This window comes from Tranquillimonas rosea, from assembly GCF_900111315.1.
GTDB lineage: Bacteria > Pseudomonadota > Alphaproteobacteria > Rhodobacterales > Rhodobacteraceae > Tranquillimonas > Tranquillimonas rosea.
Genome location: NZ_FOGU01000003.1, coordinates 270,808 through 383,799, shown reverse-complemented (window position 1 = coordinate 383,799; position 112,992 = coordinate 270,808). Strand labels below are relative to the sequence as shown.

The 112,992-nt window shown below is 68.6% G+C and carries 104 protein-coding genes (2 of these 104 cut by a window edge); 53 read left to right on the top strand and 51 right to left on the bottom strand.

From position 1 onward, the window contains the following. The 3 genes in view from BMZ25_RS06935 to BMZ25_RS06925 are tightly spaced (each overlapping or abutting the next) and all read left to right on the top strand, a layout consistent with a single transcriptional unit that may run on beyond the window. A protein-coding gene (locus BMZ25_RS06935) for a heme/hemin ABC transporter substrate-binding protein (RefSeq protein ID WP_092691036.1) crosses the window boundary here: on the top strand, positions 1-811 show its 3' portion. It extends 35 nt beyond the left edge of the window; only the last 811 of its 846 coding nucleotides appear in the window; its start codon lies off the left edge, out of view; the stop codon is at positions 809-811. Further along, positions 808-1,893 carry a FecCD family ABC transporter permease gene (locus BMZ25_RS06930; protein ID WP_092690764.1) on the top strand — a complete coding sequence of 362 codons (1,086 nt, stop codon included), beginning with the start codon at positions 808-810 and terminating at the stop codon, positions 1,891-1,893. The genes BMZ25_RS06935 and BMZ25_RS06930 overlap by 4 nt, the downstream gene beginning before the upstream one ends. Then, positions 1,890-2,672 (top strand): heme ABC transporter ATP-binding protein, encoded by a 783-nt coding sequence (locus BMZ25_RS06925; protein ID WP_092690759.1) that lies wholly within the window; start codon positions 1,890-1,892, stop codon positions 2,670-2,672. The genes BMZ25_RS06930 and BMZ25_RS06925 overlap by 4 nt, the downstream gene beginning before the upstream one ends. A gap of 424 nt (positions 2,673-3,096) precedes the next feature. Here the strand turns inward: BMZ25_RS06925 and BMZ25_RS06920 are convergent, their stop codons facing one another. Then, positions 3,097-3,831 (bottom strand): Crp/Fnr family transcriptional regulator, encoded by a 735-nt coding sequence (locus tag BMZ25_RS06920; protein WP_092690757.1) that lies wholly within the window; start codon positions 3,829-3,831, stop codon positions 3,097-3,099. A gap of 172 nt (positions 3,832-4,003) precedes the next feature. Here BMZ25_RS06920 and BMZ25_RS06915 point away from each other — a divergent pair, with 172 nt between their 5' ends. Then, positions 4,004-4,213 carry a hypothetical protein gene (locus BMZ25_RS06915; RefSeq protein WP_218142521.1) on the top strand — a complete coding sequence of 70 codons (210 nt, stop codon included), beginning with the start codon at positions 4,004-4,006 and terminating at the stop codon, positions 4,211-4,213. 80 nt (positions 4,214-4,293) lie between these two features. Here the strand turns inward: BMZ25_RS06915 and BMZ25_RS21280 are convergent, their stop codons facing one another. Further along, positions 4,294-4,425: a hypothetical protein gene (locus BMZ25_RS21280; protein ID WP_268874195.1), complete on the bottom strand. Its 132-nt coding sequence runs from the start codon at positions 4,423-4,425 to the stop codon at positions 4,294-4,296. A 301-nt stretch (positions 4,426-4,726) separates the two neighbouring features. Here BMZ25_RS21280 and BMZ25_RS06910 point away from each other — a divergent pair, with 301 nt between their 5' ends. After that, a complete protein-coding gene (locus BMZ25_RS06910; protein WP_092690750.1) occupies positions 4,727-5,599 on the top strand; it encodes a transglutaminase family protein in 873 nt (290 codons plus the stop codon). 24 nt (positions 5,600-5,623) lie between these two features. Here the strand turns inward: BMZ25_RS06910 and BMZ25_RS06905 are convergent, their stop codons facing one another. The 4 genes from BMZ25_RS06905 to BMZ25_RS06895 form a co-directional block, all read right to left on the bottom strand. Next, positions 5,624-5,815 carry a hypothetical protein gene (locus BMZ25_RS06905; protein WP_092690746.1) on the bottom strand — a complete coding sequence of 64 codons (192 nt, stop codon included), beginning with the start codon at positions 5,813-5,815 and terminating at the stop codon, positions 5,624-5,626. 162 nt (positions 5,816-5,977) lie between these two features. Then, entirely contained in the window at positions 5,978-6,484 is a 507-nt protein-coding gene (locus tag BMZ25_RS06900; protein WP_235859805.1) for a hypothetical protein, read from the bottom strand. Positions 6,485-6,518: 34 nt separating this feature from the next. After that, positions 6,519-6,653 (bottom strand): hypothetical protein, encoded by a 135-nt coding sequence (locus tag BMZ25_RS21275; RefSeq protein WP_268874194.1) that lies wholly within the window; start codon positions 6,651-6,653, stop codon positions 6,519-6,521. A gap of 375 nt (positions 6,654-7,028) precedes the next feature. Continuing rightward, complete coding sequence (locus BMZ25_RS06895) at positions 7,029-8,357, bottom strand: MFS transporter (RefSeq protein WP_218142518.1); 1,329 nt, start codon at positions 8,355-8,357, stop codon at positions 7,029-7,031. Between the two features lie 165 nt (positions 8,358-8,522). Between BMZ25_RS06895 and cyoA the strand changes: the two genes are divergently transcribed. From cyoA to BMZ25_RS06860, 7 genes are read left to right on the top strand one after another with little or no spacing between them, the layout of a single operon-like run. Next, complete coding sequence (cyoA, locus tag BMZ25_RS06890; RefSeq protein ID WP_177190410.1) at positions 8,523-9,683, top strand: ubiquinol oxidase subunit II; 1,161 nt, start codon at positions 8,523-8,525, stop codon at positions 9,681-9,683. Positions 9,684-9,687: 4 nt separating this feature from the next. Beyond that, positions 9,688-11,691, top strand: coding sequence for a cytochrome o ubiquinol oxidase subunit I (gene cyoB, locus BMZ25_RS06885; protein ID WP_092690734.1), 2,004 nt, complete (start codon positions 9,688-9,690; stop codon positions 11,689-11,691). After that, positions 11,691-12,311, top strand: a complete 621-nt coding sequence (cyoC, locus tag BMZ25_RS06880; protein ID WP_092690728.1) for a cytochrome o ubiquinol oxidase subunit III — start codon at positions 11,691-11,693, stop codon at positions 12,309-12,311. Before cyoB ends, cyoC begins: the two co-directional genes overlap by 1 nt. Then, positions 12,308-12,703, top strand: coding sequence for a cytochrome o ubiquinol oxidase subunit IV (cyoD, locus tag BMZ25_RS06875; protein ID WP_092690725.1), 396 nt, complete (start codon positions 12,308-12,310; stop codon positions 12,701-12,703). Before cyoC ends, cyoD begins: the two co-directional genes overlap by 4 nt. Then, positions 12,700-13,434 carry an SURF1 family protein gene (locus BMZ25_RS06870; protein WP_177190392.1) on the top strand — a complete coding sequence of 245 codons (735 nt, stop codon included), beginning with the start codon at positions 12,700-12,702 and terminating at the stop codon, positions 13,432-13,434. Before cyoD ends, BMZ25_RS06870 begins: the two co-directional genes overlap by 4 nt. A gap of 8 nt (positions 13,435-13,442) precedes the next feature. Next, complete coding sequence (locus BMZ25_RS06865; protein ID WP_218142517.1) at positions 13,443-14,765, top strand: ATP-binding protein; 1,323 nt, start codon at positions 13,443-13,445, stop codon at positions 14,763-14,765. Beyond that, positions 14,728-15,261 carry a response regulator transcription factor gene (locus BMZ25_RS06860; protein WP_092690717.1) on the top strand — a complete coding sequence of 178 codons (534 nt, stop codon included), beginning with the start codon at positions 14,728-14,730 and terminating at the stop codon, positions 15,259-15,261. The genes BMZ25_RS06865 and BMZ25_RS06860 overlap by 38 nt, the downstream gene beginning before the upstream one ends. Positions 15,262-15,589: 328 nt before the next feature. On the opposite strand, the gene BMZ25_RS06855 is transcribed toward BMZ25_RS06860, so the two are convergent. Beyond that, positions 15,590-16,249, bottom strand: a complete 660-nt coding sequence (locus BMZ25_RS06855; protein ID WP_092690711.1) for a TetR/AcrR family transcriptional regulator — start codon at positions 16,247-16,249, stop codon at positions 15,590-15,592. Between the two features lie 123 nt (positions 16,250-16,372). Between BMZ25_RS06855 and BMZ25_RS06850 the strand changes: the two genes are divergently transcribed. From BMZ25_RS06850 to BMZ25_RS06825, 6 genes are all read left to right on the top strand, one after another. Next, complete coding sequence (locus tag BMZ25_RS06850) at positions 16,373-17,260, top strand: shikimate dehydrogenase (RefSeq protein WP_092690706.1); 888 nt, start codon at positions 16,373-16,375, stop codon at positions 17,258-17,260. After that, positions 17,257-19,143 (top strand): bifunctional sugar phosphate isomerase/epimerase/4-hydroxyphenylpyruvate dioxygenase family protein, encoded by a 1,887-nt coding sequence (locus BMZ25_RS06845; protein ID WP_092690702.1) that lies wholly within the window; start codon positions 17,257-17,259, stop codon positions 19,141-19,143. The genes BMZ25_RS06850 and BMZ25_RS06845 overlap by 4 nt, the downstream gene beginning before the upstream one ends. Before the next feature lie 83 nt (positions 19,144-19,226). Further along, a complete protein-coding gene (dctP, locus tag BMZ25_RS06840) occupies positions 19,227-20,219 on the top strand; it encodes a TRAP transporter substrate-binding protein DctP (protein WP_092690699.1) in 993 nt (330 codons plus the stop codon). A gap of 66 nt (positions 20,220-20,285) precedes the next feature. Continuing rightward, complete coding sequence (locus BMZ25_RS06835; RefSeq protein WP_235859804.1) at positions 20,286-20,819, top strand: TRAP transporter small permease; 534 nt, start codon at positions 20,286-20,288, stop codon at positions 20,817-20,819. Beyond that, positions 20,816-22,111 carry a TRAP transporter large permease gene (locus BMZ25_RS06830; RefSeq protein ID WP_092690696.1) on the top strand — a complete coding sequence of 432 codons (1,296 nt, stop codon included), beginning with the start codon at positions 20,816-20,818 and terminating at the stop codon, positions 22,109-22,111. Before BMZ25_RS06835 ends, BMZ25_RS06830 begins: the two co-directional genes overlap by 4 nt. Before the next feature lie 14 nt (positions 22,112-22,125). Continuing rightward, positions 22,126-22,566 (top strand): type II 3-dehydroquinate dehydratase, encoded by a 441-nt coding sequence (locus tag BMZ25_RS06825; RefSeq protein WP_092690690.1) that lies wholly within the window; start codon positions 22,126-22,128, stop codon positions 22,564-22,566. Positions 22,567-22,778: 212 nt separating this feature from the next. Here the strand turns inward: BMZ25_RS06825 and BMZ25_RS06820 are convergent, their stop codons facing one another. From BMZ25_RS06820 to BMZ25_RS06790, 6 genes are all read right to left on the bottom strand, one after another. Next, positions 22,779-23,054, bottom strand: a complete 276-nt coding sequence (locus BMZ25_RS06820) for a Rossmann-fold NAD(P)-binding domain-containing protein (RefSeq protein ID WP_235859803.1) — start codon at positions 23,052-23,054, stop codon at positions 22,779-22,781. A 328-nt stretch (positions 23,055-23,382) separates the two neighbouring features. Then, entirely contained in the window at positions 23,383-24,234 is an 852-nt protein-coding gene (locus BMZ25_RS06815) for a PhzF family phenazine biosynthesis protein (protein WP_092690687.1), read from the bottom strand. Positions 24,235-24,360: 126 nt separating this feature from the next. Further along, positions 24,361-24,609 carry a helix-turn-helix domain-containing protein gene (locus BMZ25_RS06810; RefSeq protein ID WP_235859802.1) on the bottom strand — a complete coding sequence of 83 codons (249 nt, stop codon included), beginning with the start codon at positions 24,607-24,609 and terminating at the stop codon, positions 24,361-24,363. A gap of 228 nt (positions 24,610-24,837) precedes the next feature. Continuing rightward, positions 24,838-25,497 (bottom strand): TVP38/TMEM64 family protein, encoded by a 660-nt coding sequence (locus tag BMZ25_RS06805; RefSeq protein ID WP_092690685.1) that lies wholly within the window; start codon positions 25,495-25,497, stop codon positions 24,838-24,840. 290 nt (positions 25,498-25,787) lie between these two features. After that, positions 25,788-27,248, bottom strand: coding sequence for a CopM family metallochaperone (copM, locus tag BMZ25_RS06800; RefSeq protein ID WP_092690682.1), 1,461 nt, complete (start codon positions 27,246-27,248; stop codon positions 25,788-25,790). 254 nt (positions 27,249-27,502) lie between these two features. Further along, on the bottom strand, positions 27,503-27,922 hold the full coding sequence (locus BMZ25_RS06790) for an Rrf2 family transcriptional regulator (RefSeq protein WP_092690676.1): 420 nt from the start codon (positions 27,920-27,922) through the stop codon (positions 27,503-27,505). Positions 27,923-28,060: 138 nt separating this feature from the next. On the opposite strand from BMZ25_RS06790, the gene BMZ25_RS06785 reads away from it, so the two are divergent. Further along, positions 28,061-28,468, top strand: a complete 408-nt coding sequence (locus tag BMZ25_RS06785; RefSeq protein WP_235859801.1) for a group III truncated hemoglobin — start codon at positions 28,061-28,063, stop codon at positions 28,466-28,468. 111 nt (positions 28,469-28,579) lie between these two features. Here the strand turns inward: BMZ25_RS06785 and bluB are convergent, their stop codons facing one another. Then, positions 28,580-29,203, bottom strand: a complete 624-nt coding sequence (bluB, locus tag BMZ25_RS06780) for a 5,6-dimethylbenzimidazole synthase (protein WP_092690668.1) — start codon at positions 29,201-29,203, stop codon at positions 28,580-28,582. A gap of 218 nt (positions 29,204-29,421) precedes the next feature. Between bluB and BMZ25_RS06775 the strand changes: the two genes are divergently transcribed. Genes BMZ25_RS06775 through BMZ25_RS06755 form a run of 5 tightly spaced genes read left to right on the top strand, consistent with a single transcriptional unit; the run spans position 29,422 to position 38,164 of the window. After that, entirely contained in the window at positions 29,422-29,895 is a 474-nt protein-coding gene (locus BMZ25_RS06775) for a hypothetical protein (RefSeq protein ID WP_092690665.1), read from the top strand. Between the two features lie 40 nt (positions 29,896-29,935). Next, positions 29,936-30,967: a DUF11 domain-containing protein gene (locus tag BMZ25_RS06770; RefSeq protein ID WP_143071497.1), complete on the top strand. Its 1,032-nt coding sequence runs from the start codon at positions 29,936-29,938 to the stop codon at positions 30,965-30,967. A gap of 38 nt (positions 30,968-31,005) precedes the next feature. Then, positions 31,006-32,031, top strand: coding sequence for a DUF11 domain-containing protein (locus BMZ25_RS06765; RefSeq protein WP_177190409.1), 1,026 nt, complete (start codon positions 31,006-31,008; stop codon positions 32,029-32,031). Between the two features lie 54 nt (positions 32,032-32,085). Beyond that, complete coding sequence (locus BMZ25_RS06760) at positions 32,086-37,041, top strand: carboxypeptidase-like regulatory domain-containing protein (protein ID WP_092690655.1); 4,956 nt, start codon at positions 32,086-32,088, stop codon at positions 37,039-37,041. 1 nt (position 37,042) lies between these two features. Further along, the gene (locus BMZ25_RS06755; RefSeq protein ID WP_177190408.1) at positions 37,043-38,164 is read left to right on the top strand and encodes a DUF11 domain-containing protein; all 1,122 of its coding nucleotides are present in this window, start codon (positions 37,043-37,045) and stop codon (positions 38,162-38,164) included. 101 nt (positions 38,165-38,265) lie between these two features. On the opposite strand, the gene BMZ25_RS06750 is transcribed toward BMZ25_RS06755, so the two are convergent. Then, positions 38,266-38,550, bottom strand: coding sequence for a hypothetical protein (locus tag BMZ25_RS06750; RefSeq protein ID WP_092690647.1), 285 nt, complete (start codon positions 38,548-38,550; stop codon positions 38,266-38,268). Between the two features lie 685 nt (positions 38,551-39,235). On the opposite strand from BMZ25_RS06750, the gene pip reads away from it, so the two are divergent. Together pip and BMZ25_RS06740 are read left to right on the top strand one after the other, a co-directional pair. Beyond that, complete coding sequence (gene pip, locus BMZ25_RS06745) at positions 39,236-40,180, top strand: prolyl aminopeptidase (protein WP_092690642.1); 945 nt, start codon at positions 39,236-39,238, stop codon at positions 40,178-40,180. 79 nt (positions 40,181-40,259) lie between these two features. Continuing rightward, positions 40,260-40,730: a MarR family winged helix-turn-helix transcriptional regulator gene (locus BMZ25_RS06740; protein ID WP_235859800.1), complete on the top strand. Its 471-nt coding sequence runs from the start codon at positions 40,260-40,262 to the stop codon at positions 40,728-40,730. Positions 40,731-40,739: 9 nt separating this feature from the next. On the opposite strand, the gene BMZ25_RS06735 is transcribed toward BMZ25_RS06740, so the two are convergent. Next, positions 40,740-42,677, bottom strand: a complete 1,938-nt coding sequence (locus BMZ25_RS06735) for a TonB-dependent receptor plug domain-containing protein (RefSeq protein WP_092690637.1) — start codon at positions 42,675-42,677, stop codon at positions 40,740-40,742. A 187-nt stretch (positions 42,678-42,864) separates the two neighbouring features. Between BMZ25_RS06735 and BMZ25_RS06730 the strand changes: the two genes are divergently transcribed. Continuing rightward, positions 42,865-43,947: an extracellular solute-binding protein gene (locus BMZ25_RS06730; RefSeq protein ID WP_092690634.1), complete on the top strand. Its 1,083-nt coding sequence runs from the start codon at positions 42,865-42,867 to the stop codon at positions 43,945-43,947. A 4-nt stretch (positions 43,948-43,951) separates the two neighbouring features. Here the strand turns inward: BMZ25_RS06730 and BMZ25_RS06725 are convergent, their stop codons facing one another. After that, complete coding sequence (locus BMZ25_RS06725) at positions 43,952-44,473, bottom strand: DUF6647 family protein (protein ID WP_235859799.1); 522 nt, start codon at positions 44,471-44,473, stop codon at positions 43,952-43,954. A 181-nt stretch (positions 44,474-44,654) separates the two neighbouring features. Here BMZ25_RS06725 and BMZ25_RS06720 point away from each other — a divergent pair, with 181 nt between their 5' ends. After that, a complete protein-coding gene (locus BMZ25_RS06720; RefSeq protein WP_092690631.1) occupies positions 44,655-47,096 on the top strand; it encodes a BTAD domain-containing putative transcriptional regulator in 2,442 nt (813 codons plus the stop codon). Positions 47,097-47,114: 18 nt separating this feature from the next. Here the strand turns inward: BMZ25_RS06720 and BMZ25_RS06715 are convergent, their stop codons facing one another. Next, the gene (locus tag BMZ25_RS06715) at positions 47,115-47,510 is read right to left on the bottom strand and encodes a (R)-mandelonitrile lyase (RefSeq protein WP_092690626.1); all 396 of its coding nucleotides are present in this window, start codon (positions 47,508-47,510) and stop codon (positions 47,115-47,117) included. A 320-nt stretch (positions 47,511-47,830) separates the two neighbouring features. On the opposite strand from BMZ25_RS06715, the gene BMZ25_RS06710 reads away from it, so the two are divergent. The 4 genes from BMZ25_RS06710 to BMZ25_RS06695 are packed head-to-tail and all read left to right on the top strand — an operon-like array spanning position 47,831 to position 52,112. After that, a complete protein-coding gene (locus BMZ25_RS06710; protein WP_092690624.1) occupies positions 47,831-48,781 on the top strand; it encodes a D-ribose ABC transporter substrate-binding protein in 951 nt (316 codons plus the stop codon). Between the two features lie 57 nt (positions 48,782-48,838). Next, positions 48,839-49,486, top strand: coding sequence for a DUF2291 family protein (locus BMZ25_RS06705; protein ID WP_092690622.1), 648 nt, complete (start codon positions 48,839-48,841; stop codon positions 49,484-49,486). Then, positions 49,483-51,048, top strand: coding sequence for a sugar ABC transporter ATP-binding protein (locus tag BMZ25_RS06700; protein ID WP_092691018.1), 1,566 nt, complete (start codon positions 49,483-49,485; stop codon positions 51,046-51,048). The genes BMZ25_RS06705 and BMZ25_RS06700 overlap by 4 nt, the downstream gene beginning before the upstream one ends. Further along, positions 51,045-52,112, top strand: a complete 1,068-nt coding sequence (locus BMZ25_RS06695) for an ABC transporter permease (protein ID WP_092690620.1) — start codon at positions 51,045-51,047, stop codon at positions 52,110-52,112. Before BMZ25_RS06700 ends, BMZ25_RS06695 begins: the two co-directional genes overlap by 4 nt. Positions 52,113-52,144: 32 nt before the next feature. Here the strand turns inward: BMZ25_RS06695 and oiaX are convergent, their stop codons facing one another. Next, positions 52,145-53,392 carry a 3-oxo-isoapionate-4-phosphate decarboxylase OiaX gene (gene oiaX / locus BMZ25_RS06690; RefSeq protein ID WP_092690617.1) on the bottom strand — a complete coding sequence of 416 codons (1,248 nt, stop codon included), beginning with the start codon at positions 53,390-53,392 and terminating at the stop codon, positions 52,145-52,147. A 184-nt stretch (positions 53,393-53,576) separates the two neighbouring features. On the opposite strand from oiaX, the gene BMZ25_RS06685 reads away from it, so the two are divergent. Genes BMZ25_RS06685 through nanR form a run of 3 tightly spaced genes read left to right on the top strand, consistent with a single transcriptional unit; the run spans position 53,577 to position 57,115 of the window. Further along, the gene (locus tag BMZ25_RS06685) at positions 53,577-54,596 is read left to right on the top strand and encodes a Gfo/Idh/MocA family protein (RefSeq protein ID WP_092690613.1); all 1,020 of its coding nucleotides are present in this window, start codon (positions 53,577-53,579) and stop codon (positions 54,594-54,596) included. Beyond that, entirely contained in the window at positions 54,593-56,329 is a 1,737-nt protein-coding gene (locus BMZ25_RS06680) for a D-apionate lactonase family protein (protein ID WP_092690607.1), read from the top strand. Before BMZ25_RS06685 ends, BMZ25_RS06680 begins: the two co-directional genes overlap by 4 nt. Positions 56,330-56,386: 57 nt before the next feature. Continuing rightward, positions 56,387-57,115, top strand: coding sequence for a transcriptional regulator NanR (gene nanR, locus BMZ25_RS06675; RefSeq protein WP_092690604.1), 729 nt, complete (start codon positions 56,387-56,389; stop codon positions 57,113-57,115). A 9-nt stretch (positions 57,116-57,124) separates the two neighbouring features. On the opposite strand, the gene BMZ25_RS06670 is transcribed toward nanR, so the two are convergent. Further along, complete coding sequence (locus BMZ25_RS06670; RefSeq protein ID WP_092690595.1) at positions 57,125-58,486, bottom strand: four-carbon acid sugar kinase family protein; 1,362 nt, start codon at positions 58,484-58,486, stop codon at positions 57,125-57,127. A gap of 119 nt (positions 58,487-58,605) precedes the next feature. Here BMZ25_RS06670 and BMZ25_RS06665 point away from each other — a divergent pair, with 119 nt between their 5' ends. From BMZ25_RS06665 to BMZ25_RS06655, 3 genes are all read left to right on the top strand, one after another. Beyond that, the gene (locus tag BMZ25_RS06665; protein ID WP_092690590.1) at positions 58,606-59,433 is read left to right on the top strand and encodes a phosphogluconate dehydrogenase C-terminal domain-containing protein; all 828 of its coding nucleotides are present in this window, start codon (positions 58,606-58,608) and stop codon (positions 59,431-59,433) included. Positions 59,434-59,575: 142 nt separating this feature from the next. Beyond that, complete coding sequence (locus BMZ25_RS06660) at positions 59,576-60,415, top strand: M15 family metallopeptidase (RefSeq protein WP_218142516.1); 840 nt, start codon at positions 59,576-59,578, stop codon at positions 60,413-60,415. Between the two features lie 2 nt (positions 60,416-60,417). After that, on the top strand, positions 60,418-65,349 hold the full coding sequence (locus tag BMZ25_RS06655) for a hypothetical protein (RefSeq protein WP_092690587.1): 4,932 nt from the start codon (positions 60,418-60,420) through the stop codon (positions 65,347-65,349). On the opposite strand, the gene BMZ25_RS06650 is transcribed toward BMZ25_RS06655, so the two are convergent. The 3 genes from BMZ25_RS06650 to BMZ25_RS20765 form a co-directional block, all read right to left on the bottom strand. Further along, positions 65,346-65,942, bottom strand: a complete 597-nt coding sequence (locus BMZ25_RS06650) for a class I SAM-dependent methyltransferase (protein WP_092690583.1) — start codon at positions 65,940-65,942, stop codon at positions 65,346-65,348. The genes BMZ25_RS06655 and BMZ25_RS06650 overlap by 4 nt on opposite strands. Positions 65,943-66,016: 74 nt before the next feature. Further along, the gene (locus tag BMZ25_RS06645; protein WP_143071496.1) at positions 66,017-66,742 is read right to left on the bottom strand and encodes a Crp/Fnr family transcriptional regulator; all 726 of its coding nucleotides are present in this window, start codon (positions 66,740-66,742) and stop codon (positions 66,017-66,019) included. A gap of 101 nt (positions 66,743-66,843) precedes the next feature. After that, positions 66,844-67,524, bottom strand: a complete 681-nt coding sequence (locus BMZ25_RS20765; protein ID WP_177190407.1) for a hypothetical protein — start codon at positions 67,522-67,524, stop codon at positions 66,844-66,846. 198 nt (positions 67,525-67,722) lie between these two features. Between BMZ25_RS20765 and BMZ25_RS20760 the strand changes: the two genes are divergently transcribed. Beyond that, complete coding sequence (locus tag BMZ25_RS20760) at positions 67,723-68,487, top strand: potassium channel family protein (RefSeq protein WP_177190406.1); 765 nt, start codon at positions 67,723-67,725, stop codon at positions 68,485-68,487. A gap of 8 nt (positions 68,488-68,495) precedes the next feature. Here the strand turns inward: BMZ25_RS20760 and arsB are convergent, their stop codons facing one another. The 10 genes from arsB to BMZ25_RS06590 all read right to left on the bottom strand — a co-directional run bounded on the left by arsB (position 68,496) and on the right by BMZ25_RS06590 (position 79,382). After that, positions 68,496-69,509, bottom strand: a complete 1,014-nt coding sequence (gene arsB, locus BMZ25_RS06635; protein WP_092690572.1) for an ACR3 family arsenite efflux transporter — start codon at positions 69,507-69,509, stop codon at positions 68,496-68,498. Next, the gene (arsJ, locus tag BMZ25_RS06630; RefSeq protein ID WP_092690567.1) at positions 69,506-70,774 is read right to left on the bottom strand and encodes an organoarsenical effux MFS transporter ArsJ; all 1,269 of its coding nucleotides are present in this window, start codon (positions 70,772-70,774) and stop codon (positions 69,506-69,508) included. Before arsJ ends, arsB begins: the two co-directional genes overlap by 4 nt. Continuing rightward, positions 70,771-71,769, bottom strand: a complete 999-nt coding sequence (locus BMZ25_RS06625; RefSeq protein ID WP_092690559.1) for an ArsJ-associated glyceraldehyde-3-phosphate dehydrogenase — start codon at positions 71,767-71,769, stop codon at positions 70,771-70,773. Before BMZ25_RS06625 ends, arsJ begins: the two co-directional genes overlap by 4 nt. After that, complete coding sequence (locus BMZ25_RS06620) at positions 71,766-72,605, bottom strand: metalloregulator ArsR/SmtB family transcription factor (protein WP_092690556.1); 840 nt, start codon at positions 72,603-72,605, stop codon at positions 71,766-71,768. Before BMZ25_RS06620 ends, BMZ25_RS06625 begins: the two co-directional genes overlap by 4 nt. A 4-nt stretch (positions 72,606-72,609) precedes the next feature. Beyond that, entirely contained in the window at positions 72,610-73,071 is a 462-nt protein-coding gene (locus tag BMZ25_RS06615) for an arsenate reductase ArsC (protein WP_177190405.1), read from the bottom strand. A 95-nt stretch (positions 73,072-73,166) separates the two neighbouring features. Further along, on the bottom strand, positions 73,167-75,329 hold the full coding sequence (locus BMZ25_RS06610) for a putative bifunctional diguanylate cyclase/phosphodiesterase (RefSeq protein ID WP_092690551.1): 2,163 nt from the start codon (positions 75,327-75,329) through the stop codon (positions 73,167-73,169). A gap of 127 nt (positions 75,330-75,456) precedes the next feature. Continuing rightward, on the bottom strand, positions 75,457-76,287 hold the full coding sequence (locus tag BMZ25_RS06605) for a sugar phosphate isomerase/epimerase family protein (protein ID WP_092690546.1): 831 nt from the start codon (positions 76,285-76,287) through the stop codon (positions 75,457-75,459). Then, positions 76,280-77,803, bottom strand: a complete 1,524-nt coding sequence (locus BMZ25_RS06600) for a tripartite tricarboxylate transporter permease (RefSeq protein WP_092690543.1) — start codon at positions 77,801-77,803, stop codon at positions 76,280-76,282. The genes BMZ25_RS06605 and BMZ25_RS06600 overlap by 8 nt, the downstream gene beginning before the upstream one ends. After that, on the bottom strand, positions 77,800-78,288 hold the full coding sequence (locus BMZ25_RS06595; RefSeq protein ID WP_177190404.1) for a tripartite tricarboxylate transporter TctB family protein: 489 nt from the start codon (positions 78,286-78,288) through the stop codon (positions 77,800-77,802). The genes BMZ25_RS06600 and BMZ25_RS06595 overlap by 4 nt, the downstream gene beginning before the upstream one ends. Before the next feature lie 68 nt (positions 78,289-78,356). Next, positions 78,357-79,382, bottom strand: a complete 1,026-nt coding sequence (locus tag BMZ25_RS06590) for a Bug family tripartite tricarboxylate transporter substrate binding protein (RefSeq protein WP_092690535.1) — start codon at positions 79,380-79,382, stop codon at positions 78,357-78,359. 280 nt (positions 79,383-79,662) lie between these two features. Between BMZ25_RS06590 and BMZ25_RS06585 the strand changes: the two genes are divergently transcribed. Together BMZ25_RS06585 and BMZ25_RS06580 are read left to right on the top strand one after the other, a co-directional pair. After that, positions 79,663-80,046, top strand: coding sequence for a hypothetical protein (locus BMZ25_RS06585; RefSeq protein ID WP_092690529.1), 384 nt, complete (start codon positions 79,663-79,665; stop codon positions 80,044-80,046). A gap of 81 nt (positions 80,047-80,127) precedes the next feature. Continuing rightward, entirely contained in the window at positions 80,128-81,855 is a 1,728-nt protein-coding gene (locus tag BMZ25_RS06580; protein WP_092690524.1) for a phosphoenolpyruvate hydrolase family protein, read from the top strand. Here the strand turns inward: BMZ25_RS06580 and BMZ25_RS06575 are convergent. Then, positions 81,845-82,480, bottom strand: coding sequence for a phosphoenolpyruvate hydrolase family protein (locus BMZ25_RS06575; RefSeq protein WP_143071495.1), 636 nt, complete (start codon positions 82,478-82,480; stop codon positions 81,845-81,847). The two genes, BMZ25_RS06580 and BMZ25_RS06575, sit on opposite strands and share 11 nt — an antisense overlap. Before the next feature lie 267 nt (positions 82,481-82,747). On the opposite strand from BMZ25_RS06575, the gene BMZ25_RS06570 reads away from it, so the two are divergent. The 8 genes from BMZ25_RS06570 to BMZ25_RS06535 are packed head-to-tail and all read left to right on the top strand — an operon-like array spanning position 82,748 to position 89,913. After that, positions 82,748-83,632, top strand: a complete 885-nt coding sequence (locus BMZ25_RS06570; protein WP_092690518.1) for a branched-chain amino acid ABC transporter permease — start codon at positions 82,748-82,750, stop codon at positions 83,630-83,632. Continuing rightward, positions 83,632-84,639, top strand: coding sequence for a branched-chain amino acid ABC transporter permease (locus tag BMZ25_RS06565; RefSeq protein WP_092690515.1), 1,008 nt, complete (start codon positions 83,632-83,634; stop codon positions 84,637-84,639). Before BMZ25_RS06570 ends, BMZ25_RS06565 begins: the two co-directional genes overlap by 1 nt. Positions 84,640-84,653: 14 nt before the next feature. Further along, positions 84,654-85,922 carry an ABC transporter substrate-binding protein gene (locus tag BMZ25_RS06560; RefSeq protein WP_092690510.1) on the top strand — a complete coding sequence of 423 codons (1,269 nt, stop codon included), beginning with the start codon at positions 84,654-84,656 and terminating at the stop codon, positions 85,920-85,922. Beyond that, positions 85,922-86,689, top strand: coding sequence for an ABC transporter ATP-binding protein (locus BMZ25_RS06555; protein WP_092690504.1), 768 nt, complete (start codon positions 85,922-85,924; stop codon positions 86,687-86,689). The genes BMZ25_RS06560 and BMZ25_RS06555 overlap by 1 nt, the downstream gene beginning before the upstream one ends. Continuing rightward, positions 86,679-87,392: an ABC transporter ATP-binding protein gene (locus tag BMZ25_RS06550; protein ID WP_092690501.1), complete on the top strand. Its 714-nt coding sequence runs from the start codon at positions 86,679-86,681 to the stop codon at positions 87,390-87,392. Before BMZ25_RS06555 ends, BMZ25_RS06550 begins: the two co-directional genes overlap by 11 nt. Positions 87,393-87,403: 11 nt before the next feature. Beyond that, a complete protein-coding gene (locus BMZ25_RS06545; protein ID WP_092690495.1) occupies positions 87,404-88,606 on the top strand; it encodes a Tm-1-like ATP-binding domain-containing protein in 1,203 nt (400 codons plus the stop codon). Next, complete coding sequence (locus tag BMZ25_RS06540) at positions 88,606-89,466, top strand: phosphoenolpyruvate hydrolase family protein (RefSeq protein WP_092690493.1); 861 nt, start codon at positions 88,606-88,608, stop codon at positions 89,464-89,466. The genes BMZ25_RS06545 and BMZ25_RS06540 overlap by 1 nt, the downstream gene beginning before the upstream one ends. Positions 89,467-89,478: 12 nt before the next feature. Further along, positions 89,479-89,913 (top strand): SRPBCC family protein, encoded by a 435-nt coding sequence (locus BMZ25_RS06535; protein ID WP_092690491.1) that lies wholly within the window; start codon positions 89,479-89,481, stop codon positions 89,911-89,913. Positions 89,914-89,959: 46 nt separating this feature from the next. On the opposite strand, the gene BMZ25_RS06530 is transcribed toward BMZ25_RS06535, so the two are convergent. Then, the gene (locus tag BMZ25_RS06530; protein ID WP_092690488.1) at positions 89,960-90,148 is read right to left on the bottom strand and encodes a hypothetical protein; all 189 of its coding nucleotides are present in this window, start codon (positions 90,146-90,148) and stop codon (positions 89,960-89,962) included. A 339-nt stretch (positions 90,149-90,487) separates the two neighbouring features. Between BMZ25_RS06530 and BMZ25_RS06525 the strand changes: the two genes are divergently transcribed. Beyond that, positions 90,488-91,819, top strand: coding sequence for a PAS domain-containing sensor histidine kinase (locus tag BMZ25_RS06525; protein ID WP_092690485.1), 1,332 nt, complete (start codon positions 90,488-90,490; stop codon positions 91,817-91,819). Between the two features lie 12 nt (positions 91,820-91,831). Here BMZ25_RS06525 and BMZ25_RS06520 read toward each other — a convergent pair whose 3' ends face one another. Continuing rightward, the gene (locus tag BMZ25_RS06520) at positions 91,832-93,430 is read right to left on the bottom strand and encodes an alpha-amylase family glycosyl hydrolase (RefSeq protein ID WP_092691009.1); all 1,599 of its coding nucleotides are present in this window, start codon (positions 93,428-93,430) and stop codon (positions 91,832-91,834) included. A gap of 109 nt (positions 93,431-93,539) precedes the next feature. On the opposite strand from BMZ25_RS06520, the gene BMZ25_RS06515 reads away from it, so the two are divergent. Next, positions 93,540-94,481 (top strand): LacI family DNA-binding transcriptional regulator, encoded by a 942-nt coding sequence (locus BMZ25_RS06515; RefSeq protein WP_177190402.1) that lies wholly within the window; start codon positions 93,540-93,542, stop codon positions 94,479-94,481. An 81-nt stretch (positions 94,482-94,562) separates the two neighbouring features. Further along, the gene (locus tag BMZ25_RS06510) at positions 94,563-95,915 is read left to right on the top strand and encodes an ABC transporter substrate-binding protein (RefSeq protein WP_092690477.1); all 1,353 of its coding nucleotides are present in this window, start codon (positions 94,563-94,565) and stop codon (positions 95,913-95,915) included. 75 nt (positions 95,916-95,990) lie between these two features. Here the strand turns inward: BMZ25_RS06510 and BMZ25_RS06505 are convergent, their stop codons facing one another. From BMZ25_RS06505 to bchF, 15 genes are all read right to left on the bottom strand, one after another. Beyond that, complete coding sequence (locus tag BMZ25_RS06505; RefSeq protein ID WP_092691003.1) at positions 95,991-96,464, bottom strand: c-type cytochrome; 474 nt, start codon at positions 96,462-96,464, stop codon at positions 95,991-95,993. 191 nt (positions 96,465-96,655) lie between these two features. Beyond that, positions 96,656-97,870 carry a 5-aminolevulinate synthase gene (gene hemA, locus BMZ25_RS06500; RefSeq protein WP_092690474.1) on the bottom strand — a complete coding sequence of 405 codons (1,215 nt, stop codon included), beginning with the start codon at positions 97,868-97,870 and terminating at the stop codon, positions 96,656-96,658. Further along, positions 97,860-98,657: a putative photosynthetic complex assembly protein PuhE gene (puhE, locus tag BMZ25_RS06495; protein ID WP_092690471.1), complete on the bottom strand. Its 798-nt coding sequence runs from the start codon at positions 98,655-98,657 to the stop codon at positions 97,860-97,862. Before puhE ends, hemA begins: the two co-directional genes overlap by 11 nt. A gap of 63 nt (positions 98,658-98,720) precedes the next feature. Further along, positions 98,721-99,839, bottom strand: a complete 1,119-nt coding sequence (gene acsF, locus BMZ25_RS06490) for a magnesium-protoporphyrin IX monomethyl ester (oxidative) cyclase (protein ID WP_092690467.1) — start codon at positions 99,837-99,839, stop codon at positions 98,721-98,723. Further along, positions 99,836-100,132 carry a hypothetical protein gene (locus BMZ25_RS06485; RefSeq protein WP_092690464.1) on the bottom strand — a complete coding sequence of 99 codons (297 nt, stop codon included), beginning with the start codon at positions 100,130-100,132 and terminating at the stop codon, positions 99,836-99,838. Before BMZ25_RS06485 ends, acsF begins: the two co-directional genes overlap by 4 nt. Before the next feature lie 12 nt (positions 100,133-100,144). Next, positions 100,145-100,627: a photosynthetic complex assembly protein PuhC gene (puhC, locus tag BMZ25_RS06480; protein ID WP_092690460.1), complete on the bottom strand. Its 483-nt coding sequence runs from the start codon at positions 100,625-100,627 to the stop codon at positions 100,145-100,147. A gap of 11 nt (positions 100,628-100,638) precedes the next feature. Continuing rightward, positions 100,639-101,271, bottom strand: coding sequence for a photosynthetic complex putative assembly protein PuhB (gene puhB / locus BMZ25_RS06475; protein WP_092690457.1), 633 nt, complete (start codon positions 101,269-101,271; stop codon positions 100,639-100,641). Between the two features lie 33 nt (positions 101,272-101,304). After that, the gene (gene puhA, locus BMZ25_RS06470) at positions 101,305-102,060 is read right to left on the bottom strand and encodes a photosynthetic reaction center subunit H (protein ID WP_092690453.1); all 756 of its coding nucleotides are present in this window, start codon (positions 102,058-102,060) and stop codon (positions 101,305-101,307) included. 21 nt (positions 102,061-102,081) lie between these two features. Then, positions 102,082-103,518, bottom strand: a complete 1,437-nt coding sequence (locus BMZ25_RS06465) for a PucC family protein (protein WP_092690450.1) — start codon at positions 103,516-103,518, stop codon at positions 102,082-102,084. Next, positions 103,515-104,204 carry a magnesium protoporphyrin IX methyltransferase gene (gene bchM, locus BMZ25_RS06460; RefSeq protein ID WP_092690447.1) on the bottom strand — a complete coding sequence of 230 codons (690 nt, stop codon included), beginning with the start codon at positions 104,202-104,204 and terminating at the stop codon, positions 103,515-103,517. Before bchM ends, BMZ25_RS06465 begins: the two co-directional genes overlap by 4 nt. Beyond that, entirely contained in the window at positions 104,204-105,100 is an 897-nt protein-coding gene (bchL, locus tag BMZ25_RS06455; RefSeq protein WP_092690444.1) for a ferredoxin:protochlorophyllide reductase (ATP-dependent) iron-sulfur ATP-binding protein, read from the bottom strand. The genes bchM and bchL overlap by 1 nt, the downstream gene beginning before the upstream one ends. Before the next feature lie 121 nt (positions 105,101-105,221). After that, positions 105,222-108,779: a magnesium chelatase subunit H gene (locus tag BMZ25_RS06450; protein ID WP_092690442.1), complete on the bottom strand. Its 3,558-nt coding sequence runs from the start codon at positions 108,777-108,779 to the stop codon at positions 105,222-105,224. Next, positions 108,769-110,292 carry a ferredoxin:protochlorophyllide reductase (ATP-dependent) subunit B gene (gene bchB / locus BMZ25_RS06445; protein ID WP_092690438.1) on the bottom strand — a complete coding sequence of 508 codons (1,524 nt, stop codon included), beginning with the start codon at positions 110,290-110,292 and terminating at the stop codon, positions 108,769-108,771. The genes BMZ25_RS06450 and bchB overlap by 11 nt, the downstream gene beginning before the upstream one ends. After that, positions 110,289-111,599, bottom strand: coding sequence for a ferredoxin:protochlorophyllide reductase (ATP-dependent) subunit N (locus BMZ25_RS06440; RefSeq protein ID WP_092690433.1), 1,311 nt, complete (start codon positions 111,597-111,599; stop codon positions 110,289-110,291). Before BMZ25_RS06440 ends, bchB begins: the two co-directional genes overlap by 4 nt. Next, a complete protein-coding gene (gene bchF / locus BMZ25_RS06435; protein WP_092690428.1) occupies positions 111,596-112,075 on the bottom strand; it encodes a 2-vinyl bacteriochlorophyllide hydratase in 480 nt (159 codons plus the stop codon). The genes BMZ25_RS06440 and bchF overlap by 4 nt, the downstream gene beginning before the upstream one ends. A gap of 260 nt (positions 112,076-112,335) precedes the next feature. Here bchF and BMZ25_RS06430 point away from each other — a divergent pair, with 260 nt between their 5' ends. Next, positions 112,336-112,992: the 5' portion of a cobalamin B12-binding domain-containing protein gene (locus BMZ25_RS06430; RefSeq protein ID WP_092690425.1), read on the top strand. It continues 138 nt past the right edge of the window; 657 of the gene's 795 nt are visible here — the first part of the coding sequence; the start codon lies at positions 112,336-112,338; the stop codon falls past the right edge of the window.

Here is a 112,992-nt window from a genome sequence, read left to right as displayed (position 1 = left end):
CGCGCTGGCTGCCGCCCCGCTCGCCGCGCAGGAGCGGCCCGACCGCATCGTCTCGATCGGCGGCGCGGTGACCGAGATCGTCTATGCCCTGGGGGAAGAGGATCGGCTCGTCGCCCGTGACACGACCTCGACCTATCCGCCCGAAGCCAGCACGCTGACCGACATCGGCTATATCCGCCGCTTGTCGCCAGAGGGCGTCCTGTCGGTGCGGCCCGACCTGATCGTGACCGAGGCCGGGGCCGGCCCGCCCGAGGCGGTGGAGGTCATCGGCTCCGCAGGCATCCCCTTCGTCGAGATTCCCGAAGGCTTCACCCGCGACGCGATCCTGCAAAAGATCACTGCGGTCGGTGCGGCGCTGGACGTGCCCGACAAGGCGGCGGCGCTGCGCGATCAGGTGGCCACCGACCTGCGCCGCGTGGGCGCCGCCGCCGAGGTGGCCGACAAGCGCGTGCTGTTCATCCTGTCGATGCAGGGCGGCCGGATCATGGCGTCGGGCACGGGCACGGCGGCGGACGGGATCATCGCGCTGGCCGGGGCGCGCAACGCGGTGACCGCGTTCGAGGGCTACAAGCCCCTCACCGACGAGGCCATCGCCGCCGCCCGGCCCGACGTCATCCTGATGATGGACCGGGGAGAAGGGCACGAGACCGCCCGAGCGCAGGTCCTGTCCCATCCCGCCATCGCCTCGACCCCGGCGGGCGAGGCGGGGGCGCTGGTCCGGATGGATGGGCTCTACCTGCTGGGCTTTTCGGTGCGCACCGCCGCCGCCGCGCGCGATCTCGCGGCGGCGCTGGAGACGGTGGGACGATGAGCGCGCTCGCCTTCGAGGCCGCCGGCCCGATCCACACCCGCGCGGCGGGCGACCGCTCCCGCCTTGCCCGCGCGGTCACGGTCGCGCTGGCCGTCCTTCTGGCCGGGGCGATCCTGTGCAGCCTCGCCATCGGAGCCGCGGGCACGTCGCTGTGGTCCGTGCTGGCGGCGCTGGCGCGGGGCGAGAGCGTGCCGCTCGCCGACAGCGTGGTGCTGTGGCAGATACGCGCGCCGCGCACGCTGATGGGGATCGGCGTGGGCGCGGCGCTGGCGGTGTCCGGCGCGCTGATGCAGGGCCTGTTCCGCAACCCGCTGGCCGATCCGGGCATCGTCGGCGTGGGCGCCGGCGCGGGGTTGGGCGCCATCGCGGCCATCGTCATGGGTGCCGCCCTGCCGGCGATGATCCGCGAGACGCTGGGATACTATCTCGTGCCGGTCGCGGCGTTCCTGGGGGGCTGGGTGTCGACGCTGGTACTCTACCGCGTCGCCACGCGGCGGGGGCGCACTTCGGTCGCGATGATGTTGCTTGCGGGGATCGCGCTCGGCGCGCTCGCGGGGGCTCTGTCGGGCATCCTCGTCTACATCGCGGACGACGCACAGCTGCGCGACCTGACGTTCTGGGGCCTCGGTTCGCTGGCCGGGGCGACGTGGTCGAAGGTGCTGACCGGCCTGCCGATCATGCTGCCCGCGCTGGTCGCCGCGCCGTTCCTGGCGCGCGGGCTGAACGGGCTGACACTGGGCGAGGCGGCGGCCTTTCACCTCGGGATCCATGTCCAGCGGGTCAAGAACGTCGCCATCCTCGCCGTCGCGGCGGCGACGGGGGCGGCCGTCGCGCTGTCGGGGGGCATCGGCTTTGTCGGGATCGTGGTGCCGCACCTGCTGCGCCTGATGTCCGGACCGGACCACCGGTACCTGCTGGTCAACTCCGCCCTGCTCGGCGCGGCGCTGCTGCTCGTGGCGGACATCGTCTCGCGCACGGTGATCGCGCCTGCGGAGCTGCCGATCGGCATCGTCACGGCGGTGCTGGGCGGGCCGGTCTTCCTGTGGATCCTGTTCCGCCAGCGCGGAGTACTGGACCTGTGACGCTCGAGGCGAACGGGATCACGGTCCGCCTGGGACGGAGCCGCGTGCTGCGCGATGTGGCCTTCTCCGCCGCCCCCGGCGCGGTCACCGCCATCGTCGGCCCGAACGGGTCGGGCAAGACGACGCTCCTGCGCGCCCTCACGGGCGAGGTGCCCCATGAGGGAACGGTGCGCCTGAACGGTCGTGACACCGCCGAGGCCGCACCGTGGCAGCTGGCCCGGCAGCGCGCGGTGCTGCCCCAGGCCACGACGCTGGCCTTCCCGTTCAACGTGATCGAGGTCGTCAGCCTTGGCCTGCAGGAGGCCGGCGCCTGGCAGGTCGCGCGGCAGGCGCTCGTGCGGGTGGGCCTGTCAGGCTACGAGGCGCGATACTACCAGGAGCTGTCGGGCGGCGAACAGCAGCGCGTGCAGCTGGCCCGCGCCCTGGCGCAGGTCTGGCAGCCAGTGGGGGAGGCGGAATCGCGTTGGCTGTTCCTCGACGAACCGGTCGCGTCGCTGGATATCGGCCACCAGTTGCAGGTGATGCGGATCGCGCGGTCCTTCGCGGAGGCCGGCGGCGGAATCGTCGCGGTGATGCACGACCTGAATCTCACCGCGATGTTCGCCGACCGCGTGGTGCTGTTGGAAGGCGGGCGCGTGCTGGGCGAGGGGGCGCCCGAGGCGGTGCTGACCGACGCGCTGCTGTCGCGGGCCTATAACTGGCCCGTTCGCGTGGGCGTTGCGCCTGCGGCGGTGCTGTTCGTGTTGCCGCAGGCGGCGGGAGACGGTCGGGCGGATTGACACGGGAAGGGCGCGGACGCCGGCCAGACAAGCATGCTTCCGGTCACCAAGCGAGACCTCGAGGCGGCGCTCCGCCGAGACGGGCAACTGACGGGTGGCGGCGCCACGACGTCACAGGGCATGAGGTCGAAATGAACCCGTTGCCTCGCACGCAACCGTGAACGCCGGACCGGTGTGAGTCCGCGTCGACGCGATACCTCCCGTCGCCAAAACTAACCTGAGTAAGCGCTGCCGCGCCTCCGGCCTGCTACCAGATGATGCCCGCTCTGGATTCAGCGGCAAACGCTTTTGAAGTAGTCGAGAGGCGCGGGGCTCCAAGGGCCCGCGCCTCTTATTACCGCATCATTGCCGCGCGGAACCGGGACGGGCGGGAGGCCGGCATTGTACCGTTGCCCCGATGCGATCGTCGGTCTGCAATGGCGGTCTACCCGAGGACGGGACCGCCATGATCCAGGTAGGCCGGGTCGAAGTCGGCACGCTCGAGCAGGCGGTCATAATCGTCGAACCGGACAATGCCCCCGCGGAACGTCACCAGGCGGTCCTCCCGCAGGCGGCGGAGGATCCGGTTGACGTGGATCGCGCTCAGACCGAGCGCATCGGCCAGGTGATACTGCGTCAGCGGGCAGGCATACCCCTCCCTCCCGCCGATGCCGACGAGCGCCAGCCGGGCCGACAGTTCCAGAAGGAAATGCGCCAGCCGGACATCCGCGTCACGGCGCGCGACACTGACCAGATGCTCGACCACCATCGCCTCGTCGCGGGAGGCGGCCCAGAGGATCGCGGCGGCCAACCGGGGCGAGCGGCCCAGTGTGTCCAGCAGCTCGTCCCGCATGATCTCGGAGGCCTGGATGCTGCCGATCGGTTCGAAGCTGTGATCCGACACGCGCAGCATGAGGCTGCGGAGCCCGAGAAAGTCGCCCGGTATCTGGAAATCCACGATCTGCCGCGACCCGTCGGCCTGAAGCTTGTACGAGCAGACCCAGCCCTCGGCCAGGATATAGGCCGCCTGTTCCGACTGCCCCTGATGGACGAGATCGCGTCCGGAGACGAACGTCTTCCGCCGGCGATGCAAACGCTGCATCAGGGCCGTCTCACCCGTCGAAAGGGTGGCGAAGGCCGAGAGCTTGCGGATCAGCGGGCTGGTCTCGACGGCGGTCATGGAGCCTCGTCTGGCAATGTCACACGTCTTGGTACTTCGGCGTCGAGACTGCTTTCAGTCAGTCCGCCATATCCGTTTCGCGTTCAGGATGGTGAGGATCCGCGAAACGCTTCCCGCGGTCTCGGACCCGGCGAAAGGATACTCCGTGCCTCACGAGAACGACTATTCCGGCATGGCCGCGCTTTCGATCTGCGAGTCGCTCCTGCTGGCGATGAACGACCGCGGGATCCTCGAGGGCACCGAGATCGTCGGCGTGCTTCGCGATGCCGCCGCGACGCATGAGACGGCCGCCGGCGACGGGGGCGAGAGAGAGGCCCACCTGGCCGTGGCCGCGTTGATCAACCGGATCATTTCCGGCGGGAACTCGGTGCGCCGGAAATGATCGCGTGTGGGTGGCCTGTCGCGGGAGAGCGCAACGCGTCCCCGAAGGTTCGCGTGGCGGGCGGCCCGCGGCGGGGCCGATCAGCGTTTCTTGCCCGGCTTCGGATTAGTCGGGTGAAACACCTTGGTGATGTCCGTCGCCGGCGCCGGAGCCGCCTTTTCCTGTTTGGGTTTCTTTTCTTCGCGTCCCCTGCGGGATTTTCCCTTGGCCATCGAAGGCCTCCTGTACTGAACGTTGAGCGACCGAATCCGAGACCGAGTCCGGATCGGGGAGAGGGGAGACGGCGCCGCGCCGGGTCTGTCGAAAGGAAGGCTGTCGCGGGGCCGGGTCGTAGCGATATCCGGAACGTGGGGGACGTCGTCACCGTGGTCGACGCAGGATGGCGACATCCATTTACCAAGATGGGGAGTGATGCGGCGAAAAGCAAGCGAGGCACCGCACCTTGAGCGCCGGGTTGACGGTAAGGCAAGGCGGTTCTCCTGCGGGACGGAGCGACCCTCCGGCGTGCCGGCCATGACCGCCGTGACCATCCACCACCGCACCCGGTATCGCTATCGCGAGATGGTGACGTTCGGCCCGCATTGGTTGATGCTGCGCCCGCGCGAGAGCCGGGGGCTGAGAGTGCGGGACCTCGTCGTCACGATCTCGCCCGAGGCGCGGCTGGACTGGGGCGAGGATGTCTGGGGCAACGCGGTGGCCACGGCCACGATCGGCACACCGTCGGACGCCCTGCTGATCGACAGCCGGCTGTCGGTGGACCTCGAGGCGGAGGCGTGGCCCGTATTTACGATCGCCCCCGAGGCGCATCGCTATCCGTTCCGCTACGCCGATACCGATTGGACCGACATGGGGGCGCTGACCGTGCCCGCCCATCCCGACCCGCAGGGGCGGCTGCAGGGATGGGCGCGTGGCTTTGTCGCCGGGAAGGGCGAGGGGACCGATACGCTGTCGCTGCTTCAGGATCTGAACGCCGGAGTCGCCGGGGCCACGGCGTATCGTTGGCGCGAGGAAGAGGGCACGCAATCCCCGCTCGAGACCCTTCGCCTGGCAAGCGGGACCTGTCGCGACCTCTCGGTTCTCTTCGTCGAAGCGCTGCGTCAGCTGGGGTTCGGGGCGAGGCTCGTCTCGGGCTATCTGTTGCCCGAGGAGGGCGGGGCTCCCGGCGCGGTCGGCACCGGGGCGACCCACGCCTGGGGTGAGGTGTTCCTTTCCGGCGCCGGGTGGATCGCCTTCGATCCGACGAACCGGAGCATGGGCGGACGCAACCTGATCCCGGTCGCAGTGGGCCGTGACATCGGGCGGGTGGTGCCGGTTTCCGGAGGGTTCAGTGGGGCGCGCGATTCGCTGGTCGAGCTTTCGGTCGAGGTGGACGTGATACGGGAATGACCGGCGGTGCGTGGGGCGGCGGCGTCAGCGCCGACGGCCCGGCGCCCCCACGGCGCCTCGTTGCGGCGAGGTGCGCCACGTCGAGGACAGCTTGCAGCGCCGGCAGATCCGTTCGCCGAAACCGCTGCTGTCGAACGGCGCCTTGCAGCGCAGGCAGTCCCTGCGGGCCGGAGCGTTGGGCGTGTGCCGGACCGGTTCGATCGTGGTGTCTTTCATCGCTTTCTCCCGAAATCGGGGGCGGCACCCGGATGCATTGGCCCTGGAGCGCCTTTGGGTGAAACCTCGGACGGCACGGGCCGGGGGCGTGTAGAAGAGTGGGGCAGTGGCAGGAACGCGGGTGCCCTCGCGCCCGGGAGGCCCGCGGGCCGGACGCCGGGCTCAGGCTTGCCCCGCCGGCATCCCCTCGTTCTCGGCCGCGTCGATGGCAAAGCTTTCCGCCAGCCGGGCGGAGACGATGGCACGGGCGGCCGCTTCGGTCCCATCGCGATGCTTGTCGTTGCACAGGTGCCGGTAAAAGCTGCGCAGCTGCGGTTCCGAGACGGAGTCGGCCTCCATGATCAGCTGAATGATCGGGTCGGTCAGCATCTCGTCGAGAAAGGCCTCCAGATGCGACTGTCCGGGTTTGTCGTCCAGCGCGCGGGCCTCTTCGAGCTCTGCAATGGACACCGTCAGGCTCCGCGCCAGACCGGGATGGGACATGCGCGGATGGAGATGCAGCAGGACGGACTCCTTCCAGACGTCGATATCAGGACACCCTTCGGGCGCGCGAACCTCGGTCTCGACTTCGTAGCTGCCGGGCGGAAGCAATTCCTCGAAACCGGGTATCCGGAAGGGGCGTCTGAAATAGATGATCGACTGAATTGTTCTCTTATCTTCTCTCATCATTGGGATGCCCCTGTCGGACCGGCCCGGACATATTTCAGGGGCCGGTCTTTTTGGAAACCGGTGGAGATTTCGGCGACGGGGGCGTCGATGCCTGCGTCGAGTCCTTGCTGCCCTCAGGCTTGTTTTTCACGACTTGGGCGGCCTTGTTCATTAGGTCTTTGAAAGACATGGTCTCATCCTTTGAATTAAATGAATATTGCAGACCCACCTCTGTGGTCATGGGTTGCACTGAGAACATATGGGGTCTCGCAAGGGGCTTTGCCACGAAATACTCGGAATATATGGCGTCAACTCTTCCAGGTATTTCGCCAAGAAGATCATTGTCGGGTAAGGCACTGAGTCTGACTACAATTCCGGAAGGGTGTGGTCGGAATTGAGAGGCGTTTCGGGGGAGAGAAAGAATTCTCCGCGGCGCCGAGACACGATCCGAAAAAGCCGCATCTGCGCTCCCGCGGGCACGTCGGGGCGACGCGGCGGATGTGCCCGGCAGGACGAGGCCGCGCCTTGATCGCAGTAAAGCGCGCCCCCGGCCGAGCGACCGGGCCTATGCCGTCTCGTCCGGTGTCCGGCGGTAGCGTTTCGCGACGCTGAGGGCGATCAGGGTGCAGATGGCGCCGGACAGAAGGTAGGCGCCGGCGGCGATCAGCCCGAAATACGAGGACAAGAGCAGGGCGGCGAGGGGGGCGAAGCCCGCGCCGAAGAGCCACGCCATGTCGGACGTGATCGCCGACCCGGTATAGCGGAAGTGCTTCGAGAAGCGGTCCGCCACCACGCCCGAGGACTGGCCGAAGCAGACGCCCAGCAGGGCGAAGCCGCTGAAGGTGAAGAAGATCTCGCCAAGGAGCCCGCCGTCGAGGAATTGCGGCGCGAAGCCGCTGAAGGCGCCCGTCAGAAGCGCGCAGATCTTGAGCAGGTTCATGCGACCGAACCGGTCGGTGAGCCAGCCGGAGGCCACGATCCCGGCGAGGAAGAAGGCCGAGGCGACGGAGGCGATGGTCAGGAACCGCCAGGGCTCTTCGTCGGTGTAGAGGAAGATCCACGACAGCGGGAACACCGTCATCATGTGGAACAGCGCGAAGGTCGAGAGCGGGATGAAGGTGCCGAGCACGATGGTCGGAGCCTCGGCGCGGACGGTCTGCAGGATCGGCTCGGGCTGAAGCTCGCGGGCGCGGAAGAGCCGGGCGTATTCGGGCGTCACCACGAGGCGCAGCCGCGCGAAGAGCGCCACGACGTTGATCGCGAAGGCGACGAAGAACGGATAGCGCCAGCCCCAGTCGTAGAAATCCTCGGGCGAAAGCACGGCCAGGAAATACGCGAACAGCCCGGTGGCCACGAGAAAGCCCGTCGCCGCGCCGATCTGCGGCACCATCGTGTAATAGCTCTTGCGGTTGTCCGGCGCGTCGAGGGCCAGAAGCGAGGCCAGCCCGTCCCAGCTGCCGCCGATGGCGAGCCCCTGCAGCAGCCGCAGCCCGATCAGGATCGCGGCGGACCAGTGGCCGATCGTCTCGTACTTGGGGAGGAAACCGAGCAACACGGTCGCCGTGCCCAGCATGAAGAGGGCGGTGGTCAGGCGAGCGTTCTTTCCGTGGCGGCGGTCCACATGGTTGAACAGGACCGTCCCGAAGGGCCGCGCCACGAAGGCCAGCGCGAAGATCGCGAAGCAGAACATCGTCCCGACGGCGGGGTCCGCGTAGGGAAAAACGCGGGCCGGGAACACCAGCACTGAGGCGACCGCGAACACGAAGAAGTCGAAGAACTCGGAGGTCCGCCCGATCACCACGCCAACGGCGACGTCGGCGGGGCTCACCTCGCCCTCGTGGTCGGCATCGAGGTGAAGCGTCGCGTCGTCGTGTGCGGTTTCGTTGGGATCCACCACTGGTCTCGCCTCGTTCGTCGGATCTGTCGCGAGGACATGCCCCGTCTCGCACTCTCCTATGCCGGTCCCGGCCGGCCGCGTGCATTGGACAGATTGTCCAATCGCGGCCGTCGCGGGGCGTTGCTAACCGTTCGCCCAATCCCGCACGGAGCCGCAACCGACATGCCTCTTCGACGCCTGATTCTCGCCGGTCTCGCGGTTCTGCCGCTCGGGGGCTGCGATCTCGTATTGCTGAACCCGGCGGGTGACGTCGCCGCGCAGCAGAGCAACCTGCTGATCTTCGCGACGCTGCTGATGCTTGTCGTGATCGTGCCGGTGATGGTGCTGACGGTGTTGTTCGCCTACCGCTACCGCGCTTCCAACCGCGACGCCGACTACGCCCCCGACTGGGACCATTCCGCCCGGATCGAGCTGGTGGTGTGGGCTGTGCCGCTGCTGATCATCATCGTGCTGGGGGCGGTGACGTATGTCGGCACCCACCACCTCGACCCTTACCGGCCACTCGGGCGCGTCGATGCGGACACGGAACTGTCCGAGGACGTGGAGCCGCTGGAGGTGCAGGTCGTCTCGCTCGACTGGAAGTGGCTGTTCATCTACCCGCAATACGACGTGGCCATGGTGAACGAGCTGGCCCTGCCGGTGGACCGCCCCGTCAAGTTCTCCCTGACCTCGGAAAAGGTGATGAACACCTTCTCCGTACCGACCATGGCCGGAATGATCTACACGATGGCCGGGATGGAGACGACGTTGCATGGCGTGCTGAACGCCGAGGGCAGGTACGAGGGCCGGTCGGCCCATTACAGCGGCGAGGGCTTCTCGCAGATGCGCTTCGACGTGATCGCCACCGACGATGACGGGTTCGACGAGTGGGTGTCCGGCATCCGGGACACGGGGGATCGCCTGGGCCGCGACGCCTACCTTGCGCTCGCCGAGCCCAGCGTCGACCATGACGTCGTCCCCTATGACGGCGTGGCCGAGAACCTGTTCGATCTGGTCGTCAATCTCTGCGTCGAGCCCGACCGCATGTGCATGAGCGAGATGATGGCGATCGACGCCCTGGGCGGGCTGGGGCTGGCCGGGCTGATCGCCACGGTGCCCGAGACGGCTGCGACCGGCACCGCCGCGGTGTTCGGGCCCGAGCCGCGCTATGTCGCCGCCCTGTGCACGCCGGAGGACGCGATGGGCGGTCTCGTCGAACGCGAGGGGCAGCCGGTCCGCGACCGCTTCGCCACGCTCTCGGGCAACGACCTCGTGAACACAGAAATCCCCATCTTCGGATCGCCCGCCCCGTTGGGCCGCGCCGATCCGGACAGTGAATCGTGACGCAATGGAACAGACCGCACCTCTCCCCGTGAGCCCGATCTTCGGCCGGCTGACGCTCGACGCGATCCCCTACGACCCGATCGTCCAGGCGACCTTCGGCGTCGTCGTGCTGGGGGCGCTTGCGGTCGTCTACCTGATCCAGCGCTACCGGCTCTGGGGCTATCTGTGGAACGAGTGGATCACCACCGTCGACCACAAGAAGATCGGGATCATGTACATGATCCTGGGCTTCGTGATGCTGCTGCGCGGGTTCTCCGACGCGATCATGATGCGACTGCAGCAGGTGATGGCGTTCGGGGGCTCGGACGGATACCTCAACGCGCACCACTACGACCAGGTCTTCACCGCCCACGGCGTCATCATGATCTTCTTCGTGGCGATGCCGATTATCACGGGGCTGATGAACTATGTCGTGCCGTTGCAGATCGGCACGCGGGACGTGGCCTTTCCGTTCCTGAACAACTTCTCCTTCTGGATGACCGCCGGCGGCGCGGTGATCGTGATGGCGTCGCTCTTTCTGGGCGAGTTCGCGCAGACCGGCTGGCTGGCCTTCCCGCCGCTGTCGGGCATCGACAGCGCACCCTATGTCGGCGTCGACTATTACATCTGGGCGCTGCAGGTGGCGGGTGTCGGGACGACTCTGTCGGGGATCAACCTAGTGTGCACGATCCTAAAGATGCGCGCGCCGGGGATGAACATGATGAAGATGCCGATCTTCTCGTGGACCAGCCTCTGCACGAACATCCTGATCGTGGCGTCGTTCCCGGTGCTGACCGCGGTGCTCGTGATGCTGTCGCTCGACCGCTACGTCGGCACCAACTTCTTCACCACGGACATGGGCGGCAACGCCATGATGTACGTGAACCTGATCTGGATCTGGGGCCACCCCGAGGTCTACATCCTGATCCTGCCGCTGTTCGGCGTGTTCTCCGAGGTGACCTCGACCTTCTCGGGCAAGCGTCTCTTCGGCTATACCTCGATGGTCTACGCCACCGTGGTCATCACCGTGCTGGCCTACGTGGTGTGGCTGCACCACTTCTTCACCATGGGCAACGGCGCCAGCGTCAACGCCTTCTTCGGGATCACGACGATGATCATCTCGATCCCGACGGGGGCCAAGATCTTCAACTGGCTTTTCACCATGTATCGCGGGCGCATCCGGTTCGAGCTGCCGATGATGTGGACCATCGCCTTCATGCTGACCTTCACGGTCGGCGGTATGACGGGCGTGCTGCTGGCCGTGCCGCCGGCGGACTTCCTGCTGCACAATTCGCTGTTCCTGGTCGCGCATTTCCACAACGTGATCATCGGCGGCGTGCTGTTCGGCACCTTCGCGGCGGTCAATTACTGGTGGCCCAAGGCGTTCGGGTTCACGCTTGACCGCTTCTGGGGGAAGGTGTCGTTCTGGTTCTGGGTGGTCGGCTTCTGGACCGCGTTCATGCCGCTCTACATCCTCGGCCTGATGGGGGTGACCCGGCGGATGCGGGTGTTCGACGATCCCTCGCTGCAGATCTGGTTCGGCATCGCCGGCATCGGCGCGCTGCTGATCGCGCTGGGGATCGCCGCGATGCTGGTGCAGTTCGCGGTCTCGATCTGGCGGCGAAAGGCACTTTCGGACGAGACCGGCGATCCATGGGACGGGCGGACGCTGGAATGGGCGACCTCGTCGCCGCCGCCCGAGTACAACTTCGCCTTCACGCCGGTCGTCCACGCCACCGATGCCTGGGCCGACATGAAGGCGCGGAATTACGCCCGGCCGACCGAGGGCTTCAAGCCGATCCACATGCCCGCCAACACCTCGGCCGGCGTCATCCTGTCCGGTATCAGCGTGGTGCTGGCGATGGCGCTGATCTGGTATGTCTGGTGGCTGGCGATCCTCGCCTTCCTGGCGATCATCGGCTACGCGATCTACCACACCTTCGATTATGACCGGGACTGCAACATCCCGGCCGAAGAGGTGGCCCAGGTCGAGCAGTCCCGCACCGAACGTCTCTCGGGGGCCGTCTGATGTCCGCTATGCCCGACATTCCCCGGACCTCGTTCCACCTGGAGGAAGAGCCGCACCCGCCAGAGGGCGGCTCGACGATGCTGGGCTTCTGGGTCTACCTGATGAGCGACTGTCTCATCTTCGCGATCCTGTTCGCCACCTACGGCGTCCTCGGCGGGAACTACGCCGCCGGACCGGCGCCCTCCGATCTGTTCGAGCTCGAGCTCGTCGCGATCAACACGACGTTCCTGCTGGTGTCCTCGATCACGTTCGGGTTCGCGATGCTGTCGATGATGCAGGACCGGCTGCGCAGCACGCTGATCTGGCTCGCCGTGACCGGGGCGTTCGGGATCGGTTTCCTCGGCATCGAGCTCTACGAGTTCCTGCACTTGATTCATATCGGCGCGGGCCCGCAGCGCAGCGGCTTCCTGTCGGCCTTCTTCCTCCTCGTGGGCACGCACGGGCTGCACGTCTTCTTCGGGGTGATCTGGCTGGTCACCCTGATGGTGCAGGTGACCCAGCGCGGCCTGATCGGGGCGAACCGGCGCCGGCTGATGTGCCTGTCGATGTTCTGGCACTTCCTCGACGTGATCTGGATCGGCGTGTTCACCTTCGTCTACCTCCTGGGAATGCTGCAATGACGTCCGCCCACAACGACAAGCACGATCACGCGACCACCGCGCACGAGGGCGAGGGGGATCACGACGGGGCGGCCCACGGCTCGCTCCGCGGCTACCTGACCGGCTTCGTGCTGGCTGCGATTCTCACCGCCGTCCCGTTCTGGCTGGTGATGGAGCGGCCCCTGGACAGCGCACAGGCGACGGCCTTCATCGTGGTCGGCTTCGCCGCGGTGCAGATCCTGGTCCACATGATCTTTTTCCTCCACATGGACCCGCGCTCGGAAGGGGGATGGACGTTCATGGCACTGATCTTCACCGTCATCGTGCTGGTGATCGCGGTCAGCGGCACGCTCTGGGTGATGTACCACATGAACACCAACATGATGCCGGTGCACGAGATGGACGGTTCGTGACGGACCGGCCCGGTCCGGTCCGGACCCTTGCGCTGGCGGCGCTGACGATCGCGCTCGCCGCCGCGTTCCTGGCGCTCGGATGGTGGCAGATCGAGCGCCGCGCCTGGAAGCTCGACCTGATCGACCGCGTCGAAAGCCGCGTCTCTGCCTCGCCGGTCGCCCCGCCGGGGCCCGAGGACTGGCCCGGCCTGTCGCGGGAGGGCGCCGAGTACCTCCGGGTCGAGGCCGAGGGGCGGTTCCTGGCGGACGAGGCGCTGGTCCAGGCGGTCACCGAACGCGGGGCAGGGTACTGGGTGCTGTCGCCGTTCGTCACCGAGGACGGCCTGACGATGCTGGTCAACCGTGGCTTCGTCCCGCGAGAGGGGCGCACGGCGAGCCGGTCAACCGGCACGGGTCCGCACCGGATCGTCGGCCTGCTTCGGATGACCGAGCCCGACGGCGGCTTCCTCAGGGCCAACGATCCCGGCGCGGGGCGCTGGTATTCGCGCGATGTCGACGCCATCGCCCGCAGCATGGGGCTGACCGGCGCCGCGCCGTATTTCGTGGACGCCGAGGCCGGACATAACGGCGGGACGCCGCCCGTGGGCGGGCTGACCGTCGTGCGGTTCCGCAACACCCACCTGGTCTACGCCCTGACCTGGTTCACGCTCGCCGCCATGTGCGCCGGTGCGACCGTGCTCGTCCTGCGCGCCGGCACCGCACCCGCGCGCGACGGACCGCAAGAGAGCTAGGGGCGCCGGTGTCCGACCAGATCGCGCCGGCCGAGGCCGCGGCCAATCGCCAGAACCTCATCCTGCTGACCCAGCTTCGCTGGATCGCGGCGGCGGGACAGATCGCGACGATCCTGACCGCGCATTATGCCCTTGGCATCCCGCTGCCCGTGGGCCCGATGGCGAGTGTCGTCGCGCTGCTGCTGGTGCTGAACATCGGCACGCTCTGGCGTCACCGCCGCAAGCCTGACGTGCTGAACGGCGAAATCCTGGCGCAGATCCTGCTCGACGTGGCGGCGCTGTCGGCACAGCTGCATTTCAGCGGCGGCGCGGCGAACCCGTTCGTGATGCTCTACCTGCTGCAGATCATCCTCGGCGCCGTTCTCCTGACTCCGCGCGCGGCCTGGGCGCTGGTCGCGCTGACGGTGCTGTCCTTTGCGGCGCTGATGTTCGATCCGCTGTCGCGGGACCTGCGCCTGGCGCCGGACGGCAATCTGCCGCGGCTGCATGTCATCGGCAGCCTGATCTGCTTTCTCCTGACCGCCGGCCTGCTGGTCTATTTCATCGGCCGGATCGGTCGGAACCTCAGGGCCCGGGACCGGCGCCTATCCGACCTCAGCCGGCAGGCGGTGGAGGAAGAGCACATCGTGCGCCTCGGCCTTCTCGCCTCGGGGGCTGCGCACGAACTGGGCACACCGCTGGCGGTCCTGTCGGTGATCCTCGGGGACTGGCAGCGCACGCCGCACTTCGCCGACGACCCCGACCTGGCCGAAGACATGCGCGAGATGCAGGTCCAGCTGGATCGCTGCAAGGACATCGTGTCGGGCATCCTCGTCTCGTCGGGCGAGATGCGCGGCGAGACGGTCAGCCGCACCAGCGTCACCACCTTCCTCGGCGAGACGGTAGCGGAATGGCGCGCGACCCGTCCGACCGGGCGGATCGAATTTCAGGACCGTTTCCACCCGGACCAGCAGATCCTCTACGATCCCGCCCTGCGCCAGGTCATTGCCAGTCTCTTCGACAACGCCTTCGAGGCCACGCCCGACATGATCCGCGTGACGGCCGAACGCGAGGACGACGCCCTCGTCCTGACGGTCGAGGACCGGGGCCCCGGCTTCGACGCCGACATGCTCGAGAGCTTCGGCCGCCCCTATGCCTCGACCAAGGGCCGGCCGGGCGGCGGGCTGGGGTTGTATCTCGTCGTCAATGTCATGCGAAAGCTCGGCGGAAACGTCGTCGCGCGGAACCGTGAGGAAGGTGGCGCGTCAGTCATTCTGACACTGCCCATCGATCGCCTCAGCCCGGAGAACGCCATTGGAGGTCAGACCCACGCTTCTCATCGTCGAGGATGACGCGGCCCTGTCGCGCACCCTCGGCCGGTCGTTCGAGCGGCGCGGCTACCTGGTGACCCAGGCGCCCGACCTTGCGGGGGCACATACGGCGATCCGCAGCGAGACGCCGGATTTCGCCGTGGTTGACCTCAAGCTTAGCGACGGCTCGGGGCTGGAATGCGTCAAGGCGCTGTCCGACCAGGACCCCGACATGAAGATCGTCGTGTTGACCGGGTATGCCAGCATCGCCACGGCGGTCGAGGCGATCAAGCTGGGCGCCTGCCACTACCTCGCCAAGCCGTCCAACACCGACGACATCGAATCCGCCTTCTCGCGGGGGGAGGGCGACCCGGACGTCTCGGTCGCGGTGCGGCCCACCTCGATCAAGACGCTCGAATGGGAGCGCATCCACGAGGTCCTGGCCGAGTGCGACTTCAACATCTCGGAAACGGCCCGCCGGCTGGGCATGCACCGCCGCACCCTCGCCCGGAAACTCGGCAAGCGCCGGGTGGATTGAGCGCCTTGGGGACCCTGCGTCCGGCAGCTGACGTGCCCGCTCCGAGCCATGATCGCACGCGATACCACCGATGCCGAAAAGACCTCTCGCAGGCGGCCGGGATCGGGGCCAAATCTCGTCCCAGCGGGGGCCGTCCCCGCCGCGTCATTCAATGGAGCTTTCCGATGTTCACCCGCCTCAAGACCTTCCTGTCCGACATGTCCCGCGCCGGCACCCCCGCAAGAAATCCGTTCGAACCGCGCCGTTCGGCACGGAACTGAACCGCGCTCACCCGTCCCGCGGATGTGCGCCTTGGTGAATAGGCGCATCCGCCGCTGAGCGCTTGGCGTCAGTCGTGTGTCGCGACGGTGGCGAGGATCGCTTCGACGACCTGATCGCGTAGGGTGGCCTGGGCGTCGTCCGAGAACATCCGGTCGCCGAAGATGGCCGAGAACGTCGGGCGATTCGACACGTTGAAGAAGCTGGCCGCGCTGATCTGCCAGTGAAGCGCGACGGGGTCGAGACCGGGACGGAACACGCCTTCGGCCTCGCCTCGCCGGCAGATGTCCTCGAGCTTTTCGATCGCCGACAGATTCAGCCGGCGCAGCACGTCCGAGCCTGCCAGGTTTTCGGCGTGGTGGATGTTCTCGATCATCACCATGCGGATGAACTCGGGGTGGCTGCGGTGGTGGTCGAAGGTGAACGCCACGAGCCGCGCCAGCGCCGCCCGCGGCGCGAGCTGGCCGAGATCGAGCGCGCTCTCGCCCTCGCGCACCTTGGCATAGGCTTTTTCCAGGGCCCTGACGTAAAGGCCCTGCTTGTCCCCGAAATAGTAGTAGATCATCCGCTTCGAGGTGCGGGTCCTGGCGGCGATGCTGTGGATGCGCGCGCCGGACAGGCCGTGGGCCGCGAACTCTTCCACCGCCACGGTGAGGATGTCCCGTTTTACGGCGTCGGGGTTCTGCCGCCAGCCGCGCCGTTCCGCTCTTTCTTCGCCAGTTGACGCCACATTCGCCTCCCTTCCCGCGGATAGCACAGGCGCAATTAACCGCCCAGTACATTTTTCTTGACGAAATTAACCGTCTGGAACATTTTGCGAGTCACACGACGTGGAAAGGGAGGTCCACGGAGGATGAGTCCAGTCACCGCGGAAGAGACGGGCGCGGGGCGCCCGCTGCGGCTCGGCCTGATCGGGCGGGGGATCACCCTGTCCCGCACGCCGCGCATGCACGAGGCCGAGGCCGCGGCGCAGGGGCTCGCCTGCCGCTACGATCTTCTCGATATGGATGCCGGCGTCGAAGGTTCGTTGTCCGAGATCGTCGACCGGGCCGAGGCCGAGGGCTATGCCGGGCTGAACGTGACCTTCCCCTACAAGCAGGAGATCATCCCGCTTCTGGACGGGCTCTCCGATGCGGCCCGCCGGGTCGAGGCGGTGAACACCGTGGTGTTCCACGAGGGGCGGCGGTCGGGGCACAACACCGACTTCTGGGGCTTCTCCGAGAACCTGCGCCGCAACCTGCCCGACGCGGACATCGGGACAGTTCTTCTGATCGGCGCCGGGGGCGCGGGCGGCGCCGTGGGACATGCACTGGCCGATCTCGGGGCGGGCAGAATTTTGATCTTCGACAGACGGGACGGGGCCGCGGAGGCGCTGGCGCAGGCGGTCAACGCGGCCGCCGGGCGGCCGGTCGCCGGCGCCGCAGAGGCGCTGCCCGCCGCTGCCGCCGAGGCGCGGGGCATCGTGAACGCGACGCCGGTGGGCATGGCGAAGATGCCCGGCACCCCGATCGACACCGCGCTGCTCACACCCGATCAGTGGGTGGCCGACATCGTGTATTTCCCCCTCGAGACGGAGTTCCTTTGCAAGGCGAAGGCGGTGGGATGCCGGACGCTGTCGGGCGAGGGTATGGCGATCTTCCAGGCGGTGCGGGCGTTCGAGCTGTTCACCGGCATCCGGCCCGCGGCCGAGCGGATGCGCCAGGCGTTCCACGCCCAGGCGCCGGACGAGGGGGCGGCATGAAAACGGGCATCGCGACGGTTTCGATCTCGGGCAACCTCGAAGAAAAGATCGAGGCGATTGCCGGCGCCGGCTTCTCGGGGATCGAGATCTTCGAGCAGGACTTCATCGCCGACATCCGCTCTCCGCGCGAGGTCGGGCGGCGGATCCGCGAGGCGGGGCTCGAACTGCTGCTGTTCCAGCCGTTCCGTGACTTCGAGGGGCTGCCCGCGCCGCTGCGCCAGCGGGCGTTTGACCGGGCCGAGCGCAAGTTCGACGTCATGCAGGATCTCGGCTGCGAGATGCTGATGGTCTGCTCGGCGGTCCATCCCGAGGCGCTTGGCGGCATCGACCGCGCCGCCGCCGACTTCGCGGAGCTTGGCGAGCGCGCCGCGGCCCGCGGGCTGCGTGTCGGATACGAGGCGCTGGCATGGGGCCGCCACGTGAACGATCACCGCGATGCCTGGGAAATCGTGCGCCGCGCCGATCATCCGAATGTCGGGCTGGTGCTGGATTCCTTCCACACGCTCGGCCGGGGGCTGGATCCCGAAAGCATCCGCGCGATCCCCGGCGACCGCATCTTCTTCGTCCAACTCGCCGATGCGCCGCTGATCGAGATGGACCTGCTGTACTGGTCGCGGCACTTTCGCAACATGCCGGGCGAGGGGGATCTCGACGTGCTGCGCTTTGCGCGGGCGGTGATGGCGACGGGGTATTCCGGACCGATCAGCCTCGAGATCTTCAACGACCAGTTCCGCGGCGGCAGTCCGACCACCATCGCGCGTGACGGATACCGCTCGCTCATCTCGCTGATGGACGAGGTGCGGCGCGAGGAACCGGAAGTGTCGGTCAACCTGCCCGCCCTGCCGGCGCCGGTCCGGGTCCACGACACGTCCTTCGTCGAGTTCGCGGCGCGGGGCGACGATCTGGCGGCTCTGGAGAGCCTGTTGCGCAGCATGGGGTTTCGGCCCGCCGGGCGGCACGTGTCCAAGGCCGTGACACTCTGGCAGCAGGGCGACATCCGCATCGTGCTCAATGCCGAGAGCACGGGGCACGCGGCCAACGCCTACACCGTGCGCGGCCCGACGGTGTGCGACATCGGTCTGTCGGTGGGATCCGCGGCGGACACCGTGACACGGGCCACCGCGCTGGGGTCCGAGCCGTTCTCGCAGCCGCTGGGGCCGGGGGAGCTTCCGATCCCGGCGATCCGCGGGCTTGGCGGCAGCGTCATGCACTTCATCGACGGGGCCAGCGGTCTGGCTGAGGTCTGGGACGTGGAATTCGATGCCGCCGGCGAGGACGGCCCCGGCTGCGGTCTCACCCGGATCGATCACATCGCGCAGACGATGACCTATGACGAGATGCTCAGCTGGTCACTGTTCTACACCACGCTGTTTGACATGCGGAAACAGCTGATGGTCGACGTGATCGACCCCGACGGACTGGTCCGCAGCCAGGCGATCGAGGCGCCGGACGGCCGGTTCCGCATCACGTTGAACGGGGCGGAGACGCACAAGACGCTCGCCGGCTCGTTCCTGGCCGAGGGGCTGGGCGCCACGGTCCAGCACATCGCGCTCGAGACCGGGGACATATTCGCAACCGCCGCTGCGCTGCGCGAGCTGGGCTTCAAGGTGCTGCAGATCTCGCCGAACTATTTCGACGACCTCGCCGCGCGGTTCGATCTGTCGGCCGACTTCCTCGGCCGGCTGCGGGACGCGAACATTCTCTACGATGCGGACGGGCAGGGCGAGTTCCTGCAACTCTACTCGCAGCCCTTCGCGGGGCACATGTTCTTCGAGATCGTCGAGAGGCGCGGCGGATACGCCGGCTACGGCGCCCCGAACGCGCCGTTCCGCATCGCCGCGCAGAAGCGTCTCGATCCACCGAAAGGGATGCCAGCCATGTGACGGGGGAGGAGGCCCCGGCGTCACCAGGAAACCGGAAACCGGCTCCGATCCACGGGGCCGCTGTCAGAAAGGGAGGAAAACCGATGACATATCTCAACCGCCGGACCGTGATGGCCACCGGACTTGCCGCAACGACGGCGCTGACCATCGCCGGAGGCGCGGTCGCGCAGGATGCGCCGACCCTGCGCCTGTCGTCCGTGGTGTCCGACAACGACATCCGCGCCGAGGCCTTCGCCAAGATCTCCGAGGCCGTGTCCGACCAGATCAACCTCGAGGTCTACAATGGCGCCACGCTGGTGCCGCAGGGCACCGAGATGACGGCGATCCAGCGCGGCAACCTGGAGATGGGCCTGCTCGCCCCGCAGACCATCGCCGAGCAGATCCCCGAATGGTCCATCCTGACCTCAGCCTACCTGTTCGACGATGCCGATCACCTGCAGGCGGTCTTCGACAGCGAGGTCGGCGAGACGCTGAACGCTCTCGCCGAAGAGGCGGGCGTCCATGTGCTCGCGCCGGTCTATTTCGGCACGCGGCAGGTGAACCTCGTCGGAGACGAGAAGGTCGAGACGCCCGAGGACCTGTCGGGCGTGACGCTTCGGATGCCCGGCGGGGACGCCTGGCAGTTCCTGGGCGAGGCGATCGGCGCCAACCCGACTCCGCTGGCCTATTCCGAGGTCTACACCGCGCTGCAGACCGGCGCGATCGACGGGCAGGACAACCCGCTGCCGAACGACTACAACATGAAGTTCTACGAGGTGACGGACCAGATCGCGATGACCGGTCACCTCGTCGGCTTCGACGTGCTGGCGATCGGCACCGATGTCTGGGACGGTATGTCGCCCGAGCAGCAGGAGGCGCTTCAGGGCGCGGTGGACGAAGCCATCGCCGAAAGCACCGAGCGTCACATCGCCCGCGAGGAAGAGCTTGTGCAGTTCTTCAAGGACGAGGGGCTCGACGTCTACGAGCCGGACCGGGAGGCGTTCCGCGAGTTCGCACAGCGGAAATACCTCGAGTCCGAGTTCGCAGAGAGCTGGCCCGAGGGCATGCTGGAGCAGATCAACGGCCTGGCCGAATGATCCGACCCTGACGCCACGGCGGACCGGCCTGGCCGGTCCGTCGCGGTTCCTTCGAAGGCAGATCGCTTGACGCACCGCTCCGAGATCTGGGCCCCGAGGGCTCGCGCCGCCGCCGACGCCGTTCCCGGCATCCTCCTTGCGGCCATGTTCCTGTGCTTCATCGTGCAGGTCTTCATGCGCTATGTAATGGACAGCCCCGTGGGCTGGACCGTCGAGGTCTGCGTCATCGCCTGGTTGTGGATACTGCTCTGGGGCCAGTCGGTCTCTGCCTCGGAAGAGAACGAGATCCGCTTCGACATCCTCTACGGCAGCGTCTCGCCGGGGACGCGCCGCTGGTTCCGGGCGATATTTTCGCTGTTCCTGGTGATCGTCTACGCGGGGGCTCTGCCCGCGGTCTGGAGCTTTGTCAGCTTCATGCAGATCCAGGACACCTCCTATCTCGACATTCCCTTCAGCTGGGTCTTCGCGATCGCACTGGTCTTCATGACGGTCTCCGTCGTGCGGTATCTCTACATCTTCTGGACGGCGGTGACGGGCCGGGGCGCGTCCGCGTCCGAGCCGGATTCCGCCACCGTCTCGCGCAAGGACATCACGGAATGAGCTGGGAGTTCGGTGTCACGGTCGCGACGATCGTCGCGACCGCCATGATCGGCCTGCCCATCGGTCACGCGATGCTGGCCTCGTCGATCCTGTATCTGGCGATGGACGGCCAGGACGTGAGCATCGCCGTCGAGCAGATGCTCCAGGGGCTCTACGGCTCGTACGTGCTGCTGGCGATCCCGCTGTTCATCTTTGCCGCCGACCTGATGAATGTCGGCTCCCTCTCGGACCGCCTGCTGGATTTCTGCCGCGCGCTGGTGGGGCGGTTCCGCGGAGGCCTCGGCCATGTGAACGTGGTCTCGTCCCTGATCTTCTCGGGCATGTCGGGTTCGGCCCTGGCCGACGCTGTGGGGATGGGCCGGATCATCATCAACCTGATGACCCGCGACGGGAAGTATCCGGCGGCCTATGCCGGCGCGATCACCGCCGCCTCGGCGATCATCGGCCCGATCATCCCGCCCTCGATCCCGATGGTGCTGTTCGCGCTCGTCTCCGACACGTCGATCGGGTTCCTCTTCCTCGGGGGCGTGGCACCGGGCCTGATCCTTGGCGTGCTCCTGATGGTGATGAACGCGTGGCAGGCGCGGCGTTACGGCTATCCGGTGGAAGAGCCCGTGCCGATGCGCGAGCTGCCCCGCGTCACCCTGCGGGCGGTGCCCGCGCTGCTGATGCCGGTGATCCTGCTTGTCGGGATCTACGGCGGCGTCACGACACCCACCGAGGCCGCGGCGCTGGCCGCGCTCTATGCCTTTCTCGTCTCGACGCTCTACTACCGCTCGGTCAGCCTGCGGCGCGCCTACGAGACGGTGCGCAACAGTGCCAGGTCGACCGCCAGCGTCGGCTTCCTGATCGCTGGGGCGCTGGCCTTCAACTATGTCGTCACGGTCGAGCAGATCCCCAACGTGATCCGCGACGGGCTCGCCGGGGTCGATCTGGGGCCGGTCACGTTCCTGCTGCTGGTGAACGGCCTGCTGCTCGTGCTGGGCTGCCTGCTCGAAGCTAACGCGATCCTGCTGGTCATCGTCCCGATCTTCCTGCCGACGGCGGTGTCCCTCGGGATCGATCCGGTGCATTTCGGGGTCATCGTCGTCGTGAACACGATGATCGGGCTGGCCACGCCGCCATACGGGCTGCTGCTGTTCGTGGTGTCGTCGATCACCCGGTCGCCGGTGCGCGAGACGATCCGCTTCCTGCTGCCGTTCCTCGCCATCATGATCGGCGGCCTGGCGATCATCACCTACGTGCCCGACCTCGTGCTCTGGCTGCCTCGTCTTTACGGCTACAACGGTTGAGAAAGGAGCGCGGCATGTCGCCCCGTCCCACGATCCTGGTCATCAACGGCCCGAACCTCGACATGCTCGGCATCCGGCAGCCCGAGGTCTACGGCTACGACACCCTCGACGACGTCGAACGCCTCTGCCGCGAGACCGGTACCTCCTGCGGGGTCGAGATCGACTTTCGCCAGAGCGACTCCGAGGCCGAGATCATGGGATGGATCAAGCAGGCCCGCGGGACCGCCGCCGGCCTGCTGATCAACCCGGCCGGCTTCACGTCGACCTCCATCGCGATCCTCGATGCGCTGCTGATATTCGACGGGCCGATCATCGAGGTGCATATCTCGCCCCTGTTCCGGCGCGACGCCTTTCGCCACCCCTCCCACGTCTCCCGCGCGGCGACGGCCAAGATCGAGGGCTTCGGCATCCGCGGCTACGCCTTCGCCATCGCGAAGCTGGCGGAACTGGCGTAGCCCGGTCCCGGCGATGAACCTTCGGAATGACCATGATCCGGACTTCAGGGTTGCGGAAAGGATGCATCCCACGGTCCGCACCGTGGTCCACAAGCTCCAGCGGGGCAGGTAGGTGCCGATCCAGTAGGTTCGTGCCGCCGGGGACTTGGGCTGCATGCGCTGGCAGACGGGACGCTCCGGGCGGGGGAGGACGCCCGCTCGGACCGTGAGCATCACGCGGCGCTGGTCCAGGCGCCGGACCGGGCGGCCGCGCGGGCGAACTCGGAAAAGTCGCGCGGCCGCCGGCCGAGGGCGCGCGAGACACCGTCGGCCAGACGGGCGTTGCGCCCGTCCAGCGTCTCGCGCGCGATCGCGGCAAGGACGTCGGCCACGAAGGTTCGGCCGGACCGGGCGATGTTGGCGTGAAACGCCTCGAACATGATCGGCATGTGACGGATGGGCTGGCCGATTGCCGCAGACAACTGGGCCGCCATGCCGGCGAACGTCATCAGCCGCGGTCCGGTGACTTCGTAGAGCTCACCCGCGGGAGGGCGTGCCGGGGTCGTGCCGGCACCCGACCTCTCCGTTGATCGATGATCTTGCGTTAGCCTCGGGGACGGGCGGCGGTATTGGCTGGGCCCGCCAAGCGCATGGCTGAACCTGCCATCGCCGCCCAGACGCTGCGCGGCGGTCCGCGGGCGGTATGTCGGCCTCGCGCCCGGTCATGAGGACATTCATCGGGCGGAAAACGCGAATGGCCTGCACTCGCGGCGCGCGCAGGCCATTCGGTACCGAGGTTTGCGCCGCTCGCGATGGCCCGAACATGGACCGCCCGCCCTACTCGTGGATGACCCGGGTCATGCCGGAGACGCGGATGCCCTCGCCGGGCGTTTCGCCGATCTCGGCCCGCAACAACGAGCGTGCGCCCATGTCCTCGCCCTGCACGATGTCGATCGCGCCGGCATGGGGCCAATCGAGGTCGCGAAGGTAGCCGGCAAGCGCAGCCGCGGCGGCGCCGGTTGCCGGATCCTCAAGAACGCCACCCACGGCAAAGGCGTTGCGGCTGTGGAACTTGCGCGGCGTCTCGATCCAGACGAGGTCGATCGTGGTCAGGCCATGGCGCCGCATCAGGCGCGCGCCCTCGGCAAGATCGTAGGTCATTCGCGCCAGTTTCGCCCTGTCGCGCAGCGCGAGGACCAGGTGGTCGTTCCCGGCATGGGCCAGCGCCGCCGGAAGGGCGGGGTCGAGGTCGGCGGGGACAAGCCCGAACAGGTCCAGCGCCGCCGTGACGAACGCAGGGTCGGCGCTGGCGCTGCGCGTCGGCGGCGACGTCAGTGTCGCGCGGGTGCCGGAGCCGACGCTCTGGACCTCGACGGAGATGCGACCTGCCGCGAGGTCCAGGGAAAAGACGCCGTTCCCGGCGCGCTCGGCCAGGACGCTGCCAAGCGCGATGGTCGCATGACCGCAGAAGGCGACCTCGTCCTCGGGCGAGAAATACCGCACCCGCCATCCGCCGTCCGAAGGCGCGGCGAAGGCGGTTTCGGAATAGCCGACCATTGCGGCGATGCGCTGCATCTCGGTCCTCGAGGGCAGAGAAGGCCCGACGACCACCCCCGCCGGGTTGCCGCCCGTGGCGCCGTCCGAAAAGGCCGCGAGGCGCAGGATCTCGGGGTCCGTTCCGTCATTCATGATCGTGTTCCTTTCGGCAGTCGGTGGACACTCGTTTATGCGGCGCATCCATTTAAAGAGACGAGGCAGTACCAGTGCGGGGCCAAGCGCCCGGCTCTGTCAACGCCTTGGCCGACGCCGCCACCATTACACGACCCCGGAACGCGATTTCGCCAGTGCCTGCTGACGGAACTGCGCCGGAGCCGGACCGAGCCACCGCTTGAACGCGCGGCTGAAGGTGCCCTGTTCGGAGAAACCGGTCAGGAAGGCGATCTCGGCGATCGAGCGTGCGTTCGCTCCGTCCCATGTCCCGCGCGATATCCGCCGCCTGCGGTACGCCGTTGCTGAGTGCCGGCGTAGAGCGCCGCAGGAGTGCGGCCCGTAGCGACGGATCATCCCTGAGAGAGCCGATCTCCATCTCGAGACGGGCGGTCAGAAAATCCGACCCCGCCGCGTCGCCCAGGCGGCTCGGCAGATCGAGCATTGGGCGCTGCAAGGCAACCACCTCCCAATTCCCGTCCGCCTCATATTATTCACAGCGGTTGCCGCTTTGGATCACATTCGCGCTTCGGCCTTGGAAAAGCGAAGGCATGCGCTCGTCGCGACGTCAGCTGCGGCCCCGCTTCAGCGATTCCACCGTCCGCGCCCCCGCCAGGCCGCCCAGATCAGCGGCGCACCGGTCACCGCTCCCAGCCCGAGGGCGGCGATCCAGGTGAAAAGGCCCGCCTCCCCACTGGCCGCTGAGGTGCCGAAATGGGCCAGAAGGAAGCTGGCGGGCGCGATGCCGGCGAGCGTCGCCAGCGCGAACCGCCAGAACCGCAGGCTGCTGAGCCCCGCCGCGTAGCTGATGAGGTCGAAGGAGACGAAGGGCATCAGCCGGCTGGCGAAGACCGCCGCCGTCAGGGCGTTCTGCGATCCCAGAAGGCCCTGCTCGATCCGATCCCCGAACCAGCGCTGCATCACCGACCTTCCGAGCCCGCGCGCTAGGCCGAAGGCGATGAGCGCCCCGCTCTCGGCCCCGATGATCACCCAGAGCGATCCCCAGAAGTCGCCGTAGGCCGCGCCGGAGGCCATGGCGATCGGGGCGCTGGGGATCGGGCTTGCCACCACGGCGAGGGTCATGAGCCCGACGATCACGAACGGTCCGGCGGCACCGGCGCGTTCGACCAGGCGATCCAGCGTCTGGCGGTCGATCTCGGACGCCAGGTCAGGCGCCCCCCACAGCCCCCAGGCGCCGAGCCCGAGAACAACGAGGAGCATCAGCCAGATCAAGGTGCGCTTCATCCGGGGTCTCGCTCGTGTTTGCCGGGCCTCATGCTTCGCTCATATCCGCCGGGACCGTTCTGGGCGACGGCAATGCAATGCGCAAGCTTCCCGGAGGGCCGAGGATAATACCGCGTACTCCGATGTCGCCTCCTTCGCGCCGAGCGCACGGATGGCGCCGGGCCCCATCCCGAACCGGCCACGCGCAGTGGGTGCAGTTGGCAGCGAAGCCAACCTCACCGAGATTGGCTTCCTGATCCGTCCCGCCACTTGAGCGGGCGGTCAGGTCTTCCGCGAAAGGATGGCGCAGGTCAGAGTCCCGGAGCCTCCACGCCGCGCTCCCGCAGCCATGCGCGCATCGCATCGATTTCCTTCTGCTGGTCGGCGATGATGTGACGGGCCAGAGCCATGTTCTCCGGGTCCGAGCCGGCCGCCAGCTGGATGCGGGCCATGTCGATGGCGCCCTGGTGGTGCGGGATCATGCCCAGCACGAAGGCGACGTCTGGGTCCTCGTGCTCGAGGCCGGCCATCATCTCGTCATGCATCCCCATCATCGACTGCGCGTATGCGTCAGTCACCGAGGTATCGTCGAGCTCGGCCGGCGCGGTCTGCGGCAGGTCGGTGCCTTGCCGCATCGTGGCCGTCGCCTGCGGACCGTGCGGATACTCCAACGAGAAGGAGTGCGTCGCCATCCCGCCTTGCTGGGAGCGGATTTCGGCCATCGTCCGGGTGTCGGTGCCGTAGAAGGCCGCGTGCAGGCCCCAGTAGGCCGTGACGAAGATCACCAGCGCGCCGGCCAGGCCGATTGGCACGCCGACGAGCGCGCGCCGGATCCACGACCAGAAGTGCAGCTCGCGGGTATGATCGACCGCGATGACGATGATGATCGCCATGATGAGAGCGTGTCCGATCAGGTCGACCCGGCCGAACGGATAGACCGCCGTGATGAAGATCACCAGGAGCGCGAGCGCGGAGAGGCGCCGGACGAGCGGCGTGGCGAGCAGGCCGAAGCCCATGGTGAACTCGGCGACGCCGGCCATCGGGATGAACATATCGCGCGGGAGGCCGAAGGTCAGGAAGGGCTTCTCCGCGACCAGCGGGTAGAACCACTCCGGATAGGCGAACTTCTCGAGGCTCGACCACATCAGCGCGATGGCGACACCCCAGCGAAGCACCTCGAACCGGTGCTTGCGCCAGTCCTCGCGGCCCGAGGACTCGAGCATCAGGTAGGCGGCCACGGCAACGCCGAGCGCCAGGTAGTCGAGTAGGTGGAACGGATCATAGTCTCGCAGGGCAAGGACCCAGAGGAAGATGACGCCCGCCGCCGAGAGCGGCATGGTCTTCCGCGAGACGATCCCGGCCGCGATCAGAAGCTGAAGCCAGCTGACCCATTCCGCCGGCGTCTCGAGGTCGGGTGTCAGGTAGACACCGCCGACCGAGAAGATCGCGACGAAGAAGCCGGCGATCATGATGCGGACGAAATCGTCGAGCCTGAGCCAGAGCGGGTTCGTCGCGCGGTCCATCGCGTCGAGCGTCGTCTCTCCGACGGCGGTGCGCTCGACCAGACGCGTGGCGATGAAGAAGGCCAGCACCAGGACGATCCCGGTCCAGAACCAGGGATCCGTCAGGGTCCGGGCGATCGGCGCCGGGGCGGCGTCGACAATGTAGGGCGCGAACCACTTCACGTGCGCCGCGGCAGCGACGGGGAGGGAGGCGCTCGACAGCGCGACAAGAGCGCCGAGGCCGAGTTTGCGGGGGAGGTTTGGCAGCATCTTGAAGCCCCTTTCTTGTGAGGGATTGGTGGTCAGGTCGTCGCGCTCGGGGCCGCGCCGTCTGTCGAGGTCGCGGCCAGCGGGTGAGCGGGGAAGGCCGCACGGGAGAGGTTCGTGCCGCTTCCTACGAAGGAGAGGCGCGGCGCGCGTCCGCCGGACCGAAAGGTCACGTGCCGTCGGCCCGTGCCTTCGTCGCAGCGGTTGGGGAAGATTCTCCCGGTCGAAAAGGGCACGTTCTGCATCGCGGTCTCCCCTCAGGTCATTGCCGAAACCGGCGCCGGAAGGGCGATGTCGGCCAGCGTCGAGCGGTCGAGCTCCGCCAGGAACGCCGATTCCGCGGCGAAAAGCCTGCCCTTCAGCCGACAGACGGGAGAGACCGTGCAGGCACCGTCCGGCGCGAAGCACTCGACCAGCGCCTGATCCTGCTCGAGCAGCCGGACGAGGTCTCCGAGACCGATCTCGCTAGCGGGGCGGGCGAGCATCGCGCCGCCGCCCGCGCCGCGGCGCGTCGCCACGAAGCCGTGCCGGGCGAGGCGCTGGATGATCTTGTTGAGGTGATTGCGGGAGACGCCGAACTCGTCCGCGATCTCGGCCGTCGAGAACGCGCGGTCCGGGTCGCTGGCCATGCGCATGAGCGCGCGAAGTCCGTAATCTGTGAAGCTCGTCAGGCGCATCCGGCGGTCCCGCTTTGAATAGGCATTTACAGTACCTATTAGCGGCTCTATCCCGGTCGTGCAACAACCACCCAGGCCAGTTCAGCAATGCCCCAGCCGCAACCCTCGCTTCCCCCGATTCGCTCCGCGCGCCCGGCCATGACCCAAGAGATGATCGCCCGCACCGGTCTCAGCGAGGCGGTGCTCACCGATCTCGTGCACGGCTTCTACGGCAAGATCCGCGTCGACCCGGAACTCGGCCCGATCTTCGCCGCGCGGATTGCCGACTGGGGCCCGCATCTCGAAAGGATGGTGGATTTCTGGTCCTCCGTCGCGCTGATGACAGGGCGCTACCACGGCGCGCCGGTCCCGAAACATGCGGGCCTGCCGGTCACCTGGGCGCATTTCGAGCGCTGGCTGGACCTCTTTCGCGAAACGGCGGGCGAGGTCTGCTCTCCGGAGGGGGCCGCGCATGTCATCGAGCGCGCCGAGCGGATCGCGCGCTCGCTGTACATGGCGAGCCGGGATTCGGGGCGGAACGACGGAGAGGTGCCGAGCCTGCGATGATGGCGGATCGGTCGCTCGCCCGGCTTCGATAGGCCCGCACGCGCGTCACGACCGCCTTTGCCTAAGGCTGCTTGTGCGCTCTTCCCATCACGAGCGACGGGAACGACCGGTTCAAACGATTTGCCAGTCGGTGCTGGTATCGCTCTGCCAGCCGGTCTTGTGCAGAAGCGGAGTTTCCGCGTCCTCCTCGGCGTAGCCCAGGCAGAGGTACCCGGTCAAAGACCACGTGCGTGGCGTTCCGAGGATGGCGGCGACGGTGGCCGGGTCGAGGATCGAGACCCAGCCGACACCGATATTCTCGGCCCGCGCGGCCAGCCAGAGGGTGTGCATCGCCATGACCGTCGAGTAGGCGAGTGTCTCCGGCATCGTCTTCCGTCCCAGTTCACGGCCCTCTTCGACGCCTTCGTCGGTGAATACCGCGATATGGATCGGCGCCTCGCGCAGACCGGCGAGCTTCAGGGCGAGGTAGTCGCGCCGGGCGTCGCTGTCATAGGACGCCGCGGCCCTAGCGTTGCAGTCCTCGAAATTGTCGGCGATTCGGGCGCGGGCGTCGTGGCTCTCGACCTGCAAGACCCGCCAGGGACGCGAGTTGCCGACGGATGGCGAGAAATCCATGCTTTGCCTCAGACGGTCCAGCACGGCCGGATCGACCGGGTCGCGACGAAAGTGCCGCACGTCACGACGCCATCTGAGGATGTCTTCCAAGGCGGCTCGGTGGTGATCGGTGAGTTCCATGCTCTGGGATTACACCATATCCGCCGCGGATGCAGACCCGTGATCATGCCGCCGCCCCGGGAGAGCTCGCAATTCGCCCGAACCCGATGGGTAAGAGCATCCCGTTGCTCGCATGCACCGGCGATTGTGACCATTCTGGGGCATTTCCCCTCCGCCGGTTGATTGCCCGGTCTTGATGAGATTTCAATAAGTTAACGAGCCATACACGGAGATTGCCGATGCCAGCCTTTCGCCTTGCCCTTCTCGCTGTCGGATCGGTGGCAGGTTCCGCGCTCGCGCAGGGTGCGACGGCCGAGACGACCGTCTCCATGAATGTCGTGCGCGAGGTCGTGACCGATGCGGGAGAGACCGAGTACCAACCGGTCGAGACCGCGGTGCCCGGCGATCCGCTGATCTACCGCATCCAGCTCGAGAACACCGATCCGGTCCCTGCCAATTCCGTCGGGCTGTCGCTGCCGCTCGACGAGTCGCTGGCGATCGACCCGACGTCCGTCTCGGCGGGCACCTCGCTGGAGGTCGCCTTTTCCGCCGACGGCGGCGAGAGCTTTGCGCCGTTCGAGGACCTGACCGTCGAGGTGGGCGGCGAAACCCGCCAGGCGCAGGCGACGGACCTCACGCATCTGCGGGTGACCATCGACCAGGTCGAACCGCAGTCCGACGTCACCGTCGAGTATGACGCCGTCGTCCGTTGACGCGGCAACTCCGGCCCGATCGCAACCGAGGAGACCGACAATGCATATCCGCGCCGCGCGGCGTTCCCTTATCTGCGCCGTCTCGACACTCGCCTTCGCTGGCGGAGCCCACGCCGCCGGCACCGCGCCGGGCACCTCGGTGTCCAGCTCGGTCAGCATCTCGTATTCCAGTGGGGGCACGACGATCACACAGGATGACGCCGCCAGCGTGGAGTTCGTGGTCGACCGCAAGGTCGATTTCAGCTTCCAGGGCCAGGAGGCCGGCGACGCGGTCCTCGCCGAGCAGGGCGCGGACGGGCAGACCATGGTCTACCGGCTCGAGAACGAGGGCAACGACGCGTCCGGCTATGACATCGACGTGGCCGCGAGCGGGGATATCGGGCTGTCGTTCGACGCCGCTGGCGACGGGGCGCCGGGGAGCTACTCGGTCTATGTCGGAGATGCGCCCGAGGTCGCGGCGGAGGATGCGCTCTATGACATCAGCGGCACGACCAACCTGGGCGATCTCGATGCGGACGCGGTGCGGTTCGTCAAGGTCGTCGCGCATATCCCCTCCGACGTCGCGGACGGCGCGACCGACACGTTCGACGTGACCGCGACCGCGCTGGACGCCGGCACGGACACGGTCACGACCGAGGTCACGGGCCAGGGCCTGCAGGGTGTCGACACGATCTTTACCGATCCCGGCGAGGACGGCCTCGAGCTCCAGTCCGAGCGCTACGTCGTGCAGGCCCCTCAGCTGACGGCCTCGAAGAGCGCGGCAGTGATTTCGGAGAACCTGTCGAACGACTTCGATTGCGGCAGCGATCCCGCCGACAGCGGCGCCGAAGCCGCGGTGCCGGGCGCTTGCGTGGAATACACGATCAGCGTCAGCAACGGCGAAGAGGCCAGCACCGACGCCGTCAACGTGACCGTCACCGACGAGCTGCCCGACGGGATCACCTACGCCGGCACCGCCGCCAATGTCGGCTTCGACAGCGTGACCGAGGCGGGCGGCACCGTCACCGGCGAGCTAGGGGCGCTCGCGCCCGGCGCGACGGCGAGCGTCCGCATCCGCGCGGTGGTGGACTGATGCGCGTGACCAGACTGACACGGACCGCGGGGAACGTCATGACAAGACACCAGAGCCTTTCGCTTGCGACCGCCCTGGCCGGGGCGCTGGCCGCGCCCGCCGTCCTGGCCGACGGGCAGCCATCGGGCACGGCGATCTCGAACTCCATCAGCGTCGTCTACGAGTCCGGCGGCGACCAGATCGAACTGCCGGGCGTCGCCTCGGCCGACTTCACGGTCGATCAGCGCGTGTCCTTCGCCTTCGCCGCGCTCGACGACTCGGCGACGGTGAACGTCGAGCCCGGCGCCTCGGCGCAGGAAATCCGGTTCCTGCTGACAAATACCGGCAACGAGCCCGTGCCGTTCGACATCGACATCGAGGCGCTCGAGGATCAGCTAGGCCTGACCTTCGACCCCGCCGGTGACGGCGCGGAGGGAACGTATTCGGTCTTTCTCCAGCCGGAAGAGGGTGGCGAGGCGACCTCCTTCGACCCGAACGGGACGGTGGCGACGCCCGCGGTGGCGGTCGACGGATCGCTCATCGTGGTGGTGCGGGCGACGATCCCGCGCAGCGCCTCCGACGGCCAGTTGACCGCGCTGCGGGCCACGGCGACGCCGCTCGCGCCCGGCGGGGGCGGACCGCAAGGCGCGGTGACCGGGCAGGGGCTCGACGGGATCGACATCGTCTATGGCGACGATGGCGGCGACGGCACCGAACAGGGCGAGGTCAGCTATCAGGTCCTGGCGCCGCTGCTGTCGGCGATGAAGGACGTGATCGTGGTGTCCGAGAACCGGGCGGGTGGCTTTTCGTGCGGAAACGGCCCGCCCGAGCCGGGCGCCGAGGCGTTCATCCCCGGCGCCTGCGTGGAATACACGATCACGCTCTCGAACGCGCCCGAGGCCAGCAGCCCGGCCACGACGCTGAGCTTCAACGATACCCTGCCGGAGAACGTCACCTACGATGCGATCGCTGCCAACAACGGCTTCGACAACGTCGAGGTCGCAGATGGCGTGATCAGCGGCACGGTCGGGAGCCTCGTGCCCGGCGCTTCGGCCACCGTGCGGGTGCGCGCGACGGTCAACTAGGTGCTCTGCCGGGCACGCCCGACATGGCGCGCCGGGCCGGTTTGCCGGGCCGGCGTGGTCGTTGCGCTGCTGGTCGCGGGTGTCGCCTCGGCACAGGCGCCGGATGGCGACGCGCCCGCGTCCGACCGCCAGGTCACCAACCGCGCGGTGATCGAGTTCGGTCCCGACGAGGGCGCGCTTTCCACGATCGAGGCCGAGACCACGATTTCGGTCGTGGCCCCCGACGTGCCGGGCGAGCTGTCGGCCTGGCGTGTCTCGGGTGAAGAGGCCGATACGCTGGGGCAGGAGATCGTCTCTCCCGAATACAGCCCGTCCGGCGACGCAGACGGTCCCTTCGTGCCGGTGCCCGAGCGGACGGGCGGCGCGGGCGCGGCGGCGGGCCTCTCCCCGACGGAACGGGTCCGGCCGGACGAGGACGTGGTCTTCGTTCTGGTCGATCCGCTCGAGAATACCGATACGGGTCGGCGCGACAGCGCCACGCTCGAGGTCTCCGATTCCGTCAGTGGCGACACCGAGATGCTGCGCATCTACGAGACTGGCGAGGATACCGGCACCTTCGTGGGCGGCATTTGCGCCTGCTCGGACACCGAGGCGGGGCGGGACGGCGTGCTGGCCACACAGGAGAATTCCAGGGTTCTCGCGGCCGCCGAAACCAGGCGCTTCCCCGAACGCAGGTTCGAGAGCAGCGTCACCGTCGGCCCCGTCACCCCGCGCGGCCGCGTCTTCGACAGCCGCAGCGGGACGCCGCTGAACGGGGCGCGGATCACGATCATAGACGCCGAGACGGGGGCGCCGGCGGATGTGTTCGGCGCGGACCTCGAGTCCGCCTTCCCGGCGACCGTGGAAAGCGGCGGACGGGTCACCGACGCCTCGGGACAAGGCTACGATTTCGACCCCGGCGCCTACCGCTTTCCCTATGTCGAGCCGGGCCAGTACGTCTTTCTAGTGACCCCGCCCGAGGGCTATGTCGCCCCCAGTTCGCGCCGTCCCGAGGAGGTCGCGCCACCGCCGGGGGACGATCCGGAAGTGAACGGCGCCTCCTATCTCGAACCGTTCGCGATCGCGTCGGGCGAGACGCTGATCTACGACATTCCGCTCGACGGCGCGGCGCTTCTGGATGTCACGCGCACCGGCTCGGCCGATCGGCTGAGCCCCGGTGAGGCGATCCGCTACACCGCGACGGTCGGCGGATCGGTGCCCGGCCGGGTGATGGTGAACGTGACCGACATGGTGCCCGAGGGGCTGAAGCGGGTCGAAGGCTCGCTCCGCATCGACGGAGAGCGGCCGGGCATCCCGGTCGTCCGGTCGCGGAACGGTCGCTCGCTGCGGATCGAGGATCTCGTCCTGCCCGAGGGCGAGCGGCGGCGGATCACCTATGTCGCGCGGGTCACCGTCGCGGCGCCGGAGCGGGGTGTGCTGACCTCGCGCACGACCGTCGGAGGCGAGGATTTCGCCCCGGCCTCGGCGATCCACGGCCTCGAAATCGGGCCGGCCTTCGGACGCGACGAGAGCGCGGTGCTGGGACAGATTCAGCTTGGATGCGGGCCGAGCGCGGGGCCGCCAGAGCGCGATCTCTCCGGCATCCGCGTGATGCTCGAGAACGGCCGCTACGCCGAGACCGACGCGCGGGGCCGCTTCACTTTGCGCCGCGTGCCGCGCGGCGGACACGTCCTTGCGCTCGACCGGTTCACGCTGCCCCGGGGTTTCGCGCCGATCCTCTGCCGGAACAATACCCGCCGCGCGGGGGCCGCCGGCTCGGTGTTCGTGGAGTCGCGCGACGGCTTCGTCCGCCGCGTCAGCTTCAACCTCGCGGAGGTGCCGGTCGCCGAGACGCCGGATCCGGACGTGCCCGACACCGGTACCGTCTCGGACCATGACGAGGACTGGCTCAACGCCGCGCCGCGCCGTGCCGGCCTGCACTTTCCGCCGCCCGGTCACCTGCCGCCCACGCGCAGCCTGTCCGCTGCCGTGGTGCGCGCCAACGGACAGACCGCGAAACTCTTCCTCAACGGTGAGCCGGTGCCGGAGCTCTACAAGCGTCCGGCGGTCTCGTCCGAAGGTGGGGCGCGGTTCCTCGACAACTGGCGCGGGGCCGAGCTGGAGTACGGCGCTAACCGGCTGCGGCTTGTGATCCGAGATGCCGACGACGCCATCGTCCGCGAAGAGACCCGGACGATCCGGTTCAACGACCGGGCGGAATCGCTCGAGGTGGTCGAAGAGATGTCGGACCTCACGACGGATGGCCGGTCGCGCCCGCTGGTGGTGTTCCGGGCTGCGGACGCCGACGGCACGCCGCTGCATCCGGGCGCGATCGTGACCGTTTCGGTCGCGCGACCCTTCGCCTTCGCCCCCGGCGAACGGCTCAACGACACGCGCGAGGGGGCGGAGCCGCTGCAACGGACCTCTGCCACGGTCGATGCGGACGGGCGCTTCCGCATGCGGCTTGCGCCCAGTCGTCGGTCAGGGATCGCGCGCTTCTCGGTGCTTGACGGCGAGACCGAGACCACCGCGACCGCCCCGATCTCGGCGGCGGGCCGTGACTGGACGGCGGTCGGTCTGGTCGAGGGGCGTGTCGCTGCCGAACAGGTGGCGGAGGCGGTCGCCACGCCGGGGGACTCGCGTCTGCTGACCTTTGGCGACGTGGCGGTCGACGGGCACGCGGCCGTCTATCTCGAAGGGATCACGCCGCAGGGCTGGAACCTGACGATGCGCTACGACAGCGCCATCGATCCCGACGAGCGCGATTTCTTCGCCGAGGACCCGGACCGCGACTACCTTGTCTACGGCGACGAAAGCCGAGAGGGCGACGCTGCCAGCAGCCGGTCGCCGCTCTATTTCCGGCTCGAACGGGGCGGGACGGACCTGCTCTGGGGGGACTTCGAGACGGGTATCGGCGACGGACGCCTTGCCGACTATACCCGCAGCCTGACCGGCGCCCGCGCGATCTTCGAGGGGGACCGACAGCGGCTGCAGCTCTTCGCCGCCGAGGCGAGCCTGGCCTTCGCCGAGGACGAGTTTCCGGCCGACGGCACCTCGGGGCCGTTCGACCTGAGCCGGAGCGACATCCTGCCGAACTCCGAGACGGTCGTGGTCGAAACCACCGCGCGGGATGACCCGCTGAGGGTCATATCGCGGCGGGACCTGCGCGCGGGCCGCGACTATTCGATCGACTATGTCGACGGACGCCTGTTCCTGTCCGAGCCCCTGCGCGCCCGCACCGCCGACTTCGACCGCAACACCCTGATCGTGACGTACGAGACCGACGCCGCCCGCCGCGACGGGGTGATCTTGGGCGGGCGCTACGACGCCCTTCCGACCGAGCGACTGCGCACGGGCGCGACCCTGGTGTACGAGGACGACATCGCCGGGTCCGACGGGGCCGGTCAGCTGTTCGCGGTGGATGGCACCTACGCGGTCAGCGAGGTGCTCACGGCGCGGGCGGAGTTCGCCTTTTCCCGGCAGAGCGCGTCGAACCTGCTGGACGCCGCACGCACCACCCATGCCGCCGAGGTCAGCCTGACCTATGAGGATGGCGCCGATCTGGTCGAGGGATATGTGCGCTCGCAGAGCACCGGCTTCGGGATCGAGAACCTCGGAGAGGACCCGCAGACGATCAATGTCGCGGCCCTGCGTGCGAGCCTCGTCGTGTCGGACGACAGCACCGAGGACGAGGACGGCACCGTGCACCGCAACGTCCTGCGGTTCGAGGGCACCGCCCGTTCCGAGCGCAACGTCGAGACCGGCGAAAGCCTGAACATCGCCGACGCGATGCTGATCCGCGAGCATGATCGCCGGACCCGTGGCGCCGGCCTGCGCTTCGCGGCGCGGGACGATGCGCCGGATCAGCCCGACGGCCGGACGCTGAAAGGCGTCGTCAGCGACTCCTACGAGAGCGCCGATGGACGCCTGCGCCTGTCATTGGCGCAGGAATTCACGCTCTGGGAAGAGGGCGACGTCGCCGAGTCGGACCTCGGGTCGCTGGCTGTCGCGTACGACGCGAGCGAGCGGCTGACGCTTTCGGCCACGAACGAGATCGCCATCGGCGAGGATTTCCGCGTGGATATCGCGTCGTTCGGCGCAGACTACGTCGCGTGGCCCGGCGCGACCCTCTCGGGCGGCCTGGTGAATGTGGCGACGGGGGAGAACTCTCAGACGGTGGGTTATCTCGGGTTCGACCAGCAGCTCGAGTTCGGCGAGGCGATCAGTGCCTATGCCGGGATCGAGGCACAGGGCGCTCTTGCCGGCGACCTGGCCGAGACGGGGCCGGCGGCCCGCGGCGGGCTGACGAATCCGCGCCTGTCCGACGGCTTCACGACCTACAGCGCCGGGATCCAGCGCGTGTCCGACGGGTGGCTGGGGTCGGTCGATACCGAACTGGGATTCACCGAGGAAAGCGATCACGCGCGGCTGCAGACCCGCGCCACCACCCCGCTGACCGGTGATCTGTCGGTCGGGGCCTATTCCAGCTTCTTCTGGGCGGACGAGCATGGCGGCCCGGTCGAGCAGGATCACGAGATCAAGCTCAGCGCCGCATGGCGCCCGTTCGACCGCCCGATCGTGCTGCTCGAACAGCTCGAGGCGATCCGCGAGGCAGACGGCGAGACCGACGAGCTGCGCATCGTCAACTCGCTGTTCTACACCCGTGAACTGGAAGACCGGGCCGAGCTGAGCCTGCGCCACGGTCTCAAGCGGGTCGTGCAGGACCTGGACGGCGACCGTGTCTCGGACGTGCTGACATTGGTCGGGGCCGAGTACCGTCGCGACCTGACGGACTGGGTCGACATCGGCGTCCACGGGGCGAGCATCTGGTCCCTCGACGGCGGGGGGCAGCGCAACTCGGCCGGCATGTCGTTGGGTGTCACCCCGTTCGAGAACGGGTGGGTGTCGTTGGGCTACAACGTCGTCGGTTTTCGGGACCGGGACTTTTCCGAGTCCGGCTATACGGATCAGGGCGCCTTCATCCAGTTCCGCTTCAAGATCGACCAGGGCAGCTTCAATGAGGTGTTCTGACATGGCAAAGGGCATCCTTACCGCCGTCGCGCTGGTTCTGGTCCTGGCGCCGCCCGCGCTGGCCGCGAGTTGCGGGTCTGCCCAGACCGCGCTGCGGCTCGACTGGTCCGCCGTGGGCTGGATGCCGGGCGGAACGACGGAAACCGTGCTAGCCGAGCATGTCTCGCGTCCGGGAGAGGGACTGAGCCAACCGGTGACCGTCGCACTGTCGGGGGCGACCAAGCGGCTCGAGCCGGGCTATCCGGCGGTCAGTGCCGAGTTCACGGGCGGGCGCGGTGCCGGCACCGAGAGTTTCGCGATGGCCACGGACTTCGCCAACCGCAAGGAGGTGTTGATCCTCCGCCTCGATTTCGCGTCCCCGGTGGCCGGGTTGTCCTTCGACATCTTCGACGTGGATTTCGTCGACCGGGTCCGGTCGCAGCGCGGTTTCCGCGACGGAGTGACGGTCACCGGCTACGACGCCGCGGGTGCGGCCGTCGCTCCGGCGCTCACGTCGCCGCACATTCCCTCGGGCACCGGCACGTCGCGCCGGGCGACGGTCTATCTGGGGCCGCCGCTGGCGACGAACCAGGCGATGGGCTTTCGCTCCGACGCCGCTCCCGGAGTGGATGGCGGCAATGTCGAGGTCCGCTTCACAAGCCCCGTAAGCAGCGTGACGGTGGGGTACTCGAACGGGTTCGATCCGCCGGCGAACAATCCGCAGGAACAGGCCATCGCGCTTTCCGACCTGACGTTCTGCAACACGCTCGGTGCGGAGCTGAACGCGACAAAGACCCAGCGGCTGATCTCGGAATCCGGAACAGGGTGCCGCGATTTCGGTATGGACGGCAGGCCGGACGCGCGCGCGGCGATCCCGGGCGCCTGCATCGAATACCGGGTCTCGGTGACAAATTCCGGCGCAGGCGCGGCAACGGACATCCGGTTGACGGATGTGCTGGACGACGACCTGATCTTTCAGGCGGCCGATGTCTCGGGGTTTGGCGGCGGTGCGGACGGGGTGCAGTTCTCACGCCCCGCAGCCGGGCAGGACTGCGGCGCCACCGAGTGCGTGGTGGGGCTGAACGAGGCCACGTTGCCCGCGGGCGCAACGGGCAGGATTCGGGTCCGGGCGACGTTGCGTTAGGCGATGTCGGACGGGTCTTGGCCGAAGCCGCGGGTCATGGGGATGAAAGGCGTCGTCGTCTTGCACCAGCCATGACGTCGCGCACGGTTCGGGAGAACGGGTCAGCCCGGCTGATGCTGGGACTGTTTCAGGACCCGTGCGATGACATCTTTCGGATTGTCGGCGACATTGGGATCCAGATCCCTGTCCATCACGACGATGACCCCCAGGAGTTCTTCGATCTCCTGCGAGAGCCTCCTTCGGTTGGATGTGTCCGGCGTGCTCAGGGAATAGCTGTCGTACCCGTGCTGAAGGATGGCACCGACACATTGGCTGACCGCGCTGGCTTTCTCCGAAAGCAGGGCCAGCCTCTCGGTCTCGGCTCGGGTCAGTTCGCGTGATGACATTGGGCAATCTTTCATGTCAGGAGTGTGCCGCCTGCACCACCGCGGTCCGATGATACGCTCCGGCCACGACAGATTCTTACGAGTGTAGCGCCTTTTGCGTCCTTGGGGAGCATGTCCGTGGTTTCCTGCCAAAGTAACATGCTCGCACAGCCTTAGCGCAGGCCGGATTCCCTGGATTGCATCCCCGAAGCGGGCTCATGCGCTTCACCTCGATGACTAGTCCATCGTGCTACCTTCAAACCGGGCGCGTCCGGACTCATGTGTGCTGTGCCTGGCACGGCAGTGCCCCCCGCTGCCCCTCAACGTGTCGGGCGGGCGCGTCCCGCGGGGAGGGTGGGCGCGCCCTTGAACGGCCGGGAAACGCGCGGCGAGCTCGTCTGCCTCGCAGAGGCCAGCTTGTAACATGCCTTCGCGGTCCCGTGACTTCCCTTTTGTCGACATGGCCTGGCTCGAAGGGACCAGCGCAGGCGCCTCCATTTTCGCACGCCATGGCATCGTCGGGGAAACCGCGATGGCGCTGCGCGGACTGCAAGCCAGTCTTCGAAACCGATGGGCCCCGGCGATCTGAACTTGCCCGTCCGGGCCATGCCGAGGGCGGCGTGTGACGGTCGCATTGTTTCCCTTGGGCTCCGCCGCCCGGAAGCTATGGTCCGGGCGGAAACGGCAACATAGAAGGGAGCGCCCGATGACCGAGCATCGCAGCCTGTACCCGCCCATCGAGCCCTACGAGAGCGGCATGCTCGACGTCGGCGACGGGCACAGCATCTACTACGAGCGTGTCGGCACGCCGGGGGCCAAGCCGGCGGTGTTCCTGCATGGTGGGCCGGGCGGCGGGCTGGCGCCGGACTATCGTCGGTTCTTCGATCCCGAGCGGTACGACCTGCTGCTGTTCGAGCAGCGCGGATGCGGAAGGTCCGAACCGCATGCCTCGCTCGAGGCGAACACGACATGGCATCTCGTCGACGACATCGAGAGGCTGCGCGTCCTGGCGGGCGTAGACAGCTGGCTCGTCTTCGGCGGCTCATGGGGATCGACCCTCGCGCTGGCCTATGCCGAGACGCATCCCGAGCGCGTGACCGAGCTGATCGTGCGGGGCGTCTACACCGTCAGCCGGGGCGAGCTGGCCTGGTACTATCAGCACGGCGTCTCCGAGATCTTTCCCGAGCGGTGGGAGGCGTTCTGCGCCCCGATCCCGCCGGAGGAGCGCGGTGACATGATCGCGGCCTATCGGCGGCGCCTGACCTCGGACGACCCGGAAACCCGGCAGGCCGCGGCGATGGCCTGGACGCTCTGGGAAGGGCAGACGATCCGCCTGCTCCCCGAGGTCAACGCCAAGTTCGAAGAGGGCCGCTTCGCGCTGGCCTTTGCCCGGCTTGAGAACCATTATTTCGTGCATGGCTGCTGGCTGGAGGATGGCCAACTCTTGCGGGACGCGCACAGGCTGGAGGGTATTCCCGGCACCATCGTCCACGGCCGCTACGACATGCCGTGCCCCGCGCGGAACGCGTTCGAGTTGCACAAGGTCTGGCCGGGGGCCGAATTCCACCTCATCGAAGGGGCCGGGCATGCCGCGACCGAGCCGGGCATCCTCGACCGGCTGATCCGGGCGACCGACCGGTTCGCCGGCTGACGGCCAGGATCGGCCGGGCCCTTGTGCCGGGTGGCCCGGAGGCTCATCAAGGCCCGAGCGCAGCGTCACGAGGCCCGACGTGGACACCACACCCGATCCCGACCCGTTCGCCGCCGACGACGACCCGGCCATCGGCTACAACAGGGTGTGGTTCAACCTGTTGCGGCTTCAGCGCAGCATGGGACCGCGGATCGCGCGCGAATTGCGCGGGGAGGGTATCGACGACCCGGTCTGGTACGAAATCCTGCTGGAGCTCGACCGCGCCGGGCCGGAGGGGCTGCCGATGGCCGATCTCGAAAAGCGGCTGTTCACGGCGCAATACGCGCTGTCGCGGCATGCGCGGCGGATCGAGGCGAAGGGCTGGCTGTCGCGGGCGCCCCGGCCCGGCCGGGGCCGCGGTCAGACGCTGGTCCTGACCGAGGCGGGGCAGGGTGTGCACGATCGGATCTGGCCGGTCTACGAACGCGCCATCCGGGCGGAACTCGGCGCGCGGCTCGGCACGGACGAGGCCTATGACCTCGCCCGTCTGCTGATCCGGCTCTATCCGTGACGCGCGCCGTCAGAAGCGCGCGACGGCGGTGAGCGAGATCGTCCGCCCCGGCTCCTTCAGCGTCGTGACGGTGTCGAAGTCGGCGCCATAAGTCGCCCGATCAGCGTACTCCGCGTCGAACAGGTTGGCGATCTCGGCTCGCAGGGTCAGGCCATCGTGGCGCGGCGGGATGTACTCGGCAAAGACGTTGACCACCTCGTAGCCGTCCAGATTGGTGTCGGCGCTCTCGGGCATGTCGTAGTCGAGCGCGAGGTCGAGGCCCCCTCCGACCCGCAATCCGTCCAGGCCGGTTTCCTGCTCGATCTCGAAGGCGATCACGGTCCCGAGCGGGGCGCCGAAGTCCAGTGCGCTGTAGCCGTCCGCTGGGTCGCCGTTCACGGTCACGTCGCTCTGCGAGGCCGTCAGCCGGGCCGAGCCGCTGTCCCAATCGTAGGTCGCCCCGAGATTGAAGCCCTCGCTTCGGAAGTCGAAATTCTCCTCGGCGCTGCGGGCGTCGTCGATCATCGTCACGAACACCTCGCCACCCAGCGTCAGGCGACCGACCTCCCAGTCGAAACCAAGCGTCGCGTTGTCGGCGCGGGCCGGTTCGAGGCTGCCGTAGGACCAGCTGGGCAGGTAGGTGTAGTTGTCCTCGATATCGATGCCGCCGAACACCGTCGACGCGCCGCCCCGGACCGAGAACGTGTCGGTCAGCGCATAGGTGGCAGAGGCGTTGGCCGACACGCCGGTATTGGTCTGTTCGCTGCCGTCGATCCCCTCGAAGGTCTGGCGGTCGACCCGGCCCCCGAAGGACAGCCGCAGGCGGTCCAGCGGTTGCAGCCGCGCCTGCGCGAACAGGCCGACATTGCGCGACCGCTCTTCGTAGTCGTCGCCGAAGGCGGGGCTGGTGTATTCTCCGAACCGCTTCCGCCAGTCTATCCCGGCCGTGATCGTGTCGGCGTCCGAAAGGTTGAACGTGTTCTGCACCGTTGCGGACCACGTGCCCGACAGGCCATTGCTGTCCCACGGGTCCGGCACGACGATGTCGCTTTCCGAGTAGCCAAGAGTCACCTTCGGATCCCAAACTCCGTTGGCCAGGGTGTTCTCGTAGCTCAGCGAGTAGCTTTCGCGCGTGGTATTGTAGAGCCGCAGATCGTCGCTGACGCCGTTCAGTCCGCCGAAATTGGCGCGGAACTGCCGCAACTCGCTGTCGCGCAGGCGCTGGCCGGACAGTTCGATCCTGTGTCCGTCGCGGCTCTCATAGGCCACCTTGCCCAGGTAGCTCTCCAGGTCGGCGGCGGTGCCCGGGATCACGTCGCCCGAGCCGCTTTCGTAATCGTCGCCCTCGGCCCGCTTGGCGTAGCCCAGCCACGAGAACCCGCCCTGCATCCCGGCGACGGTCAGGGCGCCCTGCGCCGTCTCGCCGTTGTCGGCGTAGCCCAGCCGCAGGTTGCCGCCAAAGCTGTCGTCGGGATCCAGCACGTCCGCGGCATCGACCGTCTCGAAAACCACCGAACCGGCCAGCGCGTAGGGTCCGGCATCCGCGGGGGCCACGGTCGGGTCGGCGCGGACCTGTTTCAGCAGGCCGGGATCGATCGCGTTCGCGGTGACGTGGTGAAAGGCGCGGTTGTTCTGGGCGGTGCCGTCGATCGTGACGCCGAGGTTCAGCATGTCGACGCCGTTCAGGAAAATCTTCTGCGTCAGGGGCAGCGCGCCACCGACCGAGACCGACGCGACGCCGGCGAAAACGTCCTTGAGATCGCCGGTGCGGGCGCGCTCCAGCTCGAAGTCCGAGACATACATCGAGGTCGCGCGGTCGGCGGCGTTGGCGAAGATGTCGCGGTTCTCGACGTGGATCGGGTTCAGCTCGAACGGTTCCTGCGACTGCGCCTGCACCCCGTGCGCGACAAGAACCGAGGCGGCCGTGCCCGCCATGAGATGTGAAAGCCGTGCGTTGCGACGCGTCATGGTCCGCTCCCTGACAGTTCGATCTGTTTCTGGCTGGGAAGGACCTGGCTTTCGTCGGCCGAAGTAGCGTGGCGCCGTCAATCATGCAAGTGCATTAAATAGGCGGTCAGCTTCCCGTGGTGAGACGGTGGGCGGCCCATGCGCATCGGGCTTGATCGATTGCCGGCGGGTTTCTTAACCTTGCGTCATGTCTCGGACGACTCTCGCCTCTTCGCTGGTGTGCCTCCTGCTGTCGCAGGCCGTGGCAGATGCCGAGCCGCTGAGGGTGGTGACGTGGGGCGGGACATATCAGCAGAGCCAGGAGAACGCCTACGGCGCCGGTTTCACCGCCGAAACCGGGGTCGCGCTGGAATGGCTGGAGTATCGCGGCGGGCTGGCGGAGCTGCGCATGCAGCGGGACGCGGGTGAGGTCGCGTGGGACGTCGTCGACGTGCTGGCGCGGGACGCGCGGATCGGCTGCGACGAGGGGCTGTTCCTGAAACTGCCGGACGACCTGTTCCCGCCAGAGATGGACGCCGACCTCGTCATTCCCCGCCCCAATGACTGCGTCGGTCCGAACATCACCTGGTCCTGGGTCACCGCGTATGACGCGCGGGCCTATGACGGCGACGCCCCCGACAGCCTGGCCGACTTCTTCGATCCCGAACGCCATCCCGGTCCGCGCGCCATCGCCGCCTTCCCGCAGGCGACGCTGGAGATGGCGCTTGTCGCGGAGGGGGTGCCCGCAGCGGACGTGTACGATGTGCTGGCGACCGAACAGGGGCGCGACCGCGCGTTCTCGGTGCTGGACCGGATCGCGGCGGACCTGCGGTTCTGGTCGTCAGGGGAAGAGCCGGTCGAGCTGTTGCGGTCGGGGGACGTGGCGATGACCACCGCCTATAACGGCCGCGTGGCGGCGGCCTATCTTTCAGGCGCGACCGAGATCCGGACGATCTACGACGGTCAAATTCTGGATGAGGAGTGGTTCGCGGTCGTGGCGGGCACGGACCGGGAAGAGGCCGCTCTGGCGTTCCTGCGCCACGTCGCCCGGCCCGAGCAGCAGGCGGCGCAGGCCCGCTGGATTCCCTACGGTCCGATGCGGCGTTCGGCGCTGGACATCATCGCAGCGAACGAGCCGTGGTTTCACACCGGCGGCGCGGTGCTGCCGCACATCCCCTCGCGCGAGGACCGGATCGCGGACGCGCTGGTGCTCGACCCGGTGTTCTGGGCCGAGCATGGCCCGGCGCTGAGCGCGCGTTTCGAGGAATGGCGCAGGACGCTCGGCCTCTGACGCCTCAGTCGGGGTGGTGGTCCCGCGGTGCGCAGGACGACAGCAGCGCGATCCACGTCCAGTTGAAGTCTCCGGTCTCGCCGAGCTTGGCCAGGTACTCTTCCTGGATGCGGTAGGCGTCCCATTCCATCGCCTCCGGGCAGTACCAGTGCTTCGCCGTGGCCTGCCGGTGGTGCGCCATCTCGTGCAGCAGCACGCTGCGGTCGCGGGCGGTGTCTCCGAACCACGGACGGACGAGGTAGATCGTCGCGCTCGCCTCGTCGTAGAGCCCGCTCATCGTGCTTTCGAGCCGGGTCATCCGGCCCGCGTAGGGCACAGCCTCGCCCGCCGCGACGAACCCGATGCGCGCGAGCGGCGTGTCCGGGCGCGGAAGGTCGGTATAGGTGTCGAGCCACAGGTCTAGCTGCTCCATCGTCGCGTGTACGGCATCTGGTTCCTGCGGGGACGTGGCGCCGGTGACCGCGGGTGCGGCGGCCGCCGGAGCGGCGAGAAGAAGACAGAGTGCGACGCTTGCAGCGAGTCTCATGGCCGGACCTCCCATCCAGATGCTGACGGGACGGTTCTGCGCGCTGGCGGTCATCGTGGGGCCAATCCGCTCTCAAACCTGTCTCAAAAACGCGGAGCGGGGCGCATTCTTCGCTAGTTCGGCGTCCCGGCGTCGCGACCGAAATTGACGCAGCGTCAGATTGTGCGGGACACTCGGCGGCATGGATGCGCCGGCCATCACCCTTCTCGGTGCGTTCGGCGTGACCGATGGTGCGGGCACGCCGGTCCGGATCGAGACGCGCAAGGCGCGGGCCCTGCTCGCGGTGCTGGCGCTTGCCGACGGACGTCCCGTGCCGCGGGAACGGTTGGCCGGATTGCTGTGGAGCCGGGGCGAGATGCGCCAGGCGCTCGCGTCGCTGAGCCAGGCGCTCTATTCCCTGCGGCGCGCGCTGGAGCCGGTCGTGCCGGGGCTGCTGGTCACCGATGGCGAGTGCGTGGCGCTCGACCGCTCTCGGCTCCGGATCGACGTGCAGGCGTTCGAGCGCTGCGCCGCGGACGGCACCGAGGCCGCCCTCCGGCGCTGCCTGGCCCTCTACCGCGATGACCTGCTCGACGACCTCGCGATCGACACGGAAGAGGCCTATGCCGAATGGCGGAGCTCTGAGGCCGCCCGGCTGCACGACCGCGCCGCCTCGGCCGCGGCGGGTCTGATGGAGCTGTGGGAAGCACGGCCGGAGGCGGCCGACGCGGCCACGATCGACCGCGCCCTCCGGATCGACCCTTATTGCGAGGCCGCCGTGCGGGTCCGGATGCGCCGTCTGGCGTCGGCCGGGCGGCAGGCGGCCGCGCTGGAACAGGCGGACCGATTCGCGCGGCGGTTGGACGACGATCTGGGCACGGCGCCGTCCACCGCGCTGACCGGCCTGCGGGACAGGATCAGGAGCGGCGATGTCCGGCCGCCACCGCGCATGGGGCTGCGACCTGTCACACGCCGCTCTGCGTGGGGCCTTTCCGCAATCCTGACCGCGCTTGTGATCGCCGTTGCCGGCTGGCTGCTCTGGCCCCGCGCCCCGGCCATCCCGGCAGAGGCGACGCGGCTTCTGGTCCGGCCCTTCCTCGCCGGGCCGAATGTCGATCCGGGCTTTGCCGAAGGGTTCGGAGACGACCTGTCGACCGCGCTGGTGCGCCGGTCGGGTCTGACCATTCTGTCGCGTGAGGCCGGGCGCACCGTGCCCGAGGGGAACGAGGGGCGGATGGGCGCGATCCATGTCCTGCACGGACGCCTCCGCCGCGACGATGACGCGATGGTGCTGAACGCCTGGATCGTCGCGACGGGGGACGGGCAGGAGGTCTGGGCCGAACGCCTTTCGGGCGACGGCGGCGATCCTCGCGCGTTGCGCGATCTGGCGGTCGCCCGCGTGGCCGACCGTATCGGCCTCGCGCTCGGGCCGGTGCATGCGCCGAGGCCGCTCGACCTGCCGGCCGCGGCGGTCGCGCCCTATCTTTCGGCGCTGGGTCAGGTGCGCGCCGGCTCGCCCGAGGCGACCGCGCGGGCTGTCGCGGCGCTGGTGCCGCTCTCGCAGGCGCATCCCGGTGCGGCAGAGCCGGCGGCGGCCCTCGCGCTGGCCTACGAGCGCATCGCCTTCGGCGCGGACGATTTCGCGCGCGTGGCCGGGCTACACCGACTGGAGGGGTATCTTCGGCTGAAAGTTCTTCTGGCGCGCGGCGGCGTTCCGCATCCCGACCTCTTGGCGGTGCGCGCCCGGCTGGCCTTGCGTCGGCTGGACTTCGATGCCGCCGAAGCGGCCGCGCGCCGGGCGCTGGCGATCGAGGGCGCGCATGTCGCCGCGTTGGAGACGCTGGCCCGCACGCAGGCCCTGCGCGGCGATACCGGGGCGGCCGTCGCCACCGCCCTGCGCGCCATCGGGCTCGCCCCCGGCGCGTCGGCGCGGGGCTACGAGGCGCTGGCGCTCGCGCGGTTTGCCGAAGGCGACCTTCGGGCGGCACGGGCCGCGACCGTGTCGGCACTGGACCTCGCGCGGGGGCCGTCGCTGGACATGCTCACGCTCGCGGCGGCGATCGAGGGGCACGACGAGGATCGGGGCCGAGGGCAGACGGCCTTCTCGGCCCTGGCCTCTGCCGTGGAAAGCCTGCCCTTCGCTGCGTGGCGCGTCGGCAGGGTCGCCTACGACAATCCGCGCGCCGCGACCTGGCGGAGGCCGACGCCGGCGGAGGCGGCCGCGACCCTTGGCTTCGCGGATCCGAAGGCGCGCGCGTCGCTCCTCGCAGGGCTGGTCCGGGCGGGAGGAGGCGCGGGGGCGCCGTCATCGTTGCCGCAGCCCCTGTCGGCGGAGGCGCTGCGCGCGCTCCTGTTCGGCCAGGAGGTCGTCGGAGAGACGTCGTGGACCGTGCAGCAGCCGTGGTCCCAGCTGCGCACCAAGGAGGGCGCCTTGGTCCAGACCGGCGCCTTCGGCCCGTTGCCCGCGGGCGGGGACGGGACGAGCCGGGTGCTGGACGGGCGGCTCTGCGACAGCTGGGTGTGGAGCGGCGCCGAGCTTGAAACCTGCCAGCTCGTGTTTCCTGGCGCCGGGGCGGGTCGCTACGTCATCCGGGGCGAGATCGGCCTGTTCCCCTTTACCGTCGCGCAGGGCGCACGGCCCTGACGTCGGCGACGCGTAGGATCAGCCCTCGTAGTCATCGTCCGAGACCTTCTCCATCCAGGTCACGGGGCTGCCGTCGATGCTCTCCTGAATCGCGATGTGGCTCATCGCGGTGTCGGGCGCGGCGCCGTGCCAGTGCTTTTCCTCGGCCGGGAACCAGACGATGTCGCCCTCGCTGATCTCTTCGATCGGTCCGCCCTCGCGCTGGACGCGGCCACGGCCGAAGGTGACGATCAGCGTCTGACCGGCGGGATGGGTGTGCCAGGCGGTCCGGGCGCGCGGCTCGAAGGTGACATGCGTGCCGGTGGCGCGGCCGGGCTCCTCCGCCTGGAACAGAGGGTCGAGCCGGACGGTGCCGGTGAAATACTCCTCGGGGCCGGGTTTGGATGGGTTTTGACCTGCGCGGGTGATCTTCATTTCTTGCTCCTTCTCCTGAGCGCTCGGCATGACGCGTTCCGCCGGCCTCGCGCGGCTCAGGGCCGATGCTACGGATCAACGCGCCCGGCGTCTCCCCGGCTCCGTGGACCCTGCCGCAGATCGGCGGGCGCGGACGCGGAACGCGGCCATTTCGCAAGGGCGCACGAGTAGAAAACGCTCGGCATGCCGCGCGGCAGCCGCACCTGCGATAATTGATGATATACTTATCATACCTGTTGACATGGATACCAGTTTTGGCCCAGCGTCTCGCCATGTTGCCCGGTGCAAGGAGGTGCCGGTCACGTCAAAGGGAGGACCACATGAAGCTGAACCGCCGCGCCATCCTCGGCGCCCTCACCGCCGGCACCGCGCTTCTCGGCGCTGCCATCCCGGCCGCCGCCCAGGACAACGGGCTGATGGCCATCATCACCCCGAGCCACGACAACCCGTTCTTCAAGGCCGAGGCCGAAGGCGCCGAGAAGCGCGCGCAGGAGCTGGGTTACGAGACGCTCGTGCTGGTTCACGACGACGATCCGAACAAGCAGTCCGAGATGTTCGACACCGCCATCGCGCGGGGCGCCGCGGCGATCATCCTCGACAATGCCGGGGCAGACGCCACCGTCGAACCCGTGCGCCGGGCCAAGGAGGCGGGGATTCCCTCCTTCCTGATCGACCGCGAGATCAAGGAAACCGGGCTGGCCGTCAGCCAGATCGTCTCGAACAACTACCAGGGTGCCCAGCTCGGTGCCGAGGAATTCGTGCGCCTGATGGAAGAGGAAGGCCCCTACGTCGAACTGCTGGGCCGTGAGGCAGACACCAACGCGGGGATCCGCAGCGCCGGCTACCATGACGTGATCGATCAGTACCCCGACATGGAGATGGTCGCCCAGCAATCCGCGAACTGGTCGCAGACCGAGGCCTTCGAGAAGATGGAGACGATCCTGCAGGCCAATCCCGACATCAAGGGCGTGATCTCGGGCAACGACACCATGGCGATGGGCGCCTGGGCCGCGCTCGAGGCGGCGGGCCGCGAGGACGTCATCGTCGTCGGCCTCGACGGGTCGAACGACGTGCGCGACTCGATCCTGGATGGCGGCATCAAGGCGACCGTGATGCAGCCGGCCTACCGGCAGGCGCAGCTGGCCGTGGAACAGGCCGACACCTACCTCGCCGAAGGCTCCACCGGGCAGGAAGAGAAGCAGCTCATGGACATGGTGCTGATCACGCCCGAGAATGCCGACAAGCTCGAGACCTTCTCGCTGTCGGAATGAGCCCCGCGCCCGGGGGAGTGTCCCCCGGGCCCCTTTTCCTGTCTCAACGAGGTTCCGATGACCGGACCCAGACCGGGTGCGCCCGCGCTCGCCCTGTTGTGCGTGCTGGCGGCGTGCAAGATCGAGGATACAACCGCGCCAACTGCCTCTGACGGCGGGGCGGCGCAGCCGGCCACCGACGCGGACCGCATGGCCGCGCTGGTCGAGGAGGAATGGCAGGCCCGCATCCTGCCCGCGATCCAGGACAACGCTGTCGAAGTCGCCACCCTGCGCACGGCCCTGGCCGAGGGCGCCGACGCCGCCGGCGGGCAGTACGGCCTGCGTCCCGACGGCGAGGCGAACGCCTGGAACTTCGTCGTGACCGGCACGGGCGAGGCGGTAGAGGCCAACCTCGAAAGCCGCGCCGCCACCCTGACGCTCGATACCGACGGTGACGGGGCGGGTGATGTCGAGCTGATGCTCGGCCCCGTCATTCGCGGCACGGCGATCCGCGATGCGATGCCGTTCTTCTCGTTCTCGGACTTCCGGGACCAGATCGCCTTTGCCAAGCTGGCCCGCGCGCTGAACGACCGCGCCGCCCAGGGCATCGCGGCGCCCGAGGGCGACCCCGTGGGCCAGAGCTTCGGCTTCACCGCCGTCATGGCCGCGCCCGAGGACGACACGGCGTGGGAAGCGGTGCCCGTGACGCTGGAGCCGGCGTCGTGACCGGGGGCGCGACACAAGAGGCGCCGGTCGGCCTGACGATCCGCGGCGGAACCAAGGTCTATCCCGGCACGGTCGCGCTGAAGTCGGTCGATTTCGACCTGCGGATGGGTGCGGTGAACGTGCTGGTGGGCGAGAACGGCGCGGGCAAGTCGACGATGATGAAGGTCATCGCCGGGGTGGAGCGCCTGACCGAGGGCGTGATCGAGATGGACGGCGAGGCGGTGGATTTCCACTCCACCGACGACGCGGTGCGGCGGGGCATCGGCATCGTGCACCAGGAACTGAACCTGTTCCCCGACCTGTCGGTGTCCGACAACATCTTCATGGGCCGCGAACGGCGCCGGTTCGGCGTCGACATCGACCGGGCCGAGCAGCGCCGCCTGACCCGCGAGATCATGCGCCGGCTGGAACACGACATCGACCCCGACACGCCGGTTGCCGATCTGCGGGTCGGGCAGCAGCAGATCGTCGAGATCGCCAAGAGCCTGGCGCAGGATGCCCGCATCCTGATCCTGGACGAGCCGACATCGGCCCTCTCCGCCGCCGAGGTCGAGATCCTGTTCCGCGTGATCGACGAACTGCGCCGCGACGGCGTGGGCCTCGTCTACATCTCGCACCGCCTCGAAGAGTTGATCCGCATCGGCGACTACATCACCGTCCTGCGGGACGGGCACATCACCGGCGCGCGCTCGATGGAGGGCGTGGACGTGGCCTGGATCGTCCGCAACATGATCGGCGAGGCGAGCAAGACCTACGCCAAGGCCGAAGAGCACGAGCTGGGTGAACCGGTCCTTCACCTTCAGGATGTCACGCTGCCGCGCAACGGCGGCGGCCTGGCGGTGGACCACGTATCGCTCAGCGTCCGCAAGGGCGAGATCCTGGGCATCTACGGCCTGATGGGCGCGGGACGCTCCGAACTGCTGGAATGCATCATCGGGCGCCATGCCCATGCCGGCGGCACGATCGAGGTCGACGGCGACCGGATCGACGGCCGGTCGGTGGCGGGCCGGATCAAGCGCGGCATCGCGCTGATCCCCGAGGACCGCAAGACCGACGGGCTGATCCAGATCGCCTCCATCCGCGAGAACATGACGCTGTCGTCGCTGCGCGACTTCACCCGCGGCTTTCACATGAACCTAGCGACCGAGAAGGGACGGGTGCGCGATTTCGTCAAGCGCATGACCATCAAGATCGCCAGCCCCGAGAACCCGGTGGCGAGCCTTTCGGGCGGCAACCAGCAGAAGGTCGTCATCGCCAAGGCGCTGATGACCGAGCCCAAGGTCTTGCTGATGGACGAGCCCAGCCGCGGCATCGACATCGGCGCCAAGGCCGAGGTGTTCCGGGTCATGCGCAAGCTGGCCCGCGACGGGCTTGGCATCGTCTTCGTGACCTCGGATCTCGAGGAGGTCATGTCGCTCTCGGACCGCATCCTGGTGATGTCCGAGGGGCGCGTGACCGGCGAATTCGACCGTCACGATGCAACGGACACCGCACTGATCCGCGCCTCGGCCCCGGCCTCGGCCGAACGCCACCTGACCACTTCCGAGGAGGAACCCGTATGAGCACCTCGACCGCCGACCTGCCGGACCAGAACGCGGCCTCCGGCAGTGCGCTTCTTCTGCTGCTGAAGGCGCGGACCTTCATCGCGCTGATCGTGGTCTTCGTGTTCTTCTCCGCGATGGCGCCGAACTTCCTGTCGGCCGCGAACATGGTCATCATGTCCAAGCACGTCGCGCTGAACGCGATACTGGCGATCGGCATGACCTTCGTCATCATCTCGGGCGGGATCGACCTGTCGGTGGGCTCCATCGTCGGCCTGACGGGCATGGTGGCGGGGTTCCTCGTGCTGAACGGGATCGACCTGGGCATGGGCTGGGCGATCCGGTTCAACACGCTGGAAATCTGCCTGATCGTCGCGCTCGTCGGCATCCTCGTGGGGGCGATCAACGGGTTCCTGATCACCAAGCTCAACGTCGCGCCGTTCATCGCCACGCTCGGTACGCTCTACGTGGCACGCGGGCTGGCCATGCTCAGCTCGGACGGGCGGACCTTTCCCAATCTCGGCGGCAGCGAGGAATGGGGCACCGAGAGCTTCCGCGCCATCGGTTCGGGCGCCTTTCTCGGCATCCCGGTCTCGATCTGGATGCTGATCGTCACGGGCCTTGTCGCCGCCTACATTGCCCGGCGGACGCCGCTGGGGCGCTACATCTATGCCGTCGGCGGAAACGAGCGGGGCGCGGCGCTGTCCGGCGTGAAGGTCGATCAGATCAAGTTCTTCGTCTACATGTTCTCGGGCCTCTGCGCGGCGCTGGTGGGGTTGATCATCACCTCGCAGCTCGTCGCCGCGCACCCCGCCACTGGCGAGACGTTCGAGCTGAACGCGATCGCCGCGGCGGTGCTGGGCGGCACGTCGATGTCGGGCGGCCGCGGGCGCATCGGCGGCACCATCGTGGGCGCGTTCGTCATCGGCGTACTGTCGGACGGGCTGGTGATGATGGGGGTCTCGGCGTTCTGGCAGACCGTCATCAAGGGCCTCGTCATCATCGCCGCCGTGGTCGTGGACCAGGCTCAGCAGCGGCTTCAGGCCCGCGTGGCGCTGCAGGCGCAGGGCGCGCTCGGCAAGTGAGCCTTCTGGGCCGGGCGCGACGGCGCCCGGTCCTAGCCGAACTTCTCCAGGGAGGCGGCCAGTTCGGGATGGGTACGGGCATGGGTGGCGAGGTCCGTGCCCTCGCGTGCCGCCGCCCAGGCCTGCCGCGTCGCCGCGACGCCCGCCGCCGGCCCCATCGGGTGCCCGTGGATGCCGCCGCCGCCAAGGTACATCAGGTCCAGCGTGCGCCCCGTCCGCTCATAGGTCTCGACGGCCTGTCCGCCCCACTGGCCTGAGCAGACCACGGGCAGGGGCCGGTCGGCGTCCGAGAAGATCGGCGTCATGCAATCGTGGAACGACCGCACGAAGCTCTCGTCCGGCTCCCAGTACTTGGCGCGGATGCCGTTGATCTGGAACTGGTCGACGCCGAGCAGCCGCCAGATCTTCTGATAGGCGCGGAACTCCATCCCGAGGCCGGGATGCCTCGTGAGGATGTCCCAGCCGTTGCGATGGGCGTGCAGGCACAGGCCCGACCGCTTGCGAAGGAAGCTCATCCCGCCGTGGCCGATCGAGTTGATGTTGACCACCGCCGCGGTTCCGCCGGCGGCCAAGACCATGTCGTGATTGCGCATCATCACGTCCGGATCGGCCGAGGAGATGCCGAAGGCGTACATCACTCGCTTGCCCGACCGGTCGGCGTGATCCTCGATCACGGGCATGATCGCCGCGATCCGATCCTCCAGCGCGGAATAGGCCGGACTCATCAGCTTTTCGTCGTCTTTGATGAAGTCGACGCCGGCCTCGCACAGCGTCCGCACCACCCCGGCGGTCTCTTCCGGCAGCAGGCCGAGCGATGGCTTGATGATCGAGGCGATCATCGGCCCATCGGGCACCCCCATCAGCCGGCGCGACCCCTCGATCCCGAACTGCGGGCCGGGATGCGCGGCCCAGGCGGGGGGCAGTTCGATGTCCATGACGCGGATACCGGTCAGGCCGCGCGCCGCGTAGACACCGCCAACCGTGATCGTCATCAATGCAGCGATGTCGGTGCCGATGGCTTCGAGCGGGTACGAGATCACCGCATCGGCCCGGTTGTAGGGGCCGGTGTCCTCCGGATCGGGGATCGACGGCACGTCGAGCGGGGGCAGGGGGCGAACCTCTTCGACCCGCGCGGCACATCGCGCGCGGACTTCCTCGGTCTCTCCGGGCAGGTCGGTGAAGGTGCCGGTGGACTGGTCCGAGGCGATCTTGGCGGCCATCGCCTCGGGGTCGCCCGCCGTCTCGATCCGGTAGGTCACCCTGACGGTCTCTTGTGGCATAGCGGTCTCTCCTTCCCTGCGCGGCTTCCTTATATACTCATTATACGTGTTGACAGGATTGCACAATTCTCTCAGCTTTCCCGCAACACTGCGGGCCTTGGGAGAAGGCCGCCATCGGGGAGGAGACCGGATTGACCGAGATTGCGACCCATCGGCCGCACCGCCGCATGATCGGAGTAGCGTGATGAAGGGCGCCCTGATCGGCTGCGGCTTTTTCGCCCGCAACCAGCTGCACGCCTGGGCCGAGGTGCCGGGCGCGGAGATCGTCGCGCTCTGCGACCGCGATCCGGCGCGGCTGGACGAGACCGCCCGCGCCTTCGGCATCTCGCGGACCTATGCCGACGCGGACGAGATGCTGGTGCGTGAAGATCTGGATTTCGTCGACATCGCAACCACCGTCGACAGCCACCGCCCGCTTGTCGAACTGGCGGCGCGGTCCGGCGTGCACGTGATCTGCCAGAAACCCATCGCACCGACGATGGCGGACGCGCGGGCGATGGTGGCCGCCGTCGCCGAGAGCGGCAAGGTGATGATGGTGCACGAGAACTTCCGCTGGCAATCCCCGATCCGCCGCGCGGTCGAGGCTGTCCGCGCCGGGGCCATCGGCACGCCATTCTTCGGGCGGATCAGCTTCCGCTCGGGCTACGACGTGTTCTCAGGGCAACCCTACCTCGCCGAAGGCGAGCGGTTCATCATCGAGGATCTCGGAATCCACATCCTCGACATCTCGCGCGCCCTGTTCGGCGATGTCACGCGGCTGACCGCAACGACCCGGCGGGTGAACCCGCGGATCCGGGGCGAGGACGTGGCGACGATGCTCCTGTCGCACGATTCCGGTGTCACCAGCGTGGTCGATTGCTCGTACGCGACAAGGCGCAGTCCCGAGACATTCCCCGAGACGCTGCTGGAAATCGACGGGACCGAGGGCACGCTCCGACTCGACGCGGGCTACCGCCTGACGATCCAGCGGGGCGACGATGCGCAGGTCGAGGATGTCGCCCCGCCGCTGCTGCCCTGGGCTGAGCGGCCCTGGCACAACATTCAGGAAAGCGTCCGCACGATCCAGCGTCACTTCGCCGACTGCATCGCGGCGGGGACCGAGCCTGAAACGTCGGGCGCGGACAACCTCAAGACCTTCGCGCTGGTCGAGGCCGCCTACCTGTCGGCAAGCGAGGGGCGCAGCGTCGCGCTGGACGAGATTTGACTGATCTCCTGCACCTCTACGGCACCGAAGAGCCGCCCGCGGAACCACCCGTGCGGCGCGTCGGTGCGCTGAGCTTCGAGTGGACGGGCACCGGCCTGCGGCATGTCCGGCTGGGCGGCACCGAACTGATCCGCAGCGTCGCGTTCCTTGCCCGCGACCGCGACTGGGGCACGCTAACCCCCGAACCGGGCGGCGTCGAGGAGACGTGGACCGAAGGCGTTCTCTGCCTGACGACGGTGCTGGTATTCCGCACCGGCGGTGCGAGCCTGACCGTGGCGCTGTCCGTGCAGGCCTCCGAGACCGGAATCACCCTCGAGGCGACGGGCAACGCCGCGGGCGCGTTCGAGACCAACCGCGCCGGGTTCACGGTGCTGCATCCGATCACGGGGCAGGCGGGCGCGCCGGTCTCGGTCACCCATTCCGACGGCAGCGAACAGCACTCGGTCTTTCCCGACCTCATCGCGCCTTGGCAGCCCTTCATGGACATCGCCGCGATCACCCATCACGCTGGCGACATGGCCTGCACCTGCCGGTTCGCCGGCGACGTGTTCGAGATGGAGGATCAGCGGCAATGGGGCGATGCGTCGTTCAAGACCTACAACCGCCCCCTCGCGCGGCCCTGGCCCTATGTCATTGCCGCAGGTGAGCCGCTGCGGCAATCGGTCGAGCTGAGCTGGCGCCGCGCCGCGCCGGTGCCCGCGCCGACCGAACCGGCCCTGCCATCGGGGCCGCGCTTTCCCGATACCGCACTGGTCGTCACGTCGGACGAGGCGCGGCGGCTGGCGGCCGGCCCGGACGTGCTGGACGCCGTCGCGCCCCAGCGGCTGCTCTGCCATCTCGACGCCACGCTCGGAGACGTGGACGGCCAGTGCGCCGCGTTCGCAACCCTTCAGGCGGCATTCCCGGCGTCGACGTATGACCTGGAACTGATCGGGGCCTTCGACGGCGATCCCGAGGCGGAACTGGCCGCCCACGCCCGCGCGGCGGCCAATGCCGGTTTCTCCCCGGCGAGCGTCATGGTCTGCCCCTCGGTCGACCGCCAGTCGACGCCGCCCGGTTCGGACTGGCCGGACTGTCCGCCGCTGGAGACCATCCATGCCGCCGCCCGCGCCGCGTTCGATGCCCCCGTCATGGGCGGCGGCATGGCGAGCCTGTTCACCGAGCTGAACCGCAAGCCGCCGCCGTCGGGGATGCTGGACTTCGTCACCCACGCGCTGTGCCCGATCGTGCATGACGCCGACGACGTCTCGGTGATGGAAACGCTGGAGGCCGTGCCGCACATCACCCGCTCGGCTCGCGCGCTGATCGGCGAGGCGGAATACCGGATCGGGCCCTGCACCATCGCCATGCGGCAGAACCCCTATGGCAGCCGCACGATCCCGAACCCCGGTGGGTCCCGTGTCTGCATGACCGACAACGACCCGCGCCACCGGGGTGCGTTCGGGGCGGCCTACGCGCTGGGGCTCGCCACCGCGCTCGCGCCGGCGGGACCGTCCGTCTGGACGCCCGCAGCGGTCTTCGGGCCCCGCGGCCTGTTCGCGCGCGACGGCACGCTCTTGCAGGTGGCCGAGGTGATCCGGGCACTCGCGGCCTGCGCGGGCCGTCCGGTGACCGAGGCCGCGATCCGGGACGGTCGCGCCCGCATGACGCTGGGCGACACGGTCTTCGAGGCGAACCTGACCCCCGAAACCAAGGAGGGCCTGCCGCCGTTCGGCTGGCGGAGCCTCTTTTGAGCCCCACGACCTTGACCTAGTATCGGTCGAAACAGCACCAGCAACCGGGACACCGACGTGACGCCACCTTCCGACTCGCCCGCCTCGACCGACAAGATCGTGCGCCGCAAACTCTCGGATCAGGTTCTGGAGAAGCTCAATCACATGATCGCCTCAGGCGAGTTGAGGCCGGGCGACACGATGCCGTCGGAACGCGCGCTGATGGAACGGTTCGGCGTCGGCCGCCCCGCCGTGCGCGAGGCACTGCAATCGTTGCACACCAACGGCATCATCACGATCACCCACGGCGAACGCAGTCGCGTGAACGAGATCACCGCCGGCAACGTGCTGGACCGGGGGGACGACCTGGCGCGGCTGCTGCTGAACTCGGTCCCTTCCAGCCTCGAGCACCTGAAACAGGCGCGGCGCCTGTTCGAGCTGGGGATGATCCGCATCGCCGCCGAGAGCGCGACCGACGACGACATCGCCGACCTGCGCGCCCTTGCCCGGCAGCAGCGGGACATGCTGGGCGACGCGGCGCTGTTCATCCAGACCGACATGCAGTTCCATCTCCGGATCGCGCGGATCACCGACAACCCGATCATCACCGCGGTATCCGAGGCGATGCTGCGCTGGCTGTTCGAGCATCACGTCTCGCTTCTGCACTGGCAGGGCAACGAGGAGGTGACGCTGTCGGAACACGAGGGCATCGTCGACCGGATCGAGCGGCGCGACCCCGAGGCGGCCGTCGAGGCGATGCGCAGCCACCTCGACCGCTCGCTGGGTCTCTACGAGGTGCACGGCTGACGCGGCGGGTCAGTCCCGCGCGCCGCCGCCCGCGCGGATCCAGCCGAAGAAATCCTCCGACCCCATTTGTCCGCCCTTGAGCGCGATCTGAAGCCCGTCGTGCGGCCCGTCGCCGTAGGCGGTGCACAGCGCCGCGCCGGGGATCGTCGGGGCCAGCGCCACCAGCGCCTCCAGCCCCAGCTGCCGGAACGCGTGCCCTGACGTGTCCCCGCCCGAGATCACCGCGCGGCGGAGGCCCGTCTCGCGCAGGACACGGTCGAGGATGCGCCCCAGCGCCTCGCCTATCCGCCGGTTGGCCTCTTCCGACGAAAGGTCCGAGGCGGCGAGCGCCTCCCGGAACACGGCGACCGCCGGATCGTCGGGGCCGGCGGCGGAATGGATGAGCGGGCTTTGTCCGCCTTCGGCCGCGGCGATGGCGGCCGCGACGGCGCGGTTCTCTTCGCGGGCGAGTGCGCCGTCGGGGCCGCAAACCGCGCTCGCGTCGAAGGGCAGCAGGGCGAAGCCGTGCGCCCCGGCCCAGTCGAGCTGCGTGGCCGTCATCGGCGAGACCGAGCCCGAGATCGCCGCGATCCGGTCGACCGGACCGGCGCTGCCGGCCGGCGACGGCGCGCCGATCATGCCGGTCGACACCCAGTGCCGGACCAGCGCGTATTCGATCCCCTGGCTGCCGGCCACCAGGCCCAGCCGGTCGCGGTTTTCCCAGATCAGCCGCCCCGCGGCCGTCTCGCTGCCGGCGTCCATGCTGTCGAGCGACAGGATGCGTGCGCCATCCGCCAGCGCCGTTTCCAATCGCTGCTGCGGGTCGGACCGCAGCGCTTCGAGATCGATCAGCGCCGAGGGCAGGGCGGTCTGGGCCGAGAGATGCCGCAGAAGGTCCGACTCGGTCATTGGCGTCACGGGATGCCGCGACATCACCGGATGCCGGTCGAGCCGATGCACGCCATCGAAGTCCCCTGCAAACAGGTGGCCGAACGCCTGATACCGGCGCATCTGCGGGGCTGCGGTCAGAAGCGGCACGGCACGCGCCGCACGCACGCCCAGCCCGATCTCGATCGCCGCGCCGATGGAGCCGACCTGGGGCGACGAGTCGAAGGTCGAGCAAATCTTGTAATGCAGGATCGGTGCACCAAGCCGGTCGAGAAAGCGCAGCGGTTCCGGCATGTGCTCTCGCATCGTGTCGGGCCCCTGGCTGCGGGCGGTGGAGGCGATGCCGACGCCGCGGCAACCGGCGAAACGGGTCGATAGCGCGGGCGACGGGACCGAGGTGAACAGCACCGACGGGACGCCCGCGAAGGCCAGCACTTCCATCACGGCGGCCGAGCCGGTGAAGTCGTCGCCATACCACGTCACCCAGGGCGCGGCTGTCGTCATCTTTTCCTCCCTCGGACGGCGCGGCGGCGCCGGTTCCGTGTTGACAGTCTTACATACTTATTATCTCATCATACCAGATCGGCAAGACCGATGTCGAATGCTCAGGAGGAGGCAGAAGGATGACCACGATTACCCTGTTCGGGGCAGGCGGGAAGATGGGCGTGCGCCTGTCGCGGAACCTCGCGAAGACCGAATTCGAGACGCGCCATGTCGAGGTCAGCGAAGAGGGCCGGTCGCGCCTGAAGGCCGAGGTCGGTGTCGATTGCGTCGAGCCCGAGGCAGCACTCGACGGGGCCGAGGTGGTCATTCTCGCCGTGCCCGACACGGTGATCGGCAAGGTCGCCGCCAAGGTGGTGCCCGCCGTCGCGCCGGGAACGATGATCGTCGTCCTCGACGCCGCCGCGCCATTTGCCGGCCATCTGCCCCAGCGCGACGACATTACATACTTCGTCTCGCATCCCTGCCACCCGCCGATCTACAACGACGTGGACACGCAGGAGGCGCGGCTGGACTACTTCGGCGGGATCGCAGCGCCGCAGGGCGTGGTCAACGCGCTGATGCAGGGCCCGGAAGAGCATTACGAGCTGGGTGAGGCGGTCTCCCGCGCGATCTATGCGCCGGTCGCGCGCACCTATCGCGTCACGGTCGAGCAGATGGCCCTGCTCGAGCCCGGCCTGTCCGAGACGGTCTGCGCCTCGCTTCTCGACGTGATGCGCGAGGCGATGGACGAGGTCGTCAGCCGCGGCGTGCCAAGGGATTGCGCCCGCGATTTCCTGCTGGGTCACATGAACATTCTCGGCGCGGTCATCTTCAAAGAGATCGACGGCGTGTTCTCGGACGCCTGCAACAAGGCGATCGAGTTCGGCAAGCCCGCCCTCATGCGCGACGACTGGAAGCGCGTGTTCGAGGATGACGAGATCGCCGCGAGCATCCAGCGGATCACCTGAGCGCCGGACGAACCTCAAAGGGCCTTCCGCGGCGGTACAATCTTCCGCGAGCGGGGGAAGCGTGCTAGCGTGAGTCTGTAATTTTCTGACTCTCTGCATTTCGCGTTCCGCCCGGTGTCGGGCCCTTTGGGAAGCACATTTGATGTTCAGCGCGGTTCGGGCGTGTGTCGCGCCCGCGCTTCTTCTTGCCGCCGTGTCCGCACCCGCTTGGGCCTGCACACCCGTCGATTTCATGTCCCGGCCCGTGCCAGAGGCGTCGGATGCGCCTGCGCTGGACGCGCTTCGCCTTGCCTATCCCGATCTGCAGGTTTCGACCGACGGGACTGCCGTCTCGGCCGACGGGGAGACATGGGTGACCTTTCGCGGTCCGCCCCCGGCCTCGCCCGAGGCGGCGCTGGCCAATCCCTCGCCCGCCGACCAGTTCATGCAGGTCTACCCGCTGGGCGACGACCTGTCGGGACGGACGCAGCCCTATTTCGATCCTGGCCGGTTCCGAAACCAGCGGCTGTTCGGGATGCTGTGGTTCGCGTCCGAGGGGGCCGCGCGGCAGAGCCTTGTCCGCGTGCCGTTCGGCGGCCTCGCCGACGCCGCGGTAATGGTCACGTCGCACCGGGGCGTCGATTGTCAGCTGGGCGCCGTGCTCGACCGCCTGCGCGCCTCCGAGCAGGACCTGAGCCGCTATTTCCGCCAGCCCGGCGGCGGTTTCAACTGGCGGCGGATCAGCGGCACCGACCGGCTGAGCGCGCACAGCTACGGCATTGCGGTGGACATCAACGCCGAGCTTGGCGGCTACTGGCGCTGGACCGGGGCCGAGGCGGGGAATGTCGGCCCCTACGAGAACCGGATTCCGGCCGAGATCGTCGCCGCGTTCGAAACCTACGGCTTCATCTGGGGCGGCAAGTGGCATCATTTCGACGGGATGCACTTCGAGTACCGCCCCGAGCTGATCCTTCATTCCCGCATCGTCCAAGGCACGAGGTAGCCATGTCCAGACTGGCCCGCAGGATCCTGACACAGACTGCCGCGGGCCTCTGCCTCGCCGCCGCGGTCGCCGGTTCCGGCGCAGGGGCGCAGGAGCTTCTGGGCCGCTACACCGCCGTAATCGGCCCCGAGGACCGAAGGAATTCGAGCGGGGCGCCGCTGTCGCGGCCGGGGCAGATCCTCGCGCAGGACCGGGCGAACGTCCATCGCTTCGGCGTGATGCAACCGGGCGACCAGTCCGATCCGGTGTTCTCGCAGCGCGACATGCGCGCGGCGATGCCGGATTTCCTGGCGCGCGGCGGTCTGGATGCCGCCGCCTCGGCGGCGCTGGCCGGGCCGGGGCAGGGCATTGTGACGGTTGATATCCTCGGCGCGGGCGGGCGCCCCTACGCGGTGCGGGTCAGCGGCGGCAGCGGCATGGCCGCGCCTGTCGCCGCGCCGTCGGGGGTGCCGGCGCTGGGGCGGTGGCAGTTCGCGCCCGACGCGAGCAGTTGGCGCGGCGCGGCCGAGGTCGGCGTGCCCGGTGGACGGGTCGCGCTGGAATGTACGCGGGTGGGTGCCGATCCCGCCGCGTGGCCCGGACCCGGATCGCTCCGCCCTCCGACGCCGGGGACCTTCACGCTGGTGGTGTCGCAGCCTTCGGTGATCCCGCCGGTCGGCGGCGCGGCGATGGTGACCGCGCTCGTGGACGGCGCGGTGCGCGGGGCGGTGGCGATGGTGCACCGCCAGAACGGCGGCGCGATGGAGGGTACCGTCCCCGCCGCCGGCCCGCTGGTCGCCGGGATCGGCGCGGGCAGCCGCCTGACCCTGTCGCGCCCAGGCGCCGCGCCGCTGTCCATCGGCCTGTCAGGCAGCTCCGCCGCGATCGGCGCTCTGAGCGCGTTCTGCGCCACGCCGCTCGACCCCTCTCTGATGGTCGCCGCCGCGACGGCACCCGCGACGCCGCCGACCTCGTCCGGGCCGGCGACGGCACAACCGGGCTCCGGCGGTCTGGCGCCCCTTCCCATGCGGGGCGCCCAGCCCGGCACGCAGCCGTCCGCCGGCAGGTTCACGCCGCTGCCGTCGTCGTCCACGGCCGGGGCGACCGTCATGCAGGCCGGGGGCCGGTTGGCGCCGCTTCCGGGCCTTCAGGCCGGGCCGGCCGCGTCCGCGCAGCCGGCGCCGCAGGGACTGACCGGGGAAGAAACGGTGTCCAAGGCGCTCGGGCTGTGGCTGATCGGCCAGCGCCCCGGCCTCGGCCGCGACCAGCGGGTGCAGAACGCGCTCAGCAACGACGAGCTGCCGCCGGGCTATCCCGTGTTCCAGCCCATTCCCCAGCCCGACCGCAAGTCGCTTGTCGGGGATTACCAGCGATACCAGCAGTATCGACAGGCTGAGCAGGCCGCGCGCTTTGCCCACTTCGATGCCGTCGCCGCCCATGCCGCCACACAGGCCGCGCCGCAGGTCATCACGCTCGAGATCGGGGCCAACCTGCGGCGGACCGAGCCGGGGACGCCGGTGCGGCTCGACCTCGGGTCCGGCGGGCGGTACATGCCGAACCGCGGTCTCGAAGCCTCGGTGCCGGCCGCGTTGCGCACCCTGCACGTCCAACTCGGCTATAATCTCGGCATGGCGCTGATGCGCGAGGGCGCGCCGCTGGCCCTGCCGCTGCCGGAGGCGATCCGCACGATCGAGCCGCCCACCGGGCCGAACGGCACGCCGGGCTACGACCCGTTTCCGAACGAGGACGTGTTCCTGCGCGCCACCATGACGATCTCCGATCAGCGCGTGCTGCTGCCGGTCGACGCGCAGTCGCCGATGTCGGGAAGCCGTCCCTCGGCCGAGTTCGCCGCGCAGGTCACGCAGGTGCACCTGTTCCGGAAACCCCGCACGCGCGCCGACGCGCCGCCCGCGCCGGAGGTGCTGCTGGCCTCCTGGCAGCGGTCGGATCAGCCCGCCGTCGCCCAGACCGGCCTCAACACGCTCGAGACCTTCGCGGCGACCTATGCCGCGGGGCTCGAGGAGGGACGGCTGTTGAACACGTCCTCGGCCTACCGCGAGCAGACGGGCCAGCCGCGGACCATCGCGTCCACTGGGCAGGACCTGAACGAGGCCAGCCGGACGGCCGACCTGCTGATCCGCGCGGCGGCGGTCCTAAAGGCGTCGCCGGAGCGCGGCTTTGCCGAGAGTGCGCTTCTGACGCTGCTGGATCAGGTGGTGGACCCGCTGTCCCGCGACGGGATGGTGCCGCCGGGCTTCGGCGTCTCGGACGGCACCCTGAACGAGATCGCCCGCGCGCGTGCCCTGCAAGAGGCGGGGCCGAAACTGCGGGACTACATCCTCGCCCGTGCGCCCGAGATGCCGCTGCCGGTGCGCTCGCGCGGGTTCGGAGAGCTCGGCACCTACGACCTCGAGTCCGAGCTGTTCGGCCTGACGATCCGGCCCGATCCGCTCGTGTTCCTCCCCACGCCCAGGACGCGCCGGCATCTCGACGGGCTGCTGTCGGAAGTCGCCGAAGCGGTGCGCGTTCCCGTCGATGCCGCCGAGGCACTTCTGCTGCGTCTGGACCGGGACACGCTGCCGGGGCGCACCGTGCCGGTGATGCTGGACATGCAGCTGGCCGGGGCGCGGGCGATCCCGCAATCCTCGGGCCCGATCACCATGGAGGACCTACAGCGCGTCGCGCTCGACTGGCGACTGGAGCGGCTGGCCGTCCATGCAGACCTCGCCGGTCAGGAGCCGTTGCTGACCTACGCGTTCGAGCAGCCGGAGGAGGAGGGCGAGAGGGTGCCCGACGTCGTGTATGCCACCACCGAAGAGACCATCCTCGGCGCCTGGGCGGCGGCGCGTGGCGGCCCGGACGTTCTTGCGCAGGGTATCGCGTCCAGTAGCGATTTCGTCCGGCGCTTCGGCCAGTTGCCGCAGAGCGCGCGGGAGCAACGCGCCCGCGCCGAGGCAGAGCGCGTGATCGCCGCCGCGTCCGACGACTTCTGGATCGGGTTTTCGCTGCAACTGGGCGAGTACGACGCCGAGGCGCAGCGGGTCGCCGTGGGTGACGTCTCGATCTTTCCGTTGCCGAGCCGCATGGGCGAGCGGGTGGACGACGTGCCCGGACTCCACCTCGTGCGGTCCGAGGCCTTCGATCACCTCTCGGTCACGCCCGAGCAGTACGAGACCATCGCCGCCACCGATGGCGGCCGTCATGCGCTGATGTTCGGCCATGTCCGCGTGGCGGATGAGCAGGACGGCGGCCACTCCACGCTCGGGATCACCCGGCCCGACGAGGTGCTGGTGCTGCGCGAGACGCAGGCGGGTTACAAGGTCGCGCTGCGGCTCGAGATGGAGGCGGCGCCGCGAATGGCGGCCTCCGGCGGCACGATCGCGCCGCCCGAGGTGCTGCGTCTCGATGGCGAGGGGCTGGACCTGCTGGCGCTGTCGCTGCAGCCGGACCTTTACGGACCGCCCGCTTTCCGCCGCATGCTGGTCGAGCGGATCGCCCGTGAGCGCGCCGACAGCGCCGCGGGACGGACCCCCGCTTGGGGCGTGTTCTTCACGGACGTCGATGTGCGCCTGTCACCCGCACTGATCGAGGAACTGCTGTCCCCCTTCACCGAGTGGAGCCTGGCACGCGCCCAGGCTCTGCCCGACCGGATGCTCCTGCCGCTGGGTGTGACGAACCGGCACCCTGCCACGGGCTGCCGCGAGGTCTACCGGTTGCCCAGTGGTTATGTCGCCGAGCGCGCCGTCGTGGCGCAGCTGCCGCAACTGCTACCCTCGGTCGAGATCGGCGAGTCGGTCAGCCCGGTGTCCAACGTCACCCGTCCCGGCGGCCCTGTGGTGCACGCCGTCGTCGGTCGGCCCGGCCACGCGGACGGGGCCAGCGGCGCGTCGCGCTGCGAGCATGTCGAACTGCGCGGCACGTCGAGCGACCTGTCCACCGGTGTCACCGGGCTGAACCACGGCGAGGCCGGATACGTGGACGCGCTGGTGCAGGCGGACGTTCCGCTGGTCGCACGCGGCGCACCGGGCGGGCCGGTCGCCATCGACTACGAGATCGCCGCTCTGGACGTGCGCCTCGTGCCGGTCCGGGCGGCCGAGGGGGACCAGCCCGGCCTGCGCGGCGTGGTCGTGATCGCGGCCGAGGTCACGCGGATCGCGACGTGGGAGACCGACAAGCGGACGCGCCGTCCCGCGCCGGCGGCCACCTACGAGGCCGAGGTCTGGACCAGCCTGCTGCCGCCCGACGAGGCGCCGGAGCACGACATCCTCGGCCTGCGCCTGGGCGCGTCGCTGGCGGATGTCGAGGCCGTCGCGGCAGAACGCATGACCGACCCGATCCGCCACACTTCGCCACCCGTCGCGACGCGGGGGCTCTACGATCACGCGACCGGTTTCGCCACGCCGGACGCGAGCGAGGTGATCCTGTCGATCCACGATCCCGGCAGCGAGGACTCCGCCGCCGTCGCGCTGATGCGGTATCGCCGTCTGCCGCCCGGCGCGGCCAGCGTCGAAGCGGTCCGCAAGCTGCTGACCGACAAGTACGGGCCGGACTTTCAGGAACAGGGGAACGAGATGTACTGGGGCATCCCGCCGCAGGAGATCGACAGCCGGCAAGTCTGCGGCGGGCACAAGACGTTCCGCGGCAACGGCGCGCTGCGGATGGAGCCCGAGCTGACGCGGGACGAGATCATCGCGCGCAGCGGCGAGGGCGCCTACCGGGCGCCCGAATGGGGCTATTACGGCTGGCCCGCGCCGTTCTCGGAGTTTCCGGATTATGCGCTCGAGATGGCGCGGGTCTATTGCGGGCCGGTTGTCCTAGCCCGCGTTCGGGCCGACGTGCTCGAGCCGGGCTCGGTCGACCTGACGGTCTGGCTGATCGACAAGCCCGATGCCGAGCGCCGCGCGAGCGAGGCCGAGGCGAGCGCCCCGGCGCCGACGCTGGACATGGACCTCTAGGCGCGCTGCGGCGCGCGGCGCGCGGCGGGGCAGCGCAGCAGATCGACACGGTGCCCCTCGGTCGAGCGGTTCTCGGTGAGTTCGAGGTCGCGCTTCGACAGCAGCGTCCGGATCACGCGGCTGGCGGAGAGGGCGTCCTCCCGCCGCTCGGACCCCGCGGTGTCCGAGGTCGAGATCAGGATGCTACCGCCGGGGTTGAGGTCACGGGCGACATGCGCGGCGAGGAGTCGGATGTGTTCCTCTTTCGCCTCGGCGATGCCCTCGTTCAGCACGATCAGGTCCAGCCGGCCCTCGGGCCACTCGAACGGCATGCTGGCCTTGGCGAGCCGCAGCCCCGGCGGCATGGGGCGCTGAAGCAGTGTCTCGAGCGGCGTGTCCGAGGTGTCCAGGCTGGTCAGCTGGTCGCAGCGGGCGATGAGCCACGCCATGAAGGCGCAGTCGAAACTGCCCACCGCCACCGCGTTGGGATAGTGTTCGTCAAGGTGCGACAGGCATTCAGCGGCCCTGCGGCGCTGTCGGTCCGAGGTGAATTCGAACCACGGCGTCGGCCGGTCGGCGATGTCGCTGCGGTTGTCGGGAATGTTCTTTTCCATGACTCGAACACACCACAGCCTGCCGGCGCCCGGAACCGCGGTGGCGGAGAGGTTCACAAATGTAAATCTCGGAACTAGCGCGCCGCGGACCGCAGCTCGAGGTATTTCGGGTCGAACTTCGACAGGTCGGCCAGGGTGTCGGGCTGGTGCACCGTCACCGTGTTCCGTTCCCAGTCGATGAGGCCCCTTGCCCGAAGCTCCTGCACCGAGCGGTTCACGTGGGTCTTAGAATAGCCCAGCAGCGACTCGAGGTCCTTCTGCTCCAGCGGCATCCGGAAGGTGCCGTCGCGCACCGCGCCGATCAGCTGGTAGCGCACGAAGAGTTCCGACAGCAGGTGGCCGATCCGTTCGGTCGCGCGCAGACCGACGCTGGCGGCCAGCCAGGCGCGGTGGATCTTGGCGTCGATCAACGTCGACATCCACAACAGCCGCGTCAGGTGCGGCCGTGTGCGCGTCACCTCGCGCAGCGCGTCGGAATGGATGAACTGCACCTCGCAGCGCCCCTGCGCCACGACGGAGTGGTCCAACTCGTCGAGCAGGAAGGCATGCAGGTCGACGAAGTCGCCTGGAATATGGATCGCCGAGACGATGGTGCGGCTCTGGCCGAGCTGCTGGGTGCGCAGGGACATGCCCGCCACCACCAGACAGCTCTCGTTCGGGGCCGGACCCTGGGGAATGATCGTCGCCCCGTGCTCGTAGCGTTCGGTGCGCACGGGCAGGGCGGACAGGGCCGCGTGATCCTCGGGGTCGAGACGATCCCGCTTGCTGAGCACGAGAGGAAGAAGTTCCGAAGTGGGCACGGTGGCTGACCATGTTGTTGCCGGGATCGCTTCGATTAGCCGCAACGCGGCGCGGTCCTCAAGAAAAACCGCGCCGCGAATCCGGTGCAGGGTAAACCAGTTTAGGCCGCCGCGTCCGTGCCTCGCGGGACGAGGGATTCGACGTTGCTCCTGATCGCCTCGGCCTCTTCGCGGAGCGCGCTGTTGATCCGCACCCCCAGCCGGCGCCGGTCCTTGCGGCTGCGGATCTGCCTGGTCCGTGTCGTCTCGGGCAGGAAGACATGCGAGTCACCGTCACGGCTGACCGTGAAGGATTGCTGTCCGGCGGCGAGAAAGGCGTCGTGACCGCTTTCGGCGGCGACCGTGACCACCAGGCGCGACACCTCCTCCTTCGCGTTCTGCCGCCCGAGATGGCGCAGCGCCTTTTCCATGATCTCGCTGAAGTTGCCCAGGTCGCGATACTGCCCGCTGTCCAGCGGCCCCTGCGTGGTGCAGGACACCGCGTTGCTGGCCTCGTTGTCGAGGAAGTCCTCGCGGTCGGTGACGACGGCCGAAACGGTTTCTCCCGCGATGTCGAGGTCGGCGATGAGGCTGCTGACATAGATCGGCTCGGCGCCCATGTTGCCGACCAGCAGGTGCGCCCGGTCGTTGTTGCCGGCGACCCGGTTGATCAGGATGTTCGACCGCCTCTGACGCACGAAGCTCGTCAGGAAGAGGTGAAGATACAGCATCCAGACGATCGCCGTAGCGATCTGTACGAGTATCTGGATGATTTCCTTGTGTTGCATGATCCAGTCGAACATCGTTCCGTCCTATTCTTGTTTTGTCGGGACGAACGGCACAGCCGGCGGCGCGCTCCACCGGTTGCTGTTTGTAAATCGGGCGCGCCGCCGCGCCGGGAACCGGTCGCGGCGCGGGGACTTGAGGCAGCGACGCAGTTCAGGCGAGGGGACCTTGCGCGATACCGAGGGCAGAGACCGCGGCACAGGATTGCCCACGGGATGAAGGCGACGCTGCAGACGCTCTATGACGGTCCGGGCTGGACAGGTCGCCTGTTCCGCACGGCGCTCTTCCTCTTCGACGTGCTGACGATTGCCTATTTCGTGCTGACGGCGAACATGCAGATCGAGGGGTCGCTTGTCGCCTTGGACATCGGGATCGGACTGGTGGTCGTGGCGGATCTCACCGCCCGGTTCCTGATCTGCGAAGACCGCGTCCGCTTCTTCGCGTCTGTCACTACACTGGCCGACCTCGTTCTGGTGGTCTCGTTGCTGGCGCCGCTGGTGACGGGCGGCAACCTCGGCTTCCTCAGGGCGCTTCGCATGCTCCGGCTGGTGCGCAGCTTCCACCTGGTGACGTGGATCAACCGGCTGCTCGCAGGGACGTCGGTGAACGCGCGGATCGTCGATGCGGCCGCCAACCTCGTGGCGTTCGTGTTCGTCGTGACCAGCATGGTCTGGGTGTGGGAGCATGAGCGGAACCCGGACCTCGATACCTATGTCGACGCACTGTATTTCACGGTGACGACGCTGACGACGACCGGCTACGGCGACATCACCCTGTCGGATCGGGCGGGGCGCCTTCTGACGATCGCGATCATGGTGTTCGGGGTCGGTTTCTTCCTGCAGCTCCTGCAGGCGATCTATCGCCCCTCGAAGGTCGAGCAGCCGTGCCGGCGGTGCGGGCTCAGGCTGCACGACAAGGACGCCAGCCATTGCAAGCACTGCGGCAGCGTCATCTACATCGAGACCGAGGGCGACATCTAGCCGCCGCTTCAGCCGGCGGCGAAGCGGGCGCGCGTGCGGTTCGCCACGGCCACGAGCGACAGCATCACGGGCACCTCCACCAGTACCCCCACCACCGTCGCCAGCGCCGCGCCCGAGTTCAGGCCGAACAGGCTGATCGCCACGGCGACGGCCAGCTCGAAGAAGTTCGAGGTGCCGATCAGCGCGCAGGGCGCGGCGATGCGGTGCGGCACGCGCAGCGCGAAGGCGGCGGCATAGGCCAGCGCGAAGATGCCGTAGCTCTGGATCAGGATCGGCACGGCGATCAGTGCGATCACCGCGGGCCGGGCCAGGATCGTCTCGCCCTGCAGGCCGAACAGGATCAGCACCGTCGCGATCAGCCCCACGACCGACCACGGCTTTGCACGGGCGGCGAAGGCGTCGATCGCGGTCCGGTCCCCCAGCCTGCGCCGTGTCAGCGCGCCGGCCAGAAGCGGCAGGAGGACATACAGCACGGTCGCCAGCACGAGTGTCTGCCAAGGGACGGAGATATCCGCCACGCCCAGGAGAAACGCCACGATCGGTGCAAAGGCGACCACCATGATCAGGTCGTTCACCGACACCTGCACCAGCGTATAGGTCGCGTCACCCCTGGTCAGCTGCGACCAGACAAAGACCATGGCGGTGCAGGGCGCCGCGCCCAGCAGGATCAGGCCGGCGGTGTATTGCGCCGCGTCCTCGGGGGCGAGCCAGGGCGCGAAGACATGCTCGAAGAACAGCACGGCGAGAGCGGCCATGGTGAAGGGCTTGATCAGCCAGTTCACGGCGAGCGTCACCAGCAGGCCGCGCGGCTGGCGGGCGATATCGCCCACCGCAGCGATGTCGACGCCGACCATCATCGGATAGACCATCGCCCAGATCAGCACCGCGACGACGAGGTTGATCGAGGCGATCTCGGCGCCCGCGACCGCCGCGACGAGTCCGGGCGCGAGGGCCCCGATCGCGATTCCGGCGACCATCGCCGCCGCGACCCACAGGGAGAGGTACCGTTCGAAAGCGCTCATGCCGGGATGTCTTCCTTCTCATCGGCGGCCAGCCGTCCGGCGCCGGCCCAGCTCAAGCCCACCAGCAGCGCGGCCGTGGCGAGGCACAGGCCGAGCCCGCCAAGCTGGTAGGTCAGGCCGGACAGCAACGTGCCCAGCAGCCGCCCGGCGGCGTTGGCCATGTAGTAGAACCCCACATCCATCGTCACCCTCTCGGACTTGGAAAACGACAGGATCAGGTAGGAGTGGAGCGACGAGTTCACCGCGAAGACGGCGCCGAACAGCAGCAGCCCGGCCACCAGCGTGACGGTCAGCCACGGTGCCGGGTCTCCGGCGCTCCAGGCGAGGGTGGCCAGCAGCGCGGGCGTGACGAACAGCAGCCCGGCCCAGTGGCGGGCCTCGTGGACCAGTTCGGGCTCGGGCCGGTCCGCGGCGCGCAACAGGCGCGGTGCCCAGGCCTGCACCCCGCCGTAGAGGATGGTCCAGACGGCCATGAAGCTGCCGACCATGAAGAAGGCCGCGCGGTTGCCCGCCTCGGACCCGTCCGAGAGCACGGCGTAGAAGTAGATCGGGATGCCCACGACGAACCACACGTCCCGCGCGCCGAACAGGCAGACACGCGCGGCCGAGAGCCAGTTGATGTTGCGGTCCTTCGAGAACACCTCGGTGAACTTGGCGCCCTTGCGGCCCCGGGGCAGACCGCCGGGCATGCGCAGCATGATGGCCACCAGGATCGCGGCCAGGACGGCGGCCATGCCGAGCACGGCGGGAACGAAGCCGAACAGCGCCAGCAACCCCGCGCCCAGCAGGAAGCCCACGCCCTTCACCGCGTTCTTCGAGCCCGTCAGCACGGCGACCCAGCGGAACAGGCCGCCACGTTCGCCGGGGGCCAGCACCTTGACCGCGCTCTTGGCGCTCATCTTCGACAGGTCCTTCGCCACGCCCGACGCGCCCTGGACGGCCATGACGTAGATCACCGAGGTCCACAGTGCCCAGCCCGGATCGAGCGCGGCGAGCGCGAGCAGGGCGCCCACCTGTATCCCGAGCCCGGCATAGAGCGTCGAGGTCAGGCCGAACCGCGCGGCGATCCAGCCGGCCGAGAGGTTGGTCACGATCCCCGCGAATTCGTAGAGCAGGAAGAGATAGGCCAGCTGCACCGGCGAGAAGCCGAGCGTGTGGAAATGCAGCAGCACCAGCATCCGCAGCGCGCCGTCGGTCAGCATGAACGCCCAGTACGCCGCTGTGACCGCGATATAGGCGGACAATCCTTCGGGGCGCTCGGTCACAGCGAGTCTCCGACCATGCGGGCGACGTCCACCAGACGGTGCGCATAGCCCATCTCGTTGTCGTACCAGGCGTAGATCTTCACCTGCGTCCCCGCGACCACCATGGTCGAGGGGCCGTCGACGATGGACGAGCGCGTGTCGTTGACGAAGTCGGCCGAGACCAGCGGCCGCTCCTCGAAGCCGAGGATGCCGGCGAGCGGGCCGTCCGCCGCCGCGCGAAAGAGCTCGTTCACCTCCTCGGCCGATGTCTCGCGCGCAACCTCGAAGACGCAGTCGGTCAGCGACGCGTTCAGGAGCGGCACGCGGACCGCGTGGCCGTCGAGCCGCCCCGCCAGCTCGGGATAGATCAGCGTGATCGCCGTGGCCGAGCCGGTGGTGGTCGGGATCAGCGAATTGAGGGCCGAGCGGGCGCGACGCAGGTCCCTGGCTGGACGGTCCACCATCGTCTGCGTGTTGGTCACGTCGTGGATCGTGGTGATCGAGCCATGGCGGATGCCGAACGCCTCGTGGACGACCTTCACGACCGGGGCGAGACAATTGGTCGTGCAACTCGCCGCGGTGACGATCCGGTGCGCGGCCGGATCGTAGGCCGCGTCGTTGACGCCGTGGACGATGTTCGCCGTGGGCCCGTCCTTGACCGGGGCGCTGACGACGACCTTCTTCGCCCCGGCGTCGAAATAGGGCGCCAGGGCGGCCTCGGACTTGAACACGCCGGTGCAGTCGATCACCACGTCGACACCGTCGAGCGGCAGGTCCGAGAGGGCCCCGGTGCCCACGAAGGGCAGGCGGGTGCCGTCGATCGTCAGGCTGTCGGCCGAGGACTCGAACCGGGCGTCCCAGCGTCCGTGGACGGTGTCGAATTCCAGCAGGTGAGCGTGCATCGCCGGATCGCCGGTGGCGTCGTTGATCCAGGCGATGTCGGCGCCGGATTCGATGAGCGGGCGCAGCGCGAGCTTGCCGATCCGCCCGAGGCCGTTGAGGGCAAAGGTGGTCATTGCGGTTCCTGGGTCAGGGCGAGGGTGTCGAGGCGGCGTTGCAGCGAGGCCCGGTCGAGGGTCTCGATCGGCAGGTCGACGAGGCCTTGGATGCGCCGCTCGAGCACGGTGTAGGCGTCGGCGAAGGCGCGCCGCCGCTCGGGATCCGGTCCGGTGACGGCGACCGGGTCGGGCATGCCCCAATGGGCGGTCAGCGGCTGGTCGGGCCAGGCCGGGCATTCCTCGTTCGCGGCGCGGTCGCAGACGGTGAACACGAAATCCATGGCCGGCGCGTCGGTGGCGCGGAACGCAGCCACCGTCTTGGACCGCAGCGGCGCGATGTCGTGCCCCCGGTCCGCGAGAAGCTCGATCGCCAGCGGGTGCGGCGCCGAGCGGGGCTGCGTCCCGGCGGAGTGGGCGTTGAACCTGTCGCCGCCCTCGGTCCGCAGGATGGACTCGGCAAAGAGCGACCGGGCGGAGTTTCCGGCGCAGACGAACAGCACGTTGTATTTCGGCTCGGACCGCGCCGTCTCCGAGGCGGACGGCGGGCACAGTTCGGGCCGGCCGCGGCAGCAATCGGCAAACAGGTAGGACATCAGACCGCCGGTCCGGTCCATGCGCACCCGGTAGAGCAGCGATCGTCCCATGCGCGTCTGCTCGATCAGACCGGCATGTCGCAGCGATGACAGGTACGAGGACAGCGTGTTTTGCCGGACCTCCAGCGCCTGCGCGAGCTCTCCTGCCGGCACCTCGTCGGGATAGCGCCGGACAAGAAGGCGGAATAGCGCGAGCCGCTGGGGATGGGCCAGGGCGTCGAGCTGTTCGACGCGCTGCGGATCGGTCGGTTCGGTGGGCATCTCGTCAGGCCAGCGCCATGTTTCGCAGCGACCGCTCATCGTCCTCGGCAAAGATCTTGAGGCCGCGTCGTAGCGAGGCGTAGAGATCCTCGAACGCGGCCCTCTTTTCGGCATCGCTTCCGGCGACGGCGGCCGGGTTGGGCAGGCGCCATTGCGCGCGCTCGGGCTGTCCGGGCCAGACGGGGCAATCCTCTTGGGCGACGCTGTCGCACAAGGTGATGACGTAGTGCAGCGTCGGCGCATCCGGGCCGGTGAACAGCTCGGCCCCCTTGGAACGAACCTCGCCGATCTCGTGTCCATGCGCCCGCAGCGTCTCAAGCGCCATCGGGTGCGGCCCGTCGCCGGGACGGATGCCGGCGGAGAAGGCCCGATAGTGGTCTCCGCCGAAATCGTTCAGCAGCACCTCGGCGATGATCGACCGGGCAGAGTTGTGATTGCAGAGAAAGAGGACGTTCTTTCGGGACATGGTGGGCTCCACTGCGAATCTATATTTCACGAATAGTCGAAATATGGGAGCGCGACAAGTGGAAGGTCGCCGGATGTCTTCCGGATCGCGCCGCTTCAATCCGTGGTGATGCCGAGGTTCGTCCGGGCGAATTCCGGACCTGGGACGGGCCGGCCGAAGAGATAGCCCTGCACGTCGGGACATCCGCTGTCCCTGAGGAACTCGAACTGTTCCTCGGTCTCGACGCCCTCGGCGGTGATCTGCGTGCCGAAGTTCCGCGCGAGGTACAGCATCGCCCGCACGATGGCGACGTCGTTGGGATCGTTCTGAAGATCGTAGACGAAGGCGCGGTCGATCTTCAGCCGCGAGACGGGGTAGTACTTCAGCAGGCTGAGGGACGCGAAGCCGGTGCCGTAATCGTCGAAGGCGAGGCCGACGCCCATGTCGCGCAGGTCGTGCATCATCTGCAGTGTCGAGGCGTCGTTCTGCACCATGATGTTCTCGACGATCTCGAGCTCGAGCGCTTCGGGCGGCAGGCCGCTTTCGTCCAGCGCCTCGCGGACCTGCGGCAGCAGGACGCCTGCGCGGCACTGCGCGGCGAACAGGTTGACCCCGATGCGGAAGTCCGGGGCGTGGCGCCGCCATTCCGCCGCCTGCTTGCAGGCGGTGCGCAGGATCCACTTGCCCACGTCGGCGGCCGACGGCTTGCGGTTGAGGATGTAGAGAAAGGCAGCCGGCGTGAGCACGCCGCGCTCGGGATGGTTCCACCGCAACAGGGCTTCGGCGCCCCGCACCTTGCGGTCATTGGTCGAGACCTGGGGCTGGTAGTAGAGTTCGAACTGGCCGGTCTCAAAGGCGTGTCGCAGCTCCTGCTCGAAGACACGGCGGACGGCGGCGCCTTCGCGCAGGGCGGGCGTGAACACCTCGTAGCGGTTCTTGCCGCCGTTCTTGGCACGGTAGAGCGCGAGGTCGGCGGCGCCCAGCAGGGCCTCGGCCCGCTTGCCGTCCCGCGGCGCCAGGGCGATGCCGACACTGACGCCGACCTCGACGCGCCGCTCGTCGGCCTCGTACTGATCGCGGACCGTGGCGATGAGCTGGGTTGCAAGCTCGCGCGCCTTCTGCTCGTCGTCGCCCTCGAGCAGCGCCACGAATTCGTCCCCGCCGATCCGTGCGACCATGATCGCATCCGCGAACACGGCGTTGAGGCGGCCCGCGATCTGCTGCAGCACCGCGTCGCCCGCGGAATGGCCCAGCGTGTCGTTCACCGCCTTGAACCCGTCGAGGTCGAACAGCAGCACCGCGGCTGGCGTGCCGGCGGACAGCGTCTTGGCCAGGCAGTCGGTCCAGGCGCCGCGGTTGGGAAGCTCGGTCAGGGTGTCGCGGGTGGCCAGCTGGAACAGCCGTTCCTCGTTGCGCTGGCGTTCGGTCAGGTCGCGAACGATGGCCCCCAGACCGATCTGCTGATCCTCGTGCCAGGCCGAGAACGAGAACTCGGCCGGGAACTGGGTACCGTCCTTGCGCCGGCCCGTCAGCTCGACCGCGCGGCCCAGCCATTGCGGCGTCTCCCCGTGGCGGAGCCGGCCGAGCTCGGCGAGATAATGCTGCCGCCAGTGCTCGGGCACCAGAAGCTCGGTCGCGCGCCCGATCAGCTCGGACCCTTCGTAGCCGAACAGCGTGTTCGCCGCCTCGTTGCAGAAGGTGATGCCGCCGTTCGCCGTGGCGCAGATGATCGCATCGGGCGAAGTCGCGGCGATCTTCTCGAAGCGGGTCTGGCTGAACCGGCCGATCTGATCGCGGCGGCGCAGCTCCAGCCGTTCCACCACCATCGCGGCCAGATCGGTGAGCGTCCGGCGGTCGGCGTCGGGGAAGCGGTCCCTTGGGGCGCTGTCCAGCAGGAACACCGTCCCGATCCGCGTCCCGTCGGCGGTGATGAGCGCCGTCCCGGCATAGAAGCGGATGAAGGGGTGGTCCCGCACCAGCGGCGTCCCGGCAAAGCGCGTGTCGCGTCGGGCGTCCGGCACCACGAGGACCTCGTCCGCGTTCAGCGTGTGGGTGCAGAACGAAAAATCGCGCCGCACGCCGCAGGCATCGTAGCCGAGTTGTGTCTTGAAGCCCCGGCCGCTCTCGTCCAGCAACGAGACGAGCACGGTCGGCACGTCGAACAGGCGGGCGGCCATCCGTGTCAGGCGTTCGAACTCTTCCTCTCGCGGCGTGTCGAGCAGGAGGTCCGCGGCCGCGGTGCCGGTCGGCAAGCCCGCGTTCTCGGAGAGGGCAAACATGATGGGGTCCCTGTCGTACGGCTACCAGCCTCAGTAGTGGCCGCCCGCCGCAAGCGCAACGCCATCGGCCGCGGGGCCGAAATCGACGCGGCGTGTCGTCAAATCCGCCACGCCGGGCCGGTGGCCGTCAATGGACGGCCCGCTCGCAGGCGCGCAGGGTGGCCGCGGCGATCGCGGCCGTGACGGTGGCGTCGACGCGCGTGCGGAACGGCTCGACCCCGACGGGCGCGGACCAGCCGGTCTCGACCAGCGCGGCGACGATCTCGGGGAAGGGGTCGTCGCCCATGCCGGGCCCGCCGCGGTTCGTGTCGTTGGCGTGGATGTGCCCGATCCGCCCCGTCGGCACCCATCTGCGGATCAGGGCGGCGACCGGCGGCTCGGTCCGACCGGAGGCGCTGATGTCGATCATCGTGAGGAAGGCGGGACTGGACACCGCGTCGACCAGCGCGGCGCCCTCGGCCACGGTGGTGATCACGTCGGTCTCGTCCGGCGCCAGCGGTTCGATGCAATAGGTGACGCCGCGCGCCTCGGCCCGTTCCGCGACCGGTGCGAACACCTCCACGAGTCGCTCCGAGAGGGCGTCATCGCTGATCGCCGCGGGGCGGGCGCGCTGGCCGGGCGAGCCGTGGATCAGCACCCGCCCGCCGAGATCGGCGCAGAGGTCCACGAGACTGCACAGGATCTCCTGCACCTCGGCGGTCTGGTCGCTGTCGGTGATCGACAGCGTCGGGTAGGGCCGCAGAAGCCAGTGCAGGCCGGTGACGCGCAGGCCCGACCTCTCGACCGTGCGGCGGATCGCGCGGCGCTGTGCGCGGTCCAGCAGATGCGGCGTGGCGCCCAATGTCTCGGGCGCCAGTTCCAGTCCGCAGTAATCCAGCTGCCGCGCCACCTCGCATTGCCGCTCCAGTGGCAGGCCCTCGGCATGGAGCAGCTCGTTGCAGAGCGTCAGTTCAAGCATCGCCCGCGGCCTTCTTCCGACTGAAGAGCCGGGCAAGACCGCGCCGCACCACCGTGAGGTTCAGGAGAACCGAGAGCACGATCAGGATCGCGAAGCCGGCCGAGACGGGGCGGGTCAGGAACGGCGTGAGCTCGCCGTCGCTCAGCGTCAGGCCGCGACGCAGGCTCTTGTCCAGCAGGTCGCCCAGGATGATCCCCAGGACGAGCGGCGCCATCGGATATTTCATCTGCCGCAGCACGAATCCGACGATGCCGAACGCGACCATGATCCAGACGTCGAACATCCTCTGGCTCAGGGCGTAGGTCCCGATCACGCAGAGGGTGAACACGACCGGCATCAGGTAGGCGTAGGGCACCTTGAGCACCTGGATGAACACGCGCGTCAGCGACAACCCGTAGACCCCCATCGCCACCGTCGCCAGCACCAGGATCGCCGCGACCGAGCTGATGAACTCGGGCTGCTCGATCATGATCAGCGGACCCGGACGGATGCCGTGGATGAAGAACGCCGCGATCAGCACGGCGGCCGAGGCCGAGCCGGGCACCGCCAGCGTGATCGCCGGGATCAGCGAGCCGGGCACGACGGCGGAATTGCCGGTTTCTGCCGCGGTGAGGCCCTCGTAGCTGCCCTTGCCGTATCTTTCGGGCTCCTTGCTGGTGCGCCGGGCGACCGCGTACGACGCCCAGGCGCCGATGTCCTCGCCCACGCCGGGAATGATCCCGACAAGGGTGCCGATGATGCCCGAGCGGATCGAGACGAACTTGAACTTCCACAGGTCGATGAGCCGCGGGATCGCGCGGTCCTCGTCGTTGCGGACGGCGGCAAGCTCGCCCCGGCGGTTCCACATGGCGGTCAGGACCTCGGCGAAGCCGAAGGCGCCGACCATCGCGGGGATCAGAGCGATCCCGGCGTTCAGCTCGTCGATGCCGCCCGAAAAGCGGACATGGGCATGGATCCCTTCCGAGCCGACCATCGCGGCCATCAGCCCCAGGATGCCGGCGATGTAGCCCTTGAGCGGGGTGGTGTCCGCGGTCAGCTGCCCCGAGATCACGATTCCGAACACGGCGAGCCAGAAGAACTCGAAGCTGCCGAAATTCATCGCGGCCTCGGCCAGGGGCGGGGCGATCATCACCAGCATCACGATGGCGACGAGCGTGCCCAGCATCGAGCCCGCCGTCGCGAGCCCCATTGCGTAGGCGCCCTTGCCCGCGCGGGCCAGCGGATAGCCGTCGAGCGAGGTCGCCGCCGAGGCCGGCGTGCCCGGAATGTTCAGGAGGATGGCGCTGCGGGAGCCGCCGTAGATCGCGCCGACATACATGCACAGCAGCACCAGGATCGCGGTCTGGCTGTCCAGCGAGTAGGTCAGCGTCGTCATCAGCGCGACGCCCATCGTGGCCGTCAGGCCCGGCAGGCTGCCGACGATGATGCCGACCAGCATTGACCAGGCGACATGGAACACCGTCATCGGTGTCATCAGCGCCCAAAGCGCGGTTCCGAGGTCGACGAGCCCGCTCATGGCAGCCGCACCAGGAAGGCCTGTTCGAACAGGACGGCGGTGCCGTAGGCGACACCGATCCCCAGCACCACCGACCCCGCGGCGGCCATCGCCCGCGCCCGGGTGTCGGGCGTCTCGGGCCAGCTGAAGATCAGCGAGAACGTGGCGACGAAGATCGCCGTCGCCCAGAAGAACGGCAGCCACCCGACCAGCAGCAGCGCGTAGACCAGGCAGGTCGCGGCGGTCAGCGCCAGCCGCGTCCACGATCCGTCCGCCATGAAGGGGCTGTCCTCCCCCTCGGCCGATTGTCGTGATGCCGTGAACCACAGCAGGACCGCGCAGATTGCCAGAAGCGCCCCGAGGAAGATCGGGACGAGACCGGGGATCGACGCGGGATGGATGTTGCGGACTTCAAGCCGGTCCATCGTCCAGCCGCCGACGCTCATCGACAGCCCGAGACCGAACAGCACCACCGCGGTCACGCGGTCGGCTTTCGCCATGCTCATGAAACTGCTCCGGGTTTCGTCTTGGTGAAGCCGGGAAGGGGGCGCTCTGCGCGCCCCCGGGACTTGGATCACTCCGATCCGCAGTCGATACCGATCTCGGACGGATCGACGACGGCCTCGCCGCGTTCGACGCGGGCGCATGCTTCGGAGATGACCACCGGCATCGCGAGGTCGAGCGCATCCTCGCCGTAGCTCGGGTCGAAGATCGCGCCACGGTCGTTGGCGTATGTCTTGAGCTCTTCGGCGTTCATGATGTGGTCCTGCCAGACCTGGTCCACGGTGTCGTAGACCTCCTGCGGGGCGCCCTTGGGAATGAAGATGCCGAAATAGTCCTTGGCGACCTCGAAGTCGGGCAGGAACTCGGTGATCGGCGGAACCGGCTCGATGCCCTCGACCTCCAGCGGCACGTCGGACAGTACGGTCAGGGCGCGCAGACGGTCGGCGCGGATCATCTCGGTCTGCTCGACTGCGAGCTGGGTGGTGGCGTCGACCTCGCCGCTGGCCGCCGCGATCACGGCCGGGTTGCCGCCGTCATAGGTGATCGCGCGGGCGCCGGTCAGCTCGTCCTCGGTGCCGTGCCGCAGCGCCGCCAGGGCCATGCCGCCGGACGAGTTCACGCCAGCGGTGCCCACGGTGACCGATCCGGTCTTCATCGCTTCCAGCAGGCTGGGGAAGTCCTGGTAGTCGGTGTTCGAATTGACGCTGACCAGCGGCACGTTCGCGACGTGCAGGTAGATCCGGTAATCCTCGATCGAGGTGTCCTCGATCAGGCCGGTGACGCTGTAGGTGGCGTTGTTGGCGATGGCGTTCGCCGTCCAGGTGTAGCCGTCGCGCGGCGCGTCGAGCGCGGCCTTGGTCCCCGTCGACCCCGAGGCGCCGCTCTGATTGACGACGACGATCTCGGTGCCGAGCGCTTCCTCCAGGATCGGCGCGACGACCCGGGTGACCTGGTCGGTCGAGCCGCCGGCGGACCACGGCACGATGATGTTGATGGGGCGGTCTGGCTGCCAGCTGTACTCGGAGTCCTGCGCCGCCGCCGGTCCGGCGAGCAGCGCGAGCGCGCTTGCGACAGCAATATAACGTGTCGGTTTCATTGTTTCTCCTCCCTAAATTACCTCCCAGTAGGTTATGCAGAGAGTCCGACACCTGTCAAACCCGATAAACGTTGGCCAAATCAGCGGCTTGCCGTGGGTCGGCCCTGTTTCGCTGCTGCAGAACCGCAGAAAACGGGCGGGAATCACGCCATTGCGTCAAAAGCGGGCTTCCCGCCCGACCATGCGGCGCGCGTGCGGGCAAAGGGCGAGAAGGCGCCGGTCATCCATATTTCGTCGATTTTTGTCTTTCGTTTTCCTGACAAGTGCCTAGATCCGCCGCATGTCTGATGTTGCAAGAGCCTTTCCCGCCGCCCTCGCCAGCCTCGTCTTTGCCGCGTCGGTCTGGGCGCAGGAGGTCCGCCAGGAGTGGATCCCGGCCGAGATCGACCTGCCGGACGACATGACCGTCGTCATTGACCGCGCGGTAGGCTCGACCGTCCGGGTGATGAAGTTCACCACCGGCCAGCAGCTCGGACCGCTCTTTACCGAGTGGCGGGAAAAGCTCGAGACGGCGGGTTACGATGTCGAACGTCCGCGCGAGACGACCGACCGCCCCGAGATCGTCTTTTCCGGACGCGGGATCGAGAACGCGAAGATCGTGGCCGAGCCCAGCGCCGACACGGGCACCGAGGCGGTGCAACTGGACGCGACGCTCGGGCGGTAGCCCGCCCGCCGCCTCCGCATCCCCTCTGGCGCTACCGCGTCCCCGCGTTAGTGTGCGGCGCGGAGCCGGGGGAGAGCGGAGATGACCCTATCGTCCAGAGGCGGTCTGCTGATCGGTGCCGCCGTCGGCAGCGGAATTGCGGCCCAGACGGCCGAAACCGGCGGGGCCGACCTGCTGCTGGCCGTCAACGCCGGGCGGATGCGGAACATGGGCGCCCCGTCGATCGCGAGCATGCTGCCCTGCCACGGGGCCACAGCGATGACCGACGCCTTCGCCGCGCACGAGATCCTTCCCCGTGTCGGCATCCCGGTCCTGCTGGGCGTGAACTGCTGGGACGCGGATTTCGACGCCGATGACGTCGTCCGGCGCGTGGCCGAACAGGGCTTTGCCGGGGCGGTCAATTTCCCCAATGCGACGCTTATGCCCCGTGGCATGCGGCAGCTGCTGGACCGCGCCGGCCGCGGATTCCGGTGTGAGATCGACTGCCTCGCGCGGGTCCAGGCCGCGGGGTTCACGGCGCTCTATTACTGCGGAACCAAGGAACATGCGCGCGCCGCGGCCGAGGCCGGGCTCGACATGGTGCTGCTGAATTTCGGCTGGAACGCGGGCGGCTCGCTGGGCCATTCGCGCCGCGCATCGCTGGAGGAGGTCGGTCTTGTCGCCCGCGACTATGCCGCGCTGATCCGCCGCCTGCATCCCGGCGTCCGTATCCTGCTCGAAGGCGGGCCGGTGGTGTCGGCCGAGGACCTGGGCCACGTCGCGGGCGTCGCCGCGCTGGATGGCTATGTTGGCGGCTCGACGCTGGATCGGCTGCCCTACGAGGAATCGGTGGTCAATCGGATCGCCAGCTACCGGCAGGCCGGCGACCATCATGAGCACCTGACCCGCCAGCAGGAGACCCTGTTGCGCTGGGGGCAGCGGCACGGGCTCGTCGGGCGGGCCAAGCCGTTCCGGACATTCCTGGAAGAGCTCGAGGCCGTGTCGGGGGCCGGCCGTTCCGTGGCGGTGACGTTCGAGCCGGGGACGCCGCTGCGGCCCGTGCTCTCGGCGATCGACCGGCGCGGGGCGACCGCGCCGCAGATCGACGGGGCCGAGGATCACGGCACCCGCATCGCGCAGCGCCTGTTCGGGCGCGATCTCCCGTCGGGTTACGAGGACGGCCTGCTGACCGTTCCAGACGGCGAAGCCGTCGTGCTGCGCGACATCCACCTGGCGCTGCCGGCGGCCCAGCGGCGGCTGGCGCGCAGCCTGGCGAGCGGCATCCTTGTCACCTCGCGCCGGCGGCGGCGGATGAAGGTTACCGCGCGCTGCCTATTCGTGTTCGAGCGTTCGGCGCAGGAGCCGGCGTTTCCGGCAGAGTTGCATCCCGAACTCGCCGCGCTTCTGTCCGGCTGGACGGTGCGCGTTCCGCCCCTGCGCGACCGCATCGCCGACATCCCCGAATTGATCGAGGCGCTGGCCGAGCGGCTGGATCTGCCGAAGGGTCGGGTGCCGAGCTTCACGCCCGGTGCGCTGCAGCGGCTGCGGCGCCACGCGTGGCCCGAGAACGAAGCCGAGCTCGAGGCGCTGTTGGGCCGGATCGTCGGACGCGCGCCCGAGGGCGAGGTGTCGGGCAACGCCGTGGGCCGGCTGTTGGAAGCGCCGGATCGGAGCGAGGAGCCGCCCGCGCGCGGGTCCGAGATGGAACGACGGCGGATCGTCGAGGCGCTGTGGCGCAACGACTTTCACCGCGGGCGCACGGCGGCGGCGCTGCACATGTCGCGCAAGACGCTCTACAACAAGATGACGCGGCTCGGCCTCAGCGACTGACCGGCTCGGGCGGCAGCAGGGCGGCGTCCAGCCCCTCGCCGTCCTCGTCGGCGGCGCGCAGGCCGATGACCGGGTAGCCCTTCGCCGCGTCGCGTACCGCGCGTTCCAGCCCGCGTCGGCGGTCGAGGTCGGGCGGGGCGTCGGCAAAATCCGGGACGGGCGGCACCACGAGCAGGGCCGAGGGATCGCCGGCGCGGGCGCCGGCCACGTCGCGCGTGGCCGAGACGGTGGCGATCGTCGAAATCCCCGCCGCCCGCAGCCGTGCCAGGACCCGCATCTCCCGGTCGTGATCCAGATCGACCTCGGACAGGTAGCGGCGGAACTCGTGCTCGTGCTGGCCGACGCTGGGCAGGTTGCACACCCAGCCCACGCCCAGCCGCTCGAGCATCCGGACAAGCCGCGCGGGCACGAGGTTCGGGTCGGCCAGGAACAGCCCCAACGCCGGTGCCGCCCCCCGACCAAGCTGGGCGAGCAGGTCCTCCGCCCCGCCGGAACTCGGCAACAAGAGCGAGACGACCGGCGCCATGTCCTCGGCCGGTAAGGGCGCGGGGGCGGTCAGCAGCGCCTCCGGCAATGTGGCCCCGCCGGTCTGGGGGCGGATTGTCCATTTGGAGAATCTACGCATTGCCAGAAATTATTACCCTAAATTACCCAATTCTGAAACCGTGCCATGTTGAGTGCCCGCGCCCCGCCGTGGAACGGTTGATCCATCGCAGCGGCCCGTCCGAGGGAGGGAACCTGCGGCGAGGGAGGACAATCCGGCAATCCGCGCCTTACGGCGTCGGCGCGTGACCCCTGTGTCACGCGAGCGGGAGAGGTCTGCCCGTGACGTGGACGGAGGAGACATGAGCGTGGCGCGACAGCGACCGGAACAGATTGCGGGGCAGCTTTGATGGAGGCCCTGCTCGACATCAACTGGCGGCTCTTCGCCATCGTGACGCTGAACGGGCTGACGCTCGCCTCGCTCTATTTCATCGTCGCGAGCGGCTTCTCCCTGATCTTCGGGCTGATGCGTGTCGTCAACATGGCGCACGGCTCGCTCTATCTGCTGGGCGCCTATATCGGGTTCGAGGTCTCCGAGGCGACGGGCAGCTGGCTGCTCGGCATCGCGGCGGCGGCCGTGGTCGTCGGCGCGGCCGGGGCGGCGTTGCAGGTCTCGATCCTGTCCTGGATGCAGGGGCAGGACCTGCGGCAGGCGCTGGCGACGATCGGCGTGTCCATCGTGGCGGCCGACCTGATGCTCGCCCAGTGGGGCGGCTCGGCCTACCAGATCACGCTGCCCGGGGCGGTGTCGTCCTTTGTGCCGGTGCCGGTGGCGGGGCGCTACGCGATGGCGCGGCTGATGCTCATCGGCTTTGCGCTGGTGATCGGGATCGGCCTCTGGCTGATGTTGAACCGGACGCGGGTGGGCATGCTGATCCGCGCCGGCGTGGACGACCGCCGGATGCTCGAGGCCCTTGGCGTCAACGTGCCGCTGGTCTTCGTCGGGGTGTTCGCCATCGGTGCGGGCCTTGCCGGGGTGGCGGGCGTGATCGGCGGCTCGGTCCTGTCGGTGTCGCCGGGAGAGGACGCGCGGTACCTGCTGTCTTCGCTGATCGTGGTGATCGTCGGCGGCATGGGCTCGATCCCGGGCGCGGCGATCGGGGCGCTCCTGGTGGCGATGGCCGAAACCTACGGGCTCGCCTACACGCCGACCTACGGCATCGTCTACACCTTCGCGATCATGGTGGCCGTGCTGGCCGTGCGCCCGCAGGGTCTGCTGGGGAGGGCCGCCTGATGACGCTGCGCCGCCTTCTTACCGTGGTCGTGGCCCTTGTGCTGCTGGTCTATCCCTTCGTGGTCAACAGCTTCTGGCTGGTGCAGATCGGGGGGCGCACGCTGGGTTTCGGCACCATCGTCCTGAGCCTCGTCTTCCTGACCGCCTATACCGGCATGCTGAGCCTCGCGCAGATGACCGTGGCGGGTGTCGCGGGTTACGCGACCGCCTATTTCACCGCGCCCACCGGCGGCGTCGGGCTGGAACTGGCCTGGCCCGTGGCGCTTATCCTGGCACTCGGCCTGGCAACGCTGGCGGGCCTTCTGATCGGGCTCGTGGCGGTGCGCACGCGAGGCATCTACACGCTGATGATCACGCTCGCCGTGGCGATGGCATTCTATTACCTCACGCTGCAGAATTACGCCGTCTTCAACGGCTTCACCGGGTTCAACAACGTCGAGCCGCCGGTCATCGCCGGGCTCGACCTCGGGGCGCCGCTGCCGTTCTACTATCTCAGCGCGGTGCTGGCCGTGCTGTGCTATGCTGGCGTGCGGCACGTGGTGCGCACTCCGTTCGGCCTGGCCCTGCAGGGCCTCCGGGACGAGCCGCAGCGGCTGCAGGCCCTTGGCTACAACGTGCCCCTGCTGCGGGTGCTGGCCTTCGGCCTGGCGGGGTTCGTGGCCGGTATCGGCGGCATCCTGAACCTTTGGCTCAACGCCTCGATCTCGCCGGGCTCGGTTGCGCTGAACCCCGTGATCGACGTGCTGATGGCGGGCGTGCTGGGCGGCATCGGTCACCCCGCGGGCGCCTATGTGGGCGCGTTCGTGTTCACCATCGTCGACAACTTCGCGATCGATTTCATCGCCCGCGAGCGGTTCAACACGCTGATCGGCCTCGTTTTCCTGGCCATCGTGCTGTTCTCGCCAGACGGGCTCACCGGTCTCGTCCGCCGCGCCTGGGCGCGGTGGGCCGGAACGGGCCGTCGTCGTGACGACGCGCCCGACGACTCCACGAATATCGGCAAATGAGGAGGATCCCCGATATGCTACGCAATGGTCTTACGCTGGGCGCGACGGCGACGCTCGCCGCGCTCATGGGAACCACGGCGCTGTCCGCGCAAGAGGAGGAGACGATCACCATCGGCGGGCTGGCCACGCTCGAAGGGCCGTTCGCCGCGCCGGGCGAGGACGGCCTGCGCGGGGTCGAGCTGGCCATCGAGGAGTTCGGCGGCGAGATCGCCGGTCACCCGATCGAGATGATCACCGCGTCCTCGGACGGCAATCCGGATGTCGCGCTCGAATCCGCGCGCAGGCTGGTCGAGCAGGACGGTGCCGACATCATGATCGGGCCGCTCTCGGGCTCCGAGGGCATCCGCATCGCGCAATACGCCAAGGAGCAGCCGGGCACGACGTTCCTCAACGGCGGCTCGGCGGCGATCGAGACGACGCTGGTGGACCCAGCCGAGAACTTCTTCCGCTTCAACACGGAAGGGGCGCAATGGACCGCGCCGCTGGGCGAGTACGTCGTCAACGAGCGCGGCTGGGACAACATCGTCATCGTGTCCGAGGACTACTCGTTCCCCTACGCGCAGATCTTCGGCTTCATGGCGACCTATTGCGAGGCCGGCGGCACGGTGCAGGACAAGTACTTCACGCCCGTGGGCAACAACGACTATTCCTCGGTCATCGCACAGCTCCCGCTCGAAACGGGCGAGGTCGACGGGATGTATGTCGTGCTCGGCGGCTCGGACGCGGTAAACTTCCTGTCGCAATACGCCCAGATGGGCGGGCAGCTTCCCATCGTCGGCGGCACGAACGTCACCGACCAGACCGTGCTAACCACGCAGGGTCCGGCGCGTGAGCTCCTGCCCGGCATCCTGTCCTCGGGCCCGGTCTCGGACAACGCAGATCTCGAGGCGTGGCAGGAGTTCGTGCAGCGCTACCAGGACTATTTCGGAGACGAGGGTCTGCCGTCGCCGTCGCTCTTCGCCTCGAACTACTACACCAACACAAAGGCCGCGCTGCTGGCGCTGCAGGAGGTCGAGGGGGACCTGTCCAACGACCACGAGGCGCTGAACGAGGCGCTGAGCAACCTCGAGTTCACCAGCCCGACCGGCCCGGTGAGCCTGAACGAGAACCGGCAGGCGACCGCCGCGATCTACATCAACGAGGTCGTGGAGCAGGCGGACGGCTCTCTCGCGCTCGAGCCGCTGGAGCGGATCGAGGAGGTCGACCAGTATCTCGGCCTCGGACGCGAGGCCTACATGGAGCTGGGCCTGCCGTCGCGCGACAACCCGTCCTGCCCGTCGTGATGGCCGACGCTGCCGTGAAACAGGAGGAGGCCCTCGTCGTCGAGGGCCTCACCCGCCGCTTCGGGGCGCTGGTGGCGGTCGACGGCGTGAGCCTGCGCGTCGCGCCCGGCGAGCGGCGGGCGGTGCTCGGCGCGAACGGCGCCGGCAAGACGACGCTGTTCAACATGATCGCGGGCGACCTGCCGCCGTCCGAGGGGCACATCTCGCTCTTCGGTCGCGACATCACCCGCCTGTCACCGCAGAAACGCGTGTTGGAAGGCGTACGCCGGACCTACCAGAAGTCGCTGGTCTTCGGCGGGCTGAGCGTGCGCGACAATCTCTACGTCGCGATCCGGGGCGCGACCGGCCCGCGGCTGGCCATCTGGCGCCGCGTCGAGACGCAGCCCGACCGCGACGGCACCGGCCCGCTGGCCGAGCGCGTGGGCCTGGCCGACCGTCTGGACGCGCCGGCGAGCGAGCTGAGCCACGGCGAGCAGCGCCAGCTGGAACTCGGCATGGCGCTGGCGCACACGCCGCGACTTCTGCTGCTGGACGAGCCGGCCGCGGGCCTGTCGACGCGCGAGCGCGAGTCGCTGATGGCGATGCTTGCCGACCTGCCGCGCGACCTGACGCTGATCCTGATCGAGCATGACCTCGATATCGCGCTCAAGGCCGTCGACTTCGTCACCGTGATGCACAACGGCCGCCTTCTGGCCGAGGGCACGCCCGACGAGATCGCGGCGAACCAGGACATCCAGGACATCTACATGGGCAAACATGGCCAGTGATCCGCTTCTCTCCGTCGACGGGCTGCACGTCTACTACGGCTCGAGCCACGTCCTGCACGGCGTCACGCTCGAGACCGGCACCGCACCGCTGTCGATCGTCGGCCGCAACGGCATGGGCAAGACGACGCTCTGCCAGGCGATCATGGGGCTCGTCCCGTCGTCTGGCGGCGAGGTCCGCCTGGGCGGCGAGCGGATCAGCGGACGCCGCGCCTTCAAGGTGGCGCGCGCCGGCATCGGCTATGTGCCGCAGGGGCGCCGCGTCTTCCGGTCGCTCAGCGTGGACGAGCATCTGCGCCTCGTCGGCAAGCCGGACGGAGAGTGGACCGTCGAGCGCATCTACGGCACCTTTCCGCGCCTCGCCGAGCGGCGCCGGAACGGCGGCGCCGCCTTGTCGGGGGGCGAGCAGCAGATGCTGGCCATCTCGCGGGCGCTGCTTCTGAACCCGCGCCTTCTGGTCATGGACGAACCGACCGAGGGGCTCGCGCCGGTGATCGTCGAACACGTCGTCGAGGTCCTGCGCGAGATCGGGCGGTCCGGCGTGGGGCTGTTGCTGGTCGAGCAGAACCTGACCGTCGCGACCGAGGTGTCCGACCGGATCATGGTGATGATGAACGGCGAGATCGCGCTCGAGACGGACGCGGCCACGCTGCTGAACGACCGCGCGCTCAGGAACCGCTACCTGGGCGTCAGCGCGGAGGCATGAGGGAGGAGATCATGGCACAGCGCATCTACGTCGCCGGCACCTGCGACACCAAGCTCGCCGAACTGGCCTATGTCCGCGACTGCATCGCCGCGACCGGGGCCGAGGCGACGCTCGTGGACCTTTCGACGACGGGTGAGGGGACCGGGGCCGACACTGCCGCGCGGGACGTGGCAGCGCATCACCCCGAGGGCGCCGACGCGGTCTTTACTGGCGACCGGGGTAGCGCCGTGAGCGCGATGGCCCGCGCCTTCGAGCGGTTCGTCCTGTCGCGCGACGACCTGGCCGGGCTCATCGGCCTGGGCGGGTCGGGGGGCACCGCGTTGATCACGCCCGCGATGCGGGCGCTTCCGGTGGGGGTGCCCAAGCTCATGGTCTCGACCGTGGCGTCGGGCAACGTCGCGCCGTATGTCGGCCCGTCGGACGTGACGATGATGTACTCGGTGACCGATGTCGCCGGGCTGAACCGGATCTCGCGCCGTATCCTGGCCAACGCCGCCGGTGCGATCGCGGGCATGGCCCGCGCCACCCCGCCCGAGGTCGCCGACACCCCCGCGGTCGGGCTGACGATGTTCGGCGTCACGACCGCCTGCGTGAACCAGACGGTCGAGCGACTGGGACCGGGCTATGACTGCCTCGTGTTCCACGCCACAGGCACGGGCGGACAATCGATGGAAAAACTGGTCAAGTCCGGCCTCGTCGAGGGCGTGATCGACACCACCACGACCGAGATCTGCGACCTGCTGTTCGGCGGCGTCTTTCCGGCGACCGAGGACCGGCTCGGTGCGGTGGCCCGGACCGGCGTGCCCTATGTCGGGTCGGTCGGGGCGCTGGACATGGTGAACTTCGGCGCGCCCGACACGGTGCCGGACCGATACAAGGGCCGGACGTTCTACGAACACAATCCGCAGGTGACGCTGATGCGCACCACCGCCGACGAGAATACCCGCATGGGCCGCTGGCTGGGCGCAAGGCTCAACGCCTGCGACGGTCCCGTGCGCGTGCTGTTGCCCGAGGGTGGCGTCTCGGCGCTCGACGCGCCGGGGGCGCCGTTCGAGGACGCCACCGCTCGCGCCGCCCTGTTCGACGCGCTCGAGGCCGAGCTCGCGCAGACCGATACCCGCCGGCTGGTCCGGCTGCCCCATCACATAAACGATCCCGCCTTCGCCGACGCCCTCGTGGCGGCGTACCGGGAGATCACCACAGGAGGACGATGATGCCCCGTATCGCCCGCGAGGAGATCCTCGCCAAGTTCCGCGAGATGATCGCCGAGGGGAGACCCATCGTCGGCGGCGGCGCCGGCACGGGCCTCTCGGCCAAGTGCGAGGAGGCCGGCGGTATCGACCTTATCGTGATCTACAATTCCGGCCGCTACAGGATGGCGGGACGGGGGTCGCTCGCCGGGTTGCTGGCCTACGGCAACGCCAACGAGATCGTCATGGAGATGTCCCGCGAGGTTCTGCCGGTGGTGCAGAGTACCCCCGTCATCGCCGGGGTGAACGGCACCGATCCGTTCTGCAACTTCGACTGGTTCCTCGATCAGCTCAAGGCCGTCGGCTTTTCCGGCATCCAGAACTTCCCCACCGTGGGCCTGATCGATGGCACGTTCCGGGCCAACCTCGAAGAGACCGGGATGGGCTATGGCCACGAGGTCGACCTGGTCGCGCGGGCGCGGTCGAAGGACTTGCTGACCACGCCCTACGTGTTCGACCCGACCGAGGCCGAGGACATGGCGCGGGCCGGGGCCGACGTGATCGTGGCCCATATGGGGCTGACCACCGGCGGCGCGATCGGCGCCGAGACGGCCCGGACGCTCGAGGATTGCGTCGACGAGGTCAACGCGATCTCCGAGGCCGCGCGGCGGGTGCGCGACGACGCGATCCTGATCTGCCACGGCGGTCCGATCGCGATGCCGGGCGACGCGGCCTTCGTGCTGGACAACTGCCCCGGCTGCCACGGCTTCTACGGCGCCAGCTCGATGGAGCGGCTCCCGACCGAACGCGCGCTGATCGAGCAGACGCGGCACTTCAAGGACCTCAAGCGCGGTGAGGGCCGTTCGGCCCGCGCGCCCCAGTAAGCGGAGGACACGATGGCAAGCGTCTATGTGAGCGACATCGTCAACGCCCCGGCCGACAAGGTCTGGGCCCTGGCCCGCGACTACAACGGTCACGGGGAATGGCATCCGCGCATCGCCGAAAGCAGCATCGAGGACGACCTGTCAGCCGATCAGGTGGGCTGCGTGCGCAATTTCACCCTGTCCGACGGCGGGCACCTGCGCGAACGGCTGCTGAGCTTCAGCGATCTCGACCGGGCCTTCACCTACACCATCCTCGTCTCGCCGATGCCGATCACGGATTACGTGGCCACGTTCCGCTGCACGCCGGTGACCGAGCGCGACGCGACGTTCGTGGAATGGTGGGCGACCTTCGAGGTCGACGAAAAGGACGAAGCCGACATTCGTCACGCCGTCGGGCGTGAGACGTTCGCCGCCGGAATCCGGGCGCTCGCCGACCGTCTGGAGTGAGCCATTCACAGGGGCGGAGAGATAGCCTCCGCCCCGCACCGTCGGCCTATTGCGCCGGCGCCGCGGCCGGTTGCAGCGCCGCGAGGTCCGCGCCCAAGAAATAGGGCCAGAGGACAAGGGCGATGACGCCCTGCCAGAACGACAGATCGAGATATCCGATCGCGAACAGCCAGCCTGCAAGCCAGGCCAGCCCGAGCCCGCTGTGCTGTTCGACCTTCACCCCATCACGCGCCATGTCAGCCCTCATTCCTTGATCCCGGCCCGCGGGTTCGCGACGCCCGGGACCGAGCATGGGGGATCGGCGCCACGCATCATTGACGCAGGTCAAGTCCGGCCGGCGCGTGCGGCGCCGCAGAATGGACTAGATACGGCCACTTTGCGATGTAGAGTGCGGTCGTGTACTTGGAATCTGTCATGTTCGGCCCTTTTTGGGGGCGCTTTTCCGCGTGACCCCGTGTGATGGGCCTTGGTGTCCGGGCAAATGGTCCTGCCATTGCCCAAGTCTCGGCAGATTTGGTTGTAACGTGTGCGCAGATGGGGCCAGCCAGCCGCATCTCGGGTTGGAGACTTTGGCATGAACGAGGAAGCGCGTATTCTCTCGCGATGGACCTGGTTGCGACGGGCGGGTGTGCTGGTCGGCGCGGCGATCGGCAGTAGCGTGATCTTCCTGGCCGTTGGCGATCACTCGGTTGGCGGTGTCCTGTCGGTTATCGGCGTGGCGCTTCTTTCGGCAGCTGCGACAGTCGGCTTGTGCGACGTCCTCGTCTTTCGTCCGATCAAGCGCGACTATTCCGGCATCCTGTCTGACACGCGTTCGACCCGCGACATGCTGGAAGAGGCCGGCAAGATCGGCAAGATCGGATGGTGGAAGTACGATTTCGAGGCCGACCGGGTGGAGGCGTCCGAAGAGGTCATGCGCCTTTTCTGTCTCGATGCCGGAAGCCTGCCGCGCTCGAACAAGGAATTCCTGAACCTGCTCCACCCGCTTGACCGCGACCGGGTCTACGAGACCCAGCGCGCGGCACTGCGGGATCACGGGTCGTACGAGGTCGAGTATCGGCTCGAACTGCCCTGGGGCACGCGCTGGTTCCACCAGCGGGCGCGGACCGAGTTCCTGCCCTCGGGCTGGGCGATCAGCAGTTTCGGCACCATCCAGGACATAACCGAGGCCCGCGCCGCCGAGGCCGAGCGGGCGGCCTTCGTCGGCAAGGTGACGCACGAACTGCGAACGCCGCTGACGTCGATCAGCGGCTCGCTGGCGCTGATGCGCGAGGGCGCACTGGGAGAGTTGCCGCCCCGCGCAAAGTCCGTCTGCGAGATCGCGCACAAGAACTGCCGGCGTCTCGGCAAGCTGGTCAACGACATCCTCGATGCCGAGAAGCTGGCCTCGGGCGAGATGAAGATCGTGCGGACCCGGACCGACCTGACCTCGGTGATCGAGGACGCCGTGCAGTCCAGCGAACACTATGCCTCGAGCCTCGACGTCGCGATCGAGGTCGAACGGCCGCCGGAGCCCGTGCACGTGCTGTGCGATCGGGACCGCATCGTGCAGGTGATGAACAACCTGCTCTCGAATGCCGCCAAGTTCTCGGACGCGGGCGCAACCGTGCGGGTGCGGCTGTCGCGCGTCGGGGGGATGGCGCGGATCGACGTGATTGACAGGGGCGCGGGCATCCCGGTACGCGCGCAGTCCACCGTGTTCGATCGGTTCACGCAGGCGCACGAACGGACGGAACGCACGATGAACGGCACGGGGCTTGGCCTGAACATCGCCCGCGCCATCATCGAGGCGCACGAAGGCACCATCTCGTTCGAGAGCCAGGAGGGTGAGGGGACCACCTTCAGCGTGATGATCCCCGTGTCCGTGACCGTCGTGTCGAACAGCGACGACGCGGTGGCTGCCTAGCGGTCCCTCACGCTAACCGCCGGTCTCCGCGATGACGAAGCCGTTGGGCGCGAACGAGATGTGCGCGCCGTCACAGGTCACGCCCTCGCTCGCCAGGATGCCGCCCATGCCGGAAAACTCCGCCTCGGACGCGACGGGATCGAGGTTGAAGACGCAGAGCGTGTCGTCCCCGCGCCGTATCCCGAGCAGCGGCGGCGGCAGATCGAGAAAGCGCATCCCGCCGGAGCGCAGGGCAGGGCGCTCGCGCCGCAGGACGATCATCCGCTTGTAGAAGCTCAGAACCGACTCCCGGTCGCCCTCCTGCCGGTCGACGGCCCGCCGGGCCTGCGCCGGCTTTATCGGCAGCCATGTCTTTGGCGCCTCGGAAAAGCCGGCCTGTGGCGTGTCCGCCGTCCAGGGCATCGGCGTGCGGCTGCCGTCCCGGCCCGGATTTTCAGGATAGAACGTCTTGCCCTCGGGGTCGACCAGTTCGTCGTAGTCCAGTTCGGTCTGCTCGAGCCCCAGTTCTTCGCCCTGGTACAGGCAAACCGACCCGCGCAGGGAAAGCAGCAGCGCACAGGTCATCTTGGCGAAGGCCTCGGACGTGGCGGCATAGTCGGCCCAGCGGGACACGTGCCGCGGCACGTCGTGGCTGGAAAACGCCCAGTTCGGGCAGCCGGCATAGCCGTCGCGGAACATCTCCTCCAGCTGGCTGCGGATGAAGGCGGCGCCGTAGGGTTTGTGCATCAGGGCGGTGTGGTAGGCCTGATGCAGGCGTCCCGGCCCGGTATAGTCCTGAAGCCGCTCGACAGGGTGGTGCGCCTCGCCGATCTCTCCGATCAGGGTGCGGGCGTCGTAGCTGTCGGTCAGGGCGCGGACGCGCTCGATAAAGGTCAGGTTCTCGGGACGGTTCTTCGAGTGGATCGGGTATTGCATCTCGAAGGTCTTGTAGTCCGGCTCGGACTTTTCGCGGATGTCGGGCGGGTTGTCGCGCAGCTCCGCGTCGTGGACGTAGTGGTTCACCGCGTCCAGCCGAAAGCCGTCGACGCCACGGTCCAGCCAGAACCGCAGCGTGTCCAGCGCCCAGTCCTGTACCTCGGGATTGTGAAAGTTCAGGTCCGGCTGCTCTCTCAGGAACTGGTGGAAATAGTACTGTCGCCGCCGCACGTCCCAGGTCCATGCCGGCCCGCCGAAGATCGACTGCCAGTTGTTCGGCGGCGAGCCTTCGGGCCGGGCGTCGTGCCAGACATACCAGTCCGCCTTGGCATTGCTCCGCGACGAGCGGCTTTCCTGGAAGAACGGGTGCCGGTCGGACGAATGCGACAGCACCTGGTCGATGATGACCTTGAGCCCCAGCTCGTGCGCGCGGGCGACCAGCGCGTCGAAATCCGCAAGCGTCCCGAAGGTCGGATCGACGTCGCGGTGATCGGACACGTCATAGCCCATGTCGGCCATCGGTGAGGTGAAGAACGGCGACAGCCAGATCGCGTCGACGCCCATGTCGGCGACATGGGGCAGGCGGCGGATGATGCCCTGCAGATCGCCCATGCCGTCGGCGTTGTCGTCCTGGAAGCTGCGCGGATAGATCTGGTAAGTCACCGAGCCGCGCCACCATTCTTGCTCTGTCGTCATCTTTCGCTCCATCCGAAACGTTTCGGGTTGCTGGCTGAACTTGACCCAAACGTTACGGCGGCGCAAGTGGACGTTCGGATAGGGGGCGCTCGTGGCGACGCTGAAAGACTTGGCAAGACATCTAAACCTGTCGGTGACGCAGGTGAGTCGGGCGCTGAACGATCACTCGGACGTCAGCGTGGCCACCAAGGAACGGGTCCGCGAGGGCGCGCGCGAGATCGGCTATCGTCCCAACCTCACGGCGCGAAAGCTGAAGTCGGGGCGGTCCGGTCTCGTTGCGATGATCGTTCCGGGCCGGTCCGAAACCGTAGAGATCGAGATCCTTATGGAAACGGTGATGGGCCTCTCCGCCGAGTTCTCGCGGCGCGGGCTGCAATTCGTCCTGCACGTTCTGTCCGAAGGGGACGACCCGGCCGAGGCGCATCGCAAGCTGGTGCAGAACGGGTCGGTGGACGGTGTCATCGTCACGGACCCGCAACTCGATGATCCGCGGATCGTCGTGCTGCAGGACAGCGCGACGCCCTTCATCGTGCACGGGCGCGATCGGCTGGACGCCGCCTATCCGTTCGTCGACATCGATCACCGGGCAATCGGCCACGATCTTGCCGCCGCCTTGCTACGTCGGGGCTGCCGGTCTCTCGCCCTCATCGACGGTCCGGCGGACCGGCCATATGCCAGCCTGCGCCGCGCCGGCGCCGAGGCGGCGCTGGCCGAGGCCGGTGTCGCGCCGGCCACGCTGCACGTGCATCCGGGTCCGATGACCGAAGCGCGTGGACGCGCCGACGGAGAATACCTGCGCGACAAGGGCATGGACGGTGCGATCGCTGGGAACATGATGCTCGCGGCGGGTCTGCGCGCCGCGTGTCCGGACCTTTCGCTCGCCGCGCACGACGACGCGCTGCTGCGCTATGCGGCCGACCGTGTGCCGCCGCCCCTGATCCGAACCGTCGCGCCGCTGTCGGACGCCTGGGTCCCGCTCTGCGACGGGCTGGCCGAGGCCATCGCCGGCGGGCGGCCGCAAACGCTTCTCGATATCCACCTGTCGGAGTGAGTGAACGCCGGAGTTGACTCGAATCCTTCCCGCAGGCATGTTTTCCGAAACGTTTCGGATAGCGCCTCTAGGGAGGAAACGATGACCAAGCGCCTGCTGACGTTCACTGCCGCCAATGCACTCATGGCCGGACCGGCCGTGTCGCAGGACCTGATCCAACCGATCGGGGAAGGGCCGTTCTCCTGGGTCGCCTACCAGTCCTTCGCGGACCAGTACGATTTCTCGGGCGAGGCGCTCGAAGTGCTGGGCGCCTCCACCGGGCGCGACAAGGACAAGCTCGAGAACCTGTTCGCTTATTTCGAGGAGGCGACTGGTGCGACCGTGACGCTGTCGGGCTCGGACAGCTTCGAGCAGGACATCGTCATCGCCGCCGAATCGCAGACCCTGCCGGACATCGCCATGTTCCCGCAGCCCGGCCTTGCCGCGGACATGGCGGGGCGTGGCGTGCTGGTGCCGCTGGACGACGCCAACCGGCAATGGTTCGAAGAGACCTTCGCCGCCGGCTCGTCATGGGCCGATCTCGTGACCTATCCGGGCCCCGAGGGGGACGAGCACATCTACGGCACGATCTTCGGCGCCGACGTCAAGAGCCTCGTCTGGTACGCGCCCGAGATCTTCGACGAGGCGGGCTACGAGGTGCCCGAGACGATGGAAGAGCTGAAGGCGCTGACCGAGCGGATCGTCGAGGACGGCGAGACGCCGTGGTGCATCGGCCTCGGCGCCGGCAACGCGACGGGCTGGCCGGCGACCGACTGGGTCGAGGAATTTGTCCTGCGCACCCAGCCGCCAGAGGTCTACGACCAGTGGGTCACCAACGAGATCCCGTTCGACGATCCGCGCATCGTCGCGGCGATCGAAGAGTATGGCTGGTTCGCCCGCAACGACGACTTCGTCGCCGGAGGCAGCGACGCCGTGGCGACGACCGATTTCCGCGACAGCCCCGCGGGCCTCTTCAGCTTTCCGCCGGAATGTTACCTGCACCGGCAGGCCAGTTTCGTGCCGAACTTCTTCCCGTCCGACGTGGAGGTCGGGCTCGACGCCGATTTCTTCTATTTCCCGGCCTACGCCGACAAGGAACTGGGCAAGCCGGTGCTCGGTTCGGGCGGCGTGATCTCGATGACCTCGGATCGCGACATCTCCCGCGCCTTCGTCGAGTTCCTCAAGACGCCGGTGGCGCACGAGTTGCAGATCAGCCAGGGCCAGTTCCTGACGCCGCATCTCGAGGCGAACACCGAAACCTACGCGACCGAGACGCAGGCGGCGCAGGGCGAGATCCTGACGAACGCCTCGACCTTCCGGTTCGACGGCTCCGACCTGATGCCGAGCGAGATCGGCACATCCGCCTTCTGGGAAGCGATGGTCGACTACCAGACCGGCGCTTCGGCCGGGGACGTCGCCGCCGCGGTGCAGGAGCGGTGGTCGCGCATCAAGTGAGGCGTCGCGACGACCCGTGAAACAAGAAACCCCGGCCCAGGGCCGGGGTTTCGTCATTGAAAGAGCAGCGGGGCGTCAGGAGCCGCTGTCTTCCTCGCCGTCGCCGTCGCCTTCGCCGCCATCGGGACCGACCGAGGCGAGATAGGCGTAGAGGTTCTGGGCATCCTCTTCCGAGCGCACGCGGAACGACATCTTGCCGCGCGCGCGGCTATCGTCGAGGTATTCACGCAGGAAGCCGGTCGGGTCCTGCACGTACTGAACGAAGGTCTCGGCATCCCAGACGAGACCCTGCTCGCCGGCTTCGACCATGGCGTCGCCATAGCGGAAATCTTCCACCGTTCCCGCCTGGCGCCCGATCACGCCGTACAGGTTCGGGCCGGTCCGCGCGTTGCGACCGGCGATCGTGTTGCCCTCGTCATCGACGACGACATGGCACGTCTGGCACTGGTTGAAGAGTTGTTCCCCGGCGGACGCGTCTCCGACATCCTGGGCTTGCGCGGCCGAGGCGGTGGCAACCGTCACGGCGGCGATGGCGATACGATGGAGCATAGAAACCTCGCTGTTGGATTGGAAACCGGGCAGCGTGCCGCCCGGCATCGCAGGTTGAAAATAGCGCATCGCCGAGTCCGAGCAAGCGACGCGACGGCATGCCGCGCGACGGGCGGGCATGGCCGAGGCCGCTCTCGCGCCGGTCCGGCGCGGGAGGGCAGGGAGAAAGGGGCGAAGAACCGGGCGGATGGTCAGGCAACGGCACGGGCCAGCGCGCATTGCCGCCAGAGACTGTTCAGGGCTTGCGCGAAATGGTCGATGTCCGCATCCGAATGCAGAGGGCCCGGCGTGATGCGCAACCTCTCGGTTCCCTTAGGGACCGTCGGATAGTTGATCGGCTGAACGTAGATCCCGAAATCGTGCATCAGCGTGTCGCTGATCTGCCGGCACTTCACCGGGTCCTTGATCATCACGGGTATGATGTGGCTCGGGTTCGGCAGGTGCGGGATGCCCATCGCGTCGAGGCGTGCGCGCAGCTTGGCCACCTGCGCCCGCTGCCGGGCGCGCTCCTGGTGGCTGGTCTTGAGATGCGCGATCGAGGTCCGCGCCGCCGCGGCCACGGCCGGGGGCAGGGCGGTGGTGAAGATGAAACCGCTGGAGAACGAGCGAATGAAATCGCAGAGCGCCGCCGACCCCGAGATGTAGCCGCCGAAGCAACCGAACGCCTTGCCCAGCGTTCCCTCGATCAGCGTGATGCGGTCCATCAACCCGCGCTCTTCCGCGACGCCGCCGCCGCGTGGGCCGTACATGCCGACGGCGTGCACCTCGTCGAGATAGGTCATGGCGCCATGCGCCTCGGCGACGTCGACGATCTCGTCGATGGGGGCGATATCACCGTCCATCGAGTAGACGGATTCGAAGGCGACGATCTTGGGGACGTCGGCGGCCAGCGCCGAGAGGTGGCGGTTCAGGTCCTCGGGGTCATTGTGCCGCCAGATCCGCTTTTCGGCGCGGGAATGGCGGATGCCCTCGATCATGCTGGCATGGTTCAGGGCGTCGGACAGGATGACGGCGCCGGGCAGGCGGGCGCCCAGCGTTCCCAGCGCGGCCCAGTTCGAGACGTAGCCCGAGGTGAACAGCAGCGCGTCCTCCTTGTCGTGGAGATCGGCGATCTCGCGCTCCAGCAGCAGATGGTGATGGTTGGTGCCCGATATGTTGCGGGTGCCGCCCGCCCCGGTGCCGCAGGTCTGCGCGACCTCGACCATGGCGCCGACCACGTCGGGATGCTGTCCCATCCCGAGATAGTCGTTGGAACACCAGACGGTGACCTCGGAGGTGCCGCCGCCCTCGTAGCTCGTGGCGCGCGGGTAGGTCCCGCAGCGGCGCTCCAGCTCGGCGAAGATGCGATAGTTCCCTTCGGCCTTCAGGTCGTCCAGTTGGGCCTGGAACAGCGTGTCATAATCCATCTTGCATCCTCGCAGACTTGGTCTTGTCGGTTTCCGGCGCGGGCAGCATCCAGCGCCAGAGCTTGTCGTCGGGCAGCGGCAGAACCATCAGCCAGTGTTCCAGGAGCGCCAGCGCGGTGAGCGCGGCCAGAAGGGCGTACTGCACCTCTCCGGTCGCCATCGCCCGCTCGGTCCACCAGTAGGCGGCGAGCGACAGCCCCAGGATCGAGACGGGAAAGGCCCAGGTCTGCCGCGCAATGCGGAAATGGCTCGGCAGATGCTTGAGCGGTCGTGGTAAAAATTCGGTGTGAACGCGCGGCACGCCGAGAAACAGGTTCAGCTTGGCCGACACGCGCGCCGCGAAGAGCACGGCGAATGTCCAGAGCGCGACCGGGTTCGATGCGCCGGCGCTGGCCCAGAGGATGCCCGACAGGGCGAGCGCCAGCAGGATCTCGTGATAGGCCACCGTGCCCCAGGCCCGCAGGAACCTGTCCCACAGGGGCAGGCGGGCCGGGCAGGCAAGGCGGTTCGGCCCGGTGACGACACCGGAGAGGAAGGCAAGCTCGATCCAGCCCCAGATCGCGAGGGCCGACAGGAACCCGGCGTAGGCTGCGAAAGGCCCGGTGCGGTCCAGCGACCAGCCCAGGGCCGCCGCGCCGCCCAGCAGCAGCGGAAGCCCGAGGATCACGCCCGTGACATGCGCGCCCGGACCCAGGCGGTCGGCGCGCTTCACGGCCCACAGGATCGCACCGGTGGCGAACCACCACACGAAGAGAGCCACGAACGCTGCGATCCAGAGGTTGCCCACCTGTGTCTTCCTTTCCGCTTCCAGGGGCTCCGGCCGCCCGTCGGGGCCGCCGGAGCGATTACGTCAATACGCCGGTTCGAGCCGCACGCTTTCGGGCACGTCGTTCTTCTTCACCGGGATCGTGTAGAGCGAGACGAAGGCAAGCGCCGCGCGGCTGCCGGCCATCATCCGGCCCGCCAGGCCCGCCGGGCCGCCGCGCGCCTTGGCGCGGTCCATCGCCCGGAAGGCGCGGTCCATCGCGTCCAGTCCCCGACGCCAGCGCGGATGATCCAGGTCCAGCTCGACAGGAAAGACCTGTCGCGCGATCGTCGACGTCTTGCGGAAGACCTCCTGGTCGTACCAGTCGATGTCGACGCCCAGGGCCTCGTGGAACCGGGGCCGCGCGTGGTCGCGGATCCACATGGTCGAGAACACCGCCGTCAGGAAGAACCGGATCCACAGCTTGTTGGCGAAGCTCTGGGTGATCTTCGGGTCCGTGCGCATCAGCAGGGCGAAGGCCTCGCCGTGGCTGAACTCGTCGTTGCACCATTCCTTGAACCACTTGAAGATTGGGTGGAAACGGTGCTCGGGGTGCGCTTCGAGATGGCGGTAGATCGTGATGTAGCGGGCGTAGCCGATCTTCTCGCTGAGATAGGTGGCGTAGTAGATGAACTTGGGCCGGAAGAAGGTGTATTTCTTCTCCTTCGTCAGGAAGCCCAGGTTCACCGCCACGCCGGCCTCGCGCAGCGCGTCGTTGATGAAGCCGGCATGACGCGCCTCGTCGCGGCTCATGTAGCTGAAAAGCTCGCAGATGTCCTTGTTGGTGCCGCGGCGCTTCATCTCCTTGTAGAGCACGCAGCCCGAGAACTCGGCAGTGCAGGACGAGATCAGGAAGTCCAGGAACTCCTTCTTCAGCTCGGGCTCCATGCCCTCCCAGTCGATGGCATCCCAGTCCTCGTTCTTCTTGAAGTGTCCCTTGTTGGGGTCCGCCTTCATCCGCGCCAGGAGCGCGTCCCAGTCCTCGCGCACGGGTGAGACGTCGATCGCGTCGAGCTCGTCGAAATCGGTGGTGTAGAAGCGCGGCGTGAGCAGCGTGTTCTGCATCGCCAGGTCTGTGGCGGCCTTGGTGTCGAATTTCGCCTTTTCCTGTTGGATGGCGAGGCCTTCCTCGACGGTGGTGGCGTCGGCGGCATGGGCGTTCATAGTGTTGCCTCCTCGGAGAAGGAGAACTCGCAGAGTTCCATGAATTCCAGGTCTCCGGTCATCCTCGTCCAGAACCGCTCGAGCGCGCTCGCGCGGGTGATCTTTGCCGTGCGCCTTTCGACGACGTGGTGATCCCAGGGCGCCATGACCGGCGGTCCCTGAACCTGGACGCTGTCACCCGGATGGATGACCGCGCCGTTGTCGAGCCGGACATGCGCCGACAATTCCTCGAACTTGTGGCAGACCTCGACCGTGCAGGGCGCGGTTTCGGTGTTGCGTGTGAACAGTCCCATGGTTCGGTTCCCTCATTTCTCGAACAGTGCCGTCCAGGCCAGCGCGTTGCCGGCCCCGAACGACGTCAGTTCGGTGCTCCACCCCGTCGCGGGGTCGGAGAGCCTGAGCCGCCCGTTGGCGAAACGGGTCAGCGTCACGGGGGGATTGTCCTCCACCCGCGCCTTCACCCGGGCCCTGTCGAGGCCCGAGGTCACGACGGCGATGAAGCCGCCATTCTCGGCGTCCATCAGGACGCGACCGTCCGGCGTGGCGGCGCGCGCGGCCACCCCGTTTCCGGACAGGATCATCTGTCGTTCCGCCACCTGCGCGGCCGCGTGCGGCGCGCCGACCGCGGGCCGCTCCGTCAGGACGGCGAAGCTCACCAGCGCCAGCGACGCGAGCGCGAGCCCGGCCATCGCGAGCACCAGCCGCGTCGGGATCATCTCGCGGTCCCGTGCCTGCAGTTCGCGGCGTTCGGCATCGAAGTAGAGGCCCGTCTCGGTGCGCTGGGTCATGGCGCGCCCTCCTATTCGGCGGCCACCGGCGCCGCGGCGGCGGCGGGGGCGATTTCGGGGCGGGTGATCTTGGTCTCGGCCGCGCGGGCCAGGATGCCGGCGACCCTGTCGGGCTCGGGGATGCAGCGCAGCGCCGGCTCGGTCCGCTTCATCCGCCACGGGCGGACATGGGGCCAGAGAACGAGATAGCTCAGCCTGGTTTCTCCCAGGGTCCGCAGCGCCAGCGTGCCGGTGCCGCCGGGCTCCGCGCCCAGGTCGGCCGAGGCGAGGCGCGCGAAGGGCAGGTTCAGCGTGAGCGTCAGCGCCGCGCCGATCCGCATCGCGACCCGGTCGGTCGTAATGGTGTAGAGCGTCGCGCGGGCCTGCGCCCAGGACACCAGCAGGATCAGCCCGCAGGCCGCCGCGCCGAGCCCCACGAAGGGCAGCCCCAGTGGCAGCGCGGCCCAGAGGCCGATGTCGGTGGCCGACACGCCGATCCGCCACGCGGTCAGCACCGCGAAGTAGCCAGCCACCCAGCTGAGCCCCAGCGACGAGCGCGCCAGCGCCAGCGTATCCGGCCGCCCCTGCCACAGGATCAGCTCTCCCTTCGGCGGGCGTTCCGGCAGGCCGGGGACAGGCTCGGTTGCGAAGTCGTCGTGGCTCATGGTGTGTCCTCCCTCGGGATGCGCGAAGCGGCGTCAGCTGTAGAGCAGTCCGCCCGCGTACCAGGCGGCGATCTTCTCTTCCTCGAGCAGGGTGATCTCGGTCGCCGAGCGCGTGGTCGGGATGCCGGCGATGCGCGGCGCGGTCAGCGAATAGACGTCGACCCAGCGGTCGGTGATCCGCACCAGCGTCATCGGCGCCAGCCGCGTGCCGCCGCCGAACTCGGGTTCGATCTCGAACTCGATGTAGCGGGCCATCTGCTCGGGGATGTCGACCCAGATGTCGGTGACATGGCCCACGACGAGGTCATCCTTGGCCACCACCGGTAGTCCGCGCGGGTCGCGCCCGGCGGACACGAGGTAATCCTCACGGCCCGACATCGGCACGATCTTCGGATGTCCGGCGCCGTCCAACTCGGGCGCGTCCCGGCGCGGCACCCACGAGGCCGGGCCGACCCCGTCGACCATCGGGTCGCCGGTCGGGGCCAGGGGAAAGCCGCCGGTCTGTGCCGTGCGCGCCAGCGCCAGCCCGTGCCGGCGGTGCTGTTCCTCGTTCTCGGGGCTCGGTGCGATGACGGTGCCGCGGCCATGCGGCAGGTCGAAGGTCTTGGGCGCGGGCACCGGGAACGGCCCCTGGTTCGGCGCGATGTTGCCGTCCTCGTCCTCGAGCGGATAGCCCTCGCGCATGTTCTCGGTCTGCAGGTAGTAGATCAGCAGCGCGAAGAAGAGCCAGAAGAGCCAGATCGCCAGGCTGGCCAGATCGAAGTTTCCGAAGAATGTGACGCCGACCATGGGATGGTCCTCCTCTTGCGGTCAGGTGGGGAAATCGGCCAGGCCGATCTTGCCGTGCTGTGGACAGGGTTGCGGGGAGAGGAACGACAGCTTCACCAGCGGCCCCAGTGCGATGAGGGTGCCGAACAGAAGCGCGATCTCCAGGTGATAGACGGTCGAATAGCCGGTCGCCGGTGTGGCCAGCGCCTGGCCGAGCGCGCCCGAGGTCGCCAGCGCGTTGACGCCGTCGCGGATCGTGCCGCCAAGCGCGATGGACAGGCCCGCCGCGCTGGCCTGCGCCGCGCCCCAGGCCCCCAGTGCCAGCCCGCGCCCGGCGCGGCCGGCGGCGGGCATCGTCATCGCGGCGGTGAGCGTCGCCACCGCGAACAGCCCCCCGCCCAGCCCGATCAGGGTCGCGCCGACATAGAACAGGCCGGGCGAGTGCATCGGCGCCGAGAACACCACGAACGAGAAGCCACTGATGCCCCAGAGGATGCCGCGCGCGGCCATGCGATAGGGTGAAAGCCCGCCCTTCAGCCATCGCGCCGCCGCCACGAAGCCCGCCAGCGCGCCGGTCGCCCAGAGCGCCGTCAGCATCGTTGTGGCGCTGACCGAAAGGCCCAGGATCTCGCCGCCATAGGGTTCGAGCAGCACGTCCTGCATGTTGAAGGCGAGCGTGCCGATGAACACCACCGCCAGCAGCCGGCCGGCATCGCCGCCTCCGGCGAAATCCGCCCAGGCATCGGCGAACTTCGGGCGCGGCGCGGCGCGTTCGGCGGCCGACATCGGCCGCACGCTCTCCTGCTTCCACAGCGCCACGATGTTTATCAGAACCGTGGCCACGGCCGTTCCCTGCACGACGCGGATCAGGCGGAGGGCGCTGAACTCGGCCAGGAGCGCGCCGATGATCAGCGCCGACACGGCCATGCCCACCAGGAACATCACGTAGAGCAGCGCCACCACCCGCGGCCGGGTCTCGTCGTCCGCCCTGTCCCCCGCCAGCGCCAGGCCCGCGGTCTGCGTCATGTGCAGCCCGAGCCCGGTCATCAGGAAGGCCAGTGCTGCCAGCACCTCGCCGGCGAAGGGCACGTCGTGCACCGTGTCGCCGCCCAGCACCAGCAGCGCGAAGGGCATCAGGGCAAGCCCGCCCATCTGCCACAGCGTGCCGAACCACAGGAAGGGGATGCGCTTCCAGCCGATGGCGCTGCGATGGGTGTCCGAGCGGAAGCCCAATAGCGCCCGGAACGGCGCCGACAGGACCGGCAGCGCGATCATGCAGGCGACGATCATCGCCGGGACCGACAGCTCCACGATCATCACCCGGTTCAGCGTGCCGAGCAGCATCACCGTTGCCATGCCGACCGAGACCTGGAACAGGCTCAGCCGCAACAGCTGGCCCAGCGGCAGGCCCGCGCTCGCCGCGTCGGCAAAGGGCAGGAACCGCGCCGTCAGACGCAGGGGGAGCGTGCGACGGCTCATGGCGCGAGCTCCAGGCACGACGAGATGTAGAATCCGCTGGAGACCCGCGTCACCTCGCTCAGCCGCCCCGGCACTCCGGCGCGGTCGGCCGCGCGCGACAGGGCCGTGGGCGCGTGGGGGACCATCGTCGGCGACCGGTCGCCGCGCGGGAACAGCCGCCCCGCGCTCCACATCGCCATCAGCAGCGGCGTGCGCGGCGCGACGGTGAAGACGATCCGCCCCGCGACCCGTGGCGCCAGGCGGGCGAGCGCGGCGGCCACGTCCCGCTCGCCGTAATAGATCAGGCTATCCATCGCCATGACGTGATCGAACCGCCCGTGACCGTCGTCGAGCATGTCGCCCGCCACGAACCGCACCCTGTTCCGGCAGGCCGGCGGCAGCCGCCGCTCCGCCAGCGCCACGAGACTGGGCGAGATGTCCACCGCCACCACCTCGGCACCACGTTCGGCCAGGGCAGCCGTCATCTGCCCCGTCCCGCAGCCCGCGTCGAGCACCCGCGCACCTGACAGGTCGCGGGGCAGGCGCGAAAGCATCGTCGCGCGCATCCGGTCGCGGCCCGCCCGGACCGTGGCGCGGATCCGGCTCACCGGCGCGTCCGAGGTCAGCCGCTCCCAGGCGGCGGTGGCGGTGCGATCGAAATAATGCTCGACTCGGTCGCGCGTGCTCTCGTAGGCGGTGTCGCTCATCAGTCGAATCCCAGAAGCTCGAAGATGTCCCGGTCCTCCATCGGCGTCGGGACCAGCGGTTCGGTCCCGGCATAGAGCGCCGCGGCCAGCCGGACATACTCGGCCCGCGCGGCGACGATGTCGTCCTCGTCGGGCATCTCGAAGAGGGTCTTCTTCTTCAGCCGGGACCGCCGGATCGCGTCGATGTCGGGCATGTGGGCGATCCGGTCCAGGCCGACCTCCCGGCAATAGCGGTCGACCTCGTCGGTCTCGCGGCTGCGGTTCGCGATGCAGCCGGCGAGCCGCACGTTGTAGTTCCGCGCCTTGGCCTGCACCGCGGCAATGATGCGGTTCATCGCGTAGATCGAGTCGAAGTCGTTCGCCGTCACGATCACCGCCCGGTCGGCATGCTGCAACGGCGCGGCGAAGCCGCCGCAGACCACGTCGCCCAACACGTCGAAGATCACCACGTCGGTGTCCTCGAGCATGTGGTGCTGCTTGAGAAGCTTCACGGTCTGGCCCACGACATAGCCGCCGCAGCCGGTGCCCGCCGGCGGCCCGCCGGCCTCGATGCACTGCACGCCGCCCCAGCCCTCGGTGACGAAATCCTCGGGTCTCAGCTCCTCGGAGTGGAAATCGACGTCCTTGAGGATGTCGATCACCGTCGGCTGCAGCCGCCCCGTGAGGGTGAAGGTGGAATCGTGCTTCGGATCGCAGCCGATCTGCAGCACCCGCTTGCCCAGCGTGCTGAACGCCGCCGACAGGTTCGACGAAGTCGTGGACTTGCCGATCCCGCCCTTGCCGTAGATCGAAAACACCTTGGCGCTCCCGATCATCACCGAGGGGTCCTGGTGGACCTGCACCGATCCCTCGCCGTCCTCGCCGCGCAGGTGCGGAATGTCGTCTCTGGGGCTCATGGGATGTCCTTCCGGAGAGCGTGGCCCTCCTTCTTCTGTCCGAAAATATCCCGGGGAGCGCGAGGGGCGGCGCCCCTCGCTGTCCTGGCGCCCCGGGCGCGGGTGATCTCTGCGAAGGGGCTCATTCGGCGGCCACTCCTTCCAGCGTGTCGTCCAGCTCGTCGGCCGCGCCCTGCAGCGCCTCGAGGGTCGCGGCGTCGGGCTGCCAGTAGGCCCGGTCCGAGGCTTCCAGCAGCCGCCCGGCCATCCGTGCGCTGGCGGCGGGGTTCAGCTCGGCCAGCCGCCGGCGCATCGCCTCGTCCAGCACGAAGGTCTCACTCAGCCGCTGGTAGACCCAGGGCTCGACCTCGCCGGTGGTCGCCGACCAGCCCAGTGTGTTGGTGACATGCGCCTCGATCTGCCGGACGCCTTCCGGCCCGTGGGTCAGCAGGCTCTCGTAGAAGCGCGGGTTGAGCGAGCGTGACCGGGTCTCCAGCGCGATCTGCGCCTGCAGCGTCCGGACCTTGCCCGCGCCGCGCGTCTGATCGCCGATATAGACCGGCGCCGCGGTGCCCTTGGCGCGGCGCACCGCGCGACTGATGCCGCCCAGCGTGTCGAAGTAATGGTCCACCGTGGTCACGCCGAGTTCGACGGATTCGAGGTTCTGGTAGGCGAGGTCGACGTCGCCGAGCGCCCGCTTCAGAAGCGGTGCCTGGGCGGCGGCGGTGCCGTGGCGCGAATAGGCGTGGCTCTTGCGCGCCTCGTAGGCGTCGGCCAGTTCGTCCTCGGTGCCGAAGGCCGAGGAATCGACCAGCATGTTGACGTTCGATCCGTAGGCGCCCTCGGCGTTGGAAAAGACGCGAAGCGCCGCCGTTTCCATGTCGCAGCCCATCGCGTCGGCATAGTCGAGCGCGTGGGCCCGGACGAAGTTGCGCTCGACCGGCTCGTCGGCGGTCGCGGCCTTCCACGCCGCCTCGGCCAGCATCCGGGTCTGCAGCGGCAGCAGGTCGCGGAAGATGCCCGACAAGGTCATCACCACGTCGATCCGGGGACGGCCCAGCCGGTCCAGCGGGATCAGGTCGGCGCCGGACAGGCGGCCGTAGCCGTCGAAGCGCGGCGTCGCGCCCATCAGGTGCAGCGCCTGCGCGATGGGGCCGCCGTCCGACTTGATGTTGTCCGATCCCCACAGCACCAGCGCCACGCTGCGCGGCAGGGTCTCGTGCGTCTCGAGCAGCAGCTCGGCCTGCCGGGCGCCGTCCGCCAGCGCGAAGGCGGTGGGCATGCGGAAGGGGTCGAAGGCATGGATGTTGCGACCCGTGGGCAGGATGTCGGGATTGCGGATCAGGTCGCCCCCCGGCACCGGCGGGGTGAACTGCCCCTGCAGCGCGCGCATCAGCGCGGGCAGCTCGCTGTCCCGCGCCAGGAGCGCGTCGATGCGGTCGCGCTCTTCGACGTCGTCGCAGCCCATCAGGTCGATCTGCGCGGCCCGCGCCTCGGCCGTGGGCGGCGTGCCGACGACGTGCAGCCCGTCGGGGATCAGCGCGGCCTCGGTTTCCAGCAGGCGCAGCCAGAGCATGTCGACCGGCACGCCGCCGAGATCCACAGCGGCGGCCTGGTCGGCGATCATGCGTTCCAGCTCGGCCCGGCGGGTGTCGCACGCGACGCCGTCGCGCCAGCGGCGCACGCTTTCCTTAAGCTCGGTCAGCCCCTTGTAGAGCCCGGCGGCCGTCAGCGGTGGCGTCAGGTGCGACACGCAGACCGCGTTCGACCGGCGCTTGGCGAGTGTGGCCTCGGACGGATTGTTGCCCGCGTAGAGGTAGACGTTCGGCATGTTGCCGATCAGCCGGTCGGGCCAGCAGCTGCCCGAGGGGCCGGACTGGTGGCCCGGCATGAACTCGAGCGCGCCGTGCATGCCGAAATGCAGCAGCACGTCGGCGCCGAAATCGTCGCGCAGCCAGCGGTAGAACGCGCTGAAGGCGTGGGTGGGGGCGAAGCCGCCCTCGAACAGCAGGCGCATCGGGTCGCCTTCCCAGCCGAAGGTCGGCTGGATCCCGACGAAGACATTTCCGAAGGTGCAGCCCAGCACGAAGACGCCGCGGCCGTCGCTCTGGATGCGGCCCGGCGCCGGGCCCCAGGTCGCCTCGATCTCGGACAGCCAGGGCGTCGTCTCGACGATCCGATCGGCGCTGACATGGGCGGCGACGTTCGCCTCCTGCCCGTAGGTCCCGGCGTTGCCCTTGAGCACGGCGTCGCGCAGCGCCGCGACGCTGTCGGGCGGGTCGAGGTGGTGGCCCTCGGCCTTCATCGCGTGAAGCGTGTTGAAGAGACTTTCGAACACCGACAGGTGTGCCGCGGTGCCGACCGCGCCGGCATTGGGCGGAAAACCGTAGAGCACGATCGCCGCGCGGCGGTCGCAGGCGGGCTGGCGGCGCAGGCGGGCGAGGCGCAGCGCCTTGTTCGTCAGTGCCTCGATCCGTTCGGGGCAGGGCGCCATCGCGCGGGCATCCGTGGCGGGGGCGCACATCTTCGGGCAGCCCTGGCAGCCGCCGGTGCCGTGCCGGCCGGCAAACACCGTCGGGTTCGTCGCACCGTCGATCTCGGGCAGGGCGATCAGCATGGTCGTCTCGACCGGACCCAGCCCGGTGCCCGCCCGCGCCCACTCGCCCAGCGTCTGGAACTCCAGCGGATGCGCGGCGAGGTAGGGGACGTCCAGCCCGGTCAGCGTCGCGACCGCCGCATCGCTGTCGTTGTAGGCCGGCCCGCCCACCAGGCTGAACCCGGTGAGAGAGACCAGGGCGTCGATCCGCGCACCCTCGGGCCCGGTGAAGTAGGTCTCGATCGCCGGGCGCCCGTCGAGCCCGCCGGCAAAGGCGGGCAGGCAGCGGACGCCCTTGGCCTCGAACGCGCGGATGACGGCGTCGTAATGCGCGGTGTCCGAGGCCAGGACGTAGGATCGCAGCATGAGCAGGCCGACGGTCGCCACCGGCCGCTCGGGCGCCGGCAGGGCGTCGGGCGTTGTCACGACGCGCTCGGCGAGGTCGGGGTGATACAGGCCGACCTCGGGATGCTCGACCGGGGCGGCGGCCTCGGTCCCGCGCCAGCCAGTGTTGCGGCAGTAGCGCGAGATCAGGAAGCGGATCAGATGCTCGACGTTCTCGTCCGAGCCGCCGAGCCAGTACTGCATCGACAGGAACCACGCCCGCAGGTCCTGGGAGCGGCCGGGGATGTAGCGGAGGATCTTGGGCAGGCGGCGCAGCATGCGCATCTGGCGGGCGCCCGAGCTGCCCGACGGCGCGCGCGAGCCGCGCAGCCGCTTCATCAGCTTGCCCACGCCGCTCTGCGGGCGGGCCATGTCCAAATCGCCCATGCGGGTCAGCCGGACGATCTGGGCGTCCGCGATCATCGCGACGACCGCGTCCGCCCGTTCGCGGGCCGCGGTGAGTTCGGGCAGGATCGCCTGTACGTGCTCTTCCAGGAACAGCATGTTGGCGACGACGAGGTCGGCGTGCCGGACCGCATCCTTGGCTCGTTGCAGGGCGTCGCCGTCGCCGCCCCATTCCGCTGCGGCGTGAACGCTGACCTCGAGGCCCGGGAAATCCGCGGTCAGCAAGGGCAGCGCCCGCGCGGCGGGGCCAGCGGCATGGGCGTCGAGCGTGACGATCGCCACGCGGTAGCCCGGGATATGGTCGCTATCGCGCATAATGGGCCTTCGCCTCGTACAGCGTCTCGACTCCGATCTCCGCGACGCCCTTCTCGGCGGCGAAGGTCTCGGTGTTCCGCCGGGCCTTGCCGCGGACGAAGAAGGGCACCTTGCGCAGCTCGCGCTCGGCGGCGTCCAGCCACACTGGGCCCGCCTCGGGGACGGTGATTTCGGGGGTTGAGGAAGCCGTCTCGCGCACGACCGCCTTGCCGCCGTGATGCGAGGCGCCGGCGGCGTCGTGAAACTCGAAATCCTCGCGGAACATGTGCAGCAGGTGCTCTTCCAGCCCCATGACCAGCGGGTGCACCCAGGTGTCGAACAGCACGTTCGCGCCCTCGATCCCCATCTGCGGCGAATAGCGGGCCGGGAAGTCCTGCACGTGCATCGGCGCCGAGATCACGGCGCAGGGGATGCCGAGGCGCTTGCCGATATGGCGTTCCATCTGCGTGCCGAGGATCATCTCGGGCGCGGCGGCTTCGATCGTGCGCTCGACCTCGAGATAGTCGTCGGTGATCAGCGCCTCGACGCCGTACTCCCTGGCGAGCTGGCGGATCGGGCGGGCGAACTCGCGGTTGAAGCAGCCCAGCCCGGCCACCTCGAACCCCATCTCGTCGCGTGCGACGCGGGCGGCGGCGGCGACATGGGTGGCGTCGCCGAACAGGAAGACCCGCTTGCCGGTCAGGTAGGTCGAGTCGACCGAGGCAGAGTACCACGGCAGCCTCAGCCGCGACGTGTCGAGCCGCGGGGCGACGTCCAGCAGCCCCGCGATCTCGTCGACGAAATCGCGGGTTGCGCCGACGCCGATGGGAACCGTCCGGGTATAGGGCTGGCCCAGTGACTTCTCGCACCACCGGGCGGCGGCCTCGGCCGTCTCGGGATACATCAGGATATTCGCATGCGCCGCGCCCAGGCGGGCAAGGTCGGCCGGCGTCGCGCCCATCGGGGCGCAGACATTCACCGAGATGCCCATCTCGTCCAGCAGTGCCGTCACCTCGGTGATGTCGTCGCGGTGGCGAAAGCCCAGGGCGGTCGGTCCCAGCAGGTTGACCGAGGGGCGCGCGGTCCGCTCCATCGGGCCGGCGAGGTGCCGTACGAGCTGATAGAAGGTCTCGTCGGCGCCGAAGTTTTCCTTGCGCTGGTACGAGGGCAGCTCCAGCGCGATCACCGGGATCGGCAGGCCCATCGCCTCGGCCAACCCGGCGGGGTCGTCCTGGATCAGCTCGGCTGTGCACGAAGAGCCGACGATCAGGGCCTGCGGCTGAAAGCGCGAATAGGCGTCGTGGCAGGCCGTGGTGAACAGGTTGGCGGTGTCCGACCCGAGGTCGCGCGCCTGGAACGTGGTGTACGTGACCGGAGGCCGGTGATCCCGCCGTTCGATCATCGTGAACAGCAGGTCGGCGTAGGTGTCGCCCTGCGGCGCGTGCAGGACGTAGTGCAGCCCGCGCATCCCCGTGGCCACGCGCATCGCGCCGACATGGGGCGGCCCCTCGTATGTCCAGACGGTCAGTTTCATGCGCCGATCTCCCGCTGCGCGGTGGCAGCGGCGCCAACCTTAAGCAGCTCCTTGCGGCGGAGGGGGCGCGCGAACAGCGCGGCCAGATCGCCGGCCTGCTCGTAGAAATGCACCGGCGTGAACACCAGCTCGATCGCCCATTTCGTCGCCAGACCCTCGGCCTCCAGCGGATTGGCGAGGCCAAGACCGCAGACCGTCAGGTCGGGCCGGGCCGCGCGCACGCGGTCGAGTTGCAGATCGACGTCCTGCCCCTCGCTCAGTGTCGGTCCCGGCGCGATCAGATCGAGGTCCGGTCCGGCGATGGCCCGGTGGAGGAACGGCGTGCCGATCTCGATCGCCTCCATCCCGCACTCGCGGGTGAGGAACCGGGCCAGCGGCACCTCGAGCTGGCTGTCGGGAAAGAAGAAGATCGACCGGCCGCGCAGCGTCTCGGCGGCCGCGGCGATCGCCTTGCGGGCGCGGGCGCGGGGGGCGGCGGTCACGCGCTCGAACCTGTCGCGGTCCACGCCGAACTCGGCCGCCAGCGCCGCGAGCCACTGGGTCGTGCCCTCTTCGCCGAAGGGCAGCGGAGAGGGCACGTGGCGCGCGCCGCGGCGTTCCAGCGCGGCCAGCGTGTCGCCGAGGAACGGCTGGGTCAGGGCCACGCGGGTGTTCGGGCCGACATGGGGCATCTCGTCGACCCGGCGGGCCGGCAGGCACCGGACCGGACCGATCCCGAGATCGGCCAGCAGCTGAAGCGCCTGGTCCTCGACCACGTCGGGCAGGGCCCCCACCAGCAGCAGTTCGTGCGCGTCGGTGGCGGGCAGTTCGGGGACCATCGCCTCGAGACAGGCATCCTCACCCTGGGTGAAGGTCGTCTCGATCCCCGAGCCCGAGTAGTTCATCACCCGCACATGCGGTGCGTGGCGGGCCGAGAGACGCTGCGCGGCCTTGGCGAGATCCAGCTTGATGACTTCGGACGGGCACGAGCCCACGAGGAACAGCTGGCGGATGTCCGGGCGCCGTTCCAGCAGACGCGCGACCTCGCGGTCGAGCTCGTCCTGCGCGTCCTTCATGCCCGCCAGGTCGCCCTCTTCGAGGATGGCGGTGCCGAAGCGGGGCTCGGCGAAGATCATCACGCCGGCCGCGGATTGCAGCAGATGCGCGCAGGTGCGGCTGCCGACGACGAGAAAGAAGGCGTCCTGCATCTTGCGGTGCAGCCAGACGATGCCGGTCAGCCCGCAGAAGACCTCGCGCTGGCCGCGCTCCTTCAGGAGGGGTGCGTTGCGACAGCCGGTCTCGGGAGGCGGGGGCAGGTGGTCGCTCATGCCGGGACCCCCGCCTGAAGCCGTGCCGCGCGCAGCTTGAGCACGAACTGTCCCGCGTTGATCACGTAGGCGGCATAGGCAACGAGCGCGAGCGTCATGAGGGCGGGCGGTGCAAGTGCGCCGGTCCACAGCGCCCAGAGATATGCGGTGTGCAGCGCGATCACGGCCATCGACACGACGTCCTCCCAGAAGAAGGCCCGCGCGAAGAGCCAGCGCCCGAACACGACCTTCTCCCAGATCGCGCCGGTCACCATGATCGCGTAGAGGCAGGCGGTCTTGGCCACGATCGACCACGTCGCGACCGCATAGCCCTCGCCGGTTGCGAGATACCGCAGCACCAACACCAGCGAGATGGCAAAGACCGCGAATTGCAGGGGGGCAAGTATGCCCTGCACCAGCGTCCATCGGGTCGAGTCGCGCCGTGCGCGCTCGCCCGGTGTGTACAGGCTTGGTGCGGGATCGGGACGCACTGTCATTTGCGGCGATTCTCCCCGGTCAGGCGTGGCTGAACGGGTTCAGGTTAGTCGGGCCGCGTTCAAAGTGTCAACTTTAACTTACACAAAGTCACAAACTGTCAGGCTGACCGAGTAACTCTTCCTGACATTCGGCGGATTTCGCCCCGGTTTCCGCGCGGTGTGTCAATTCTTTTTGACAAGTGCCCTCGCGCCTAGAACACTGTAACTCGGCGTCAACCGGCGAAAGACCGCGCGCCCCGCCCAGGAAGAAGGGGCTCACCATGCCAGAAGACCAAGCACGACGGGCCATGCCCGAGTGGCAGGACACCGGCGCACCCGTCTCGTCGCTCGCCTCGCGGGCGTTGTCGGTGCTGGCCGCGCGCCGCGGAGCGCGGGTCACGGGATTGTCCGAGCCGTTCCTCGCCGAGCTCGAAGAGACGGTGCGGCACGGCGGTGTCGATGACCGGCGGCGGTTGATCGACCGGATGCGTGCGGCCCGCCTGGATGACGTGGCGCTTGCGGATCACTATATACCAGAGGCCGCGCGCCGCATGGGCGCCGCATGGTGCGAGGATTCGATGAGCTTCGCGGAAGTCACGATCGGCTCGGCCCGCCTTCAGGGCATGCTCCGCGAAATCGGCGAGAGCTGGGCCACGGCACGCCGCGCGGGCGGCGGCCCCAGCGTCGCGGTCATCGTTCCGGCGGACGAGTATCACACTCTGGGTGCAATGGTGCTGACCGGTCAGTTGCGCCGGCGCGGCGTTTCGGTTCGCCTCGTTCTGGGGCGTCCCGAGCCGGAGTTGCGCGCCATGGTGGCAAGTTTACACTTCGATGCGATCTTCCTGTCAATTTCGCATACTGAAAAGGTTGCACAAGCCTCGGCTATGGTAGACACCGTCCGCAGTGCGGCGCGGTCGTCCATCCCTGTGGTGATCGGC

Coding starts and splice junctions, on each gene's coding strand:
- BMZ25_RS06810 (WP_235859802.1), bottom strand. CDS start 24,609: ATGATCCGTCGCTACGGGCCGCACTCCTGCGGCGCTCTACGCCGGCAC.
- BMZ25_RS06755 (WP_177190408.1), top strand. CDS start 37,043: ATGGCAAAGGGCATCCTTACCGCCGTCGCGCTGGTTCTGGTCCTGGCG.
- BMZ25_RS06785 (WP_235859801.1), top strand. CDS start 28,061: ATGACCCAAGAGATGATCGCCCGCACCGGTCTCAGCGAGGCGGTGCTC.
- BMZ25_RS06590 (WP_092690535.1), bottom strand. CDS start 79,382: ATGAAACCGACACGTTATATTGCTGTCGCAAGCGCGCTCGCGCTGCTC.
- puhA (WP_092690453.1), bottom strand. CDS start 102,060: ATGGTCGGCGTCACATTCTTCGGAAACTTCGATCTGGCCAGCCTGGCG.
- BMZ25_RS06845 (WP_092690702.1), top strand. CDS start 17,257: ATGAAAACGGGCATCGCGACGGTTTCGATCTCGGGCAACCTCGAAGAA.
- BMZ25_RS06600 (WP_092690543.1), bottom strand. CDS start 77,803: ATGAGCGGGCTCGTCGACCTCGGAACCGCGCTTTGGGCGCTGATGACA.
- BMZ25_RS06730 (WP_092690634.1), top strand. CDS start 42,865: ATGTCTCGGACGACTCTCGCCTCTTCGCTGGTGTGCCTCCTGCTGTCG.
- cyoA (WP_177190410.1), top strand. CDS start 8,523: ATGCCTCTTCGACGCCTGATTCTCGCCGGTCTCGCGGTTCTGCCGCTC.
- BMZ25_RS20760 (WP_177190406.1), top strand. CDS start 67,723: ATGAAGGCGACGCTGCAGACGCTCTATGACGGTCCGGGCTGGACAGGT.
- bchL (WP_092690444.1), bottom strand. CDS start 105,100: ATGAGCCCCAGAGACGACATTCCGCACCTGCGCGGCGAGGACGGCGAG.
- cyoB (WP_092690734.1), top strand. CDS start 9,688: ATGGAACAGACCGCACCTCTCCCCGTGAGCCCGATCTTCGGCCGGCTG.
- BMZ25_RS06750 (WP_092690647.1), bottom strand. CDS start 38,550: ATGTCATCACGCGAACTGACCCGAGCCGAGACCGAGAGGCTGGCCCTG.
- BMZ25_RS06695 (WP_092690620.1), top strand. CDS start 51,045: ATGAGCACCTCGACCGCCGACCTGCCGGACCAGAACGCGGCCTCCGGC.
- oiaX (WP_092690617.1), bottom strand. CDS start 53,392: ATGCCACAAGAGACCGTCAGGGTGACCTACCGGATCGAGACGGCGGGC.
- BMZ25_RS06720 (WP_092690631.1), top strand. CDS start 44,655: ATGGATGCGCCGGCCATCACCCTTCTCGGTGCGTTCGGCGTGACCGAT.
- puhB (WP_092690457.1), bottom strand. CDS start 101,271: ATGAGCCACGACGACTTCGCAACCGAGCCTGTCCCCGGCCTGCCGGAA.
- BMZ25_RS06585 (WP_092690529.1), top strand. CDS start 79,663: ATGTCTGATGTTGCAAGAGCCTTTCCCGCCGCCCTCGCCAGCCTCGTC.
- BMZ25_RS06440 (WP_092690433.1), bottom strand. CDS start 111,599: ATGAGCGACCACCTGCCCCCGCCTCCCGAGACCGGCTGTCGCAACGCA.
- BMZ25_RS06930 (WP_092690764.1), top strand. CDS start 808: ATGAGCGCGCTCGCCTTCGAGGCCGCCGGCCCGATCCACACCCGCGCG.
- BMZ25_RS06665 (WP_092690590.1), top strand. CDS start 58,606: ATGACCACGATTACCCTGTTCGGGGCAGGCGGGAAGATGGGCGTGCGC.
- BMZ25_RS06660 (WP_218142516.1), top strand. CDS start 59,576: ATGTTCAGCGCGGTTCGGGCGTGTGTCGCGCCCGCGCTTCTTCTTGCC.
- BMZ25_RS06550 (WP_092690501.1), top strand. CDS start 86,679: ATGGCCAGTGATCCGCTTCTCTCCGTCGACGGGCTGCACGTCTACTAC.
- BMZ25_RS06605 (WP_092690546.1), bottom strand. CDS start 76,287: ATGCTTGAACTGACGCTCTGCAACGAGCTGCTCCATGCCGAGGGCCTG.
- BMZ25_RS06815 (WP_092690687.1), bottom strand. CDS start 24,234: ATGAATGACGGAACGGACCCCGAGATCCTGCGCCTCGCGGCCTTTTCG.
- BMZ25_RS06560 (WP_092690510.1), top strand. CDS start 84,654: ATGCTACGCAATGGTCTTACGCTGGGCGCGACGGCGACGCTCGCCGCG.
- BMZ25_RS06685 (WP_092690613.1), top strand. CDS start 53,577: ATGAAGGGCGCCCTGATCGGCTGCGGCTTTTTCGCCCGCAACCAGCTG.
- BMZ25_RS06565 (WP_092690515.1), top strand. CDS start 83,632: ATGACGCTGCGCCGCCTTCTTACCGTGGTCGTGGCCCTTGTGCTGCTG.
- BMZ25_RS06505 (WP_092691003.1), bottom strand. CDS start 96,464: ATGCTCCATCGTATCGCCATCGCCGCCGTGACGGTTGCCACCGCCTCG.
- hemA (WP_092690474.1), bottom strand. CDS start 97,870: ATGGATTATGACACGCTGTTCCAGGCCCAACTGGACGACCTGAAGGCC.
- BMZ25_RS06710 (WP_092690624.1), top strand. CDS start 47,831: ATGAAGCTGAACCGCCGCGCCATCCTCGGCGCCCTCACCGCCGGCACC.
- BMZ25_RS06610 (WP_092690551.1), bottom strand. CDS start 75,329: ATGTTTGCCCTCTCCGAGAACGCGGGCTTGCCGACCGGCACCGCGGCC.
- BMZ25_RS06450 (WP_092690442.1), bottom strand. CDS start 108,779: ATGCGCGATAGCGACCATATCCCGGGCTACCGCGTGGCGATCGTCACG.
- BMZ25_RS06525 (WP_092690485.1), top strand. CDS start 90,488: ATGAACGAGGAAGCGCGTATTCTCTCGCGATGGACCTGGTTGCGACGG.
- BMZ25_RS06510 (WP_092690477.1), top strand. CDS start 94,563: ATGACCAAGCGCCTGCTGACGTTCACTGCCGCCAATGCACTCATGGCC.
- BMZ25_RS06715 (WP_092690626.1), bottom strand. CDS start 47,510: ATGAAGATCACCCGCGCAGGTCAAAACCCATCCAAACCCGGCCCCGAG.
- BMZ25_RS06615 (WP_177190405.1), bottom strand. CDS start 73,071: ATGTCCCGAAAGAACGTCCTCTTTCTCTGCAATCACAACTCTGCCCGG.
- BMZ25_RS06530 (WP_092690488.1), bottom strand. CDS start 90,148: ATGGCGCGTGATGGGGTGAAGGTCGAACAGCACAGCGGGCTCGGGCTG.
- pip (WP_092690642.1), top strand. CDS start 39,236: ATGACCGAGCATCGCAGCCTGTACCCGCCCATCGAGCCCTACGAGAGC.
- bluB (WP_092690668.1), bottom strand. CDS start 29,203: ATGGAACTCACCGATCACCACCGAGCCGCCTTGGAAGACATCCTCAGA.
- puhC (WP_092690460.1), bottom strand. CDS start 100,627: ATGACCCAGCGCACCGAGACGGGCCTCTACTTCGATGCCGAACGCCGC.
- BMZ25_RS06620 (WP_092690556.1), bottom strand. CDS start 72,605: ATGCCCACCGAACCGACCGATCCGCAGCGCGTCGAACAGCTCGACGCC.
- bchB (WP_092690438.1), bottom strand. CDS start 110,292: ATGAAACTGACCGTCTGGACATACGAGGGGCCGCCCCATGTCGGCGCG.
- BMZ25_RS06830 (WP_092690696.1), top strand. CDS start 20,816: ATGAGCTGGGAGTTCGGTGTCACGGTCGCGACGATCGTCGCGACCGCC.
- BMZ25_RS06805 (WP_092690685.1), bottom strand. CDS start 25,497: ATGAAGCGCACCTTGATCTGGCTGATGCTCCTCGTTGTTCTCGGGCTC.
- cyoD (WP_092690725.1), top strand. CDS start 12,308: ATGACGTCCGCCCACAACGACAAGCACGATCACGCGACCACCGCGCAC.
- BMZ25_RS20765 (WP_177190407.1), bottom strand. CDS start 67,524: ATGTTCGACTGGATCATGCAACACAAGGAAATCATCCAGATACTCGTA.
- BMZ25_RS06825 (WP_092690690.1), top strand. CDS start 22,126: ATGTCGCCCCGTCCCACGATCCTGGTCATCAACGGCCCGAACCTCGAC.
- BMZ25_RS06485 (WP_092690464.1), bottom strand. CDS start 100,132: ATGGGACTGTTCACACGCAACACCGAAACCGCGCCCTGCACGGTCGAG.
- BMZ25_RS06580 (WP_092690524.1), top strand. CDS start 80,128: ATGACCCTATCGTCCAGAGGCGGTCTGCTGATCGGTGCCGCCGTCGGC.
- BMZ25_RS06650 (WP_092690583.1), bottom strand. CDS start 65,942: ATGGAAAAGAACATTCCCGACAACCGCAGCGACATCGCCGACCGGCCG.
- BMZ25_RS06765 (WP_177190409.1), top strand. CDS start 31,006: ATGACAAGACACCAGAGCCTTTCGCTTGCGACCGCCCTGGCCGGGGCG.
- BMZ25_RS06905 (WP_092690746.1), bottom strand. CDS start 5,815: ATGAAAGACACCACGATCGAACCGGTCCGGCACACGCCCAACGCTCCG.
- BMZ25_RS06575 (WP_143071495.1), bottom strand. CDS start 82,480: ATGCGTAGATTCTCCAAATGGACAATCCGCCCCCAGACCGGCGGGGCC.
- BMZ25_RS06570 (WP_092690518.1), top strand. CDS start 82,748: ATGGAGGCCCTGCTCGACATCAACTGGCGGCTCTTCGCCATCGTGACG.
- BMZ25_RS06770 (WP_143071497.1), top strand. CDS start 29,936: ATGCATATCCGCGCCGCGCGGCGTTCCCTTATCTGCGCCGTCTCGACA.
- BMZ25_RS21280 (WP_268874195.1), bottom strand. CDS start 4,425: ATGGCCAAGGGAAAATCCCGCAGGGGACGCGAAGAAAAGAAACCCAAA.
- BMZ25_RS21275 (WP_268874194.1), bottom strand. CDS start 6,653: ATGTCTTTCAAAGACCTAATGAACAAGGCCGCCCAAGTCGTGAAAAAC.
- arsB (WP_092690572.1), bottom strand. CDS start 69,509: ATGAGCGCTTTCGAACGGTACCTCTCCCTGTGGGTCGCGGCGGCGATG.
- acsF (WP_092690467.1), bottom strand. CDS start 99,839: ATGAACGCCCATGCCGCCGACGCCACCACCGTCGAGGAAGGCCTCGCC.
- bchF (WP_092690428.1), bottom strand. CDS start 112,075: ATGACAGTGCGTCCCGATCCCGCACCAAGCCTGTACACACCGGGCGAG.
- BMZ25_RS06705 (WP_092690622.1), top strand. CDS start 48,839: ATGACCGGACCCAGACCGGGTGCGCCCGCGCTCGCCCTGTTGTGCGTG.
- BMZ25_RS06820 (WP_235859803.1), bottom strand. CDS start 23,054: ATGACGTTCGCCGGCATGGCGGCCCAGTTGTCTGCGGCAATCGGCCAG.
- BMZ25_RS06725 (WP_235859799.1), bottom strand. CDS start 44,473: ATGAGACTCGCTGCAAGCGTCGCACTCTGTCTTCTTCTCGCCGCTCCG.
- BMZ25_RS06540 (WP_092690493.1), top strand. CDS start 88,606: ATGCCCCGTATCGCCCGCGAGGAGATCCTCGCCAAGTTCCGCGAGATG.
- copM (WP_092690682.1), bottom strand. CDS start 27,248: ATGCTGCCAAACCTCCCCCGCAAACTCGGCCTCGGCGCTCTTGTCGCG.
- BMZ25_RS06910 (WP_092690750.1), top strand. CDS start 4,727: ATGACCGCCGTGACCATCCACCACCGCACCCGGTATCGCTATCGCGAG.
- BMZ25_RS06915 (WP_218142521.1), top strand. CDS start 4,004: ATGGCCGCGCTTTCGATCTGCGAGTCGCTCCTGCTGGCGATGAACGAC.
- BMZ25_RS06790 (WP_092690676.1), bottom strand. CDS start 27,922: ATGCGCCTGACGAGCTTCACAGATTACGGACTTCGCGCGCTCATGCGC.
- BMZ25_RS06520 (WP_092691009.1), bottom strand. CDS start 93,430: ATGACGACAGAGCAAGAATGGTGGCGCGGCTCGGTGACTTACCAGATC.
- BMZ25_RS06625 (WP_092690559.1), bottom strand. CDS start 71,769: ATGACCACCTTTGCCCTCAACGGCCTCGGGCGGATCGGCAAGCTCGCG.
- dctP (WP_092690699.1), top strand. CDS start 19,227: ATGACATATCTCAACCGCCGGACCGTGATGGCCACCGGACTTGCCGCA.
- BMZ25_RS06545 (WP_092690495.1), top strand. CDS start 87,404: ATGGCACAGCGCATCTACGTCGCCGGCACCTGCGACACCAAGCTCGCC.
- BMZ25_RS06670 (WP_092690595.1), bottom strand. CDS start 58,486: ATGACGACAGCCGCGCCCTGGGTGACGTGGTATGGCGACGACTTCACC.
- BMZ25_RS06735 (WP_092690637.1), bottom strand. CDS start 42,677: ATGACGCGTCGCAACGCACGGCTTTCACATCTCATGGCGGGCACGGCC.
- BMZ25_RS06850 (WP_092690706.1), top strand. CDS start 16,373: ATGAGTCCAGTCACCGCGGAAGAGACGGGCGCGGGGCGCCCGCTGCGG.
- BMZ25_RS06595 (WP_177190404.1), bottom strand. CDS start 78,288: ATGAGCATGGCGAAAGCCGACCGCGTGACCGCGGTGGTGCTGTTCGGT.
- BMZ25_RS06655 (WP_092690587.1), top strand. CDS start 60,418: ATGTCCAGACTGGCCCGCAGGATCCTGACACAGACTGCCGCGGGCCTC.
- bchM (WP_092690447.1), bottom strand. CDS start 104,204: ATGAGCGACACCGCCTACGAGAGCACGCGCGACCGAGTCGAGCATTAT.
- BMZ25_RS06555 (WP_092690504.1), top strand. CDS start 85,922: ATGGCCGACGCTGCCGTGAAACAGGAGGAGGCCCTCGTCGTCGAGGGC.
- BMZ25_RS06920 (WP_092690757.1), bottom strand. CDS start 3,831: ATGACCGCCGTCGAGACCAGCCCGCTGATCCGCAAGCTCTCGGCCTTC.
- BMZ25_RS06900 (WP_235859805.1), bottom strand. CDS start 6,484: ATGATGAGAGAAGATAAGAGAACAATTCAGTCGATCATCTATTTCAGA.
- BMZ25_RS06535 (WP_092690491.1), top strand. CDS start 89,479: ATGGCAAGCGTCTATGTGAGCGACATCGTCAACGCCCCGGCCGACAAG.
- cyoC (WP_092690728.1), top strand. CDS start 11,691: ATGTCCGCTATGCCCGACATTCCCCGGACCTCGTTCCACCTGGAGGAA.
- BMZ25_RS06465 (WP_092690450.1), bottom strand. CDS start 103,518: ATGAGCCGTCGCACGCTCCCCCTGCGTCTGACGGCGCGGTTCCTGCCC.
- BMZ25_RS06775 (WP_092690665.1), top strand. CDS start 29,422: ATGCCAGCCTTTCGCCTTGCCCTTCTCGCTGTCGGATCGGTGGCAGGT.